Consider the following 115343-nt stretch of genomic DNA (forward strand, 5'->3'; position numbering starts at 1 on the left):
AGACTCAACTGACCCAGAACACGATCCACCATCGCGAATCTCCCTGCTCCAACCTCACAACAGAATCACTGATCGGCTTCTGTGCAAAGATCTCCTTGTGGGAGAAGGTGGATCGGCGCGCAGCGCCGAGACGGTTGAGGGGTGCGTGACGGATTGCCGTCACTGCCAAGCTGGAGCACCCTCATCCGACCGAGCTTCGCTCGGCCACCTTCTCCCACAAGGGGAGAAGGCAAAGAAGGCCCTAAAGCCGCCCCAACCTCTCCACCAGCAACTCAAAAAACCCGTCATGGTCGATGTCGCGCATCACCATGGCGTTCTTCGGCCGCTTGGTGACGCCCCACCAGTCGATCACGGTCATGCCCATGGTCAGTTCCGAGGCGGTTTCGACGCTGACGTTGCAGTTGCGACCCTTGAAGAGTTCAGGCTTCAGAAGATAGGCGATGACGCAGGGATCGTGCAGCGGCCCGCCGTCGGTGCCGTATTTCTCTTCGTCGAAACGCTCGAAGAATTCCAGCATCTCCGCGGTGGCCGTGCCGACCTTGGTGCCGAGCGCGCGGAAAGTCTGCGTGCGCTTGGCGGTGGTCAGCGCCTTGTGGGTGACGTCGAGTGGCATCATCACGATCGGAATGCCGGATTTGAGCACGACATCGGCGGCATGCGGATCGACATAGATGTTGAATTCGGCGGCCGGCGTGACGTTGCCGCCTTCGAAGAAGCCGCCGCCCATCAGCACAATTTCCTTGATACGCAGTGCGATACGCGGTTCGCGGATCAGCGCCAGCGCAATGTTGGTGAGCGGCCCGAGCGGGCAAAGCGTGATCGTGCCGCTTTCTTCCGTCATCAGCGTCTCGACGATGAAATCGACTGCGTACTGATCCTGCAGCTTCATCGTCGGCTCGGGCAATTGCGGCCCGTTGAGACCTGTCTTGCCATGCACTTCCTCGGCGGTGACCAGTTCACGCATCAAGGGCCGGATGGCGCCGGCATAGACCTTGATGTCCGGGCGGCCAGCCAGCTCGCAGATCTTGCGGGCGTTCTTTTCGGTAAGCTTCAGCGGCACGTTGCCGGCAACGGCGGTGATGCCGACGATCTCCAGCTCGGAGCTGCCGAGCGCCAGCAAAATGGCGACGGCATCATCCTGTCCGGGATCCGTGTCGATGATGATCTTGCGTGATTGGGGCATTTCAATTCCTTGTTTGGCGAAGCCATGGACCTGGATGAATCTGACCGAAACATCCAAATGACGCCGAAGCGACCGCGAGCTGCCATGTCGAACCGCTCGACCTGGGAAGACGATCCCGGCCTGCGCGCTTCTCCTTGCATCTGCTCGCCGTTTCAAGCGCCATGCCGATCATTCCTGTGAGTCCACGACCTGGTCTTTTTGGGCGGGTCTATTGACGGCTTGAACTTGGTCGCGGGGCGGACCATATCAAGACCATCGGGAAAAATGCCATCTGGGTTTTTCCACTTTATGTCGCTCTTGAGAGGACAGTGTAACATGAGCCGAATGACGCCTTTTTCCAGCCCGCTTCTCCTTGGTTTCGACGCCATGGAAAAGACTCTGGAACGCCTGGCGAAATCCGGTGACAGCTACCCTCCCTACAACATCGAACGCCTCAGCGGCGCTGACGGCAAGACCGAGAGGTTGCGCATCACATTGGCCGTCGCCGGTTTCGCCGAAAGCGATCTCGATGTCACCACGGAGGAAAACCAGCTGGTCGTGCGCGGCCGTCAAAACGACGACACCGAGCGCGAATTTCTTCATCGCGGCATCGCCGCGCGCCAGTTCCAGCGCTGTTTCGTGCTGGCCGACGGCATGCGGGTGATTGCGGCGGAACTGAAGAACGGCCTTTTGTCGATCGATCTTGATCGGCCGGAGTCCGAACGGCTGGTACGGAAAATAAACATATCGGTGAAAGACTGATCTTTACCGATGGCTCTCATGCGGGATGGCCTTGAGCGGCGTCCTCGCGCCAAGGAGGCTTTGAAATGACCAGAACCGAAAATATCACCATGACCAATGGCGAATTCGCCCATCTCGGCGAGGGCTCGGTCGCTTATCTCAGAAAGGTATCGAGCGACGAATTGCTCGGCCGGTTCCCCAACCTCGGCGAAATCGCGCCCGGCATGGAACTGTGGGCGCTGTTTGCCGCCAATGGCCAGCCGATCCTGCTTTCGGATGCGCGTGACCGTGCACTGGCCGGCGCCATGGAAAACGACCTGACCACGGTCGCCATTCACTAAGAGCAATTCCAGGAAAAGCGTGAAGCGGTTTTCCCGGGAAAAGCGCATAGCGCTTTCCCTTGGGAATTGCGTGGCTCTAAGAATAATACCCTATTGAAACGAACAGGGCCGCCCGTGGCGGCCCTTGCGACGGTCTCGTCCTGAAAATTCAGGCCGCGTGCGAGGCCTGGGTGTCCGACAACAGCGCGTGAATTGCCGCGGCGTCGCGCGTGCCCCTGATCTTGGCCACCGTGTCGGCGTCGCGCAGCACCCGCGCGATGCGCGACAAGGCCTTGAGATGATCGGCGCCCGCACCTTCCGGCGCCAGCAGCAGAAACACCAGATCGACCGGCTGATCGTCCAGGGATTCGAAATCGACCGGCGTCTCCAGCCGGGCGAAAACCCCGGCGATACGCTTCACGCCGGCCAGCTTGCCATGCGGAATGGCGATGCCGTTGCCGACGCCGGTCGAGCCCAGCCGCTCACGCTGCAGGATGGTATCGAACACCTCCCGTTCCGGAATGCCGGAAATCGCCGCTGCCCGTTCGGACAGCAGTTGCAGCAGCTGCTTCTTGGAGTTCGCCTTCAACGCCGGCAGTATCGCCGGAACGTTGATAAGATCGCTCAGATCCATGCTTGAAAATCCCTTGTTCGCCTGCCGTCACCAGTCCCCACCCCTCGTGCGGCCGGCTTTTATCCCCGTGCGACCCTTGTCGTCACGTCCGTGCGACCCTTGTCGTCACGTCCGTGCGACCCTTGTCGTCACGTCCGTGCGACCCTTGTCGTCACGCCCCGTGCGACCCTCGTCGTCACGCTTGTGCGACCTTGGTCGTCGACGGGTCGATCCAGCCGATGTTTCCATCGGGCCGGCGATAGACGATGTTGAGCTGGTCGTTTCCGGCGTTGCGGAAGACGAAGACCGGGCTGTCCTTGGTGTCGAGCTCGATGACCGCCGACGCCACGGACATGGTCTTCAGCGTCATGGTCGATTCGGCGACGATGGCCGGTGCGAAATTCTCCGGAATGTCCTCATCGTCGTCCGCAAGCGGCGCCATCACCGTGTAGGCAATGTCGGTCGGTTCGCCATTTGCGGCACCCGAACTGTGCGACTTCAGCCGCCGCTTGTAGCGCCTCAGGCGGGTCTCCAGACGATCCGCCGCGGCCTCGAAGGCCAATGTCGGATCCTGGGCATCGCCGGTGGCCTGCAGCGAAGCGCCCGAATCCAGCCGGATCATGCAATCCGCCGAATAGCGCGAGCCCGATTTGATGACGGTGACGTGTCCGGCAAAGCCGCGATCGAAATATTTGCCGATCGCTTCGCCGACACGATCGTTGATGCGTGTGCGGAACGCATCGCCGATATCCATGTGTTTTCCCGATATGCGCAGATTCATCTGAAAACTGACCTTCCTTGCTCAGGCTTCAAATTGGCCCGAGTTTATACTCGTGATCCGTGCGCACAAGCTTTGCGGCGTCACTCGCGCCGATTTTAAATCCAAACTTTCCGGTTGATCACAAGCCGCCTTTTGACCGTCCCGAGGCCAACGTCGTGACGGACCATCCGCATGCAGGCATCTAGCCCGTCTCATGCGGGCGGGCTTCTAGCCACTTCACTGCGGCTTGTCAATGAAGTGCTGGCCTGTGGAAAATCGAACCCCATCAGCGCCCGGCGCTGGCCATCGCCCGTTTCTCGCGCCGGCGCTGCACCGAGGAGGGAATATTCATGCCTTCCCGGTACTTGGCGACCGTACGCCTGGCAATATCGACGCCACTCTCCCGCAACATGTCGACGATCGCATCGTCGGAAAGCACGTCGACGGGTTTTTCCTCATCGATCAATTGCTTGATGCGGTCGCGCACGGCTTCCGAGGAATGCGCATCGCCGCCGCCCGACGCCGCGATCGAGGCGGTGAAGAAGTAACGCAGTTCGAACACGCCGCGCGGCGTCAGCATGTATTTGTTGGCGGTGACCCGGCTGACCGTCGATTCGTGCATGCCGATGGCATCGGCCACCGTGCGTAGGTTGAGCGGCTTCAACTGACGCACGCCATGGACGAGGAAGGCATCCTGCTGGCGAACGATTTCCGAGGCCACTTTAAGGATCGTCTTTGCCCGCTGGTCAAGGCTGCGCGTCAGCCAGTTGGCGTTTTGCAGGCATTCGGCCAGGAAATCCTTTTCCGCCTGGTTCTTCGCCTGCGGCGAGACCTGGGCGAAATAGATATGGTCGACCAGCACGCGCGGCAGCGTTTCGGCATTGAGTTCAACCGTCCAGCTGCCGTCATTGGCGGCACGCACCTCGACATCGGCGACGATCGCGTCGCTGGCGCCGCCCGAAAACGCCATGCCCGGCCGGGGATCGAGTGCCCGGATCTCGGCCAGCATGTCGAGCAGATCCTCCTCGTCGACGCCGCAGATCCGTTTCAGCGCATGGAAATCACGCCGCGCCAGGAGTTCGAGATTGGCGATCAGCGCCTTCATCGCCGGATCGAGCCGATCCCGCATGGTAAGCTGCAGCGACAGGCATTCGGCAAGGTCGCGGGCAAACAAGCCGGCCGGCTCGAAGGCCTGGCACACCGCCAGCACCTTTCGTACCACGGCGATGTCGGTACCGAGACGGGAGGCGATCTCGGCTAGGTCGGCGCGCAAATAGCCGGTCTCGTCGAGGCCGTCGGCGAGATCGGCGGCGATCAGCCGCGCGGCCGGGTCGGCGAAGGCGAGCGCGACCTGTTCGCCGACATGGTCGCGCAGCGTGATCGCCGCGGCCGCCATGTCGCCGGCATCAAACCCCTCGGACGAGGAACCGGCGCCATTGCCGGAAGCCGATTTCCATTGCGCCGTCAGGTCTGGACCGAGCCGCTCGCTGGTGCCGGGGTCGTCGGGAAACAGGTTTTCCAGCGACGTGTCGAGCTTGTCCGAGATCGCCTCGGCGCTCCACTGCGTCTCGTTTTCGAACCAGTCGCCGTCAGTGGTGGCTTGCGGCTCCGCCTCGATCTTCTGCGACTGGTCGCTGGCGGCATCGTCCTGCGGCTCGGCGCGCTCCAGCAGCGGGTTGCGCTCTATTTCCTCGTCGATGAAATGCTCGAGTTCGCCATGAGTGAACTGCAGCAGCCGAATCGACTGCATCAGCTGCGGCGTCATCACCAGCGACTGCGATTGTCGTAGCTGTAGTCTGGCCGCCAATGCCATGGTTCGGTTTCAAACGCCTCGTCTACGCATCCGGACTTCCGGAGAACAATTTTTGCAGCCGGTCATAGAAACTGGCCCGGCTTTTGCTTGTCAAGGCAATTGCTAGCAAAACCCGCTTACCGGAGCGTTATCGCGGAGCAGAATCGAGGAAAAAGCCCCGCGAGCGCAAAAAAATCGTGTCAGGAAACAAATTTCACGCTCAGAGCAATTTCAGGAAAAGTGTGAAACGGTTTTCCCGGGAAAAGCGCATAGCGCTTTCCCTTAGTAATTGCGTCAAGTGTCAGAGCGTAAAACCCTCACCGAGGTAAAGCCGCCGCACATCGGGGTTTGCCACCACTTCGTCGGCCCGGCCATGGGTCAGCACCTGGCCGGCATGGATGATGTAGGCCCGGTCGATCAGGCCAAGCGTTTCGCGCACATTGTGGTCGGTGATGAGGACGCCGATGCCGCGCGCCGTCAGGTGGCGCACCAATTGCTGGATATCGGCGACGGCGATCGGATCGATGCCGGCGAAAGGCTCGTCGAGCAGCATGTAGGCCGGACGGGTCGCCAGTGCACGCGCGATTTCCAGGCGCCGCCGCTCGCCGCCGGAGAGCGACATGGACGGCGACTTGCGCAGATGGCTGATGTGGAATTCCTCGAGCAGCTCGTCGAGATTGCGCTCGCGCACCTTGCGGTCCTTTTCGACCACTTCCAGCACGGCACGGATATTCTGCTCGACATTGAGGCCACGGAAAATCGACGCTTCCTGCGGCAGGTAGCCGATGCCGAGGCGTGCACGACGATACATCGGCATCGAGGTGACGTCGAAGCCGTCGATCTCGATCGTGCCTTCATCCACCGGCACCAGGCCGGTGACCATGTAGAAACAGGTCGTCTTGCCGGCGCCATTGGGGCCGAGCAATCCGACGGCCTCGCCAGCACGCACGCCGATGGTGACGCCGCTGACGACCTTGCGGCCCTTGTAGCTCTTGGTCAAACCCTTGGCGATCAGGGTTCCCTTGAACTTTCCCGCATCGACGGTCACCGTGGCCGGCGCCGAAAGTTTGCCGGCGGCCCGTCCCGGAAGACGCGCCGTCAGCGACGACAGGCTGGTCATCAGGGGTTCGTCGCTCCCGATTTCGGCGGCGGCGTGATCGACATCTGGACGCGTTGCCCAGCGCATGGATCGACCTGGGCCAGCCCGGTTTTCATCTGCACGGTGAGCTTGCAGCCGACCAGGACATTGTCGTTTTGCGACAGAACGACCTTTTTGCCCGAAAGCACCAGAACCTGGCTCTTCATATCGAAGCTGCCTTGATCAGCGGTCGCGACCTGCGCATCCGACTTCACGTAAACCTTGTCGGAAATTTCCAGATGATCGATGTTGGCCGAGCCGGTCATAGCCGCCGCGCCAGCGGCTTCCGTGCCCTTGGCGCCGGCGTTGGGATCCTTGACGTAGTAGACCATCATCTTGCCGGCCTTCATCAATGTCGGCCCCTGGACGACGCTGACATTGCCGGTGAAGATGGCGACACTTTCGGCCTGGCGGACCTCCAGCTTGTCGCTTTCGATCTGTATCGGCTTGTCGCCGGACAGTTTGAGACCCGATTGGGTGGTGGACTGCGCCAATGACGGCGCCAGTCCGAGCAGCAGCAACGCCGAAGTTGCAGCCGCGAGCCGCGTCGAACTACTGAGCCGCATTGGTTTCTCCGCTATTTCCCTCTGCCGCCTTCAAGGCGGCGGAATCGATATTGACGCGCACTTTGCTTTCGAAAACCATAACCCTGCCATTGTCCCGGACCGACATCGAATCCGATGTGATCCGCGACCCGCCACGGCTGACATCGACGGGATCTCCCGTCTTCATAGTGCCTTTGCCCATGTCGAGGAAGACAGATTTGAACTTGGCTTGCATGCCGTCGGTTGTGGTAATCGTCACGTCGCTGGTCAGGTTCATCGTATTGCCGTCACGATCGTAGGTGCCGTTCGAGGCCTTGATAGCAGCGACGTTGTCGGGCGCGATCGGCACCTTGGCGTCGATGCCTTCCAGTTCGATGATGCCCTGCGTGCCGACATCCTGAATGGCGCGCAGAGCAGTCATCGAATAGGGCTGCTTCTGCTTGGTGAAACCGTTGAGCTTCGGATTGGCCATCACCAGCTTGCCGTTGGAAAAGGCCGTGCCTTCCGCCTGGACCGAGACGGAGACGGGTGCGGCGAGATAGGAATAGACCGGGAAAGCGATGGCGATCAGTGCCGCAGCCACCGGCACGGCAAATTTGAGAACGCGCACGCGGCGCGAATGACGCTGCGCGCGGTCGAACGCATCGCTGCGCGTCCGGCCGTCCGCCGGGGGAGCCAACTCCGTCTCGGCGTTGGTCGGTTCAATCGGTCGCGCTAACATTCACTGCTTTCTTCTAAACCCCTGCCCGCCCGGAGCCCCGCCTATAGGTGGGACGCCGGCGCCTTCAAGCAAGCACAAGCCCACGAAAACTGCAAAAATGTGACAGCCGCAATTGTACAGATGAAAACGAGGTCTGCACAACTTGCACGTTCTCCATAGCAGAAACAGACACGCGGCGTAAAATTTATCAACTGTCGGTCTCGCCGCGTGCCTCGCGGCGATTGCACAAATACGTGAGCAGACCAGTGCCTGGAGAGGGGCGGGAAGCCCGCCTGGCCGGCCTGGTCGATTGTCGACGCCGACGGCTATCTCGCCCCTGTGAGCGGATTGTCTCGCCATGCGCAAAAGAGAATTGCTTCCAGATGCGAGGATCATGGTCTAAAAGCGTCTCTCCCCGCCGACTGAAAGGCTGACCATGGCACTGAGAGCCGACGACCTGATCGACCGCCGCCGGTTGCGACGCAAGCTGACATTCTGGCGCGTTGCCGCCATCGGCATCGTAGCCCTTGGGGTGATTGCCCTTTCAGCCTGGTTCTATGGCGACGATTTCGGCGGCTCGGCGGTCGACCATATCGCCAAAGTCAAGATCGAAGGCACGATCACCGAGGACGAGGAGCTGATCAAGCGGCTGGAAACCATCCGCATGTCGCCGAGGGTAAAGGGCGTGATCCTGTCGATCGATTCGCCCGGCGGCACCACGGTCGGCGGTGAATCGATCTATGACGAGGTGCGCAAGCTGGCTGCCGACAAGCCTGTCGTGGCGGAAGTCGGCACGCTCGCCGCATCGGCGGGCTATATGATCGCCAGCGCCGCCGATCATATCGTTGCCCGCAAGACTTCGATTGTCGGCTCGATCGGCGTGCTGATCCAGTATCCCGACGTCAGCGGCCTGATGGACAAGCTCGGCGTCAAGCTGGAGGAAGTGAAATCCTCGCCGCTGAAAGCCGCGCCCTCTCCCTTCAAGCCGACCAATGACGACGAGCGCGCCATGGTCCGCAAGCTCATCCTCGACAGCTACGACTGGTTCGTCGGCATCGTTGCCGAGCGCCGCAAGATGACCCGCGAACAAGCGCTGGCGCTTGCCGACGGCTCGATCTTCTCCGGTCGCCAGGGTGTCGCCAACGGACTGATCGACGCTGTCGGCGGCGAAACCGAAGCGGTCCACTGGCTGACGACCAAGGGCGTCGATGCCAAACTCGAGGTCGTCGAATGGAAGGACACCGAACGGCGCGGCGGCTTCTTGTTCTCAAAAGCCATGGCGCAAACGATCGGCAGCGCGCTCGGCCTGCCTGCTTACACCGGCGACGTCATCCATGAACTCGGCGCCGACCGCTTGTTTCTTGACGGTCTCGTTTCCGTCTGGCACCCTTGAGATGCGTTTGGGGCAAGTGAAAAAAGCAAATAAAATCATCCTCATAATTTTGACCGCACTGCTTTCACGGGGATCCGTCTCATGATCAAGTCCGAACTTGTGCAGATTATTGCCACGCGCAATCCGCATCTTTTCCTGCGCGACGTCGAAAACATCGTCGGCGCGATCTTCGATGAAATCACCGACGCCCTTGCCGAAGGCAATCGGGTCGAACTGCGCGGCTTCGGCGCTTTTTCGGTGAAAAACCGTCCCGCCCGCACCGGCCGCAACCCGCGCACCGGCGAATCCGTCGAGGTCGAAGAGAAATGGGTGCCGTTCTTCAAGACCGGCAAGGAACTGCGTGAAAGGCTGAACGGCGGCAAGTAGGCGCGGGCGTCAGCGCCAGACGGCCTCTCTGAGAGGCCAGCTTCCGACGGAAAACATCATGTTCAATCGCTTCATGCTCATCGTGATCTTCGTGCCCCTGGCGATCATCCTGATCGCACTCGCCGTTGCCAATCGCGAACTGGTCGCCTTCACACTGGATCCGTTCAACCCCGGCAATCCGAAGCTGACGCTGACTTTGCCGCTGTTCATCTTCCTGTTCCTGGCGCTCGCTATCGGCATGATCGTCGGCAGCCTGGCAACCTGGGTCAAGCAGGGCCGGTACCGCAAGCTGGCGCGCCAGCGCGGCGTCGAGGCCGAGAACCTGCGCCAGGCGGTCAGCCGCGCGCCGACGGCACCGCAGAGCCCCGTCCAAGGATCGGCCCAAGGGTCGGCCCAAGGGTCGGCCCAAGGGGTGGCCCAAGGGTCAGCATTGCCGAAGCCGACCACTTGAACCGCCCGTCGGCGGTTTTGTCCCCACGGAGTTTTTCATGATGACCATTTCGGCCGCTGAGGTCGACCAGGCGCTGACCTTTCCCGGATTGGTCGAGACGCTGCGCACGGCGTTTCACGATGGTGCGGTGCAGCCGGTCAGGCACCATCATACGATCGAGCGGCCCGATGGTGCGGCCTCCACCCTGCTTTTGATGCCGGCCTGGACCGACCTCAACGCGGCCGGCACGTCGGCCGGTGGTCATGTCGGCGTCAAGATCGTTACCGTTTCGCCCGACAACAACGCCATCGGCAAGCCTGCGGTGATGGGGCTCTATCTCCTGCTCAATGGCGCCACCGGTGAACCCGAAGCCTTGATCGACGGCCAGCGGCTGACACAGTGGCGCACCGCCTGCGCTTCGGCGCTCGCGGCCTCCTATCTCGCCCGCGACGATGCCTCGCGGCTGCTCGTGGTCGGCGCCGGCGCGCTGTCGCCATTCCTCGCCAGGGCGCATAGCGCCGTACGGCCGATCAAGTCCATCCGCATCTGGAACCGCACCCCGGCCAATGCCGAGAAAGTCGCGGCCGATCTGCGTGCCGAAGGCTTCGCGGCCAGCGCCGCGAGTGACCTCGATGCCGAGCTTGGGCAGGCCGACATCGTCTCCTCGGCAACGATCACGACAACCCCGCTGATCAAGGGCACCTTGTTGCGGCCGGGAACCCATGTCGACTTGGTCGGCGGCTTTACCCCGACGATGCGCGAAAGCGATGACGACGCGATCAGGCTCGCCCGCGTCTATGTCGACACCCGCGCCGGCGCCACCAAGGAAGCCGGCGACATCGTCCAGCCGCTGGCCTCCGGCGTGCTGAGGCCGGAATCCATCGTCGCCGATCTGCACGAACTGGCGCGTGGCCAGAAGAAAGGCCGCGAGAGCGCCGGCGAGATCACTCTGTTCAAGTCGGTTGGCGCGGCGCTCGAGGACCTTGCCGCCGGCATTGCGGTCTATAACGCGCTCAAATCCTGATCTGCCGGTACAGCCATTTTGGCGTCCATCGCTTCGGCGATCAGCGAAAAATCGTGCGCGCTGATCGGGAAGAGGCCAAAGCGAAGCTGATAGCCCCAGTTCGACTTGCCGACGGTGAAGTCGAGCCTGTCGAGCAGCGGCTTGATCGACGTTTCCTCGGCCTTCGCCCACTCGACGTCGCGACGGAACGGCGTGAAACCGCCGCCCATGTCACCCTGATAAGGTTCGCCTTCCCGCACGGTGCCTATTGCGGTGAAAGCCTGCAAGCCGTCCTTTTCGCCCAGATTGGTGGTCGGCGAATAATAGACGATGCCATCGCTGGGCCTGACGCGACGCAGCGGTGCCGCCTTGCCGTGGTTGACCTGCATGAAGCCGGCGGCGCGGCCGCGCCGGACATGTTCGGCGGAGGCCACTGCGATCCAGTACGCGCTCATTTCTGATCCCCATTGGCCTGTTCGCCATCGGACAGCCAGTAGACGCGCAGGCGATGATTGTCGGGATCGAGCGCAACGAAGGTGCGGCCGAAATCCATGTCGGTCGGCGTCTGCAGGATCTTCAGCCCGCGCCCGGACCAGTCGGCATGGGTGGCATCGACCGCATCGGGCGTATCCAGCGCAAAGACTATCTCGGCGCCACCGCCTGCCGCGGCCGCAGCCGGCTCGACCGTATGGCGCGACCAGAGGCCGAGCTTGAAACCAGCATCCAGCACGAACAGCACGAAGGTCGGCGAACTTTCGACCGGCTCACGACCCAGCAGCGCACTGTAGAAGGCGCCGCTCTTCTGCGGTTGGTCGACATAGAGGATGACGAAATTCGGGGTGGTCATGTCTGCTCTCCAAGGTTCAGCGTTTCGACTTGGCGAACATAGGATGCGCTACTGTCAGTTTCTGGCAGTAGCAGTCACGAACCACGCGGCTTGTCGAACGTCGCCCGCCATTCCTTCAGCAGCGCCTGGCGTCGGCGGGGACAGCGCGCATCGGTGGCCTTGAGCTCGGCGATGCGATCGGCGCGAAAATGCCGGAAATCCTGCCGCATCTCGCACCATGCCACCACCACCCGCACCTTGTCGAAGAAGCCGAGCGCGAACGGCCAGACCACCCGCTCGGACGTGGCGCCGCCCGCATCGCGGTAGAGGAAGCCGAGCTTGCGCTCGTTGCGGATAGCCTGCCGCACGATACCGAGATCAATGCCCTCGACGGCCGCGGCGGGAGGGCCGACCAGCAGTGTGCTCGCGTCGAGATCCTCGCGCAGATCGTCCGGCAGCACCGCGGCGATCTTGGCCAGCGCATTGGCGGCGGCGGCCGAGAGACGCTGGTCCGGCTGCTTGGCCACCCAGCGCGAGCCGAGCACGATGGCTTCGATCTCCTCATCGCTGAACATCAGCGGCGGCAGCATGAAGCCGGGTTTGAGTACGTAGCCCAGCCCCGCCTCACCCTCGATCGGCGCGCCCTGGCCCTGCAGCGTCGCGATGTCACGGTAGAGTGTGCGGATCGAAATCCGGAGTTCATCGGCCAGAGCCCGCCCGCTCACCGGCCGGCGGTGCCGACGCAGCGTCTGGATCAGGTCGAGCAGGCGTTCGGAGCGGGACATCCAGCAGATTTGCCTGTTTCTTTGACATTGGTCCATCGCCGGCCGACATAAACCGGAAAGGCCGGCGTGTCGGACTTGGTTGCGAAGCCGGTTGCCCTATGTCAAAAGCGGCCACGCCGCTCGGAGTTGCCCCCGCTTGAAGTCTTTTCGCGACAAACGCCGCGACAACCGTCCGCATCCATCCGCCAAGGGTGCGGCGGATGCGTCACGTCCGCGTACCGGCCAGGTTCCTGCCAGACCGGACGCGCCACCGCGCGAGCGGCAAGAGGCGAAGCCGGACAATCGTCCAGAGCCTAAATCGGCGCCGCGCATCCTTGCCCGCCGCGAAGGCGCCCTGCCCACAGAACATCTTCCCGTGATCCTCGAAGTCGCTCCCAATGCCGATTATGCGCTGCTCGACAGCGGCGCCGGCCAGAAACTCGAACAATACGGCCCCTACCGGATCGTGCGGCCCGAGGGCCAGGCGATCTGGCAAAAGGCCTTGCCGGCAAAAGACTGGGAGCGCGCCGACGCCGTCTTCACCGGTGACACCGACGAAGAAGGCATCGGCCGCTGGCGTTTCCCCAAGACGCCGCTCGGTGAGACCTGGCCGATGAAGCATGACGGCATCGACTACCTCGGCCGTTTCACCTCGTTTCGCCATGTCGGCGTCTTTCCCGAGCAGGCCTCCCACTGGGACCACATGGCCGGGCTGATCGCCGCGGCAAAGCGGCCGGTCAAGGTGCTGAACCTGTTTGGCTATACCGGCCTCGCCTCGCTGGTGGCGGCCCGCGCCGGCGCCGAGGTCACCCACGTCGATGCCTCGAAGAAGGCGATCGGGTGGGCCCGCGAGAATCAGGAGATGGCCGGCCTTGGCGGCAAGCCGATCCGCTGGATCGTCGACGATGCGGTGAAATTCGCCGAGCGCGAGGAGCGCCGTGGCAGCCGCTATGACATCATCCTGTTCGATCCGCCGGCCTATGGCCGTGGCCCCAAGGGCGAGGTCTGGCAATTGTTCGAGGACCTGCCTGATCTGACCGACCTTTGCCGTGCGATCCTGACCCCGAAGCCGCTTGCCGTGGTGCTGACCGCCTATTCGATCCGCGCCTCCTTCTTCGCCATCCATGCCTTGATGCGCGATGCCTTTGCCGGCATGGGCGGCAAGGTCGAATCGGGTGAACTGATCATCCGCGAAAAGTCCGCTGGCCGGGCGCTTTCGACCTCGTTGTTTTCGCGTTGGGTGGCCTAAAATGAACGAGCGGCATGCAGGCGCACCCGGGCAGGTGAAGGAAGTCACCAGCCTCGCCAATCCGCTGGTCAAGGACATCAAGGCGCTCGCGCAGAAGAAATTCCGCGACCAGCAGAACGCCTTCATGGCCGAGGGACTGAAGCTGGTCATCGATGCGCTCGATCTCGGCTGGCAGATCAGGACATTGGTTTTCGCCAAGGCCGGGCGTGGCAACGCGGCGGTGGAGAAGGTCGCCGCACGCACGGTTGCCGCCGGCGGCATGGTGCTCGAAGTGTCGGAAAAGGTGTTGGTCGCCATCACCCGCCGCGACAATCCGCAAATGGTAGTCGGCGTCTTTTCGCAAAAATTCCTGGCCCTGAAGGATGTCCGCGCCGACAATGGCGACGTCTGGGTGGCGCTCGACCGTGTGCGCGATCCCGGCAATCTCGGCACCGTCATCCGCACCATCGATGCCGTTGGCGCCAAGGGCGTCATCCTGGTCGGCGACACCACCGATCCTTTTTCCGTGGAGACGGTGCGCGCCACCATGGGTTCGATCTTTGCCGTGCCGGTGGCCAAAGCGACGACCGAGGCTTTCCTCGCCTGGCGAGGCGGCTTTTCGGGCCTTGTCGCCGGCACCCACCTGAAAGGCGCCGTCGACTACCGCTCGGTCGATTTTTCCCGCGGGCCGGTGCTGCTGATGATGGGCAACGAGCAGCAGGGGTTACCCGAAAGCCTGGCTGCGAGTTGCGACAGGCTGCTCAGGATTCCGCAAGCCGGCCGCGCCGATTCGCTCAATCTGGCCGTTGCCACCGGCATCATGCTGTTCGAGATCCGGCGCGGCGCGCTGAAGCTCGAACCAATCGTGGACCAGCAATGAAGGTTGCCCACCCGTGAGATCATGGTCTCCCTACGCGCTGCTCGTTGTAACAGCCATAGCGCTCGACCAGTGGATAAAACACCTGGTCGAGACCGGTCTCGCCTTTCAGGAAAAGCTCGACCTGGTGCCCTTCCTGGCGCTGTTTCGCACCTACAACACCGGCATCGCCTTCTCGATGTTCTCGTCTTTCGGCGACACCGGGCTGATCGTCATCTCGCTTGCGGTCGTTGCCTTCGTGCTGTTCCTGGCGACGCGGATCGCGCCGTCCCAGATCCTCGCCCGCACCGGCTTTGCACTGATCGTCGGCGGCGCCCTCGGCAATCTGATCGACCGCGCCGTCTACGGCCACGTCATCGATTACATCCTGTTCCACACGCCGGTCTGGTCCTTCGCCGTCTTCAATCTTGCCGACGCCTTCATCTCCGTGGGCGCGGTACTGGTTGTCTTCGACGAACTGTTCGGCTGGGGACGCGAGCCCAAGCCTTCAAACGATTGACCCCGTGCGGCCAGCGCCGCACAGTTCATGTCGCCAAACAGATCGCGGAGAAAGAGATGTCCGAAACCTTCAAAGCCATCCTCGTTTCGCGCGACGCCGAGAAAAAGCAGTCGGTAGCCGTGACTGATCTCACCGAAGCCGACCTGATGGAAGGCGATGTCACCATTGCGGTCGAGGCGACGACAGTGAACTACAAGGATGGCCTGGCGATCACGGGCAAGGCGCCGGTGATCCGCCGCTGGCCGCTGGTGCCGGGCATCGATTTCGCCGGCACCGTCATCTCGTCTTCCCATCCCGACTGGAGCGTCGGCGACAAGGCCATCCTGAACGGCTGGGGCGTCGGTGAAACCCATTTCGGTGCCTATGCCGGCCGCGCCCGTGTCAAAGGCGACTGGCTGGTACCGCTGCCGCACGGCATCAGCCCGCATGACGCGATGGCCGTCGGCACCGCGGGCTACACCGCCATGCTCTGCGTCATGGCGCTGGAGCGGCACGGCATCCTGCCCGATCGCGGCCCGGTGGTGGTGACGGGGGCGGCCGGCGGCGTCGGCTCGGTCGCGGTCTCGATCCTGTCCAGCCTCGGTTACCATGTCATTGCTTCCACCGGCCGCAATGCCGAAAGCCCCTACCTGATCAACCTTGGCGCCGCCGAAGTAATATCGCGCGACGAGCTTGCCCAGCCGGCCAAGCCGCTGGCCAAGGAGCGCTGGGCCGGTGGCATCGACGCCGTCGGCAGCCACACGCTGGCCAATGTGCTCTCGATGACATCCTATGGCGGTGCGGTCGCCGCCTGCGGGCTGGCCGGCGGCATGGACCTGCCGACCAGCGTCGCCCCCTTCATCCTGCGCGGTGTCTCGTTGCTCGGCATCGACTCGGTGATGGCGCCGAAGGCAGTCCGCCTCGAGGCATGGCGGCGCATCGGCACCGACCTCGATCTGCAGAAGCTTGCCAGCCTGTCCAGGACCATCGGGTTCGACGGCATCATCGACGCCGCGCGCGATATCGTCGACGGCAAGATCCGCGGCCGCGTCGTCGTGGACATGTGAACCCGCTCGACCGCCGGAAAAGACGGACGGAATTGCCGCACCTGATGGCAAATCCGCCGCAGCTGCGGCAAAAAGCGCCCATCCGCTAAAATTCGAACGATCCGCCGCAATTTTCCATAATCTCTGTCTGGCAAGGATTTCGCATGATCGCGGAATCCGGCAGCCAAGGGGCGGACACTGACGACGACGTCGGTGCGGCGCCAACGTCGACACGGCGCTTTGTCGCCGCGCCGCCGCTGGTGCCTGAGCCGGAGCCCGCCAGACGCGAAGGCCTTCCGTTCCTCGCCTTCGTCGCCATCATCGTGCTGGCAGGCCTGGCGCATCTGACCGGGGCGCCGGTCTTCATCAGCATCGCATTGCTGGCCACCGGCCTTGCCGGCCTTGCCATAGATCTGCGCGTCATGCGGAGCGAACACCGCACCGCTGCCCTTCTCGACGTGACCACCGCCCGCAGCCGCGCCGAGATCGAGACACTGGCCGATCGCATGTGGGAAATGCAGGAGAGCGAGGAACGCTTTCGCGGCCTGATCGACGCGCTTGGCGACCTCGTCATTCATCGCGACCGCGACGGCTACATCGTCTATGCCAACAAGGTCTTCGCCGATCTCGTCGAAACCGATCAACGCGACCTTGCCGGCAAAACCCTGGCGGAACTCGGCATCGATGTCGGTGTCGTTCCCGATGCCGCCTTTTCCGACCACGAGTGCCTGAGTTCCACCGATGTCGCCATCCGCACGCCGAGCGGGCCGCGCTGGTTTTCGTGGATCGAACTGTCGGTACGCGAAAAGGACAGCGGCGCCGTTTCGCATCGCGCCATCGCCCGCGACATCACCGCCCGCAAACGCGCCGAATCCTCGCTGATCACCGCACGCGAACGGGCCGAATATGCCAGCCAGGCCAAATCGCGCTTCCTCGCCACCGTCAGTCATGAAATTCGCACGCCGATGAACGGCATCATGGGCATGGCCAGGCTACTGGCCGACACCAGCCTGTCGCCGGAACAGCATACCTATGTCGGCGCCGTCTCGACCTCGGCCAGCGCATTGCTTGCCCTGATCGAGGATCTGCTCGACTACTCCAAGATCGAAGCCGGGCGCTTCGACCCGGAGCCGCAGCCGATGTCGGTGCGCGAGATCGCCGACAACATCATCGAATTGCTGGCCGCGCGCGCCTTCGCCAAGGATATTGGGTTGGGCTGTCATGTCGAACCCGACGTGCCGCAGCTGATCACCGCCGATCCGGGCAAGGTCAGGCAGGTGCTGCTCAACCTTATCGGCAACGCCATCAAGTTCACCGACAGCGGCGGCGTGTTGGTGAGCGTTGCGCGGGCGCGCACCGAAACTACCGACCGCATATGCTTCACCATCGCCGATACCGGTCCGGGCCTGCATGATGAGGATCTGGACCGAATTTTCGAGGAGTTCGAGCAAGCCGACGGCACATCGACGCGTACGCATGGCGGGGCCGGCCTCGGCCTTGCCATCTCCAAGCGCCTGGTGGCCGCCATGGGTGGCACGATCTCGGTATCCAGCCGGCTCGGCCAGGGATCCGAGTTCGTCTTCGAGATCCCGGCGACGGCGGCCACCGAAGCGCCGCAAGGCCGGCAGAACGCACTCTCGGGCAGGCGCGCGGTGATCCTGTCGAAAAACGCCGTCGAGGCCGACGCCATCGCCCGCACCATCCGCGCCAATGGCGGCGTAGTCGACGTCGCCACCACCGCCGCGCAGGCCGCGCCCTTCGCCGCCGGCTGCGATGCGCTTCTGGTCGATGCTGCCATGGAAGAAAGCGACGGAAAGCTGCTCAAGCGCTTGCGCCAGAGCGGTTTTTCCGACTGCGAGGCCATCACGCTGATCGCGCCGACCGACCGCGGCATGCTTGGCGAGTTCCGCGCCAGCGGCTACGCAACCTTCCTGGCCAGGCCGGTGCGCGGCGGAACGCTTCTGCGTGTGCTGTTGAGTAGCCATGCCCCCAGCCTCGCCCAGCCGCAGCCGGAAAAGCGTGGCGCACCGACGCCTCGCGCCATCGGCAACCGCCAGCGGGGCCTGTCGGTGCTGATCGCAGAGGACAATGACATCAATGCCATGCTGGCCCGTGCCACGCTGCTGAAAGCCGGACATCGCGTCGAGGTGGTCGGCAACGGCAAGGCCGCCGTCGAGGCTGTCACGGGTGCCGGGCACAAGCATCGCTTCGACGTGGTTCTGATGGATCTGCACATGCCGGTCATGGACGGACTGGACGCGATTGCCGCCATCCGCCGCCATGAGGAAGAAACCGCCGTCCCGCCGGTGCCTATCATGGTGCTGTCGGCTGACAGCCAGGAAAAGACCCGCCATTCGGTGTTGGCCCATGGTGCCAGCGGCTTTGTCACCAAGCCGCTCGACCCTGAGGCGCTGGTCAATGCCGTCGAGGGACAGGTCGTCGCGGCCTGAGCTTTCCACCGCCCATTCCACGCCGCGCGCTCACGTAACGTAGCCGGTTGATCGGATTCGCCAGCCGACGAAGTATTGCCCGCGACCTCGTATCACGGTACTGTCACAATCCTGTTGCACCTACACCGTATCCCCGTGCCAAGAGGGATGGCTCGAAGGAGAATCACTCGTGCATACAGTTATGCCGGAATGTGACACTCGGCCGAACGCCAGCAGCGCCTTGCTTGCCGGACGTAACGTCGATTCCGTCATAAAGGGCGCGGCACTGGGCCGTATAGGCAATCTCGAAGTGCGGCTCGCCCGCAACGAGGCCGAGATCGCGGCCGCGCAGGAAGTGCGCTACCGGGTGTTCTACGACGAACTTGGCGCCAGGAAGGACCTGTTCCAGGCCCATGACCGCCGTGACGCCGACCGCTTCGATCCGCTCTGCGACCATCTGCTGGTTTTGGATACCACGCTTTCCGGCCCCGAACATCGCCGCATCGTCGGCACCTATCGGCTGCTGCGGCAAGAAATCGCGGCCACAGCCGGAGGGTTCTATTCGGAAGGTGAATTCGAGCTGACCAAGCTCATCGCCCGTCACCCCGGCCAGCGTTTTCTCGAGCTCGGCCGCTCCTGCGTTTTGCCGGAATACCGCTCGAAGCGCACCATCGAGGCGCTGTGGCAAGGTATCTGGGCTTACATCAACCATTACGAAATCGGTGTGATGACCGGTTGCGCTTCCTTCCCCGGGACCGTGCCGGCGGCACATGCCGAGGCGCTCACCTACCTCGCCCACCACTGCCGGACGAATTCGGCCTGGGACGTGCGCGCCGTGTCCGGGCGTTACTGCTCGATGGATCTGATGCCGATCGAGGCCGTCAATGCCAAGGCGGCGATCGCGGCGATGCCGCCCTTGGTCAAGGGCTATCTACGCGTTGGCGCCCGCATCGGCGATGGCTGCGTCATCGACCGCGAATTCTCGACGGTCGACGTCTTCGTCGTAATGCCAGTCAAGGAAATCGGCGCCCGCTACGTCAACTATTATGGCGGGGAAGCCCAGCGCTTCGCGGCGTGATAGCGAATAGCGAATAGCGAATAGCGAATAGCGAATAGCGAATAGCGAGAACTACGCCGCAATCCTGCGGGCTGCTATCCCTATTCGCTACTCCCTATTCGCTCCTTCACGGAATATCTTCCGGCCGCCGGCCGGGTCGGCTCTTGTAGGACGGAAACGACCAGCCGAATTTGAGCGCGCCGCCACGCACAAGGAACGCCGCCGCAAAACCGGCGAGGTCCGAGGCGAGCGGCGGCAGCCCGGCAAGATCGCCAAGTGTATAGAGGCCAGCACCCGCAAGGGCTGCCGTGACGTAGATTTCGGGCCTGAGCAGCACCGATGGCTCGCCGGCCAGGAGATCGCGCAGAATGCCGCCGGAGGTGGCGGTGAGCACGCCGGTGATGACGGAGACGACCGGCGAACCGGTAATCGCCAGTCCCTTGGCGGCGCCCATCACCGAAAAGGCGGCGAGCCCGACGGCGTCAAGCCAGAGCAGCCATTTCCAGCGCGATTCGACACGATGCGCGCTGAAGAAGACCAGCACCGCAACCACGGCGCAGATCAGCACGTAGCTGGAGTTGGCGACCCAGAAAACCGGCAGGTTGAGGATGACGTCGCGAAGCGTGCCGCCGCCTATTCCGGTGACGCTGGCCAGAAACAGGAAACCGATTATGTCAAGTTGCTTGCGCGAAGCCGCAAGCGCCCCGGTCGCGGCGAAGACCGCGACACCGGCATAGTCGAGAAGCGCGATGGGGTTCATGAAGCGAACAATGAAAGAGTGAGTAGCGAATAGCGAGTAGCGAATAGCACGAAGCCGCAGCAACTCTTGCGTATTTCCTATTCGCTACTCGCTATTCCCTATTCGCTTGTCCGTTCAGGCGTCCTTCTCGGCCTGTTCATTGACAGGCCCGGGCTCGACCGGCGCTTCGGCGGCGGCAAGCTTCGGACCGCCCTTGGCGACGCCGACCATGGCTGGGCGCAGCACCCGATCGCCGATCGAATAGCCCGGCTGCACGACCTGGACCACGGTGTTGGCCGGGACATCCGGGTTGGGCACTTCGAACATCGCCTGGTGGAAATTGGGATCGAACTTCTCGCCTTCAGGCGCGAGCTTCTTGACCCCGTGCCGTTCCAGCGCCGACAACATGGCGCGCTCGGTCAAGTCGACGCCTTCGATCAGCGCCTTGAAGCCGGCGTCACCCGACGCCTTGGCCTCGGCCGGAATCGCGTCCAGCGCGCGGCGCAGATTGTCCGACACCGACAGCATGTCGCGAGCGAAATTCGCCACCGCGTAGGTACGCGCATCGTGTACGTCGCGCGCCGTGCGGCGACGCAGATTTTCCATCTCGGCCGCCACGCGTAGCGCGCGGTCCTTTAATTCTTCATTTTCCTTCAGCAGCCGCACAAGGGCTTCATAGTCGCCGTCGATGCTGCCTTCCGTGCGCTCGGCATTGGCCTCGGTCGCCTCGACTTCATCGGGCGCGCGTTCGTCTTTTGCCTGGTCGCTCATCGCCGTTTCCCGTCAATCTCGAATGATGTGGATTTTGAGCCCGATATCGAGGTTTGGCGGCCAAAAATCAAGGGGTAAGCGATTGTGGAGGCTGTCGGCCAAGGCCGGACAACGACGGGCAAGACATTTCGATTTTAATTCAAATTTTACCCTAACCGCCGGCTTTGCTTGCCACAAAGGCGTGATGCGGGAACCATTCCCTTGCTGGAGGAGTTTCGAAGCCGACACAGGATTTGAGATGATGACCCAAAAAAAGGCCGAAAAGGCAGAACGGCTGGCCGCCGAGGTCAGACGCCAGTTCGGCGCCGAGGCGATCACCCGCTTTATGCGCACCTTGCCCGCCTTCCGCACCGAGGCCGACATTCCTGACCAATTCAGAAAACTGCTCGACCGCCTCGACGGAGCGGAGAAAAGTGGCGTCGGCTGGCGCCGGCGGTAACGAGGCATCTGATCTTGGCAGCAACCCTCTATCAGCGATAGCCTGAGTGAGCCGAACCATCTAAGGATAGATGCATTGAGGTTGGAACCGAGCGCGGCTGTCCCATCCTCGACCGCGATTAGAGATCGGCCCAAAAAGCGGAAAACTCGATGCTCAAGCGACAGAGGAGCATCGGGCTCTTGAACGACCCGGCTTCAAAGCTCGCCGCTCCATCACGCTGATCAAGCTCCGATTGGCTAGCTTGACCGTCCGGCCACGCGACAATTACGCACAGTAATTTTGCGTGATCTTGTCTTGCGGTGGTGAGACACCCCGCCTATGCTTCCTGATGAACATGATTTCCCCTGAGGCGGTCGCCAACAGCAAGCGCGCCTGGCTGAAAATTCTGGCACGCTACAAGAAGCCCGACAGGCGGCGCAGCGCCGTCGAGCTTGCCATCACTCTCATTCCGTTCACCGTGCTCTGGGGACTGTCCTCGGCGGCCTATGCCTATGGCCATTGGTGGGGACTGATCCTGATCCTTCCCGCGGCCGGGTTCCTGGTGCGCATCTTCATGATCCAGCACGATTGCGGCCACGGCTCCTTCTTCGCCAATCGCTACGCGGACGACTGGATCGGCCGCGCGCTCGGCATCCTGACGCTGACGCCCTACGACTGCTGGCGGCGCGCTCACGCGACGCACCATGCCAGCGCCGGCAATCTTGACGAACGCGGCATGGGCGACATCAGGACGCTGACCGTCGCCGAATACCGGCAGATGTCATGGCGAGGCCGCCTTGCCTATCGTCTCTATCGCCACCCGCTGGTGATGTTCGGGCTCGGACCGATCTGGCTGTTCATCTTCGAGCAGAGGCTGCCCGTCGGCATGATGCGGGGCGGGCTGACGCCCTGGGTGTCGTCGATGACCACCAATCTTGGCATCGCGATTGCAGCAGCCATCCTCATCTGGTTCGTCGGCCCCGGCGCGTTCCTGGTGGTGCATCTGCCGATCGTCATCCTCGCCGGTTCGGCCGGCATCTGGCTGTTCTACGTCCAGCATCAGTTCGAGGAAACGGAATGGGCGAAGGACGCCGACTGGGAATTCCAGCACGCCGCCCTGCATGGCTCATCCTACTACGACCTGCCGCCGGTGCTGAACTGGCTCACCGGCAATATCGGTGTCCATCACGTCCACCACCTCTCGGCCAAGGTTCCGTGCTACCGGCTGCAGGAAGTGCTGCGGGATTATCCGGAACTGCGCGGCATCGGCCGCGTCACGCTGCTCGAAAGCCTGCGATGCGTCAAGCTGGCGCTGTGGGACGAAAACCGCCGGAAGCTGGTGTCGTTCCGCGAGGCGCTGGCGGCGGCCTAAGCAATTCCAGGAAAAATGTGAAACGGTTTTCCCGGGAAAAGCGCGTGACGCTTTCCCCGGGGGAATTGCGCCAAAACAAGAAAATAAAGACCGCCGCGTCATGGACGCGGCGGCTTTGCAAACTCTCGGATCATGCCGCCTGGCGCTCGTCGCGCATCAGGATCTCGCCATGGCGGATCTCGGTGCCCAACACCTTCAGGCATTCGCGAATGAAATTGGACAGGCCCGGCCAGCCCTTAGCCGAAACGAGATTGCCGTCGACATGGGCGCCAGTCGGCGCGACATCGATATAGATACCGCCAGCGAGCGTCACCTCCGGCTCGCAATAATGGAGCGCGGCGACTTCCCGGCCTCGCACCACGCCGTCGACAGCGATCAGGATCTGCACGCCATGGCAGATGGTGAAGATCGGTTTGCCGGCCTCGTGGAAATGCCGCACCAGCGCCTGCACCCGCTTGTCGATGCGGATGTATTCCGGGCCACGCCCGCCAGCCGCATAGACGGCGTCGTATCCGGCCGGGTCCACCTCGGAAAAGGTCTTGTTGAGAATGTAGTCGTGGCCGAGCTTTTCGGTGTAGGTCTGGTGGCCTTCGAAGTCGTGAAGCGACGTTTTCAATATATCGCCCGCCTTCTTGTCGGGACAGACGACATGGACCGTATGGCCAACCGCATGCATGGCCTGCTCAAAGACGAAAATCTCATACTCCTCGCTGAACTCGCCTACGAGCATCAGTATCTTCTTGCCAGCCATTCCGGTTCCTCCCTTGTGGCTCCATTTATTTTGGGTCGCGAAATAATGACCCTATCCTAAGGGCAGGATGGCGAAAGGGAAAGCGCAAATCGCAAAACTGGTAAGACCAGATTGACCGGTCTGTAATCGGCATCGCCGCAAGACCGCTCGCAGAAACCGAAAACCGTATTATTGGTTCGACCAGAATTTTGGTCAGCGGGCAGCCTTGATCATGTCAGCCGCCTTTTCGGCGATCATGATGGTTGGCGCGTTGGTGTTGCCGCCGATCAGCGTCGGCATCACCGAGGCGTCGACGACACGCAAGGCCTGCATGCCATGCACGCGGAGCTCCGGATCGACCACGGCCATATCGTCGATACCCATCTTGCAGGTGCCCACCGGGTGATAGACGGTATCGGCGCGGGCACGGATATGGGCCATCAATTCGGCATCGCCCGAAACGCCGGCGGTGTAGATTTCCTTGTCGCGGTATTTGGCCAAGGCCGGCGCCTCCAATATGCCGCGCATTATTCTGACTCCCTTGAGCAAAAGCTCGGCGTCGCGTTCGTCCGATAGAAAACGCGGATCGATGCGCGGTGGCGCCAACGGATCCGGCGCCGACAGCCCGACCTCCCCGCGCGAATGCGGCCGTAGCACGCAGACATGACAGGAAAAGCCATAGCCCATATGCAGCTTGCGGCCATGATCATCGACGATGGCGATACAGAAGTGCAGTTGCAGGTCCGGCCGGTCGATCGCCGGGTCGGATTTGAGGAAGGCACCACCCTCGGCATAGGGTGTGGCGATCATGCCGCCGCCATCCTTGCGCCAGCGCCGCAGGTGCCGCAGCAGGCCCGGCAGACCGCGCAGGCCGATGCCCATCATGTCGGCATCCTTCGATGTCCAGCCCATGATAAAATCGAGATGATCCTGCAGGTTCTTGCCGACGCCCGGCAACTCATGGACGATCGGAATTCCGTGCGCTGCAAGTTCGACAGCCGGGCCGATCCCGGACAGCAGCAAAAGTTGCGGCGAACCGAAGGCACCACCGCAGATGATGACCTCGCGCCTGGCCCTGACAACGGCTTCACCCTTGCCCAAGCGGTAGCGCACGCCGATGGCCCGCTTGCCGTCAAGGACGATGCCCGTGGCGTGCGCTCCAGTGATGACGGTAAGGTTTGGCCGGTCCATAGCCGGATGCAGATATGCGGCGGCCGCCGAGCAGCGTTCGCCGTTGCGGCCTTCGCCCCAGAATTGCGTGACTTGATAAAGCCCGGCCCCTTCCTGTTCGACCCCGTTGAAATCATCGTTGCGACGGATCTGGTTTTCGCCACAGGCCTCGAGAAAGGCCCGGGAGAGCGCACGCGGCTCCTGCTGCTCGGCAACCCGCAGCGGCCCGTCGCCGCCGCGCAGAGCGTCAGCGCCGCGCTGGTTGCCTTCCGCACGTCGGAAATAGGGCAGCACCTCGTCCCACGACCAACCGTCGCAGCCGAGATCGGCCCATTCGTCATAGTCGCTGCGATGCCCCCTGACATAGAGCATGGCGTTGATGGCGCTGGAGCCGCCCAGTGCCTTGCCGCGCGGCTGGTAGCCCTTGCGGCCGCCAAGGCCCTGCTGCGGCACCGTCTCGAAGGCCCAATTGTTGATTTTCGGCCGGCCGGGCAGCAACGCAATGACGCCTGCCGGGGCACGGACGAGCAGATTTTTGCCCTCGCCGCCGGCTTCGATCAGGCAGACCGTCTTCGATGGATCTTCGGAGAGCCGCGCCGCAAGCGTGCAGCCGGCGGACCCGCCACCGGCAATGACATAGTCGAAATCCATGGTCCCCTCCGGTTGGAGCGCCGCGCGTCCAAAGGACGCGCAAAGGACGCTCCAAGACTCTTGAAACTATGCATGGTCCTTTCCGAAAGCTTTGCTTTCGGGGCCATGCACCCGGCGGATATTTCCGTACGGATAGTCCCAGAGAAGGCCCGATCAGAGCCGATGTAAAGACGTCGGAAATTACCGCTGCGTCAGCTGTTGCGAATGCGGCGCCAGGAATATTTTGGGCCCTTGGGCTCCGATACGGCGGCCGGCTGGTAGTAGAGCCCCAACCCGCCGGTACGTCCCCCCTCCAGCCGCTTCAACAGCACCGGATTCGAAATCTCGAACTCGTCGAAGCCAAGCCGCAGCATATGCGGCAACTGGTCGACCAGAACCTGACCGGTGGCGCGCACCGCGCCCTCGAAATGATAGCGCCCGCGCAGCAGTTCGCCCTTGGAGAAGGAGCGGCCATCGCTGAAGACCGGGAAGGCCAGCGCCACCAGCGACAGCTGGTCGAGCAGGTCGGCGATCTTCTCGAGCTGGTCACCGGGCTGCAGCATGACGCCGAGCCGTTCCTTCGCAGAGCGGCGCACCTCCGGATCGAGATCGAGGAACGCCTGCAGCGGCAGGATGAAGCGGCCATTGCCGGAAAGCGCATCCGCGTTTTCGGCATGAGCCCACTCATCCTCGCGAAAACCTTCAGGGGTCCAGAGCCGGATCTCCGGCGTCATCGGTTCAATCATCAAAAATCCCAAAGCCCCAAAGAATCCCAGGTCCTAGCGTGTGTCGAGATTCAGGTCAGGCCGAGCCGAAAATGGTGGCTTCCGAGAACCGGAGCGGAGCGTACTTTTTGGTACGTGAGCACCGGAAGCGCAGGAGACCGCCATTCGCAGGCCGGCTGAATATCAACATACCCTATAGTGATGCGTCGGTCAGCGACTTCTCCAGTCCCGACAGGTGAATGCCGCACTCGGTCTTGGCATGGCCGGCCCAGCGGCCGCTGCGCGCGTCCTCGCCCGGCTGCACCGGCTGCGTGCACGGGAAACAGCCGATCGACAGATAGCCATAGGCGACCAGCGGATTTTCGCGCAGCGCATGCGCGCGCATATAGTCGGCCTGATCCGATGTCGTCCAGTGCGCCAGCGGGTTGATACGGATGCGCGGACCGACGGCCTCGAACACCGGAAGCGCTGCCCGCGTCGCGGCCTGGAAGCGCTTGCGGCCGGTGAACCAGGCGCGGAAAGGTGCAACGCCACGCGCCAGCGGCTCGACCTTGCGCACGTCGCAGCAGGCATCGGTGTTGCTCAGATGCAGATTGCCCGTCGGATCGATCCGTTCAAGCGCCGCTTCCTCGGGCTTGATCACCCTTATATTGGTCAGCCCGAAATCGGCGGCAAGCGCGTCGCGATAGCCGAGCGTCTCCTCGAAATGCTTGCCGGTGTCGAGGAAGATGACAGGCAACGCCCGATCGATCCTGGCGATCATGTGCAGCAGCACAGCCGAATCCGCGCCGAACGACGACACCGCCGCGATCTCGTCGTGAAACAGGTCGCGGGCCGAGCGTTCGATGATCTCGAGCGGGTTTAGATGACCGTAAAGCGCATCGAGCCCCGCCGCCTTGGCGGCGATGCCGTCATCGACGTCGGTGATACGGTCAAGCGGCCTTGGCTTCGCCAGCATAGAGCGCCTCCTTGAACGGCGCGGGACCGACTCGGCGGTAGGCGTCGATGAATTTCTCTTGTGGGTCGAGCCGAAGGCCGAGATAGGTCTCGACGATCTGCTCGATGGCGTCGGTGATCTCTTCCGACGAGAAGCCGCGGCCGATGATCTCGCCGACAGAGGTATTCTCATCGGCCGAGCCGCCCAGCGTCACCTGATAGAGTTCGGAGCCCTTCTTCTCGACGCCGAGGATGCCGATGTGGCCGACATGGTGATGGCCGCAGGCATTGATGCAGCCGGAGATCTTCAGCTTCAGTTCGCCGATCTCGCGCTGCCGCTCCAGCGAGGCGAAGCGGCGCGAGATTTCCTGCGCGATCGGGATCGAGCGCGCCGTGGCCAGCGCGCAGTAATCGAGGCCTGGGCAAGCGATGATGTCCGATATCAGGTTGGAATTGGCCGTCGCAAGGCCAATGCCGACCAGCGCATCATAGACCGCCTTGAGGTCGGCGCGCGCCACATGCGGCAGGATCAGGTTCTGCTCATGGCTGACACGCAGCTCGTCGAAAGCATATTTTTCGGCGATGTCGGCGACCGCTTCCATCTGGCTGTCCGAAGCGTCGCCGGGCACCTCGCCGATGCCCTTGAGCGAGATCGTCACCGCAGCGTAGTCGGGATGGTGGTGCGTCACGACATTCTGGTCGAGCCATTCCGAGAACTCCTTGGAATCCAGACGCGCCAGCTTGACCGTCTGGTCGCCTTCCGGCCGGTCGGTAAGCTCCGGCGGCGCGAAATAAGCTTCGATGGCGCGGATGTCGGCTTCCGGCAGCTTCAGCTCGGCGTCCTTCAACTCCTGCCACTCGGCCTCGACCTGGCGGGTGATTTCCTCGACGCCGGTCTCGTGGACGAGGATCTTGATGCGCGCCTTGTACTTGTTGTCGCGGCGGCCATAGAGGTTGTAAACGCGCAGGATCGCCGTGCAATAGGACAGAAGGTCGGCTTCCGGCAGGAAGTCGCGGATCTTGCGGGCGACCATCGGCGTGCGGCCCTGACCGCCGCCGATATAGACGGCGAAGCCGAGTTCGCCGGCGGCGTTCTTCTTCAGGTGCAGGCCGATATCGTGGGTCTGGATGGCAGCGCGGTCGCGCTCGGCCCCCGTCACCGCGATCTTGAATTTGCGCGGCAGGAACGAGAATTCCGGGTGCACCGACGACCACTGGCGCAGGATTTCCGCATAGGGGCGCGGATCGGCGACCTCATCGGCGGCTGCACCGGCGAAATGATCAGCGGTGACGTTGCGGATGCAATTGCCGCTGGTCTGGATGGCATGCATCTCGACGCTTGCCAGATCGGCCAGGATCGCCGGAATGTCCGACAGCGCCGGCCAGTTGAACTGGATGTTCTGGCGTGTGGTGAAATGGCCATAGCCCTTGTCGTATTTGCGGGCGATGTGGCCGAGCATGCGCAGCTGCTTGCCGTTCAGCGTGCCATAGGGCACCGCGATGCGCAGCATGTAGGCGTGCAGCTGAAGATAGACGCCATTCATCAGCCTGAGCGGCCGGAACTGGTCCTCGGTGATCTCGCCGGCAAGGCGGCGCTGGACCTGGTCGCTGAACTCGGCGACGCGGGCCTGGACAAAATCGTGGTCGAACTCATCGTAACGGTACATGCTTCGTCTTTCAGGGCGCGTCCGCCCATGCCTGGTGTCTTGGTTATGCTGCCCAAGTCGCCTGCTTGGCAGCCTGCTTGCCGAGATCGTTGCGGATGGTCGGGCCCGCGGCGCGGATCTTCTCGCGCAACCGCACCGGCTCGACAACGCCGTTGACGACATCGGCATCGATCAAATTCACGTCGACCACTTCATTGGCGGCATAGGCCTTGGCGCCGATCGCCTCGAGGCGATCCTCGGCCGCCTTGTCATGGGCGAGGTCGGCATGGTCCACCGTCTCGACCCAGTCGCCATCGGCGTACCAGACGGCAATGCCGTCGGTCAGGCGGTTGGCGGTCAGAATCTTCATGACTGAACTCCTTCGGCGGCCGAACTGGACGCGCCTTCATGTCTGTGTGCCGCGAGCGGCTCGGACCGTTCAAAGTTGGCGCCGGCGACCGCATCGCCGATGATGGTCATGACCGGGCCGGAAAGATCGGCGCGCGCTTCCAGCGACGGCAGGTCGGCAAGCGTGCCGTGGAACCGGCGGCGGTTGGCAAGGCTGGCATTCTCGACCACGGCCACCGCCGTATCCGGCGACAACCCGGCCTCGATCAGCCGGCCGGCAACCTCGGCCGCCACCGAGCGGCCCATATAGACGGCGACGGTGGCGCCCGAAATGGCGAGCTTGGCCCAGTCGGGCAGCGAATTGCCCTTGAGGTCGTGGCCGGTGGTGAACACCATCGATGAGGAAACGCCCCGCAAGGTCAGCGGCAGTTCGAAATCGGCGGCGGCGGCGAATGCCGCGGTGACGCCCGGAACCACCTCATAGGCGATGCCGGCGTCGCGCAGTGCCGCCATCTCCTCGCCAGCCCGGCCGAACACCAGCGGATCGCCCGACTTCAGCCGCACGACACGTTTGCCTTCACGGCCAAGTTCGACCAGCAGCGCATTGATCTCAGCCTGGCTCTTGGTGTGACAGCCCTTGCGCTTTCCGACCGGCAGACGCTCGGCATCGCGGCGGCCCATGGCAACGACCGCCTCCGGCACCAGCGCATCATGGACGATGACATCGGCCTCCATCAGCAGACGATGGGCGCGGAGGGTCAGAAGATCCTCGGCGCCCGGACCGGCGCCGACCAGGGCGATGTGGCCCAAACCCGGCGCATTCGACAGCAGGAGATCGACGGTAGCGTCATGCGCCTGCGAAAGCTGGCCGGCTTCAGCCGCGCGGGCAGGAGCACCAGTGAAGAAATCATTCCAGAAGCGGCGGCGGGCATTGCCTTTCGGCAGCAGCTTCTCGGCGGCATCGCGAAACGAAGCAGCAAGCGTTGCCAGCGGCCCGAGCGACGGCGACAGCATGCGGTCGATGCGGCCGCGCAGCATCTGGGCAAGCACCGGGCCGGCGCCTTCGGTGCCGATGGCGATGGCAACCGGCGCGCGGTTGACCAGCGCCGGGGTAAAGAAATCGCAGAGTTCCGGTCGGTCGACGGCATTGACCGGAATGCCCAGCCGGCGCGCATCCGCGGCTACGCGGCGATCGAGTTCCTCGTCGCCATTGGCCGCAAACACCATGACCGCGCCCTCGAGCTGCGACGCGTCGTAAGCAGCGGCAACATGGTTCGCACCGGTCTGAGCGATGAAGGCCGACAGGTCGGGCTCGGCATATTCGGCGATGATGCGCAAGATCGCGCTGGACTGTCCGATCAGCCGCGCCTTGGCCAGCGCCTCTTCGCCGCTGCCGACAATGGCCACAACTTGCCCCTCGACCCGCATGAAGACGGGGAAGGCGTTGAGTTTGGGAGCAGTGTGCGACATGGGCGCGAGCGGAATCCTGAACAAGGCTTGCAGTTCTACGCGCGAGCGCGAGAAACCAGAAGGAACGCACTCGCGCATCGCCTGTCGGGATGCAATCGCTTTTCTGAAAGCATCCCAGCCAAGAGAAAAATATTTCTCATCGACGGGCAGAGCGGATTCAAGCTGCTGTCGCAGGCCTTGATTTACAGCTCTTTTAGCGCCCTACGAGAATTGCCGCAAAACAGTTTTTTCTAAATTCTACCAATTTAGTAGATTAAAGCCGCAGACATTGGATAACCCCAAATGTACAACGCAGCGATGGTCCTGGTTGGAACATTACTGCCTGGGGACGCGTTCCCCGAAAGGCCTGTCACGTCAGACGGAAATCCGGTCGCGGCACGATGCCCGAGCGGCCCAAAAAGGAGCCTGTCATCATGAGCACAATCAACCTGAAGCACGGCATCTGGGTTTTAGTGGCCGATGGCGAAAAGGCGCTGTTCCTGAGGAATGCCGGCGACAACAAATATCCGAACCTCGAGGTCGTGCAGGAAATCGAACAGGATAACCCGCCCACTCGCGAGCAAGGCAGCGACAGCCCGGGCCGATACAATAATGGTCCCTCCGTGCATCGCAGCGCGGTCGAGGATACGGACTGGCACCGCTTCGGCAAGGAGCGTTTCGCCGATGAGATTGCCGACCGGCTCTACAAGCTCGCGCATAACGGCGAGTTCAAGGAGATCGTGCTTGTCGCACCACCGATGGTGCTTGGGACTATGCGCAAGAAGCTTCACAAGGAGGTCGAGGACAAGGTGACCGCCGAAATTCCCAAGACACTGACCAACCGCGCCCTATTCGAGATCGAGGCCCTGCTGCGAGCAGCCTGATCGTTGTGAGCAAATCGCGCCGGGCCGAGGCGGAATACTATCGAGGAAATGCAAATCGGGCCGGCGGCTTCCTCGGCTGCCGGTCAAGTTTTTGCGGCCGCACCGTCGATTTCATGGCCTTGCGGGTTGCATCGCCAACGCCCCATCCACCATATTGCGAACAGGCGGCGGCTCCCGGGCGGTGCCCATCCAACATTGATGATTTTGAAAGGCGCTCCATAGACAATGCCGCATGACACGCCCCTTATCGCCACCATCGTCGCCGGTCTGGGGCTAGCTTTCGTCTTCGGCGCTCTCGCCAACCGCTTCCGCATTCCGCCACTGGTCGGCTATCTCGTAGCCGGCGTGCTGGTCGGGCCGAACACGCCCGGCTTCGTCGCCGATGCCGGCCTTGCCAACGAACTGGCTGAAATCGGCGTCATTCTCCTGATGTTCGGTGTCGGGCTGCACTTCTCGTTGAAAGATCTGTTGTCGGTGCGCGCCATCGCCGTGCCCGGCGCCATCGTCCAGATCGGCTTTGCCACCGCGCTCGGCGCCGGGCTGTCGTGGATGCTCGGCTGGTCGATGGGCGCCGGATTGGTGTTCGGCCTGGCGCTGTCGGTTGCTTCGACCGTGGTGCTGCTGCGGGCCTTGCAGGAACGCCGCCTGATCGAGACGGAGCGCGGCCGCATCGCCGTCGGCTGGCTGATCGTCGAGGACCTGGCCATGGTGCTGGCGCTGGTGCTGCTGCCGGCGCTCGCCGGCGTGCTCGGCGGCCAGGAGCAGGCCGACGCCCATGCGAGCGGCCTGCTGTCGCTGCCGGCCAACTACGGCATCTGGGGCGTCGTCGGCATCACGCTGGCCAAGGTCGCCGCTTTCGTCGTCGTCATGCTGGTGGTCGGCCGCCGCGTCGTTCCCTGGATCCTGCACTATGTCGCCCACACCGGCTCACGCGAACTGTTCCGGCTGGCGGTGCTCGCCATAGCGCTCGGCGTCGCCTTCGGCGCGGCAAAACTGTTCGGGGTCTCGCTGGCGCTGGGTGCCTTCTTCGCCGGCATGATCATGAGCGAGTCCGAGCTCAGCCACCGCGCGGCTGAGGAATCGCTGCCGCTGCGCGATGCCTTTTCCGTGCTGTTCTTCGTCTCGGTCGGCATGCTGTTCGACCCGTTCAGCCTGATCAGCAATGGCTGGCCGATCCTGGCGACGCTGGCCATCATCGTCATCGGCAAATCGTTGGCGGCGTTCGTCATCGTCGTTGCCTTCGGCTATCCCCTGGCCACCGCGCTGATGATCTCGGCAAGCCTTGCCCAGATCGGTGAATTCTCCTTCATCCTGGCCGAGCTCGGCGTCGGGCTGAAACTATTGCCCGAACAGGGCCGCGACTTGATCCTGGCCGGCGCCATCCTGTCGATCGTCCTCAACCCGCTGATGTTCCTGGCCATTGACTGGATGAAGCCCTGGCTAGAGCGGCGCGCCGCCAGGACGGCACCGCTGGTCAAGGCAAAGCCGGTTGGTCCAGCGACGGAACCGGGCCAGGTGGCCTCTGTTGCAGCCACGACGAAAGGGGAAGACGGGCCGCCGCCCAGGACAACCCTTACCAACCATGCCATCCTGATCGGTTATGGCCGCGTCGGCAGCCTTGTCGGTGCGGCGCTGAGAGAGGCCCCCCTGCCCTTCCTCGTCGTCGAGGATGCCGACAAGACACTGGCCAGGCTGAAGGCCGACGGCATCGAAACCGTCTCCGGCAACGCGGCCAACGCCGAAGTGTTCGCCGCCGCCAATCCCGAAGGAGCGAAGCGGCTGATCCTGGCCATCCCCAATGCCTTCGAGGCCGGCCAGATTGTTTTGCGGGCACGCGCCGCCAATCCCGGCATCAACGTCATCGCCCGCGCCCATTCCGACGCCGAGGTCGAGCACCTCAAGGGCCTCGGCGCGGACACCGTGATCATGGGCGAGCGCGAAATCGCCCGCGGCATTGTCGAAGAGGTGCTTGGCCACAAGCCGGGGGCTGCGGAACCATCCGCAGCCTGAGCCGACCCTGTTCGCAGGCGGGTTGATCACGCGACGAACGCGGAGCCGCTAGGCTGTACGACACTGCCGAGGTATTTTGCCGGGGACTTCCCAAGCGCCTTCTTGAACATGGTGATGAAGGCCGTGACCGACCCATAGCCGAGGTCGCCCGAAACCTGCTGCACGCTCGCACCCGAGGCCAGCCCTCGTATTGCGACGATCAGGTGCAGTTGCTGGCGCCAGCGCCCGAAGCTTAAGCCTGTCTCCTTCACCACGAGACGGGCGAGACTGCTCTCGCTGAGCGCAACGCGGTTGGCCCATTCTGCCAATGTGCTGCGGTCGGCAGGGTCCTGCGCCAGCGCTTCGGCTATCCGCCTCAAGCGCGGCTCGGACGAAATCGGCAGATGTAGCCGCTGGACAGGCATGCGCGGCAGCTCGGTAAGCATGGTCCTGGTCAAAAGCTCATCCCTCGCCTGATCGTCCTGCGCACCATCGGACAGCTCGATGATCAGTTCGCGCAGCAGCGGCGAGATCGAAAGCGTGCAGCAGCGTTCCGGCAGATCGGCGGCTCCCGGCTCAATGTAGACGAAAAAAATCCGGGCATTGGCGGTCGCGACATTGCTGTGCTCCATGCCGCTTGGAATCCACACCCCGCAATGAGGCGGCACCATCCACAGGCCGCTGGGGACGCGACATGTGACGCCGCCTCCGAGCGCGAAGACGAGTTGCCCTTTGCGGTGCCGATGGGCGGGCACTTCCGCTCTGGTCTCGGGGACGTCGACGCGCACGGCAATCGCTGGCGCGGAAGGGTCATCCACATCGAAATCGAGCCAAGGGTAGCTAAGAGGCTGCTTCATGGTTGACGGTTTTTAGCGATCAATTGCCTTCATATCTAAATTATTCAAAGGCAAAAATCGATAGGGTCCACTTGCGAATGAGCGGTACGTCCACCACGCAGCAATGAGGTATGAACCATGCTCGCCCTCGTCATTTCTCCCGACAGCGCGACCGGACTGAGGATCGCGGAGCTTGCCGAGCCTCAACCGACCCCGAACGAGGCGCTTGTCTCAGTCCACGCAACCTCGTTGAACCGCGGCGAATTGCGCCTGCTTGCCATCCGTTCGAACGGCTGGATCCCGGGTCAGGACATCGTCGGGATTGTCGAACGGGCAGCAGCCGATGGCTCCGGGCCAGCCGTAGGCGCCCGGGTTGCGGCTCTGGTCGACCAGGCTGGATGGGCCGAACGGGTCGCCGTGCCAACCGACCGCCTCGCGGTCCTGCCGGATGACGTCAGCTTTGTCTCCGCCGCCACGCTTCCGGTCGCCGGCACGACGGCGCTGAGGACTTTGCGCCATGGCGGCGACCTGGCCGGCCAGCGGGTCCTGATCACCGGCGCAAGCGGTGCGGTCGGTCGTTTCCAGATCCAGATCGCCCGCGAGCAAGGCGCCTCGGTGACCGCGATCGCCGCCGCCCGGCATGCCGACGATCTCCGCGGCCTGGGAGCTATGCAGGTTGTCGAGTCGATCGAGTTGGCTGAGGGACCGTTTTCGCTGATCACCGAATCGGTCGGTGGCCAAAGCCTCGCACAAGCGATCGAACGCGTCGCGCCTGGCGGAACCATCGTCATGTTCGGTTCGAGCAGCGGCGAACTGACGCCCGTTGGATTCCGCCAGTTCGTTCCGGATCATGAAGGGGCGAGGCTTCAAACCTTTGCGTACTACACTTCTGGCCCAGGCATTGGCGCGGACATCGCATCACTGCTCACGCTGGTCGCCGCTGGCAGGCTCGAAACGCGCGTGGCCCTTACCATCCCGTGGACAGACATTGCTCACGCCCTGGACGCACTGCGACAGCGCAGCTTCAGCGGCAAGGCCGTTCTCACCATAACCGGATGAGCACCCTGTTTTGTCACACGTGCTGGCCGCCATTGATGTGGATTTCCGAGCCCGTCACATAGGACGCCTGCTGCGAGCACAGGAAGAAGATGATGTCGGCGACCTCGGCCGTGGTGCCGAGCCTTCTCAGCGGGATCGTCTCGACGATCTTGTCCGTGCCCGGTGACAGGATCGCGGTATCGATTTCGCCCGGCGCGATGGCGTTGACGCGGATGCCGTGCGGGCCGAAATCATGCGCCATCTCCCGTGTCAGCGAGCCGAGCGCGGCCTTCGATGTCGCATAGGCGGTGCCAGCGAAGGGATGCACGCGGGTTCCGGCGATCGAGGTGACGTTGACGATCGAGCCCTTGGCCGCGGCCAATTCCTTGAACAGGCCCCGCGCCAGCATGATCGGCGCGAAGAAATTAACCTGGAACACGTCGCGCCAGACATGCATCGGCGTGTCGATCGAGTCCATGCGGCTGTTGCCGTCCTTCAGTTTTGGCGAGATGCCGGCATTGTTGACCAGCGCGTGCAGCTGGCCGCCATGCGCTTCCAGCCGGTGGCGGATTTCCGACACGGCGATGCCGACATCCTCCTGATCGGCAAGATCGACCTTGATGTGGTCTTCCGGCCCGGCTGGCCACGGGCAATCCTCGGCAAAGGCCTGGCGCGAGCAGGTGATGACGCGCCAGCCTTCGCGCGAAAAGCGCTTGACCGTGGCGTGTCCGATGCCGCGGCTGGCGCCGGTCAGCACGATGGTCTTTCTGGTGTCGAGTTCGGTCATTTTGGGAGGTGTAGCCGAACCGCGTCTCGGAGGCGAGAGGCGAGTTGCCGCTCAGCCGCCGCCAAGGAGATCAAGGATCGAGGTCTGCCGCTTCTTGCGCGGACCGCCGACGTCACCCGGCGGCACCGGGTGCTTGATCGACGCGGTGGCGCCGTCATCCTCGGGCATGGAAAGGCCATCATCGGCATCGACGGTCTGAGCGGGACGCGCCGCGCGGACCGGCGCTGGCGCCTGGGCGACCGGCGCGGCTGGCCGCACCTGCTGGCCGACGGACGCGGATGGAACCGGCGCCGGTGGCGTGTTGTTTGCCGAGGGTATCTCGTCGGGCACGATGGTGTCGGCCGGCGTCGATTTCCAGGTGCCGGGCAGCGGCCGCACCGGCACGCCCTCGTGGGCTGCGACCATGAATTCGTGCCAGGCCTGCGCCGGCAATGCGCCGCCGGTAACCTTCTTCATCGGGCTGCCATCATCATTGCCGAACCACACGCCGGTGGTGAGGTTGGCGGTGTAGCCGACGAACCAGGCATCGCGCGAATTCTGGCTGGTACCGGTCTTGCCGGCGGACGGCCAGGCGAAAGCCGCTTTCCGGGCGGTGCCGATCTCGACCGTACCCGTCATCATCGAATTCATCATGCCGACGATCTCGGGCTTAACCACGCGCGGCGCGCTGCCGCTACCGCTGTCGTAGAGCACCTTGCCATCGGTGGTCGTCACGCGGCGGATGAAATGGATGTCCGGCTTGTAGCCGCCATTGGCAAAGGGGACATAGGCCGATGTCAGTTCCAGCGGCGTCACTTCCGAGGTGCCGAGTGCGATGGAGGTGTTGGACTGCAGGTCGGACTGGATGCCCATGCGGTGCGCCGCCTCGACAACCGCGTTCGGCCCGACCTCCATGGTCAATTGGGCGGCGACCGAATTCAGCGATTTGGCCAATGCGGTGGCCAGCGTCACCTTGCCGAAATACTTGCCGTGGTAATTGTCGGGCGTCCAGTTGCCGATCTTGATCGGCGCGTCGTTGCGCACGCTGTCGGGTGTGCGGCCGGCTTCAAGGGCTGCCATATAGACGAACGGCTTGAATGCCGAGCCCGGCTGGCGGCGTGCTTCGGATGCGCGATCGAACTGGCTGGTCGAATAGTCGTAGCCGCCGACCATGGCGCGCACCGCGCCGGAATCGTCGATGGACACCAGGACACCCTGGCTGACGTTGAGCTTCTTGCCACTTTCGTCGATCAGCCTGCGGATAGATTGTTCGGCGAGCTTCTGCAGGTTCAGGTCGACGGTGCTGTCGACGACGATGTCGCCGCGTACGTCGCCGATCAGATCAGGCAGTTCTTCCATGATGGTGTCGGCGACGTAGTTCTCCGAGCCGGTCCAGTAGGACGGCGCGCGCGTTGCCGGCGCGCTCATCGCAGAGGTCAGTTCCTTGGCGCTGATCTTGCCCTCGTCGCGCATGGCGGCAAGCACCAGTTGCGAACGTTCCTCGGCGGCCTTGGGGTCACGTGCCGGCGACAACCGCGACGGCGCCTTCAACAGGCCCGCAAGCAGTGCGGCTTCCGACAGGGTGACGTCGCGCGCGCTCTTGCCGAAATAGCGGCGCGAGGCCGCTTCGACGCCATAGGCGCCGGAACCGAAATAGACCCGGTTGAGGTACATTTCGAGGATCTGGTCCTTGGTGTGCTTGTGCTCCAGCCACAGCGCCAGCAGCACCTCCTGCACCTTGCGCTCCAGCGTGCGGTCTGGCGTCAGGAACAGGTTCTTGGCCAATTGCTGGGTCAGCGTCGAGCCGCCTTGCGAGAAATGCCCGCCCAGAACATTGGTCATCATGGCGCGCGACAGGCCGATCGGGTCGATGCCGAAATGCGAATAAAAGCGGCGGTCCTCGATGGCGATGACGGCCTCGGGGATATAGGGCGACATTTCGTGCAGCCCGACGGCTTCGCCCCCGCTCATGCCGCGATTGGCGAGCAATTGGCTATCGGCCGAGACGATCTTGATGTTGGGTGCGCGGTCGGGGATCGACCAGGTCGTCGCCGCCGGCATCTTGGCGCCGTAATAGACGACGATGCCGGCCACCGCGATGCCGCCCCAGATGGCAAGCACGAAGCACCAGTAGAACAGCCGGCCGAGCACGCCGAACAGGCCGCGCCGGCTTCTGCCGCGCTTGGTCCGCGACGATTTTCCTTTGGCCGGCTTGCGTTTTGCGGAGGCTTTGCGATTGCTCGGCACGACGCGATCCTCCTCGTTCACCGAAAGACCCGCCGAGGATCGTGCCTGCGGCGGTCCCTCGAAACTGGGTTCGATGCGGCTGTCTCTGCGGTTCGCCATGCGCTGTGCTTGATATCCCCGATGCCTATGGCGTTCGGGTTGAAGAGTAGATGCGGCGATTTAAGGGCGGGTTAAGTCGGGAAAAATCGAAGCAATGTGGATTCAATTGCTTGCGAACCGATTCGAACGACGCATCAGCACCGTTCACGGACGATAAAAGGCGACGATGACCGGCGGGTCTTCAATTCTGTTGGATCGAAATACCTTTGTCGTCGATCTTGAGCTCGACGCCCTTCGGCTTGGTCTGCTCGCGGTAGACATAAATGCCGAGCGCGATGACCACGACGACGAGCGCGCCGATGACGAGATAGAGCGTATTCTGTTTCATGGCGCGCTCTTTGCGTTATCAAGCCTCAAGCTCGTTTCAGGACTTTGACCAGCACCAGCAGGATGATGGCGCCGATGGTGGCATGGATGATGGAAGCGAGAATGCCGCCGCCGATGGATAAGCCGATCCGCGGGAACAGCCAGCCGGCGATGAACGCGCCGACGATGCCGACAATGATGTTGCCGATCAGGCCGAAGCCGAAGCCGGAAACGATGAGACCGGCAAGCCAGCCGGCAATGGCACCGATGATGATGAAGACGAGCAGGCTTTCGACACCCATAGCGATTTCCTCCGAGCAAGAGGGCGACGGCGGAACCGAAAGCTCCGAATCGGCCTCGATACCAACGACTTCAGGCTATTCGAAAGCAGCCGGCCTCGCCAGCGACCCAGTCACTAGAGCAATTCTAGGAAAAGTGTGAAGCGGTTTTCCCGGGAAAAGCGCGTAGCGCTTTCCCTAGAGGATTGCGTCAAACGAGGAGTTAGAGCAGCTCGCCGTTTCCGTGAAACGGTGAACTGCTCTAATCGTCATCATCGCTTGCGACAGGCCGCCAGCTGGTCGGCTCGACCTTCTTTTGCGTGTGACTGTCGGTGTAGACCCACCAGCCTTCGTCGCGATATTGCGCTATGGATTCATTGATGACCCCGTCGCTGTCCTTCCAGGTGACGGAGACCTTGGAGCCATCGGTCGGCGCGGTCGCAATCGGTTTTCTGTCCGTCATGTTATCCCCTTGAACCGACGAAGCTGAGCCGACGGAACGCGGCGGCCCGCATCTGGTTCCAAACCCGGCCATCGGCAGAAAATCGCCGCGACGATCGTCAGCTATGGGCGAAGATATCCTCTTCGTCCCAGCCCATCAGATCGAGTTTGGCACGCGTCGGCAGGAAGCGAAAGCAGGCATCGGCTTCCTTGGTCCGCCCGTCTCGCGCCAGCCGCCCGGCCAGCACGTCGCGCAAACGGTGCAGATAGAGCACGTCGGAAGCCGCATATTCGAGCTGTTCGGGCGACAGCGTTTCGGCCGCCCAGTCCGACGATTGCTGCGCCTTGGACAGGCCGACGCCGAGAAGCTCAAAGCAGATGTCCTTCAGCCCGTGCCGGTCGGTATAGGTGCGGGTCAGCCGCGAGGCGATCTTGGTGCAAAACACCGGCTCGGGCATCACGCCGAATGCATTGTAGAGCACGGCGAGGTCGAAACGGCCGAAATGGAAGAGCTTGGCTATGCCGGGGTTCCTCAGCAGGCTGACGAGGTTCGGCGCCTTCTTCTGGCCGGGCGCTATCTGGATGACATCGGCCGTGCCGTCGCCAGGCGAAATCTGCACCACGCACAGCCGGTCGCGATGCGGATTGAGCCCCAGCGTCTCGGTGTCGATGGCCACTGCCCCGACATTGTAGTGCAAGAGGTCGGGCAGGTCATTTTTGTGGAAACGGATGTCGGCCATTGTCTTCTCCGGTCGCGCGTCCCTTGATCCGCAAGGGACGCTCCAGCACTTTGTCTTATGGCCCGTCCTCGCCGCGATCCGATGAAAAATCAACAGGAAAACTGGGATCCCGCCGCTCAGCGCGTCAAGGCATCGAGAATCCGCGCCCAGGAGCGCTGGCCCTTGTGGAAGGAGCTGAGCTCGTATTTCTCGTTGGGCGAATGGATGCGGTCGTCGTCGAGACCGAACCCGACCAGCAGCGATTCCATGCCGAGATAGGTCTGGAAATCGCCGACCACCGGGATCGAGCCGCCGCTGCCCGTTGTCACCGCCGGCTTCGGCCATTCGTCGGACAGCGCATTCTTGGCCTTGGCCAGGAACGGCGAGTCATAGGAAAGCTGAATTGCCGGTGAGCCGCCATGCGGGTGGAATTCAACCGAGCAGTCGGCCGGAATGCGCTCCTTGACGAATTTCTGGAACGCGTCGCGGATTTTCTTCGGGTCCTGTTTATGGACGAGGCGAAACGACACCTTCGCCGAGGCTTCCGCCGCGATCACCGTCTTGAAGCCCTTGCCGGTGTAGCCGCCGATAATGCCGTTGAACTCGGCCGTCGGCCGCGCCCAGGTCAGTTCCAGCACCGAGCGGCCCTTTTCCCCCGACGGGATCGACAGGCCGACAGGCCCGAGGAACGTCTCGGCCGTCTCGCCAAGCGTCTCCCATGATTTCAGGATTTGCGACGGCGTTTCCTCGACCCCGTCATAGAAGCCGGGAATGGTGATGTGGCCGTCCTTGTCGTGGATATCGGCCAAAACCTTGACCAGGATGCGGATCGGGTTGGCGGCAGCACCGCCATAGAGGCCGGAATGCAGGTCGCGGTCGGCGGCCTTCACAGTGATCTCCTCACCGACCAGCCCGCGCAATCCGACGCAGATCGACGGCGTGTCGCGGTCCCACATGCCGGTATCGCAAACCAGCGCGAAATCGGCCTTGAGCTCGTCGGCATTGGCTTCGAGGAACGGCTTCAGCGACGGCGAGCCGGATTCCTCTTCGCCCTCGAACAGGATGGTGATGCGGCAAGGCAGATTGCCGTGCACCTGCTTCCAGGCGCGGCAGGCCTCGACGAATGTCATCAGCTGGCCCTTGTCGTCGGCCGAGCCGCGTCCGGTGATCACCTTGTGATCCGGGCCGACCTCCTTGACCGCGGGGGCGAACGGATCGCTTTCCCACAATTCGATCGGATCGACCGGCTGCACATCATAATGGCCGTAAAACAGCACATGCGGCGAACCGGCCGGGCCATGGTGATGGGCGACCACCATCGGGTGTCCGGGCGTGTCGCGCACACTGGCATCGAAGCCGATCAGCTTGAGCTCCGCCACGAGCCATTCCGCCGCATTGCGGCAGTCGGCGGCATAGGCCGGATCGGTGGAGATCGACTTGATCCTGAGCAGGCCGAACAGGCGTTCGAGGCTCTGGTCGAGATTCTTGTCGAGACGGTCGAGGACGGGGGAAACTGCGGACATGTATGAAGCCTTTCGATTCAGAACCGGAACCGTAAAGGCAGGACAGGGAAACGAAAAGCCCGCGATCATTGGACCACGGGCTGCAAATGTCTGTCTGAGGTAAAAAAAGACCGCCGTGGTGGAGGGGGAACCACGGCGGCCTTCTACTCGAAACGTTGCGGCAGCCCGGAGAGGGGGGATAGGCTGCCGCAGTTGTCCGGGATAGGCGGGGGACGGGCCTTACTCCGGACTCGGCGAAAATTGCCGATGCCATGTATCTGTGTCTTTGAACATGGCGATTCAAGGGCACGAAGATTACACTTTTGTAACATGGCCGTGAGCAGGTCGGAGTCCGGTCTGTCAGGGTGTTGTCGGGACCGATATTTGAGGCCGCCTTTGGCATGGACCAAGCCGCCGCGCCGCGCTATCCCTGCCGACATGAAAAAAGGCGATCATCTCTTCCTTGTCGACGGCTCCGGCTACATCTTCCGTGCCTATCACGCGCTACCGCCGCTGACCCGCAAATCCGACGGCCTGCCGGTCGGCGCCGTTTCCGGTTTCTGCAACATGCTGTGGAAGCTGGTTCTCGACGCCCGCAACACCGATGTAGGCATTGTGCCGACGCATTTCGCCGTCATTTTCGACTATTCGTCGAAAACCTTTCGCAACGACCTCTACCCCGAATATAAGGCCAACCGCTCGGCGCCGCCGGAAGACCTGATCCCGCAATTCGGCCTGATCCGCCAGGCAACCAGGGCGTTCAACCTGCCTTGCATAGAAACCGAAGGCTATGAGGCCGACGATCTGATCGCCACCTATGCCAGGCTCGCCTGCGAGGCCGGCGGCGACACCACCATCATCTCCTCCGACAAGGACCTGATGCAGCTGGTCGGCGACACGGTCGGTATGTACGACCCAATGAAGGACCGCCAGATCGGCATTCCCGAGGTCATCGAGAAATGGGGCGTGCCGCCGGAAAAGATGGTCGACCTGCAGGCGCTGACCGGCGATTCGGTCGACAATGTGCCTGGTGTGCCCGGCATCGGGCCGAAAACGGCGGCGCAACTGCTCGAACAGTTCGGCGACCTCGACACGCTGCTGGCCCGCGCCGGCGAGATCAAGCAAGACAAGAGGCGCGAATCGATCATCGCCAATGCCGACAAGGCGCGCATTTCGCGTCAGTTGGTGACGCTGATGAACGACGTGCCGGTGGCCGAGGGGCTGGACGACTTCGTGCTGCACCCGCCGGACGGCCCAAAACTGATCGGCTTCCTCAAGACCATGGAATTCACCTCGCTCACCCGCCGCGTGGCGGAAGCGACTGGCACCGAGGCAGGTGATGTCCAGGCCGTCGCGGTGACAGTCGAACGCGCCGATTATGCCCATGGCCCGGATGTCGGGGCCGGAGCTGTTGCCCGAGCCGAGTCCGGCGCCGAGCCTGGCCAGGCCGGCGGAGCGGCAACGACAGAAACGTCAAAACAAGGCGACACCCCTTCCCTGCTTGCCGCGCTGAGGCTGGAGAGTGCGGCCACCCGCAAGATCGATACATCTGCCTATCACTGCATCCGCGATGTCGCGACGTTGAAAGCCTGGGTCGCTGAGGCAATCGGGACCGGCCTTGCCGCTTTCGACGTCAGGGCGACGTCGGCCGATCCGATGCAGGCCGAATTGACCGGCATATCCATCGCCACGGCGCCCGGCCGCGCCGCCTACATTCCTTTTACCCACAAAAGCGGCAACGGTGACCTGCTTGGCGGTGGCATGGTTGAAAACCAGATTCCTCTCCGCGAGGCGCTGGCCTTGCTGAAACCGCTGCTGGAAGACAAGTCGGTTCTCAAGATCGCGCAGAACCTAAAATACGATCTTGTCGTCATGAGCCGCTATGGCATCGATGTCGCGCCTTTCGACGACACCATGCTGATCTCCTATGTGCTCGATGCCGGCACCCCCCATGGTCACGGCCTGGACTCGCTTGCCGAGAAATGGCTGGGTCATACGCCTCTCCAGCTCAAGGACGCTACCGGCTCCGGCAAGAACTCCGTCGGGTTCGATCAGGTCGACCTCGACAAGGCGACCGCTCATGCCGCCGAAGACGCCGATATGACGCTACGGCTCTGGCTGGTGCTGAAACCACGGCTTGCCGCCAAGGGGCTGGTGTCGGTCTATGAACGGCTGGAACGGCCGCTGGTGCCGGTGCTGGCACGCATGGAGCAGCGCGGCATCTCGGTCGATCGGCAGATCCTGTCGCGGCTGTCGGGCGAACTGGCGCAGGGCGCCGCCCGGCTGGAAGAGGAAATCTACCAGCTCATCGGTGAGCGCATCAACATCGGTTCGCCCAAGCAGCTCGGCGACATCCTGTTCGGGCGCATGGGTCTGCCCGGCGGTTCCAAGACCAAGACCGGCCAATGGTCGACCTCGGCGCAGCTTCTCGAAGATCTTGCCGCCGAGGGCCATGAACTGCCGCGCAAGATCGTCGACTGGCGACAGCTGACCAAGCTGAAATCGACCTATACCGACGCGCTGCCAGGCTTCATTCACCCCGACACCAGGCGCGTCCACACCTCCTACGCGTTGGCCGCGACGACGACCGGACGCCTGTCATCCTCCGACCCGAATCTCCAGAACATCCCGGTGCGCACCGCTGAAGGCCGCAAGATCAGGACCGCCTTCATCACCGACAAGAGCCATCGGCTGGTCTCGGCCGACTATAGCCAGATCGAGCTGCGCGTCCTCGCCCATGTCGCCGAAATCCCGCAATTGCGGCAGGCTTTCGCCGACGGCGCCGACATCCACGCCATCACTGCGTCGGAAATGTTCAACGTGCCGGTCGAAGGCATGCCTTCGGAGGTCCGCCGCCGCGCCAAGGCGATCAATTTCGGCATCATCTACGGCATTTCGGCCTTCGGCCTCGCCAACCAGCTGTCGATCCCGCGTGAGGAAGCCGGCAACTACATCAAGAAATATTTCGAGCGCTTCCCCGGCATCCGCGACTACATCGAGGAGACCAAGGCCTATGCCCGCGAGCACGGTTTTGTCGAAACGATCTTCGGCCGCCGCATCCATTATCCGGACATCCGGTCCTCAAATCCCTCGATCCGCGCGTTCAACGAGCGCGCCTCGATCAACGCCCGGCTGCAAGGCACCGCCGCCGACATCATCCGCCGTGCCATGATCCGCATGGAGGAGGCGCTGGAAAAAGCAGGCCTTTCGGCTCGTATGCTGTTGCAGGTGCATGACGAACTGATCTTCGAGACGGTCGAAGCCGAAGTCGAGGCAACGATCCCGGTTGTCCGTCATGTCATGGAGAATGCGGCGATGCCGGCGGTGTCCATGTCGGTGCCGCTGCATGTCGACGCGCGGGCCGCCAACAACTGGGACGAGGCGCATTAGCTGCTCCGAAGGCTGGACGCGCTGCGATCCTTCACACCCCCCTCTGTCCTGCCGGACATCTCCCCCGCAAGGGGGGAGATCGGATGTCGTTCCTGGTTTCGCCAACCGCCAACGTTGCAGGAATGAGCGGAGCGCCGAAGCTGCCAATCTCCCCCCTTGCGGGGGAGATGTCCGGCAGGACAGAGGGGGGTGCTGTCCCTCCAACATCAGGTTGGCTGGCCTGATCCTAAGCGGCTTCCGCCAAACACTTGGCACACGTCCCGCGAAATTCGATCACTGCTTTCTTGGCGGCAAAGCCAGTGGAGCGCACCCATTCGTCCAACCGGTGGCCGACATCGTGGTCGGACATTTCGGTCACCTGCCCGCATGTGTCGCAGATGGCGAAGGCGGTCATCGAGTGGCTGTGGTCGTGCGGCTCGGCGCAGGCGACGAAGGAGTTGATGCTTTCGAGCCGATGCACGAAGCCGGACTTCACCAGCGTGTCGAGCGCCCGATAGACCTGCAGCGGCGCGCGGAAACCGCGTTCGCGCAATTGATCCAGCAAAGTATAGGCGCTGAGCGGCCCGCTGGCGGCCTCGAGCTTCTCGAGCACGCACAGCTGGTTCTTCGTCAGCACATCCCTTGCCGCCATGGTCCTGATCCAACTCGTCTTGCGTCGCTCGCGCCTCATTTCCGTGCGCAAACAATCCCTGTCCCACCCAGATAGCGACGAACAGGCATTTTTGCTACTGTTTCCAACATCTCTGTCCGGAAGGCTGTCGAGAACCGGCTATTGTCGATCCGGAGTGGGTAACAGGCAGGTTGCTCTTCGATGCAACATTCAAAATACTGACAAAATCTCCGGCAAGAGTTGCCGCGCTTGGGAATTCGATCGGGCTTGGGGAAGCAATCATGATCAAATTGACGCGGCGGACGCTGCTGGTCGGCACGTCCGCGCTGACGATGGCCGGCATGGTGTCGTTCCGGACCATGGCCGCATCGCGCACCTACCATGCACTGCTGGTCGCCTGCACCGAATATCCCAACCTGCCGCAGAGGAACTGGCTGATCGGGCCGAAGAACGATGCCGGCCTCGTCCACGAATATCTCCTGAAGAATGTGCCCGATCCGGTACGGTTCGCGCCGGAGAACATCACGCTGCTCGCCAAGGATATTCCCGGCGCCAGTGGCTTGCCGACCCATGCGGCGATCAAGGCCGCTCTGGCCGACCTTGCCGCCAAGGTGCAGCGCGACGATTTCGTCTATCTGCATCTGTCCGGTCACGGCGCCCAGCAGCCGCAAATGGTCAAGGGCGACGAGACCGACGGGCTCGACGAGATCTTCCTGCCCGTCGACATCGACAAATGGATCAACCGCGACGCCGGCGTGCCGAACGCGCTGATCGACAACGAAATCGGCGCAGCACTCGACGCCATCCGCGACAAGGGCGCCTTCGTCTGGGTCGTGTTCGACTGCTGCCATTCCGGCACAGCGACACGCGCCGTCGAGGTCGACGACGAGCTGGAGCGCAAGGTCGAGTTTGCTGACCTGGTCGGCGGCAGCGAGGCCGAGCGGGCTGCTGCGATCAAGGCCTATGATGAGGTGACATCGACCGCCGGCTCGCGCGGCATCGATGACAACGGCGCGCGCAAGCCGGCCTTCAGCCTGACCCCGACCGGCGGCGAACCGATCGCCAAGGGCAAGCTGGTCGCCTTCTATGCCGCACAGACGGTAGAGACGACGCCGGAAATGCCGCTACCCAAGGGCGCGACGGATGCGCCGCGGTTCGGCCTGTTCACCTTCACTATCCTGTCGAAACTGGCCGAGAATCCCAATGTCACCTACCGCCAGCTCGGCCAGGCCGTGCTGCAGCAATATTCGGCCGACAGCCGCACCCGGCCGACGCCGCTGTTCGAGGGCGAACTGGATGCCCGTGTGTTCGGCACCGACAAGACAGACGCGGTCAAGCAGTGGCCCGTCGTCATCAAGGACGGCGAAGCGACGATCGGAGCCGGCCTGCTGCACCGCCTCACTCCCGGCAGCAAGCTCGCCATCCTGCCTTCGGCGCTATCGCCGCTTTCCGATGCAGTCGGATTTTTGGAAGTGCAGTCGGCCAAGAACCTGGAAAGCCGCGTCAAGCCGGTCGAGTTCGACAAGAAGCCGGCGCTCAAAGTCGCCGACATTCCGGCCAACGCCTATGCGCGGGTGGCGGAGATCACCGTCGACTACAAGCTTATCGTCGCGCGGCCGGCCGCGGCAAAGGGACTTGAAAAGGAAACCGCTCTGGTCAACTCGGTTCTCGACGAACTGGCGACAGCCAAGGAGACCGGTTTCAACATCGAGCTGGTCGAGCCCGGTAAAAGTGCCGAACTCCGCTTTGCGGTGATACGCGAGAATGCCGTTACCGGCGCCGCCGAGGATGCGACCGACAAGCCGGCGCTGTGGTTCCTGCCGGCCTCGGGCGACGTGACTCTGAAGGACGGCAGCAAGCCGCCGCTGATCATCATCCACATGGATGACCGCCAGAAGCTGGTCGACGCAACGACCAGGAACCTGCGCACCATCTTCCGCGCCACCGGGCTTTCGCGGCTGGCGGCAGCCTCCGACTACAAGCCCGAGGACGTCGATGTCCAATTCCAGGTCAAACGCCGCGACAAGGACGGCCTCGAACCCTTGCAGGCTTCCGTGGTGCCGCGCGTTTCACCGGGCGACGAAGTGCATGTGCTGGCCAAGAACAGCTCGGACCTTCTGGTCGACATCAACGTGCTCTATGTCGGCAGCGACTATTCGATCACCCATATCGTTGCCGAGCGCCTCGCCCCTCAGGCCACGCTCGAAGAGGGACTGCTGGCCTTCACCGACACCAGCTTCGGCATGGAACGGATGATCGCGGTTTTGACCGAGGCGCCGCCGGAGAGCGAGAAGGAGGACCTGAGTTTCCTGGCGCAGGACGGCGTCGCCTCGGCGACACGAGGAGTGGGTTCCGCCGCCAGCTTCTCCGACATGCTGACCGATCTCGGCATGGCGCCGGCAACCCGCTCGGTGATGCGGCTTGCCGACAAGAGCGGGCCGAAGGGCGCGGTGATGATCTTCCCAATGGAGACGGTGCCACGGGCCTGAGCGGATGCCGGAGCGAGGGCCAGCTCTTGCGCGATCGGCGCGATATGAGAACATTCCCGGCCGCAGCTTTGGCGCATGACGGCCGGATGAAACGGATAGGATCGATTGTGAAGAACTCTGTGTTTTCCTGGCGTGGAACGGTGGCCGGCCTTGCTGGCGGCCTGTTGCTGATCGCCAGCGCTTCGGCGGACGAGGCCTGCGGGCTATGCGTCAGGCAGATCGTCACCAACTCGGAGCTGGCGACGTGTTTTCTCGATCAGTATGACCAGATCGCCAAAAGCAGCAGCAACGCCGTTATCGTTGATCTCAGCAACTGCGCCTCGCGCGGTGTCGTCGAAGCCTTGCCGTCACCGAACAAGGGAGCGACGGAGCCCGACGTGCAGTTCATGATTTCGCGCCCGCAGCTGGAATGCCTGAAAAAGAAGCTGGAGGCGCCAGGCATCGTGCTGGATCCCTCCGCCATCATTGAACTGGATACCTGCCAATGAAAAAACCGGCAGGCAGCACCAGGCAAACAGCAGCGCCCGCGAAAGCACCGACGGCGAAGCAGGCTTTGCCGGAAACCACCGAAGGCTTTCCGTGGCCGAGCAGCCATGAGATCAAGAAGGAGAGCAACCCCTTCACCGACCGCGACTGGCGCATGCTGGTCTATGCCTGGTCGGGCATGGCAGTGCGTCTCGCCATCATCTTCACCTTGATGTTCTCGGTCTACCAGTTCCTGGCCAACCAGGAGCAGAAGCGCGTCGAGCAGACCATGTCGCTGGTCGAACTCTGGGAAAACAAGGACTACCAGCAGGCGCAGCGTGCCCTGAAGGACCGTCTGACGGCCCTCAACGCCAAATATGACAATCTGCTCAGCGCCAACCCCTCGCCGACCGAGGAGCAGGTGTTCCGGCAACGGATCGGCATCGAGGCGATGACCGCCGGTGGTGGCGACATGCCGCTCGCCGATTTCAACGAGAATTTCGACCGCATCGTCTATTTCCTCAACCGCCTGTCGTTCTGTGTCGATGGCGATCTGTGTTCGCGCAAAGTGACCGACGCCTATTTCCGCGACTATGCCGCCTCGTTCTGGAGCTATTTTGCCGGCTACATCGACAAGCAGCGCAAGGCGGGTTCACCCACTTTCGCCACGGCAATCGAGACTTATGTGCGCAATGCACAGCCTGCGGCCGAAGCCAAATAGCGATGGGAAAAACCGGTCTCCGCCTGATGCGCGCCTGCCGCTGGCTGGCTCTCGGCGGAGCATTGATCGGGACTTCGGTTGCCCGTGCCGAGGACGCACCGGATTTCCACCTCGACCTCGATACTGGCGGCCATAGTGCGCAGGTCACCGATCTCACCTTCACACCCGATGGCGAAGACATCGTCTCGGCATCCAATGACAAGACCATCCGCATCTGGGACTGGCAGAATGGGGTGATGCTGCGCACCATCCGCGGCTATCTCGGCAATGGCAGCGACGGCAAGATCTTCGCGATCGCGGTCTCGCCCGACGGCAAGACGATCGCCGCCGGCGGCTATTTCGGCGCCAGTCTTGGCGACAAGCCGCCCTATGGCGACATCAGGCTGTTCGACTTCGCCACCGGCAAGATGAAGGGAGTGCTCAAGGCCGCCGACTACGCGACCTACGATCTGGCCTTCTCTCCTGATGGGAAAACGCTGGCTGCCGGAGGCGCCGACGGCGTCGTCTATCTCTGGCGGTCTGACGACAAATCCGTGACCGGCTGGACGCTGGACAAGAAGCTCGACGCCGATTCCTGGCACATCGACAAGCTCGCCTTCGCCGCCGGTGGAACCCGTCTGGCAGCGACGACCACTGACAACGGTATCCGGCTGTGGGACGTCGCGAAGGGCGAGGAGATCGCATTGCCCGACGAAGCCGATCCGCTGCGGGACATCAGCGTGATGGCACTGGCGGTTTCGCCCGACGGGGCCTTGTTTGCCACCGGCAGCAAGGACGGGAAGGTCCAGCTCTGGCGCGCGACAGATGGCACGCTGGCACGCGCCATGCCGACGCAGGATTTCTTCATCGGTTCGCTGACTTTCGCCAAGGATGCGCGGCTCATCGCCTCCTGCGGCTATCGCTGCGCCGACAGGCACCGCTCCATCGTCTGGAACACCGACACCGGCGAAAAGACGCTCGACTATACCGGCCATGACGGCACGGTCTATGCCAGCGGCGCCAAGGCTGATGGCTCGCTGGTAGCAACCGCCGGCGGCACCCGCAACGCCATCCAGGTCTGGGATCCCGCGACCGGTGAGCGCAAGGCTCTGCTGCAGGGCGTGGGGGAACCGGTGACGGCCGTCGGCATCGACGCGACCAACGACGCCATCGCCTGGGGCAATGCCAACCCTTGCTCCGATCGCGTAGCCTGCCCCGAACAAATGGGCGCGCTGGACAACAAACTGGCACTGCCGACCTCCGAACGCTTCTTCGAGGAGCCGCAGCCGCTGACGGAGCCAGGCTCGTTTGCGCGCGCCGCCCTTACCGACGGCCAGTGGTCGCTGCACGCCAAGGCAGGCGGCAATGACGCGCTGGAAAACGCAGTTCTGGAAATCGCCAATGGCGGCAAGCTGGTACGCAGCATCGAGAACGACGCCACCAACGGTTTTGTTCATTCGGCCTACATACTGATCGACAAGGGTCTTGGCGTGATCACCGGCGGCAATGACGGCACGCTGCTCGAATACCGGACCGCGACCGCGAAAGTGTCGGGCGAATTCACCGGCCACACCGGCGAGATCAACGCCATGGTTGCCTCTGAGAAGGCCGGCCTGCTGGTCACCGGCGGCGCCGACCAGACGCTGAAACTATGGAACCTGAAGACGCACGAGCTGATCGTGTCGATGTTCTTTGCCGGCTCGCAATGGATCGTCTGGATGCCGCAGGGCTACTATTATTCCTCCGACGAGGGCGACAAGCTGATCGGCTGGCAGGTCAACCAGGGGCGCGACCATGAAGGCCGCTTCATCCGCGCCGGCCAGTTGAAGAAATATCTCTGGAGTCCGGAGATGGTGCGCCGGGCAATTATCCTGCGCAGCGCAAAACAGGCGGTCGAGGAAATGCGGCCCGGCGTCGACAACGAGTTGCAGAAGCTTTTGCAGCGCAAGCCGCCGGAGTTCGGCATCCGTCTGGCGGAAGACCAGAGCAAGGTCCGCGACGGCTACGTCGCCGTCGAGATATCAGGCGCCAAGGAAGCTGGAACCGATGTCGCCGGCTTCTCGATCCTGTCGAACAGCCGCAATGTGGGCGATGTCACGGCCCGCTCGGCGGATGGCAGCAGCACCATTATCGAGATACCGGTCGAGAACGGCGAGAACACCATCCGCGTCACCGGCACCAACGAATATGGCTATCTGACCGAACGCAGCGTGACTGCACTGGCGAGGAAGACCGAGAGAACCGAGGCCAAGGGCAAGCTCTATGTGGCAGTCATCGGCGTCGACAAATATCCGTTCCTGACCGACGCCTGTTCGGGCCGCGCCTGCGACCTGCGCTACCCCGTCGATGATGCCACGGAATTCCTCAAGGTAGTTTCGCAAAAATCGGCGCCGCTGTTCTCGTCGATGGAGACGCTGGTTCTGGTCAACCGCGAGGCGCTCGACGAGAACCCCGACAACGCCAAGCAGGCCTACGCCGTCGCCAGCGCCGAACGCATCATGGAACCCGACTCGGATACGATCGACGATCAGCTCGCCGACTTCCTCGACAGGCCCGGCGAACACGACACCACCATCATCTTCGTCGCCGGCCACGGCATCAACATCGACGAAGACTATTATTTCATCCCAACCGACGGCCGCAAACAGGATGCCGAGCGCTGGAAGCGCTCTTCGCTCGTCGACTGGTCGGACATCCAGAAATCGGTCGAGCGGGCCAAGGGCATGCGCTTCATGCTGCTCGACACCTGCCATGCCGCCAACGCCTTCAATCCGCGCCTGGAAAAGGACGCGCAGGACGCGCGCATCGTGGTGTTTTCCGCCACCGCCGCCAACAACACCGCCGCCGAACTGCCCGAACTCGGCCACGGCGTCTTCACCTATTCGATCCTCGAAGGCCTGCGCGGAAAGGCCAGGACTTCGGACGGCGGCGTCACGCTGTTCGGGCTTGCCGATTATATTTCTCGCGAGGTGGTGCGCCTGACGTCCTCGAAGCAGAAGCCGTTCTACTACGTCGGCGGCGTGGAGAACATCGTGCTCGCGGCGCCATGAGGAGGCGAGGCCTGCGCCAAGGTACCCCCCTCTGTCCTGCCGGACATCTCCCCCTCAAGGGGGGAGATTGGTTGTCATCTTCGACTCCTCCAATTATCGACGTGTCAAACCAAGAGCCGGCGACGAAGAGACTGATCTCCCCCCTTGAGGGGGAGATGTCCGGCAGGACAGAGGGGGGCCGTCTCGCGCGACTGTGGCCGGCAATCGCAGGAATGCTATTGCTCCTCTTTACCCTGCCCCTCCCCAGCTTCGCCGCACCTGTCGTCTGCCCGCCGGGTACCGATAACTTTCCGCCCTTCTACGACGACGTCACGCTGTTCAAGGATGCTATCGCCAGCGTCGCCGATATCCAGCCTTCCAACCAGCGGCTGACCGGCATCACGGTGCCGCACCATCTGCTTGCTGCCGACCTGGTTGCGCTCGGCTTCCGGGCGGCGTCGGGTTTGCGTTACAAACGGATCATCATCCTGTCGCCGGACCATTTTCACAAGACGCACAAGCTCTACGCCACCACGCTGCGCGGCTTCGACACCGTGCTTGGCCCGGTCGCGGCCGACACCAATGCCGTACGTCGTCTCGAGACGAACGGCGACATGGTCGAGGAGTCGTGCCTGTTCGACAAAGAGCATGGCGTGCGTGCCATGCTGCCTTTCCTGCACCACTATTTCCCCGAGGCGAAAATCGTGCCCGTGGCAATGTCGGTGAAGGCGCGTCGCGGCGACTGGGACAGGCTGGCCGAGGCTTTAAAGCCGATTGTCGACAAGGACACGCTGATCGTCGAATCCACCGACTTCTCGCACTATCTGCCGCAGCATGACTCCAGACGCTTCGACCAACAGTCCCTGAACATGCTGGCCGCCGGGTCGCTCGACGGCATAGCTGCACTTCGCCAGCCCGATCATGCCGATTCCGTCGGCGCGCTCTACATCCAGACAAGGCTGCAGCGCGAGCTGTTCGGCGCCCTGCCGCTGGTCGTCGCCAACGAAAACTCGCAGGAACACACGTCGGACTATGTCGAGCGGACCACCAGCTATGTCGTTGCGCTGTTCGGCGCCTTCGGCCCCGGCTTCAACAATCCGGCACGGCCAAAGGACAGGATCTATTATCTCGCCGGCGACGTGAATTTCGGCCGCGCCATGAAGAAGATCCTGGTTCGCGACGGCGTTGCCGACCGCATCGTCGACAGCGTTCTGGCCCTGACCGGATCGCGGCCGCTGATCGTCAACCTCGAAGGCGTTATCCTGCCCAACGTGCCGGAAGCGATCGACGACATGACGCTGGCGATGCCGCAAGACCTGGCTGTCGACATGCTGAAGCGGCTGCATGTCGCCGGCGTCGGGCTCGCCAACAACCACGCCTACGATCTCGGACCGTCAGGCTATGCAGAGACGCTGCGCGCGCTGGATGAAGCCGGCATCCCGCATTTCGGCCAAGGCGAGACGCTGGCGCTTGCCGATCTCGACCTTGTCGGCCTGACCGACATCGACACCAACGGTTCGAAGAACACCGACCTGCTCACCCCTGCCCTGCTCGACCGGCTGCTGCACGAGGATGCCGAGCGGCCGGTGGTCGCCTTCGCCCATTGGGGCCGCGAATACAAGACCGCACCGTCGAAGCGGGAAGACATACTTGCCGACCAGATGCGCCTGCGCGGCGCTTCAGTCATCGTCGGCGGCCACCCACATGTGTCGAGCGAAGCGATTGTCCCGCTGGGCGGCGGCGATGTGGCGGAGGTCTATTCGCTCGGCAATTTCCTTTTTGACCAGCGCGCCGAACGCTCGTCCGGATCGATGCTGGAACTGCGCGTCTTCGCCCAGGGCACGATCTTCACCAGGCTCATCCCGCTGCCCAACTATTTCGAGATGGGCAGGAAATAAACGCTCCCAGGGTGTGTTGAGATTCAGGTCAGGCCGAGTCGAAAACGGTAGGTTCCGAGAACCGGAGCGGAGCGTACTTTTCGTACGCGAGCACAGTTCTACCGCGACGCGATAGAACGGGGAAGCGTAGGAAGCTGCCGTTTGCAGACCGGCATCACCTGAATATCGACACACCCTAACCGCAGCCGACCATGTCGCGCGGCAGATAACAGGCCGCCGGCTCGGTCCTGGTCTCGAACAGCGACTGCTTCGGCCGGAAATAGAAGAAGGTGACCGGCTTGCTCTCGCGCACGCTGCCGTCGGCAAAATGCGCCGCGATGCTGAAGCTGTGGATCGACGACATCGACGACCACATTTTCAGCCGCGCCGTATAGGCGCTGATCTTCTTGTTGCCGCGCACCGGCATGGCGATTGTGTAGTCATGCTTGCCGATCGGGAACTCGATGTTCTGGTAGCGCATCGCTTCCGGTGTACCACCGCCACCGTCGCCACATTCGGCCATCGATTCCGGCGTCTCGAAGACCGCCATGGTGATGGAGGTGCGGAACGGCTCGCTCTGCTGGTAGACATGGCCTTCGTCATCCGCCCACGAATAGTCGAACTTGCCGATCGCGTTCAGCGTCATCGCCTGTTGCATGTTGGCGAGATAGTCGGCGACCTCGCCGAACTTGATCTTGTTGGTCAGCTGGCTGCGGCAGACATTGAGACTGTCTACCGAAGGACAGGGAAAACGTCCCGTCTCCAGGCTGGCCGTATCGACGCCGGCCTCCGTGAGCACGCTCTTGACCGATACGTCGACGCCGTCGCCGAAACTGCCGACGTCCTTTGTGAACATGCGGCTGGGTTCACCGGTCGGGTTATCTTCGTCGTCGACCGCAGTGAACTGGATCGACATCTTCATGTCCTTGGCGTCACCCCAGCCATTGTTGACGATCGAAAAATCCGGCCTGAAGCCGACGCAGCCGAAATGCTCCGATATCGACAGCATCGGCTTGCGATAGGCATCGCTGGCGGCGACCTTCATTTCCAGACTGTCGAGCTTGACCTTGGACTGGTCGGTCGTCTTGAGATCGACTTCCGCAAAGGCCGGCGAGTCTTCCCAGTCCATGCCTTCATAGACATTGCCGGTGGCGACCTGGCCGGTGCCGCTCCAGCTGTCATTGTACTGGTCGGATTGCGGATAGATCGCGATGTCCTCGTCGCGCACCAGATGCTGGTACTGCATGTCGGATTGCTGGGTCATGCGCTGGTCGACCGCGACGCCGATCTCGACCTTGTCGGCATCGCCGCCGCCGGTCTGCACCTTGAGGAGCCCACCGACCCTGGCATCGGCCAGCACGTCGGGGCGCGAGCCGCCAACCTCCTTGCCCATTGCCCATTGCGATGTGTAGACCGTGCCCCCGGCCAGCCGCGTGCGGCCCTTGCCGTTCTTCAACCCGTCGACAAATGAGCCGGCAAAAATCTCCCCGGTCTTTGATAGCAGCCGCCCCTCGCCATTCGGCACGCCGGCGACGAACCGACCCTCATAGCGGTTGCCGTCGGCGTCGACATGGATGCCCTTTCCGCTGAGTTCTCCGGCAAGCCAATGCCCGTCAAAAACCTCGCCCGAACGCAGCTCGAGCCGGCCTTGCCCGTCGGGGCGGCCTTCCCTGATGTCACCGAAATAGCTGGAATAGATAGTTTTGGGATCATAGCTTGCCGAGCCGCGCACCCGCCAGACCAGCCTGCCCTTGCCGTTGATGGTGCCGTCTTCGGCAATCGTCCGGTCAGGCGACTGGCCTGCGGCTGGCTCCCAGACGAAGTCGAGGCCCTTCTCCGGATGGAAATCCCAAACCCGGACCGTCCTTCGCAGCACCGAGCGGGTGTCCGCCTGGTAGAGGATCTGCACGCGTTCCGCCCAGGCACCATCAGTGGGTGCGGCGGCCGTATCGGCGAAGGCCAGCGAAAACGTCAGCGTGGCCAGCATCGATGCGGCCGCGATTCCCGACACTGCCCTTGCCCCTGCCATCCTTGAGCCCCCTTGGATGCCAACCCCTTGGCTGATCAAGCGTAGTCGGCGAGCCGGCCTCGTGCAAGAGAAGCCGCATTCGAAGCATCGCCACGAAAAAAGGCGGCGGGATTGCTCCGCCGCCTTCGTCTTCGCCGCGAAATGCGCAGCGATTATTTATACAGGCTGTTGATCCACTGGACGTTGGCAGCGTTCAGGCGCACGGCGGTGTTCGCGTCGGGGCTTTCAGCCACGTTGACGCCGGTGATGATGCGCTGCTTGGAGTTGTTGTCGTAGGCATAGACCGAGCTGCCGCTCGACCCTGGGAACGTATCGCAGTCATACTGGAAATATTCCGGGGCGATGTTTTCGGCATGCACTTCGCAGTTCGCCTTCCACATCGTGCCCATCGGCTTGTCGCCGGGATAGCCGACGAGATTGGCGGTGAAGTCGCCGAGATCGTCATAATTGGCATAGCCCAACCAGCCGAGATTGGTGCCGACGTCCTGCTTCAAGGTGACGATGCCGAGATCCCACAGGAGAACCGAACCATAATAGCCCTGGTAGTTGTCGATGAAGCCTTGCAGCACATAGGCGCTTTCAAAGGTGAAGGCGCCGAACGGTGCGTCGTCGGCTGTGCTGCCGTTGAGACCCGGCACGAACAGATAGTCGGAGAGCCAGTCCTTGTCCTCATGGCTATAGAGGCAGTGCGCCGCGGTGAGCACCGTGCGCGGGCCGATCAGCGTCGCCGAACAGCTGCCAAAGCTGCCCGTCTTCGCCGACTTGGCTTCGAGATAGCCTATTGCCGAGAACGGATAGGTCTTGGTGTTCTTGACCTGCTCGCGATCGTCGGTGCCGAAAACCTGACGGCCGGCTTCGCCTTCACCGAGATCCGGATCCTCGGTCTTGCGCTCAGCCCCGTCTTTTCCATTGGCCGGAGCATTCAGTTCCTTGATGATAAGGTCCCTCAGCGCTTCGCTCGGCTCGATCTTGATCTCCTTGCCATCGGCGGACCGTCCGACGATGCCGTAGGATTTGACAGCCGTTGCCTCGTCAGCAAGCGGCGCGGCGCGGCTGTCTTCGTCAGTCAGCTTCGGCGGCGCGATTGGTTTTGCCCGCCCGGGCTTGTAGTCGCCTGAAGTCACGTCTCGCATGCTTTCGCCATTGCCGGCACTGGCGGAGCCAGGATCGGCGGCGAAAACCGGGACCGCCCACATTGCGGTGGAAAGCAATGCGGACGCAACAAGTGCGTTTGTCAGTTTTGTCATGGTGAGACTCTCCCAAAAGTCAGCAAGGACTGGATCAAAATACAGAAATATTGTCGAGATCGTGGTGAAGCCGAAAAATGAGTTTGGTTACCGGCGCCTGAACCTGATCATCACCCCATACGGTCTGTCAAAGGCTCCCGCCAAAGACATCCGCGCGGATATATTGCCTAAATTTATACAACATTGGAATGACAAATCGCTTCCACGTAGCCCGCGGGGGGCTATAGGGTTTTGAGTGGGTTCCGCACAGGAACGCGATCCGCGAAGCAACGCCTGCTTGCCGGCGACTGTTTCGTTGATCATGCGCCGGGGCTGGCTCGTTCGGGAACGTGTCTCAGGAGGATTTCAGGTGCACATCATCCATCGGTTCAGGCCGATCGCCGCCGCGTCGTTGCTCGGCATCGCTGCCGCCCTTGCGGCCGCCAACACTGTCCAGGCGGACGAAGGTGCCGCCAGGCCCGAAGCGGCGGTTTCGCCGATGAAGCGGGTGGCCGATGCAAGAGCGAAGGCTGCGGCGGAGAATCCCGACGGCGCCGACCGCGTCTATGGCGGCAACCAGGCCGAGAAGGGCGCCTATCCGTTCCAGGTCGCGCTGCTCACCGCCGACAGGCTGGACGAGAACCCGGCTTCGCAGGCCAATGCTCAGTTCTGCGGCGGCAGCCTGATCGCGCCGCAATGGGTGCTGACGGCGGCACACTGTCTCAACGATGAGGGCCAGCCGATTTCGCCGGAGAGCGTCACCGTGCTGACCGGCGCCACCGAGCTCAGCGAGGGTAAACGCCATAAGGTGGTGGAGGTTATCGTCAACGAAGGCTACAGCGAGCAGACGCTCGATAACGACCTCGGCCTGCTCCGGCTTGCCGAACCGGCCGATGCGCCGACAATCAAGGTCACCCATGACGAGACGCCAGATACCGGCAAGACGACAGTCACCGGATGGGGCAAGATGCAGGATGGCACCTTCCCGACCACGCTGATGGTCGCCGACCTCGACCTGCAGCCGAACCAGGCCTGCAACAGCGGTATCAAGGCCATTTATGCGCATGATCTGAAGGCAGCACTTGGCGATCTGTCCCACCGTATGCGCTATTCGGAAAAAGGCATCGACGCGGCCGCCAATGCGATCGCCGCCGACATGACCGACCCGCTGACCGGCAACATGATCTGCGCCGGCACCACCAGCGGCGTGCGCGATGCCTGCAACGGCGACAGCGGCGGCCCGCTGTTCATGACCGGCACTGGCGGCCCGGTTCAGGTCGGCATCGTCAGCTGGGGCGAAGGCCCGGCGGACGGCAGTGCGGCCTGCGGCCACAAGGACGCCTATGGCATCTACACGCGGTTGGCTAATTACACCGGCTGGATCGAGGCGAAGATGAAAACTTCTGCTCCGGCGCCTGCAAAACCCAAGGCGGGGCTCGGCACGGCGCAGAAGCCGAAGACGCCCTGAACCAGGGGCACTTGCCTTCACACGAGAGAACGGCGGGAGTTCCCGCCGTTCTTGTTTTGCCGGCTTATCGAGCGGGCTTATTTCCGCGGCGGACCTTTGCGCTCGGCCGAGGCCGCCCACAGATTGATGTCGGACTCGCGCGCATAGGTGTCGATCTCGGCAAGCTCCGCATCGCTGAAGTCGAGCACCTTGAGCGCGCCAACGCAGTCCTCGACCTGCTCCGGCCGGCTGGCGCCGATCAGCGCCGATGTCACCTTGCCCCTGCGCAGCACCCAGGCCAGCGCCATCTGCGCCAGCGTCTGCCCGCGCTTGCCGGCGATGGCGTCGAGCGCCTTGATGTTGGCGATGGTCTTGTCGTTGATGAAGGCTGACTTCAGCGACTTGCCCTGGGAGGCGCGGCTGCCGTCGGGGATACCGCCGAGATACTTGTTGGTCAGCATGCCTTGCGCCAGCGGCGAGAACACGATGGAGCCGACGCCGAGCCCTTCGAGTGTATCGAGCAGGCCATCGTCCTCCACCCAGCGGTTCAGCATCGAATAACTCGGCTGGTGGATGACGCATGGCGTGCCAAGCTGCTTCAAGATATCGGCGGCCTCGCGCGTGCGCTGCGAATTGTAGGACGAGATGCCGGCATAGAGCGCCTTGCCGGAGCGCACGGCATGGTCGAGGGCGCCCATCGTTTCTTCCAGCGGCGTGTCGGGATCGAAGCGATGCGAATAGAAGATATCGACATAGTCGAGCCCCATCCGCTTCAGGCTCTGGTCGAGGCTGGCCAGCATGTATTTGCGCCCGCCCCATTCGCCGTAAGGCCCGGCCCACATCTCGTAGCCGGCCTTGGTCGAGATGATCAGCTCGTCGCGGTAGCCGGCGAAGTCGGTGCGCAGTATCTCGCCGAAAGCGGTCTCCGCCGAGCCGGGCGGCGGACCGTAATTGTTGGCGAGGTCGAAATGCGTGATGCCGAGATCGAAGGCCTTGCGCGCGATCGCCTGCTTCGTCTTGTGCGGCGTATCGTTGCCGAAATTGTGCCACAACCCCAGCGAGATCGCCGGCAGTTTCAGACCGGAGCGGCCGCAGCGATTGTAGATCATTTTTTCATAGCGGTTTTCGGCGGGTGTGTAGGGCATGGGGAATCCTCAATGGAAGCAAGCTAGGCCCACTGCCATCGCGACGACGCGGCGAGTAGGCTTCGCCCCTCACCCTTACCCTCTCTCCGTCGGAACGGGGAGAGGGTTGAGGTGTGCTGCTTACTTCTTCTTCGCCAAAAGCTCCTTGGCTTGCTTGACGCCAAGCGCGGCCGGCCGCTCGCAGGTCGTCTGCATGGCGACGAACTTGCCGGATTCGCCGGAGCGCAACAGGCCGGTCATGACGTCGACAGCATGCAGTGCCAGTTCCATCGAGCAGCGGTGCGGCCGGCCTTCCGCGATCGCCACCGCCATGTCGGCGAGGCCTGATGTGCGGTAATTGGCCATCATCCCTTGCGAATGCATCTCATTGGGAACACCGAACGGATGCGGCCATTTCGGCAGCTTCTTGACCGGCTTGGCCGAGTCTGTGAACCGCACGTCGCCACCGAAGAAATTCGGATCAGGCACGAACACGGTACCCGCCTCACCGTAGAGCTCCATCGGCGCGTGGCCGTGGGTCCAGACGTCCCAGCTGGTGTTGAGCGTCACCACGGCACCGTTTTCGAACTCCAGCAGGCCATGGATGGTCGTCGGCGTGTTGACCGGAATCTTTTCGCCAGCGCGCGGCTTTGAACTGATCGTGCGTTCCTTGGCCGGCATCGTCGCGAAGGCAGCGACCTGTTTTACCGGTCCGATCAGCTGGATCAGATTGGTGATGTAATACGGTCCGATGTCGAGCACCGGACCTGCGCCTGGCTGGAAGAAAAAGTCGGGATTGGGGTGCCAGTGCTCCATGCCGTGGCCCATGACGTGGCAGGTGCCGCTCGTGATCTTGCCCAGCTTGCCGGTATCGATCAGGTCGCGGACCAGCTGATGCGCACCGCCCAGGAACGTGTCGGGAGCCGAGCCGATGCGCAGGCCTTTCGCCTCGGCGCGTTTCTTCAGGTCGAGCCCTTCCTTGACCGACAGCACGAAAGGCTTTTCCGAATAGACGTGCTTGCCGGCGTCGAGAATCTGCTTCGACACCTCGTAGTGCACCGCCGGAATGGTCAGGTTGACGATGATGTCGATGTCGTCAGCCTTGAGCAACCCGTCGACGGTCTCGGCGCGCAGCTTGAACTCCTTCGCCCGCGCCTTGGCCGCCTCCATGTTGATGTCGGCGCAGGCCCGCATCTCGATACCGCGAAACAGCGGCGCCAGTGAAAAATACGCCTTCGAGATATTGCCGCAGCCGATGACGCCGATGCCAAGTTTCTTTGCCATGCTGATTGCTCCTAATAGGTCTTGACGGCTGCGATGGAGCGGCGGGCGAAGCGCTCGATGTCGTTGGGGTTGTCCTGTTCCATGACGTAGTATTGGGCAGCACTTTTGGCGCGCAGCACCTTTATCAGGCCGGCCCAGTCGATGATGCCATGGCCGACATCCGACCAGCCATCCTCATCCAGTCCCTCGCCCGGCTTGGCCATGTCCTTGACATGGACTGCGCTGATGCGCTTGCCGTACTTCTCGATCCAGGGCAGCGGATTATCGCCGCCGCGCACCACCCAAGCGACGTCCATCTCCCAGCTGATGTCGGGCGCCGCGGTGAGGATGAGATCCTGCGGCACCGATCCGTCGGCGAGTTTCTTGAACTCGAAATCATGGTTGTGCCAGGCAAAGCCGTAGCCGGCCCTTTTCGCGGTGTCGCCGACCTTGGCCAGCCGCTCGCCAAAACCGCGCCAGCCGGCTGCGTCGGATGGCCGCTGATCGGGCATCAGAAAAGGGCAGATCAGCAGTTTGATGCCAAGCGCGTCGGCAATCTTGCGCACGCCGTCAAAATCGTTTTCGAGCGCATCGATCGAGAAATGCCCGGTCGGCATGGCGAGGCCGTTCTTGTCGAGTTCAGCGCGAAAGGCCTTGGGGTCATCATAGACGCCGCCAAAGCCTTCGACTTGCGTGTAGCCGAGCTTGCCGAGTGTGGCGAGCACGCCTTCCCAGGGCTGGAAATTGCGGGCGCTATAAAGTTGGAATGACCAGTTCATCGTCTCTGTCCGTTTTGCTTGGGATTGTCGCTGGAAGAATGGTTCTCGGGAGCTAGATGCGGGTGCCGGTTGCGGTGTCGAAAAGCGAAGCGCGCATCGGATCGAAGCCGACCGTCACCGCTTCATCGTTGTTGGGCGTGCGTTCCGAGGTCACTCGGACGCTGAAATTCTGCTGGGCAAGCTTCAGCCAGACCAGCGTGTCGGAGCCCATCGGTTCGACCACCTCGACATTGGCGGCGGTCGAGAACGGCCAACCCGTGCCGCTGTTAAGGCTGACATGCTCGGGCCTGATACCGAATACCGCTGGGCCGGCCGTTGGAGGACCGGCAAAGTCATAAGTGCCGAGTGGAATCTTGAGGGAGTCGGCTACGAACCGCCAACCGCCGTCGGCGTCTTCAAGGCGGCCGTCGATGAAGTTCATCGCCGGTGAGCCGAGGAAGCCGGCGACGAATCGGTTGACCGGCCGGTTATAGATGGTCTGCGGCGCATCGAGCTGCTGGATGACGCCGCCCTTCATCACCGCGATTCGATCGGCCAGCGTCATCGCCTCGATCTGGTCGTGGGTGACGTAGATCATGGTGTTCTGCAGCTTGCGATGCAGCAGCTTGATCTCGACGCGCAGCTCGGCGCGCAGTTTGGCATCGAGATTGGACAGCGGCTCGTCGAACAGGAACACGTCGACATCGCGCACCAGCGCCCGTCCGATCGCCACGCGCTGGCGCTGGCCGCCGGAGAGCGCCGCCGGTTTGCGTTGCAGCAGCGGCTCGATCTGCAGGATCTCTGCCGCCCGCGCGATGCGCTTGGCGATCTCGTCTTTTGGCGTGCCGGCGACACGCAGGCCGAAGGACAGGTTCTTCTCCACCGTCATTTGCGGATACAGCGCATAGGACTGGAACACCATGCCGATGCCTCGGTCCTTGGGCTCTTCCCAGGTGACGTTCTTGCCCTTGATGAAGATGCGGCCTTCGGAGATATCGAGCAGGCCGGCAATGCAGTTGAGCAAGGTTGACTTGCCGCAGCCGGACGGGCCGAGCAGCACGATGAACTCGCCCTCGGCGACGTCGAGATTGAGGGTCTCCAAGACAGTCACCACACCGAAATTCAGCGACAGGTCCTGGATCGAAACGCTGATGCCGTTGGCTGCCGTCATCGCCGTCACCCCTTCACCGCGCCGGCGGCGATGCCGCGCACAAAAAGCTTGCCGGAAATGAAGTAGACGATCAGCGGCACAAGCCCGGTGAGGATAGTGGCGGCCATGTTGACATTGTACTCCTTCACGCCTTGTACCGAGTTGACGATATTGTTGAGCTGCACCGTCATCGGATAGGTGTCAGGGCGGGTGTAGACGACACCGAACAGGAAGTCGTTCCAGATCCCGGTCACCTGCAGGATGATGGCGACGACGAAGATCGGCAGCGACATCGGCAGCATGATCCGCAGGAAGATGCCCCAGAAGCCCGCGCCGTCGACACGCGCCGCCCTGAACAGCTCTTCCGGCATCGAGGCAAAATAATTGCGGAAAAGCAGCGTCAGGATCGGCATGCCGAAAATGGAATGGACGATCACCAGCCCGCTGAGACTGCCGTAAAGGCCGATCTCGCGCAGGATGATGACGATCGGATAAATCATCACCTGGTAGGGGATGAAGGCGCCGACGATCAGGATGACGAAAAATGTGTCGGCGCCCTTGAAGCGCCAGTTGGCCAGCGCGTAACCGTTCACCGAGGCGATGGCGATCGACAGCAGCACCGACGGCACGGTGATGCGCACCGAATTCCAGAAGCCGCGCGAAAGCCCGTCGCAATTGAGGCCGGTGCAGGCCGTCGACCACGCCTTGACCCATGGCTCGAAGGTGATCTCGAGCGGCGGCGAAAAGATGTTGCCGAGCCGGATCTCCGGCATCCCCTTGAGCGAAGTGACGACCATCACGTAGAGCGGCAACAGATAGTAGGCCGCCATGACAAACAATGTGCCGTAGAGGAAGATGTTGCGGCGCGAAATCATGCGGCGCGGCTTCGGGCCGTAGGGGCCGATGATGTCCTGGTGCGCGCCGGTGGCAACGTTTGTTTGATCGGTGGTGTTTGCCATGCTCATTTGCGCCGCCCGAATTCGAGATAGGCCCATGGCACGATGACGATCACCACCGAGAGCAGCATCATGGTCGAGGCGGCAAACCCCTGGCCGAGGTTCTGTGCGAAGAACATGTAGTCATACACGTACTTGGCCGGCACCTCGGAGGCGATGCCCGGGCCGCCGCTGGTCTGGGCCACGACGAGGTCATAGACCTTGACGATGCCGGAAGCGATGATGACGAGCGTGGTGATGAAGACCGGCCGCATCATTGGGATGACGATGAACAGATAGGTCTTCCACATCGGTATCCCATCCACCCGCGCGGCCTTCCAGATGTCCTCATCGATGCCACGCAGGCCGGCCAGCATCAGGCACATGATGAGCCCGGTGCCTTGCCACAGTGCCGCGATCGATATGCCGTAGATGACGATACTGGAATTGTAGAGCGGGTCGAAGCTGAAGCTCTCCCAACCCAACCCCCGCACCACATGCTGGATGCCGAAGTCCGGGTTGAGCAGCCACTGCCAGACAAGGCCGGTGACGATGAACGAGAGCGCAAAGGGATAGAGGAAGATGGTCCGGAACGTGTCCTCGAAGCGTATCTTCTGGTCGAGCAGCGCGGCAAGGAGGAAGCCGACGACCAGTGAGAACACCAACGAAATCGCGCCGTAGATCAACAGATTCTCGATCGAGATCAGCCAGCGCGGCGTCGCCCACAACCGGTAATACTGGTCGAGCCCGACGAAATTCAGCCGCGGCAAGAGCTTCGAATTGGTGAAGGAATAGAGCACCGTCCAAAGCGTGCCACCGACGAAAACCACCCCTGCGGTGAGGATCATCGGGATCGAGGCGACCTTCGCATTGAGGTTGCGGAACAGCGGGTTGGGGCGTTCGCTCTTGCTCATCTCGTCAAGCCGGCTGGGTAAGGGCGGTGCGCTCCCGACCCTGCCAGGGTCGGGAGCGAGGTGAGTAGCCTCCAACGTCAGTCTGCCGAAGCGATGAGGGCAGCGAAGCGCTTCTGCGCCTCTTCCACGGTCAAGTCCGGCTTGGCGAAGAATTCGGCGAAGAGATCTTCCTTCTGCTTCTGGGTGTCCTGTGAAAGCAGCTGGTCCGTCCATGGTATGACGGCGCCCTTGGCGAGGATGGCGAGGCCTTTCTTCATGCAGTCGTTCGCTGCATTGAGATCGACGTCGCCGCGCACCGGCAGCGAGCCCTTCTTGAGATTGAAGGCAACCTGCGTCTTGGGATCGAGCAGCGTTTCGGCCAGCACCTCCTGCGCCTTGGACTTGTCGGCATCCTTCAGCAGCGGGAAGTAGAAGGCGTCGCCGCCTGTGGCGATGACTTCGTTCAGCCCCAGGCCTGGCAGGCACGTATAGTCCTTGCCTGCGGTCTTGCCGGCAACCTGGAACTCACCTTGTGCCCAGTCGCCCATGATCTGGCCGCCGGCCTTGCCGGTGATGACGAGGTTGGTCGCCTGGTTCCAGTCCTGCACATTGGTGTTCTTCGCCATCTTGCGGGCATCGTCCGCGGCCTTGAAGACCTTGGCGACTTCGGGCCCGGCGGCAAATGTCGCGTCCTTGTCCTTGTAGACCTTGAGGAAGGTGTCCGTGCCGCCGACCGCTGCCAGAAGCACGTCGAAGGCGCCGGAGGATTGCCAGGCCTGTCCGCCGACGGCGAGCGGGATAATGCCGGCCTTTTCCAGCGCCGGCGCTGCCGCAACGAATTCATTCCAGTCCTTTGGCATCGGCACACCGGCCTTCTCGAAGGCCTCGTTCGACAGCCACAGCCACTGCCAGGAGTGGATGTTGACCGGCACGCAATAAATCTTGCCGTCGATGGTGCAGCTATCGAGCAGGCTCTTAGGCCGCACGACTTCCGTCCACTTGCCCTTGGTCGCGACATCGGTGAGGTCGCGCATCAGGCCGGCCTGCACCAGCTCTTCCGCCTGCCGGCCGTGATTGAACTGGGTGGCCCCCATCGGATCACCGCCGGTGATACGGCTGATCATGATAGGCCGCGCCGTGCCGCCGGAGCCGGCGATGGCGCCGTCGACCCAGTGGTTGCCGGTAGCGTCGAAAGCCTTGGCGAACTCGGCGACCGCCGCGGCCTCGCCCCCTGAAGTCCACCAATGGGTGACCTCCAGGTCGGTTGCGGCGGCCGGACCGGCGAACTGCAGTGCGGCTGTCGCTGCCAGCGCAGCGGTCAAAAGTTTATAGCGCATTTCGGTTCCTCCCAGAATCTGAAACGTTACAGATTTTCGATACGGGAATTGCGCGAACTGCGCAACCCCATAGGTAACGAGGGCCCAATATTTTTTCGAGCCGCGAACAAATTCGCAGGGGCGGCCGCTCCATGTGCAGCGCAATATCGGTCGCTGCACTGCAAAACATCGAAATGGCGCACGAAAGCCGGCAAAAAGTGACGGCGAGGGCAGATTTCCTCTGGAATCCCAATGGGTTTCGCAAAGCAGTCGCTCACCTTGTCACAAGCGGTCGGCATCTCAATATTGGCAATCTGTAACGTTTCAGTATATTGAGACTTCACCGGGGCTGGAGCGCCTATCGTATCGCAATGGCGGCGATTGCCGACCCGGCCTGCGACTGCTATGCGCCTGACGGGCGGGACGAATGGACAGACGGCGTACGGACAAGAACGACGAAGCGTCGGCGCAAGGGCGACCGACGCTGAAGACGCTTGCCTTCATGACCGGGCTCGGCGTCACCACTGTGTCGCGCGCCTTGAAGGATGCCCCGGAAATCGGCGCCGAAACCAGGCGCCGTGTCCAGCTCGTCGCCAAGCAGATCGGCTACCGGCCGAACCGAGCCGGCATACGCCTGCGCACCGGCAGGACCAATGTCATCAGCCTCGTGCTGAACACCGATCGCGAGATCATGAGCTTCGTCTCGGACATCATCTACGGCGTTTCGGAAGTGCTCGCCGAAACGCCCTATCACCTGATCGTCACGCCCTATTCCCGCTCGCAGGATCCGATGGAGCCGATCCGCTATCTGGTCGAGACCGGCTCGGCCGACGGCGTCATCATCTCGCGCACCCAGCCCAACGATCCGCGCGCCCGCTACATGCTTGAGCACGGCATGCCTTTTGCCACGCATGGCCGTACCGATATGGGTCTCGTGCACCCCTACCATGACTTCGACAACCATGCGTTCGCGAGTGCAGCCGTGCGCCGGTTGGCGAGCATGGGCCGGCGCAGGCTGGCGCTTCTGTCGCCGCCGCCCGGGCTGACCTACTACAGCCATACGCTGGACGGCTTTGCCGATGCGCTGAGCGAGGTCGGCGCCAGCGAAATTCCGTTCAACACCGTTTCGATCGACCATACGATCGAGCAGATCAGGATGAGGACCGCACAGGTGATGCGCCGGGATGTCAGGCCGGACGGCTTCGTCAGCAGCGCCGCCGCGGCGACGCTGGCCATCGTCGCCGGCATCGAGGATGCCGGTCTCAAGCTCGGCCGCGATGTCGATGTCGTATCGAAGCAGTCGTCGGACCTGCTGCACCTGTTCCGCAGGGAATTGCTGGTCGTCAACGAGAATTTCCGGCTGGCCGGCTCCGAGCTTGCCCGCTCGGTGCTTGGCTTGATTGGCGGCGCCGCACCAGGCTCTTTGCAGAGCCTTGTCGTCGCCGGCGACGTCCAGTCTTTCAGCCCGCCGGTGCCCGTCTAGAGCATGGCTTGTGGGCTGGCTTTGCTAGCCAGCCGCGCCGCTTCCCCAAGGCCCATGGAATGCACCGGGTCCGTCGATGCGCTCGAAACCGTGCGCGCCGAAGAAGTCGCGCTGCGCCTGGATCAGGTTCGACGTGCCACGGCCCTGGCGGTAGCTGTCGAAGTAGGCAAGTGCGGAAGACAATGCGGGCACCGGCGAGCCGGTCTCCGATGCCCTCGCCACGACACGCCGCAGCGACGGATGCGCCTCCTGCATCAACGAGATAAAGGCCGGCGCCATCAGAAGGTTGGTCGAGGCGCCGCCCTTGCTGAAGGCTTCCGCCATCGTATCGAGCATCTGCGAGCGGATGATGCAACCAGCGCGCCAGATCTTGGCGATGGTCGGCATCGGCAGGTTCCAGTTGAACTCCTTGGAGGCGCCGCTCATCACCGCGAAACCTTGGGCGTAGGCTGATATCTTGCCGGCGAACAGTGCCAGTTCGAGATCCTTGAGCAGAGCGTCCTTGTCACCGGAAATCTTGGTCACACCGATATTGCCATAGGCCTTTTCCGCCGCCAGTCGCTCGTCCTTGATCGACGACAGAACCCGCGCCGCCACCGCCGCCTCGATCGCCGTCGCCGGAATGCCGAGCTGCTGGGCTTCGATGACCGACCATTTGCCGGTGCCCTTCTGGCCGGCGCGGTCGAGGATGATGTCGACCACCGGCTTGCCGGTCTTGGGATCATCAGCAGCCAGCACCTTGGCGGTGATCTCTATCAGGTAGGAATTGAGCCGGCCCTTGTTCCAGTTGGAAAACACCGTACCGATGTCCTTCGGTCCCATGCCCAAGCCGTCACGCAGGATGCCGTAGATCTCGGCGATCATCTGCATGTCGGCATATTCGATGCCGTTGTGGATGGTCTTGACGAAATGGCCGGCACCGTCGGTGCCGAGCCATGCCGCGCAGGGTTCGTCCTTGAACTTGGCGGAGATCGCGGTCAGCACCTTCTCGACGCGCTTCCAGGAATCCTCCGTGCCGCCGACCATGATCGACGGTCCGTGGCGCGCGCCCTCCTCGCCGCCGGACACGCCCATGCCGATGAAGGTGAGACCCGAGCCGGAAAGCTCGGAGAAGCGCCGCATCGTGTCGCGGAAATTGGCATTGCCGGCGTCGATGACGATGTCGTTGGCCGACAGCACGCCGCGCAAGGCGGCGATCTGTTCGTCGACCGGCTTGCCGGCCAGCACCATGATGACGATCGGGCGCGGCGGCCGGATCGCGGCGGCAAGCTCTTCCAGACTGTAGCAAGGCACGACCATATCCCTGAGCGCGCCGGCATTCTCGACGAAAGCGTCGGTGCGCGCTTTGGTGCGGTTGAAGACGGCGATGCGATGCCCGTGCTCGGCGATATTGAGCGCCAGGTTGGAGCCCATCGTGCCAAGGCCGATCAGGCCGATTTCGGCTTTTTCCATCGTTTCTTCCCTGCTTCGGATCTTGTTGGTTGGAGCCCGCGATTTTGCGGGGATGATTGACGGGCCTTTCGCGCCGCGTCAACCGCCTCGCCGAATTGTGTTGCAGCGGACCATGATAAGTTTGGCTTGAGGCGCCTGGCGGTCACGGCCTGATGTCGACGGGCGCCTCGATCTTCACCATCTCGAAGTCCGAGACCAGGATGTCGATGCGCACCGTCCACCGACCGGGAACCGGGATGATGAGGTCGTCGACACGCCAGCTGCCGTCACCGGGCTTGGTCGCCGCGCGCTTCAGCGGCTCGATGCCGGAATCGGGCTTCGACAGCACCAGCGTCACCTCCTTGGCGTCGAGCGGCCCGAAATCGCCGCTCATGATGATCATCGAGGCAACCACCGGTCCGGCATGGCCGGGCGTGATGCTGAGGTCGGCCATTGCTTGCAGCACATGGATATGGACCGAGACAGGTTGGGCGGCCGCGATCGCCAGGGCTCGTGGCGGCGGCGTAAAGCGCCAGCCAGCGGCCACGCCGAAGATGGTCAGCACGATCAGCAGTTCGACGCCGATCGAACGGGAGAGCCTGCGTTGCACTTCCGTCGCTCCGGCCTCGGCCGACGCTGTGAGTTTCCATCGGTTGACGGCGGCGAGCGTGAACAGGAGGGCCAGGAGCCCGAGCTTGATCAGCAGCAGCCGGCCATAGGCGGTGTCTACCAGTGCCAAGGGCGTTTGCACCTGGATGACGGCGAGAACGACGCCGGCAGCGGCAAGTGCGGCCACCACCGGCAGGATCAGGCATGAAAACCGCCGCAGGAATGGCGCGGCCTCCGCCGATTGCCCCTTCAGCGCCAGGCCGAGCGGCACCAGCGCACCGGCCCAGAAGGCGATGCCAACGCCGTGCAGGAACACCATTGGCCGCGTCAGCCATTGCGGCTCGGCGGCACTGGCATGGCCGCTGGCGGCAAGCGCGACACCCACCCCGGCCAGGCCGGCCAGCGCAAATGGCTTGGCGGCGGCGCGCGGTCCGGCTAGCGACAGCAGGCCGAGCCCCAGCGCGATCAGCGCGACCAGCACAGTCCAGCCGAAGCTGGTGCCTAGCCCGGTCCGCCAGATGATCGGCTGCGCCAGATGGGAGAGCGGTGCTCCGAGCGCATCGAGCCCCTGTAGGCCAAGCGACAGCGGTGCCGCGATCAACCCGCCCAGGATTGCAGCCGCAACGAAGCGCTGTCCGGCGCGGGCATCTCGGGCCAGCCAGGCAAGGGCAAAGGCGCCACCGACGCCGAGGAAAAGACCGATGTAGAGAAAGACCTTGCCGGTCCAGATCGCCGATCGCAACGACCAGTCGACAGCTTCGGACACCGCCGGCGGCGCGCTTGGCGCGCCGATGGAAAACAGCAGGGAACCGCCGACCGGATGGCCATCGGCGGAAATGACACGCCAGCTCAAGACATGCGTACCGGGCGCGAGCGTCCGTGGATTGTCGATCTCGACGGTCTGGTCGCTGAGACGGAAGGAGGACAGCGGAACCGGCGTGCCGTCGGGTTTCACCAGGGTCAGCACCAGCGGCGAGACCGGCTCGCTGAAGGTCAGCGAGAACTGTGCCGGCCCCTGTTCCAGCACCGCGCCATCGGCCGGGTCTGTCTTGATCAGCGCGGCATGGGCGAAAGCCTGATTTGCCATGATGGCGAGAAACACGATCAGGGCCAGCAGGCCGACGACAAGCCGGCCGGCGCGGTGGCCGGCCATGGAAGCCGTTTGCAGGTCGCACGTGGGCTTCATGCCCCCGCCAAAAATTTAACCGGCGCCCTCTTGCGTGCGCGCCGCCCGAAAAGATCATTTCTTCGGCAGCAGTTCGATGCCGGGCGCCGGGTTTTCGAGTGCGTCTTCATCCTGGCCGGCTGCGGGGATTTCGATCCAGCGATCAGCGGCGCCGTCGCATTCCTGCACCACCGGGAAGTAAAGCTTCTGGCCCACCGGCAGATCCGCCGTCAGCGTCGCACGGAAGACGAACTCGTCATAGAATTCATCCGGCAGGTTGCCGCCGCTCCAGTCGACTTCCTTGACCCCATCGGTCACCGCCTGACCATAGAGCTGGTAGGATTTGTCGTACTTGCCCTTCTTGATCTGCAGCGTCCAGCCAGGCTTCGGCATCGGCTTTACCGCGATCACCCCTTCCGGGATCTGCACGCGTAGAGCAGTCGTCGCCTTGCCGTCGCAACCATGCGGCACGCGTAAGATTGCCTTGTAGGTCGAGCCGACGGCCGCCTCCTGGGTTTCGAGCGTGATATGCGCGAAAGCGGCACTTGTCCCGAGCACGAAAAGTGCCGCGGCGGACAAAAGATACTTGTTCATGATGGTCCCTCAGATCTTCAAAATTTGTCTAACTGGCCGGATCAATTGGCGTGATCATCCATGGCGCCACCACCGATGCCTTCGACGGCGAAATCGACGCTGACGGCGCCGGCCTTTTCGAAGGTCAGCGTGGCGGAAAACTTTTCGCCCTGCTTGGGTTGCCGCTTCAGGCCGATGAACATCAGATGATAGCCGCCAGGGGCCAATGCCACCTTGCCACCGGCCGGGATTTCCAGGCCGCCGGCAACCGACCGCATGGTCATGACGCCGTCTTTTACGCCCATCTGATGCAGTTCGGCCTTTTCAGAAACATCGGAGGAAATCGACACCAGCCGGTCCGGCGCGCTGCCATTGTTGGTGATGGTGAAATAGCCGCCGGCGACCTTGGCACCGGCCGGCGTGGCACGCGACCAGGGGTGGCCGATCTCGAGATCGCCAAGCTTAAACTCATGCGCGAATACGGACTGGGCGCCGACGAACAACAGCGCAAGAGCCAGCGCGGCAATGCCGACACGCTCTTCGATGCTCTGTAGAATGCTGCCGAGCATAGGACGCGCGGCGTCGGGGAAAAAATAGGACATGGTTGCTCCATGAAGTGATGGTCGCGCCGTTGCCGGTCGCGAGCAGTTTGATCTTTGGATGGGTACGCCCACGAAAGGTTCCGCCGGGCAAACAGGCTCAGGCCGTCAGCGGCGGCGCGCGCGGGTTCGACGGCGAGCGCTCACGCGCGAAGTCGAGATGGATGGCCACCGGGAAGACAAAGGCGACCGTTTCAAAGGAAGGGCCGCCGAGCGCCAAGCCGGCATCGGGCGGCGGCGCACTGGCCGGCGAAAACATGCTGCAGCCAAGCACGCAACATACGGGCAGATGGGACGGCGGCTGGTTGCCGCCGGGAAGCTGGGTTGCGCCTTCATGGGTACAGATGACGTTGCCAAAGGCATCGAGCTGCGATGCATTGGGGCCGGTGCCGAAGGCGAAGGCACCAAGCGTCGACTGGAGCAACAGCAGATAGGCCGCGACAAGCGCGACCGGTATGCTCCACCGTCTCCTCGATACGCCCAAAGCCCTGCCTCTTCGCAGCAACGTAACATTCCTAGCACGAGGCCGGCGGGTGGAAAATCGCCAAATCGCTGCTGCGGCAACGCGGCATATCAATGCATGTCGCCCAAAAGTGTGCAGCGGTTTTGGGACAACGACATGCATGAAACAAGACTCTGAGCCGCGACACGGCTCAGGATTTTTGTGTGGACCGGCTCTCCGGGATCGAGGTCAGCAAGGTCTGGCGCGCTGACTTCAGATGCTTGCGGCAGGCGGCGTCGACCTTGCCGAGGTCGCGTGATTTGAGCGCCTCGATGTAGGCCAGATGCTCACCGATCGCCACCTCGTTGCGTTCGCGCTCCTGCGCCTTGTTCCACTGGTAGTGATAGTGGAAGATCATGGCGATGACGTCGTAGAAATCGACAATGAAGCGGTTGCGCGATGCCCGATGGATGAGCCGGTGGAAGCGCTCGTCCAGCTCGGAGAATTCGTTGAAACGGGTGGCGATCTCGCTTGCCAGTCGGCGATGGTCGTCTTCCAGACGGTCGAGATCGCCCCAGACCACGCTGTCCTGCGGCAGAGCGGCGAAGGCCGCCGCCGAGCGCAGCTCGAACATTTCTCGGATTTCGGTCAGCTCCAGCGCGAAGGCGCGCGTAAACCCCTTCAGCACCCAATGGCTGTTGCGGCGTTTCTCGATCAGGCCGAAGCGGGAGAATCGGATCAGGAACTCGCGCACGCTGGTGGTGCCGACGCCGATCTCGCGCGCCAGTTCGAGTTCGTTGATCTGCATGCCGGCCTCGGCGCCGCCGGCGAGCAGCCTGCGCATGAACGACCGCTCGATGATCTCGGCCAGCGTGTCGGTTTCTTCCTCGGGGAAGAAATCATCGGGGCGCGGTTCGCGCAGCACCGTCTTGGCGCGCTTGTTCCAGGCGATCAGCCCGGTCTCTTCCATGCGCGCTAGGATCGTTCGTACCGTGGTGCGGCTGACGCCAAGCAAGGTGCCCAGTTCCGGCTCCGAAGGCAGGCTGCGCGTCTCGTCGAGCAGCCGCAGGCAGCGGTTGTAGGCATCCTTGTAGACGTTGTTGCTCTTCGACATCCCTGACCCGTTGCACGCCGTCGCTTGCGGCCGTCGGCCGGAAGCGCAATATGACGTTCCCATGACCCCTGAAAGCGAAATGCGCTTTCTTGAATGCCGATGGACATGCGGAACTCCCCAGAGAAAAAACAATTGACGCAAAACTGTTTTTTCACGATAAAAGACATTATCTTTAAACAGGCGCGTGTCAATCCGCCCGCGCAACCCAGGATCACCCAGGAAACCGCCCGTGAACGCCTCCAACAGCATTCTTCTGTCCCCTGCCGACAATGTCGCCGTCGCCAATGGCCGCATCGAGATCGGCGCCGTGCTGCCGGGCGGTGCCGTTGCCACCACGCTGATCGAGCCCGGCCACAAGGTGGCGATCAAGCCGATCGCCGCCGGTGAGGCGGTGGTCAAATACGCGCAGGCGATCGGTCGCGCGACGCAGGACATCGCAGCGGGCGAGCACGTTCATTCGCACAATCTGGTTTTCGAATCGGGCCGCTTGCCGGTCGTGCCGCCGAGCGAGGCCGAGCACGCGACGGAGGCGGACCGTGCCCGCACCTTCATGGGCTATCGCCGCGCCGATGGCCGCGCCGGCACGCGCAATTTCATCGGCATTGTCGCCAGCGTCAATTGCTCGGCCACCGTCTGCCATTCGATCGCCGACACCGCCAACCGCACCCTGCTGCCGAAATATCCCGGCATCGACGGCTTCGTGCCGATCGTCCACGGCCAGGGCTGCGGCATGAGCGCCACCGGCGACGGCATGATGGTGCTGCACCGCACGCTTGCCGGTTATGCCCGCCACCCGAATTTCGGTGGCGTGCTGATGGTCGGCCTCGGCTGCGAGGTCAACCAGCTCACCCTTTACGGCCAGAAGGGCGTCGCTGCCGGCAAACGCCATTTCAACATCCAGGACGCCGGCGGTTCGCGTAAATCGGTCGAAAAGGCGATGGGCGTGCTGGCCGAGATCGCCGAGGAAGTCGGCCAGTTGAAGCGTGAGCCGATCCCGGTCAGCGAGATCGTCGTCGGCCTGCAATGCGGCGGCTCCGACGGCATGTCGGGCATTACGGCCAACCCGGCGCTGGGTGCTGCCGTCGATATCCTGGCCGGCGTCGGCGGCATCGGCATCCTCTCCGAGACCACGGAAATATACGGCGCAGAACATCTGCTCGCCTATCGCGCGGCAACGCCGGAGATCGCGCAGAAGCTCGATGGCTTCGTGAAATGGTGGGAAGATCACGTCGCCAAGCATGGCGCCTCGATCGACAACAACCCCTCGCCCGGCAACAAGCGCGGCGGCCTCACCACCATCCTGGAGAAGTCACTCGGCGCGGTCGCCAAGGGCGGCCAGACGCCCCTCAACGGCGTCTTCGGCTACGCCGAAAAGGTCACCGGCAGCGGCTTGGTGTTTATGGACACGCCTGGCTACGATCCGGTCTCTGCGACCGGTCAGGTGGCGGGTGGCGCCAACATCATCGTCTTCACCACCGGCCGCGGCTCCTGCTTTGGCTGCCGTCCGACGCCGTCGATCAAGGTCGCCACCAACTCGACCATGTATCACCAGATGGAAGAGGATATGGACGTCAACTGCGGCGTCATCGCCTCCGGTGAAAAGACCATCGCCGGCATGGGCCGAGAGATCTTCGAACTGATCGTCGAGACGGCTTCCGGCCGCAAGACCAAGAGCGAGGATTTCGGTTACGGCGACAACGAGTTCGTGCCCTGGCATCTTGGCGCGACGCTTTAGTTTCCACTGATATCTGAAGGTGGCCAGGCCGAACAATGGTCGGGAACGGGGAGGTTTTCGCATGAACAAGCGCCGTATCGGTCGCACCGCGCTCGAGGTCACTGAAGTCAGCTTTGGCGGTGCCGCGATCGGCGGCCTCTACCGCGCCTGTCCACGCGAAGCGGCGATGGAGACGTTGCAGGGCGCCTGGGAAGCCGGACTGCGCTATTTCGACACCGCACCCTTCTACGGTTTCGGCCTGTCGGAACGACGCTTCGGCGACTTCCTGCGCTACAAGCCGCGCGATTCCTATGTGTTGTCCACCAAGGTCGGCCGCTTGTTTCGCCCGGTACCGGAAGAGCAGGTTCCCGATCACTCCTATGTCGATCCGCTGCCCTTCGCGCTCGACTACGACTATTCCTATGACGGCATCATGCGGTCGATCGAGTTCAGCTATGCGCGGCTTGGCCTGAACAGGATAGACATCCTGTTTGTCCATGACATCGGCGCCTACACCCATGGTGTAGAGAAGACCAAGTTGCACTTTCGCCAGTTGATGGATGGCGGCCTCAAGGCGCTCGAAGAGCTGAAGCGAACCGGTGTCATTTCTGCCTATGGGCTGGGCGTCAACGAAGTGCAGATCTGTCTCGACGTGATGCGCCAGGCACCGCTCGACTGCATCCTGCTCGCCAGCCGCTATTCCCTGCTGGACCGCAGTGCCGAAGCGGAATTGCTGCCGCTATGCCGGGCGCAGCAGACCTCGTTGGTCATCGGCGGCGTCTTCAACTCCGGCATCCTGGCGACCGGCCCGGTGCAAGGCGCGCATTTCGATTACCGCCCTGCCAGCCATGACGTACTCGACCGCGTCGGTGCGATGGAAAGGATCGCCGCCGAGGGCGGTTATCCGCTGGCCGCCGCCGCGTTCCAGTTCCCCTTGCATGAACCCGCGGTCGCCACCGTGCTGAGCGGCACCGCCAAGCCGGCAAACCTGACGCGCAACCTCGAACTGCTCGACATCGACGTGCCGGAGACGGAATACGCCAGATATCGCCCCTATACGCTGATGCAGGAGCTGGCGTGAAATTCGCCCTACCCGCAGTGAACGGTGATCCCGGCTTCACATTCTTGCGATCCCAGGAAAGAATGAACATTCCATATTGACGAATATGTGGAATTAATATTCCATACATTCGCGGAACGGAAACGGGAGCGCTTGACGGCGGCAAGGTAGGAGCAGCGCGGTGTATCTGCCCCTGCCAGGCTTCGCGAGGACTGGTCAAACACCGCTTGCATCGGCTGGTTCGATGCACTATCAAAACATGGCAACTGTTTTTTATTGATAAAGTTCTGTTTGGGCCACGCCTATCCGGACGGAGCTTCCGTAACCTTCACCGGGCGACTTAGGGAGGAACCTCATGAAATTCGTGACCAGCATTCTCAACCGCCGCGCCGTGATGGCGCTGGCAGCAGCTTCGATGCTCGCCGGCGTCATGCATTCGGCGCCGGTTTCGGCGGCTGACGTGACCATTCCGATCATCGTCAAGGACACCACGTCCTTCTACTGGCAGATCGTTCTGGCCGGCGCCCGCAAGGCCGGCACGGATCTCGGCGTCAAGGTGCCGGAACTCGGCGCCCAGGCTGAAACCGACGTCAACGGCCAGGTCTCGATCCTCGAGAACGCCGTTGCCAGCAACCCGGCGGCCATCGTCATCGCGCCGACCGAGTTCAAGGCGCTTGGCAAGCCGATCGATGAAGCAGCTGCCAAGGTCAAGGTTATCGGCATCGACTCCGGCGCAGACTCCAAGGCCTTCACCTCGTTCCTGACCACCGACAATGTGCAGGGCGGCCGCGTCGCTGCCGACGGCCTCGCAGCTGCCATCGGCGCAGCCAACGGCGGCAAGATCGAGGGCGACGTCGCCCTGATCACCAACGCACCGGGCGCCGGCTCGCTCGAACAGCGCAAGCAGGGCTTCACTGAACAGCTGGCCGCCAAATATCCGGGCCTGAAGCTGGTCGCCGACAAATATGCCGACGGCCAGGCCACCACCGGCCTCAACATCGCCACCGACCTGATCACCGCCAACCCGAACCTCAAGGGCATCTTCGCCTCCAACCTGATCATGGCGCAGGGCGTCGGTCAGGCTGTCGCCGAAAACAGCCTTGGCGGCAAGCTGGCGCTGGTCGGTTTCGACAGCGACGAGAAGCTGATCAAGTTCCTCAACGACGGCGTCATTTCCGCCCTCGTCGTCCAGGATCCCTACCGGATGGGCTATGACGGCATCAAGACCGCACTCGCCGCCTCGAAGGGCGAAAAGGTCGAGGCCAATGTCGACACCGGCGCCAATCTGGTGACCAAGGACAACATGAAAGACCCCAAGATCGACGCGCTGCTCAACCCGAAGCTCTAAGCCGTCGCATCCAAATCGTCTCCGGGGCTCCGCGCCCCGGAGATATAGCTGCCGGCACAAACGGCTTGGCAATCCACAAGCTTAAGCTAGGCTGTTTTCGAGGCATATCCTTGCCTCGCCGCGTGCCAATCGTGAGGCCGATCTGGGAGGCCAATCAGGGAGGATTGTCATGACATCGACGGCGCAGGAACTGCATCCGGCCCCTGTGCTGGAGCCTGGTAGGACCATCCTCGAATTGCGCGGGCTGGAGAAGCGTTATCCCGGCACCCACGCGCTTAAGCCGGTCAACCTCGCCTTCAAGTCCGGCGAGATCCACGCCATCGTCGGCGAGAACGGCGCCGGCAAATCGACCCTCATCAAGCTTTTGACCGGCGTCATGCCGCGCACCTCCGGAGAGGTCATCTGGGAAGGTCAGCCGGCTGCTTTGGCGACGCCGCATGAGGCGATGGCGCTCGGCATCAATGCCGTGCACCAGGAAGTCGTGCTCTGCCGTCACCTGACGGTCGCCGCCAACATGTTCCTCGGCGAGGAGAATTCGCGCTTCGGCATCCTGCAGCAGCGCGCCATGGTCAGGCAAGCGCAGAAGATCATCGACGATCTCGGCTTCGACCTGCCTGCGCATGTCACATTGGGCGACCTGACCATCGGCCAGCAGCAGCTGATTGCTGCCGCCCGTGCCACCGTGCGCGGCACCAAATTCCTGATCTTCGACGAGCCGACCGCCTACCTCACCCGCAAGGAGGCCGACCAGCTCTTCACCCTGATCCGCCGGCTGAAGGGAGAAGGCGTGACGATCATCTACATCAGCCATCGCATGGAGGAAGTGTTCGAACTCGCCGACCGCGTTTCCGTACTGCGTGACGGCACGCTGGTCGGCACCCGCAACATCGCCGAGACCAACGATGCCGAGCTGGTCAAGATGATGATCAACCGCTCTATCGAGCAGGTCTACCACAAGGAGCATTTCACGCCGGGCGCCGCGATCATCGAAGCGCGGAACCTGTCCGGCAAAGGGTTTGAAAATGTTTCGATGACGGTTCGCGCCGGCGAGATCGTCGGGCTCTATGGCCTGATCGGCGCCGGGCGCAGCGAGTTCGTCACCACGCTTTACGGCCGCCACCGTAAATCCGCCGGCCAGATTCTCTGGGAAGGCAAGGAGGTCCAGGTCAAATCCGAGCATGACGCGATCAAGCTCGGCATGGCGCTGGCGCCGGAAAGCCGCCGCGACCAGGGCCTCTGTCTCAACCTGCCGGTTGGCCTCAACCTCAACCTGCCGATCTACAAGCGCATCTCGAACAATCTGCTGATTTCGAGTGCACAGGAGAAGACGCAGGCCGATCGCCAGATCGCCGATCTGCGCATCAAGACGCCGACTCGCGGCGCGCTGGCGTCCAGCCTGTCGGGCGGCAACCAGCAGAAGATCGTCATCGGCAAATGGCTGGCGCACGGCGCCAAGCTGTTCATCTTCGACGAACCGACGGTCGGCGTCGATGTCGGCACCAAAGCCGAGATCTACCGGCTGTTCGGCGCGCTGCTCTCGAAAGGCGCCGGCATCATCCTGATCTCGTCCTATCTGCCGGAAGTCTACGAGCTGGCCGATACGCTGCATGTGTTCCGGCGCGGCAAATTGGTGGCGACGCACGGTTTTCGCGGCGCCAGCCACGAGGACATTCTTACGCAGGCTCTCGCCGAGAAACAAGAAAAGCAGGGAGGACAGATATGAGCACCGAGGCGATTGCTGTCGAAAAACCGAAACGGAACTACAATGTCCTATTCGGGCTGACGCTTCTGGCGTTGCTGGTTCTGCTCTGGATCGTTCTGTCGGTCGCGACGCCGAGCTTCGCCTCTTCCAACAACATCGCCAACCTGCTGCGGCAGGGTTCGATGATCGCCATCATGGCGGTCGGCCAGACTTTCGTCATCATCACCGGCGGCATCGACCTGTCCGTCGGCGCCGTGGTCGGCTTCGCCACCGTCGTCGTCGCCATGATGATCAATGCCGGCTTCCCCATCTGGCTCGCCATTCTGGTGACGCTGCTGGTCGGTGTTGCCATCGGCATGTTTCATGGCTTCGGCATCGTCAAGATGGGCCTGCCGCCCTTCATCATCACACTGGCGACGCTGACCTCGCTGCGCGGCATCGGCCTTTTGATGACCAACGGCAATTCGATCAACATCAACAGCGACACCTTCACAGCGTTCTCGCGCAGTTCCTTCATCGGCATCCCCAACCTGTTCTGGATGGTGATCCTGGTCGGCATTCCAGCCTATATCTTCCTGCATCACAGCCGCTGGGGCCGGTATCTGTTCTCGGTCGGCTCCAACGCCGAGGCCTCGCGCCTGTCCGGCGTCAATGTCCAGCGAACCATCTACATGGCCTACACGCTGTCCGGCCTCTGCGCGGCTTTCGTCGGCGTGCTGCTGGCCGCCCGCATCGGCATCGGCAACCCGACCCAGGCGGAGGGCTGGGAGCTGCAGGCGATCGCCTCGTCGGTCATCGGCGGCACCTCGCTGTTCGGTGCCGTCGGCTCGGTGCACGGACCGCTGCTTGGCGCCTTTATCCTGGCCACCATCAACAATGGCGCCAACCTGCTCAACGTCAACTCGTTTTGGCAGCGCATCATCACCGGCGCGCTGATCATCATCATCGTCTATTTCGACGGGCTGCGCCGCCGCGGCAAGTAACGACCCCGCAATCAATCGCCGGCCCACACCAATGGGCCGGCGATTTCATGAACGAGACTGGATTGAAGCATGAAAGCCGTCGTCTGCCGCTCGCCCGGCGATCTTGTCCTGGAAGATCGTCCCGCCCCGAGTGCACCACCTCCCGGATGGGCGCTGGTGGCGGTCAGCCATGTCGGCATCTGCGGCACCGACTATCACATCTTCGAGGGCAAGCATCCGTTCCTCGCCTATCCGCGCATCATGGGCCATGAGGTATCGGGTACCGTGGTCGAGACCGGCGAAGGCGTCGAGCTTGCCGTCGGTGAGCCGGTTGTCATCAACCCGTATCTTTCCTGCGGCAAGTGCATCGCCTGCCGGCACGGCAAGCCGAATTGCTGCGTCAGGATCGAGGTGCTCGGCGTGCATCGCGACGGCGCCATGTGCGAACGCATCCTGGTGCCGGCGCAAAATCTCTATCCTGCCAACGGCCTGTCGCTGGCCGACGCCGCCGCCGTCGAGTTCCTGGCCATCGGCGCACATGCCGTGCGGCGGGCCAAGGCGGGAACCGGCGCACGCACACTGGTCATCGGCGCCGGCCCGATCGGGCTCGGCACCGCCATCTTCGCCCGCATCGCCGACCTCGATGTAACACTGCTCGATATGAGCAGCGAAAGGCTCGCCTTCGCCGCGAACGAGCTTGGTTTCCAAACCCTCGACGGCTCGCGCGGCGCGGTGCCCGATCTGGTCAGGGAGGCAACCTCTGGCGAAGGCTTTGATGTGGTCTTCGACGCCACCGGCAATACCCAGTCGGTGCAGTCGGCTTTCGCCCATGTCGCGCATGGCGGAACATTGGTGCTGGTCAGCGTCGTCAAGGACGACATCAGCTTTTCCGATCCGGAATTCCACAAACGCGAAATGACATTGATCGGCAGCCGCAATGCGTTGCGCGCCGACTTCGACCATGTCGCCGCCTCGATCCGCAACGGCGCCGTTCCGCTGGCAAAACTCGTCACCCACCGCACCACGCTTTCCGGCACGCCGCACGATCTGGCCCGCTGGGCTCACGAAAAGTCCGGCCTGATCAAGGCTGTGATCGAGGTGGGGTCATAGCATGGCAGGCGGTGAACTCGGCCCGAATTGACGCGGCCTCGCGCAGATCGACCCCCACTCCGTCTCGGCTTCGCCGAGCCACCTCTCCCCCGATCGACGGGGTAGAGGAAGGTGCGAGCCTATAGCGGCCAACGCTCCTCAACCAGACTCCCTCCTTCTCTCCCACCGCCAGCGGGCTCCTTCCTCTCCCTCCGGAGGGGGGAGAGGTGGCTCGGCGAAGCCGAGACGGAGTGGGGGAAGGCGGTCCTCAAAGGCCAAGCCGCTGACCGGTGAGCGCGACCGAACTGACCTGATATCAGCGCGAGTCAGAAGTCACGGTCTCGTATGAGGCCGCCACTCTCTACAGTGCCGACAGCTTCAACTCCACCCGTTCTGCCGGAAACCTGGATTCGGAAAACTGGATCGGCTGGCCGTCCGGCGTGACGTTGACAGCGACTGTAACCAGCACGATGGCGCCCGGTTGCAGGTCGAGGTCTGCAAGGTCCGCCGCATCGGCGTGGCGCGCCGATAGCACGGTCGATTGCCTGAGATAGTCGTCGATGCCGAACCGGGCGAGCGATGCGGTGATCGAGCCGGTCTCCGCCATCGCGGCATCGATACCGGCAAAGCGCCGGGCATCGAACCAGCCGGCAGCGCGCGACACCGGCCGTCCGTCGGCTTCGCCGCGCGTTTCCAGGCGGATCACATCGGCTCCCTTGGCGAGCCCCAGCCCCTCGGCGACGCGCCGGCTGGCCGGCTCGACCGAGGACCCGAGCAGGACGATATGCCGTTCCGATGTCTGCCCTTGCAGGCCTGTCGAAAAGCGTGTGCGCGCACCGATGGGATAGGACAGCCGCTTGCGCGACAGCACGAAGGTGCCGCGCCCCTGCTCGGCCCGCAGCACCCCTTCCTGCACAAGGGCTGATATGGCGCTGCGCACGGTGTGGCGGTTGACGCCATAGCGCTCAGCGAGTGCCATCTCCGGCGGCAGCGCGGCGCTTTCTGCGAAATCGCCGACGGCGATCGCCTGCAGGATCTTCTCGGCGATCTGCCGCCACAGCGAGACGCCGCTGCGCCGCTCGATGCTGTCCGCTGCCAGCCGCCCGATCATTGATTGCCCCCGGTCTTCAAGTGCTTGTCATCCACCCGTCATGGACTCGCGCTAGATAATAGGTATAATTTGTATAGTTGTCTATATCAATAGATAAATTTGGCGAAGAGGAATGTTGCTGATGCGAGGACAGGAAGCCCGCGACCAGACCGAACGCAAGGCCGTCATGGCAACCCTGGCGCAATCCAGCGGCGACGACATCGTTCGGCTCTGGAACGAGGCCGGACTGCCTTCGGACGCAGAACTGCTGCGCGGCCCCGAGACCGGCCTGGTCACCGTGCGCGGCCGCATCGGCGGTGGCGGCGCGCCCTTCAATGTCGGCGAGGCGACCGTCACCCGCGCCACCGTCCGGCTGCCGTCCGGACAGGTCGGCCATTGCTATGCGCTTGGCCGCGACAAGCAGAAGGCGAAGCTGGCGGCCATCGCCGACGCATTGTGGCAGGACCCCGCCCGCCGCGCCGAGATCGAGACCGGGCTGATAGTGCCTCTGCGGTCGGCCCTGACCACGGCGCATGAACGCCGCCGCGCCGAGACGGCGGCCACGAAGGTGGATTTCTTCACCATGGTTCGCGGAGAAGACTGATGGACATCGCAGCGCAATCGATCGAAGGCGGTTTCGCCGATCCGGTCTTCAATGCCCAGACTGTGTTCCGCGCGGTCATGGACGCAATGGCGCGGCCGGGCAGCGTGCAGCCGCTGCCGGCCTTCGCCCGCCCGCCGGCGCCGCTCTCGGCGACCGCCGGTGCCATAGCGCTGGCGCTTTGCGACAACGACACCCCGCTGTGGCTCGACCCGGTTTTGCAGGCTTCCACCGCCATCAAATCCTGGCTTGGTTTCCATACCGGCGCGCCATTGGCCAACACGCCGGCCGATGCGCATTTTGCGTTGATCGCCACGCCGGCCGAGATGATGGCGCTCGACGGCTTTTCGCAAGGCACACAGGACTACCCTGACCGTTCGACCACGCTGATCCTGAATGTCAGCGATCTCGTCTCCGGCACGCCATTGTTGCTCGAAGGTCCCGGCATCGAAACCAGCGCCACGATTGCACCGGCGCAGATGCCGCGTCATTTCGTCGAGCAGTGGAAGCAGAATATCAAGCGTTTTCCGCGCGGCGTCGACATCATCCTCGCCACCGCTGATGGCATAGCCTGCCTGCCGCGCACGACGCGCATCAAGACGATGGAGGCCTGAGATGTATGTCGCGGTAAAAGGCGGCGAAGCCGCCATTGCCAACGCCCACACCCTGCTTGCCGACCGCCGGCGCGGCGACCGTTCGGTGCCGGCGCTTCGCCTCGACCAGATCGTCGAACAGCTGGCGCTCGGCGTCGACCGGGTGATGAGTGAAGGCTCGCTCTACGACCGGGAATTGGCGGCACTCGCCATCGTCCAGGCGCGCGGCGACATGATCGAGGCAATCTTCCTGGTACGCGCCTATCGCACCACGCTGCCGCGCTTCGGCTACACCAAGCCCATCGACACCGCCATCATGCTGGTCGAGCGGCGCGTGTCGGCGACTTACAAGGACCTGCCCGGCGGCCAGTTGCTTGGGCCTACTTTCGATTACACCCACCGGCTGCTCGATCCCGAGCTTGCCGCCGGCGCCGACGTCGCCGAGCCGCTGCAGCGCGAGACCGAAGCGCAAGCCATGCCGCGCGTCTCGGCGATCCTCGCCCGCGAAGGCCTGATCGAACCGGACGGCGACATGCCGCAGGACCATGTCCCCGGCGACATCACCCGCGAGCCGCTGGAGTTCCCGATGGCGCGCGACATCCGCCTGCAGGCGCTGTCGCGCGGCGACGAGGGATTCCTGCTGGCGCTCGGCTATTCCACGCAGCGCGGCTATGCCCGCAACCATCCCTTTGTCGGCGAAATCCGCATCGGCGAGGTCGAGCTGGAGCTAGACGTGCCCGAACTGCCTTTTGCTGTCCCGCTCGGCACGGTGCGCATCACCGAATGCCAGATGGTCAACCAGTTCAAAGGGTCGGCGAAGGCGCCGCCGCAATTCACCCGCGGCTACGGCCTGGTCTTCGGCCAGAGCGAGCGCAAGGCGATGGCGATGGCGCTCTGCGACCGGGCGCTGCGCGCCAGCGAGTTGGGTGAGGATGTCGTCGTCGCTGCCCAGGATGAGGAGTTCGTCATCTCGCATTCCGACAACGTCCAGGCGACCGGCTTCGTCGAACATCTGAAGCTGCCGCACTATGTCGACTTCCAGGCCGAACTCGACCTGGTGCGCCGCATGCGCGCCGAATACGACGCCCGCGAAAACCCAGCGAAGGTCGAAGAGAAAAGGGAGGCCGCGGAATGACCGCTCAACCGACAGACATCGCCACCTACAACTTCGCCTATCTCGACGAGCAGACCAAGCGGATGATCCGCCGCGCCATCCTCAAGGGCATCGCCATCCCCGCCTATCAGGTGCCGTTCGCCTCGCGCGAAATGCCGATGCCCTATGGCTGGGGCACCGGCGGCGTGCAGGTCACCGCTTCGATCATCGGTCCCGACGATGTGCTGAAGGTGATCGACCAGGGCGCCGACGACACCACCAATGCCGTCTCGATCCGCGCCTTCTTCAAGAAGGTCGCCAATGTCGCGGTGACCACCGACACAGCCAGCGCCACCATCATCCAGACCCGCCACCGCATCCCCGAGCATCCGCTGACGGCGGGCCAGGTACTGGTCTATCAGGTGCCTATCCCCGAGCCGCTGCGCTTCCTTGAACCGCGAGAAACCGAAACGCGCAAGATGCATGCGCTGGAGGAATACGGCCTCATGCATGTCAAGCTCTATGAGGACATCGCCAAGCACGGTCGCATCGCCACCACCTATGCCTATCCGGTCAAGGTCGAGGGCCGTTACGTGATGGACCCATCACCAACGCCTAAGTTCGACAATCCCAAGATGCACCGCTCGCCGGCCCTGCAGCTGTTCGGCGCCGGCCGCGAAAAGCGCATCTATGCGGTGCCGCCCTTCACCGAAGTGGTCAGCCTCGACTTCGAGGATCATCCGTTCGAGGTGCAGACCTTCGACCAGCCCTGCGCGCTGTGCGCGGCCGAGAATGTCTATCTCGACGAGGTTATCCTCGACGACCATGGCGGCCACATGTTCGTCTGCTCCGACACCGACCACTGCGAGAAGCGGCGCAACGCCCTTACCTCCCCCTTGTGGGGAGGTCGCGCCGAAGGCGCGGGTGAGGGGCTTGACCAATCTACGCTCCACTCAACCCCCACCCCGGCGCTGCGCGCCGACCCTCCCCACAAGGGGGAGGGTAAGGAGAAGCAATGACCGACGAACCGCTGCTGCGCGTCTCGGCGCTGTCCAAATTCTACGGCTCGCGCGTCGGCTGCGACAACGTCTCCTTCGACCTGTGGCCGGGCGAGGTCCTGGCTGTCGTCGGCGAGTCCGGCTCCGGCAAGACGACGCTGCTCAACTGCCTGTCGACACGGCTGCTGCCGAGCTCCGGGACCGCCAGCTACCGCATGCGCGACGGCCAGTTCCGCGAGCTCTACCGCATGAGCGAGGCCGAGCGCCGCTTCCTGATGCGCACCGACTGGGGTTTCGTCCATCAGAACCCCGCCGACGGCCTGCGCATGACGGTGTCGGCCGGCGCCAATGTCGGCGAGCGGCTGATGGCTGTCGGCGAACGCCACTACGGCAGGATCCGCGCCACCGCCGTCGACTGGCTTTCGCGCGTCGAGATCGACGAGGACCGCATCGACGACGAGCCGCGCGCCTTCTCCGGCGGCATGCGCCAGCGCCTGCAGATCGCCCGCAATCTCGTCACCGGCCCACGGCTGGTGTTCATGGATGAGCCTACCGGCGGCCTCGATGTCTCGGTTCAGGCACGCCTGCTCGACCTGCTGCGCGGTCTGGTCACCGATCTCGGCCTGGCGGCCATCGTCGTCACCCACGACCTCGCGGTGGCACGGCTGTTGTCGCAGCGCATGATGGTGATGAAGGACGGCCGCGTCGTCGAAAGCGGTCTCACCGACCGCGTGCTCGACGACCCGCGCGCGCCTTACACGCAGTTGCTCGTTTCCTCGATTCTACAGGTTTGACGATGAAGTCTCAAAGTGCGTGTTCGCGAAACCTTGGCGCGAGGCACCCCCCTCTGGCCTGCCGGCCATCTCCCCCTCAAGGGGGGAGATTGGCTGTCATTTCCGGTTTCGCCACTCTCCAACATTGCAGAACAGGCGCGACGAAAAGGCTGCCAATCTCCCCCCTTGAGGGGGAGATGCCTGGCAAGGCAGAGGGGGGTGCTGGCCCGCAAGCGAACGATGATCGGAGGGCCTTCTGATGGCCACCCCTCTTGTTGTCTCGGACGTCGCCAAGAGCTTCACCATGCATCTGCGCGACGGCATTAAACTGCCTGTCGTCGCCGGAGTCTCGTTCTCGATCAGGGCCGGCGAATGCACCGTGCTTGGCGGCCCATCCGGTGCCGGCAAGAGCTCGATCCTCAAGATGCTCTACGGCAACTATGCCGTCGATGAAGGCCAGATCATCGTCACGCACGATGACGGGCTGATCGACCTTGCCACCGCCAGCCCGCGCACCGTGCTTGCCGTGCGCCGTCAAACGATCGGCTATGTCAGCCAGTTCCTGCGCACCGTGCCGCGCGTCTCGGCGCTCGATGTCGTCGCCGAACCGCTGGTCGAACGCGGCGAGGACCGCGAGGTTGCTCGCGGCAAGGCACGTGCTCTGCTGGCGCAGCTCAACCTCCCGGAGAAACTTTGGGCATTGCCGCCGGCGACCTTCTCCGGCGGCGAGCAGCAGCGCGTCAACATCGCGCGCGGCTTCATCACCGAGCACCCGATCCTGCTGCTCGACGAGCCGACCGCTTCGCTCGATGCCAGGAACCGCGACGTCGTGATCGAACTCATCGCCGCCAAGAAGGTTGCTGATGTCGCCCTGCTTGGCATCTTCCACGACCACGACGTGCGCGAGGCGGTTGCCGACCGCATCATCGACGTCACCGCTTTCGCTCCCGGAAAAGTCGCCGCATGACCAGGAAATTATCGGAGAAACCGTTGATCCACCCGACGGCGGACGTGCAGAACTCCACCCTCGGCCGCTGGACCGAGATCGCCGACCGCAGCCGGGTGTTGGAGAGTGAACTCGGCGACTATTCCTACATGATGCAGGATTGCGCTGTCTGGTGCGCCACGATCGGCAAGTTTTCCAACATCGCGGCAAGCGTGCGCATCAACGCCACCAACCACCCGACCTGGCGGCCGACGCTGCACCATTTCACCTATCGCGCTTCGGACTATTGGGACGATGCCGAGCATGAGAGCGAGTTTTTCGCCCAGCGCCGCGCCAGGCGCGTCACCGTCGGCCACGACACCTGGCTCGGCCATGGCTCGACTATCCTGCCCGGCGTCACAGTCGGCGATGGCGCCGCGGTCGGTGCCGGCGCTGTCGTCTCGAAGGATGTCACCCCCTACACCATCGTCGCCGGCGTGCCGGCAAAACCGATCCGCGAGCGCTTCGACCGCCGTACGGCCGAACGTTATCAGGCGCTTGCCTGGTGGGACTGGGACCATGCCAGGCTGCGCGCTAGTTTGGAGGATTTCCGGGAACTGTCCGCTGAAGCGTTTTTGGAGAAGTATGGTTGACGCGAATGGTGTTTTCATCGAACTAATAATCACCCAACCCAGTGCGATGGAGCAAATGTGACCTTTATTGTCGTAATACCTCTTTTCATTGGACTGGGGTTGGTCGCGTTGGGAATTTTGGTGATTAAGCTTGGATTTAAGCGTTGGAGGCAATCCGACGTTGGCTCTTCAATAACGTTGATGATATTGGGTTGTGTTTTGTTCACGGCGGCGATAGCCCCACTCTATATGCTGTGGGTCCTTGCGCAACTTACCGGTAAGCCGGGCTGACAGGCTAAGGCTAGCAAAGCAAGACAATTCGGGAAGCAAGGGTAGACCAGCGTCATCACATTGCAATAGATGGGCACGATACGTTTTATCGACCAGTGTCGCTTGTGTTGGCATGCCTTGTTCGCGGCTCGCTATATGCTTTTGAAACATTCGACAATTTCACATCCTTGACACATGACTCGGACACGAGGCCATCTCCCTCCACAGGCGATCGCAGTGCCTCATTCCATCAGACCCTCGCTCGCCGGCTTTTTCGAAGGCACCAACCCCAAGCCTCCGGTGCATCTCGGCACCCGCTACGATACATCTGGCAATTTCCTGCCCGAGCCGGGCAACACGGTCGTCAGCCATCTCGTGAACAGTTCGGCTTCCGAAGCGGTGGCCATCGACGTGCGCGACCGGATGCTAGCGATGCAAGACGCCGGCCGGCTCGCCTTCACGCCCGTCTCCAGCCTGCACATGACGCTGTTCCAGGGCATCATCGAATTTCGCCGCCGACTGCCCTACTGGCCGCAGGACGTTCCCCTCGACACCAGCATCGACGCCATGACCCGCCTCTATCTGGAGCGGCTGAAGGACTTCGAGGGCTTTGGCCCATTCAACATCAAGGTCGTCGAAGTTCTGCCGACCGGCCTCACCGTTGCCGGCGCGACCGACGACGATTCGCGCATCATGCGCGCCTGGCGCGACGAACTGGCCGTGCCGTTCGGTTACCGGCATCCCGATCACGATACCTACGTCTTCCACATCACCTTCGCCTACCAGATCCAGCGTCTTGCCGACGATCGGGCCGCCGCATGGCAGGACCTGTTCGACGATTGCCTGGCACTCTTCGAGCAGCAGGCTCCCATAGTCGAAATCAAGGCGCCGGCCTTCTGCAGCTTCAGGGACATGGAGCACTTCGAGGACCTGCTGGTCCTGGGCCGACCGTAACTCCACGCCTGTGGAGCGTAACAAAACTGACATTATCGCGACACGGCAGGTTCATGTGGCTGCGTTAGGCGAGAGCCTGACGATCAATGGTCCGGACTGGAACCTGCCCCATGCCAGCAACCTCTGCCACGCTCGAAATCCGCGGTGTCACCCGACGATTTGGCAAGAACACCGCCGTCAGCGACATCAACATCGCGATCCCGCAGGGTCAGATGGTTGGCATTATCGGCCGTTCCGGTGCCGGCAAATCGACCCTTCTTCGCATGATCAACCGCCTCATCGATCCCAGCCAGGGGTCGATTTTTTTTGATGGCGCCGAGGTCTCCCAGTTGAGCGGCTCGCCGCTGCGGCGCTGGCAGCGCGATTGCGCCATGATCTTCCAGCAGTTCAACCTGGTGCCGCGCCTCGACGTGCTGACCAACGTGCTGCTCGGCAAGCTGAACCACCGTTCGACCATGTCAAACCTGTTCGGCATGTTCTCCCGCGCCGAATGCGCCGAGGCGGTCGCCGCCTTGGAGCGGCTCGACATCGCCCGTACAGCACTTCAGCCCGCCGGCACCTTGTCGGGTGGACAGCAGCAGCGTGTCGCCATTGCCCGTGCCATGATGCAGCAGCCCAGGGTGATCCTCGCCGACGAGCCGATCGCTTCGCTCGACCCGCTCAACGCCAAGGTGGTGATGGATTCGCTACAGGACATCAATTTGCGCGAAGGCATCACAGTCGTCACCAATCTGCACACGCTGGATACCGCCCGCACCTATTGCAACCGCATTATCGGCATGGCCGCCGGCAAGGTCGTCTTCGACGGCCCACCGGAAGAGCTCAACCGCGAGGCCGTGCGCCTCGTCTATGGCGCCGACAGCAATGGCCAGGAAATCTCAGAGGCCATCACCTCGACCAGCGTTGCCTTCAGCCGAAAGATCGCCGCATCCGCCGGACCGCTCGAACCCGCATTCCCGGGATACTGAGAGCGGTTGGGATCGCCAGCCCACGTCAAGGGCGCCAGTCAAACTCAAGAACGCTGCCGGCGCGGGGCCGGAACCTACAGGAGAGATAACAGATGTTCAGAAAGATGGTTTTCTGCGCCGTTTCGGTGCTCGCCATGGCGACCAGCATGGCCCACGCGGCCGATATGAAAGAATTTCGCGTCGGCATCCTCGGCGGCGAAAACGAAACCGACCGGCTGCGCAACTACCAGTGCCTCGCCGACCATCTGAAGGCCGAATTCGGCTTCGAAAAGGTCTCGCTGTTCCCCGCCGCCGACTATGACGGCGTCATCCAGGGCCTGCTCGGCGGCACGCTCGACTTCGCCGAACTCGGCGCTTCCGGTTATGCCAGCGTCGCTCTCAAGGACCCGAAGGCGGTCACCCCGATCCTCACCACCCAGCAGACCGACGGCGCCACCGGCTACTATTCGATCGGCCTGGCGCTGAAATCCTCCGGCATCACCGACATCAAGTCGGCCAAGGGCAAGAAGCTCGGCTACGCCGATCCGGATTCGACCTCCGGCTATCTGATCCCGCTGACCCAGATCCCGAAGGACACCGGCGCTTCGAACGAAACCTTCTTCGCTTCGACCCAGTTCAACGGCGGCCACGAGAACAACGTCCTGGCCGTGCGTGACGGCAAGGTCGACGTGGCGGTGGACGATTCCTCCGGCATCGGCGACTTCAAGGACGGCTACACCTCCGGCACCTTCCACAAGGAAGTCGCCAAGGGCGCGGTCGACCCCAACGACTTCGTCGAAGTCTGGCGCTCGGGCCTGATCCCGAACGGCCCGCTGGTCGTGCGCACCGCGCTGGGCGACGACATGACCGCCAAGCTCGCCGACTTCTTCACGCAGTTGCCCAAGAAGGACAAGGCTTGCTTCGAAGGCGTCGAAGGCGGCGATTTTACCGGCTACGTCCCGGTGAAGGCAGACTTCTACAACGTCATCGTCGAAGCCCGTAAGGCAGCCATCGGCGGCTAATGGCGAAATCAAAAAGGGCGGTGTTCAAAACACCGCCCTTTTTGCATCTCCGATCATGACCCATTCCGTGACAGTCCCTTCCGGCGCCACTCACCAGATGGCCGACGCCTGGCGTCGCCAGACGTCCTTGCGCCGGCTCTACACCGCCATCGGCGTCGGCCTGCTCGTTGTCGCGCTCGGCGGCACCATGTGGTTCGCCGACGAGGCCAATGCCGGGCATTTCTTCGACCGGCTGCCACATTTGCTGGATTTCCTGAGCTGGCTCGTCCCCAAGGACTGGAACGATGTCTGGCGAGCGATGTTCGACATCGCTTCCCCACATGACACCGGTACCCAGGAATTCAACTTTCCGCTTGGCCGCGCCTATGTTTGGGGCAGCTTCTATATCCCTGAATATTTCGAACTGATGCTGACCACGCTCAACGTGGCGCTGGTCTCTACCTTCATTGGCTTCGTCTTTGCCGTGCCGTTTTCCTTCATCGCGGCGCGCAATCTGACGCCGCATCCGGTGCTGCGGCTGATCGTCAAGCGCTTCATGGAACTGCTGCGCGCCTTTCCCGAGATCGTCATCGCCGGCCTGTTCGCGGCCATTGTCTCGATCGGCCCGATCGCCGCCATTATCGCCATCGGCCTGCATTCGATCGGCGCGCTGGGCAAGCTGTTCTACGAGATCAACGAGAACATCGACATGCGCGCCGAGGAAGGCCTGCGAGCAGTCGGCGCCAACTGGCTCGAGCGGGTGCGCTTTGCCGGTCTGCCGCAGGTGCTGCCCAACTTCATGTCCTACACACTGCTGCGCGTTGAAATAAATGTCCGCATTTCCACCATCATGGGCGCGGTCGGCGGCGGTGGCATCGGCGAGGAACTGAAGCTGTCGATATCGCGCGGCTTCGGCGCCAAGACGATAGCCCTGGTGCTGCTCCTGTTCACGACGATCTTCATCGTCGACCAGTTTTCCGCCTGGCTGCGCCGCAAGCTGGTCGGCGAGCAGGCTTTTGCTATGAGCCCGTGAATGACGACGATGACCGCCGATGAAATCCAGTCGATCGAGGAACGCTTTCCGCAGGTGTTCAAGCGGCCGTTCCAAAAACGCTTCGGGCCGCTGCTGTTGCTTGGCGGCACACTTGTCTACCTCCTTTACGCGCTGTGGTTCTTCAATCTGCCGCAGGTCATGCGGGAATCGCACTGGGAGCGCCTGCCGCTGTTTCTGACCCAGTGGATCAGCTACGACGTGCAGCCGATCTTCCGTCTCGATGAGCCGCAGATCACCGCCAAATATCCACGCTTCTCGGTGCTCGGCCCGAATCCAAATCCGGACTGGGTCAAGACCAATGCCGATGGTTCGGTGACGATCCTGATCGACGGCACCACCAAGTCGATCACCTTCAACAAGACCCAAGCGACGGTCATTGCCGACGGCGAAACCGTGCTTGTCGCGCTAGGCAGCGGCAAGCCGCTGATCTCCGGATCGGTTCCCGGCTGGATCACCGCGCATGAGGATGAGGTCGTCGCCGACATGGGCTTTGCCGGCGAGGCCCGCGTCGCTGTTGATCGCGTCAGGATACGCAAGCGTTTTCTCGGCTGGGCAAACTTCGTCTTCGACACGCGCTCGCCGTTCTTCGGCAAGTCGGCAGGCGAAGTCACCTCGCTGATCGTCTCAGGGCCGGAACTCAAGCCGGGCACGTCCAACCTGGCTCTGGCCGGCGACAACATCTGGAACAACGCCCAGTGGCAGCATGGCGATGTCTGGACGAAACTGTTGCAGACCATCGTCATGGCTTTTCTCGGCACCATGCTTGGCGGCATCGTCGCTTTTCCGCTGGCCTTCTTCGCCGCCCGCAACATCACGCCCAGCCGGCTGGTCAACCAGGTGCTCAAGCGCTTCTTCGACTTCATGCGCTCCATCGACATGCTGATCTGGGCGCTGTTCTTCACCCGCGCCTTCGGACCTGGACCACTGGCGGGCAGTGCAGCCATCTTCTTCACCGAGATCGGCACGCTCGGCAAAACCTATTCCGAGGCGCTTGAGAACATCGACGACAAACCGCGCGAGGGCGTCGTCTCGACCGGCGCCAACGGCCTTCTGGTGCAGCGCTACGGCGTGCTGCCGGAAGTGGTTCCGGTGTTCATCAGCCAGACGCTCTACCAGTGGGAATCCAACACCCGTGGCGCGACCATTATCGGGGCCGTCGGTGCCGGTGGCATCGGCCTGAAACTGTGGGAAGCGATGCGCACCAACTCCAACTGGGCCAATGTCTTCTACATGGTGCTGCTGATCCTGCTCGTCGTCTTCATCTTCGACAACATATCCAATTTCCTGCGCCGCCGGCTGAGCCAGACCATCCACGACTACAACAGGCTTCAGGCCGAGCAGGGTTAGCCTTGTGACGCAGAAGCGCAAGCATCGTCTCGCCCGGCGCCAAAGGGTCGACCCCCACACCCTCCAGCAGCGCGCGACACCTCTCCCCCGATCGACGGGGTAGAGGAAGGGCGCAAGGCAGTCCGAGTCGGCACCCGTCCTCCAAGGCGCGAGGCATTCTTCTTTTCCCCGCGCCACCATGCTTTCTTTCCTCCCCCTCGAGGGCAGGGGAATCGCATATGAGTAAGAGTAAGTCTTGCGTTGAGTGGAAAGGTTGATTCTTTAGGGGCCTTCTCTTTGAAGAGGAGACCCAATGCCGTTTCTGCTTTCGATTTTGCGTGAAATTCGGGATCCGCGTGACATCAACGCGCGTCATGATCTGGCGGAGCTTCTGTTCTTGGCTCTGCTTGCGACCCTGTGTGGGGCCAAGAGCTGTGTTGACATTGCCGATTTTGTTGAGGGGCGGGAAGACGAGCTGAGAGAGATCGTGGCGCTGGAGCATGGTTGCCCGAGCCACGACACGTTCAGCCGGGTGTTTCGACTTCTCGATGCCGATGAGCTTTCGCGCAGCTTTGCCGCTTTCATGGCAGCGCTGCGACAAACGCTCGGGCCTTCGCCGCGCGGCGTGGTGGCGGTCGACGGCAAATCGCTGCGGCGCGGCTACACTAAGGGTCGGGTCTTTATGCCGCCTTTGATGGTGAGCGTGTGGGACGCCGAGACGAGGCTGTCGATTGCCGCTGCCCGCGCGCCCGAGGGCGACGAGGTCACAGCCACGCTGGATCTTCTGAAGAGCTTGGATTTGAAGGGCTGCACGGTGACGGCGGATGCGCTGCACTGCCGTCCCGACACCGCCAAGGCGCTGATCGGCAAGAAGGCGCATTATGCGCTGGGGCTGAAAGGCAATCGTCCCAAGCTGTTCGCCGCGGCGGAGCGAAGCTTCGCCGCAGCTGCCGAGATCGCCTTCTTCGAGACCAGCGAAAGCGCGCATGGCCGCACCGAAACGCGAAGAGCCTCGGTCCTGCCGCTCAAACGGCTGCTCGATCCGCCGGCCTTTCCCGGCCTCAAGGCGATCGGCCGCATCGAGGCCTCGCGCAGCGTGGCAGGCGGCAAACCCACCACCTCGGTCCGCTATGTCGCGCTTTCCAAAGTGCTCATGCCCAAAAGACTGGCCGAGACCGTCAGAGCACATTGGACCATCGAGAACCAGTTGCACTGGAGCCTCGATGTCGTCTTCCATGAGGACGATGCCCGCACCCGCAAGGATAACGGGCCGCAAAACCTGGCCATCATCAGACGCCTCGCCCAAAACATCTTGCAAGCCCATCCTCTCGACAAACCCATCGCCAGCAAGATGCGAAGAGCCAGATGGAACAGAGACTTCCTCTTCCAGCTCTTTACTCATATGCGATAGCCCTGCCCACGAGGGGGAGATCAGCCTCACCCCTGCGACGGCGTGAACCTTGCCACCAGTGTGTGGCTCTCGGCCGCATAGGTGAAGCGCACATGGGTGACCGGATGTTCGGCGCTCCATGTCCGCCGTTCGACCACCAGGCATGGTGCGCCGGCTGCGATATCGAGCGCCGCCGCGATAAGCCTGTCGGCGGCGACAGCGCGTATCCGGTGCTCGGCTTCGCTCCACGGCACACGGCCGATCAGCCATGGCCCTGGCGCGATGGCGAGAAATTCCTCGTCGGCTGCTTCAGGCACGGCGGCAAGGTTGATCACCCGCTGTTCATGCGCGAATGGCCGCTCGCCAGCGAAATGCCCACACTCCAGCGCCAGCACCGGCCCGGCCACGCCCAGCTCCAGCAGTGCGCGATCCTCGGCGCTGCTGCGCCTTTTGTGTCGAGCGACGCGCTCGTAGCGGTAGGCCAGGCCGAGCGCCTCGACCTCGATCCGGATGTCGTGGATTTCCAGCACCGCCGCCTGCGACTGCGGCCGGCGGACGAAACTGCCGGAACGACGCCGGCGTTCGATCAGTCCCGCCTTGGCAAGCTGCGACAGCGCCTTGTTCACCGTCATGCGCGAGCAATTGTATTGCGCGCTGAGTTCGTGCTCGAAGGGAATGCGATGGCCGGGTGCCCAAGCACCGGACATGATGCGTTCGCTGATGTCGGACAGGATGCGCTGGTGCAGCGAGATGCCACCTTCCGCATCCGCAATCTCGACAATGCTCATGCTGAAAGCGCCGTCATGACGCTGCGAAACCGCTCAGCGATGGCCTCGCGCTTGACATGCCTACCGTCGTTGACCTGCTTCTGGCCATACACCCAGACGCAGTCGACCTTGCTGCCATTGGCGAAGATCCAGGCATCGAGGATCGCGTCGCCGCTCTTGCCGGCCAGCGAGGGATTGCTGGCGTCGAGCGAGACGAGATCGGCGGAAGCGCCGGCGGCGATCGCCGAGGCGCCGGCGCCAAGGGCGACGCTGCCGCCGTCAAGCGCGGCGTCGAACAGCGCGCGGCCGGTCGAGCCGCCCGCGACCGCTAGCACATTGCGGGCGCGGTGAGCGAGGCGCTGCGAATATTCGAGCTGGCGCAATTCGTCGGGCAGGCCGATCAGCACGTTGGAATCGGAGCCGACACCGAAGCGACCGCCATGCTCTGTGAACAGCGGCGCTGCAAAAGTGCCGTCGCCAAGATTGGCCTCGGTGATCGGGCAGAGGCCGGCGATGGCGCCGCTCTTTGCCATGCCGATCGTTTCCGCTTCGGTCATGTGGGTGGCGTGGATCAGGCACCAGCGCTGATCGACTTTCGCATGGCCAAGCAGAAATTCGACCGGCCGCGCGCCCGACCAGGCAAGGCAGTCCTCGACTTCTTTCACCTGCTCGGCGACGTGGATGTGGATCGGCCCGTCCGGTGCAATCGCTGCTACCGCATTGAGTTCTTCCGGTGTCGCCGCGCGCAAGCTGTGCGGAGCAACGCCGACAACGGCTTGATTCAAAGTGCGAACCGTTTCGCGGCTTTTCTCAACAATCCGGGAGAACCGATTCACATCGTTGATGAATCGTCGCTGGCCTTCGTTCGGAGCCGCACCGCCGAAAGACGAGTGCGCATAAAATACCGGCAGCAGCGTCAGGCCGATACCTGTTTCGCCGGCCGCGGCCGCGATGCGCTCGGCCATCTCGGCGAGATTGGCGTAGGGTTTTCCATCGCGGTCGTGATGCAGATAGTGAAATTCACCGACGCGCGAAAATCCGGCCTCCAGCATCTCGACATAAAGTTGTGCTGCAACCGCCTCGACCTGATCGGGCGTCATCGACAGGGCGAAGCGGTACATCACCTCGCGCCAGCTCCAGAAACTGTCGGCGGAGGGGCCGCGAAGTTCGGCAAGACCGGCCATGCCGCGCTGGAAAGCGTGGCTGTGCAGGTTGGGCATACCGGGCAGCAGGATCGCGTGGCGTTCGTCGCCGGCTGCCGCTGCGGCGCCAGGTTCGACGGCCGTGATGCGTCCATTGGCCAAGGTGAGCCGCACATTGTCGTGCCAGCCATTGGGGAGGAGCGCCTGTTCCGCGAAGATATCAGTCACTTTTCTCTCCGGTTCTCTGTCTCTCATGCGATGATGGCACTTGCGGTGCGTTTCAATATGTATATACATAATCGTCACCAATTGAAACGGAAAAGATGATGGCTGCAGAGAGTGAAAGCCGGGCAGGGGCGGTTCGCATCTGGCGCAATGCACGCTTGGCGACGTTGGCCGAAAACGCGGCCGGACTAGGCGTCGTCGAACATGGCGCGATCGCTGCGCGTGACGGCCGCATTGTCTATGCCGGTCCCGAATCGGAGATGCCCACAGCATTTGCCAAGGGTGCCGAGACAATCGATTGCGAGGGCCGCTGGATCACGCCTGGCCTGATCGATTGCCACACCCATCTGGTCCATGCCGGCAACCGCGCCAACGAGTTCGAGATGCGGCTGGCCGGTGCCACCTATGAAGAAGTCGCCAGGGCCGGCGGCGGCATCGTCTCCTCGGTCAAGTCGCTGCGCGCCGCCAGCGAGAGCGAGTTGGTCGCGCAATCGCTGCCCCGCCTCGATGCGCTGATCGCCGAAGGCGTAACGTCGGTGGAAGTAAAGTCGGGCTACGGGCTCGACCTCGAAAACGAGCAGAAATCGTTGCGTGCCGCACGCCGGCTGGGCGGTGAGCGGCCGGTGACGATTCGCACGACCTTCCTCGGCGCCCATGCGCTGCCGCCGGAAGCCAAGGGCGACAAGGACGCCTTTATCGATCTGGTCGCCAAAGGGATTCTTCCGGCGGTTGCCGCCGAGGGATTGGCCGACGCCGTCGACGGCTTTTGCGAGGGCATCGCCTTTTCACCGGAGCAGATGGCGCGCGTCTTCGATGCCGCCAAGGCCGCCGGCCTGCCGGTCAAACTCCATGCCGACCAGCTGTCCAACCTGCATGGCGCCGAACTCGCTGCCCGCTATGGCGCGCTGTCGGCCGATCATCTCGAATACACCGATGAGGCGGGTGCGGCGGCGATGGCCAAGGCGGGAACGGTGGCGACGATCCTGCCCGGCGCCTACTACTTCATTCGCGAAACTAAGAAGCCGCCGATCGGCCTGTTTCGCCAGCACGGCGTCAAGATGGCTGTCGCCACCGACAACAATCCCGGCACTTCGCCGCTGACCTCGCTGCTTTTGACCATGAACATGGCCGCGACCCTGTTCGGCCTGACCGTCGACGAATGCCTCGCCGGCGTCACCCGCGAGGCAGCCCGCGCGCTTGGTCTGCTGGGTGAAACCGGCACGCTTGAAGTCGGAAAATCCGCCGACCTGGCGATCTGGGACATCGAGCGCCCCGCTGAACTCGTCTACCGCATGGGCTTCAACCCGCTGCATGCCCGCATCTGGAGAGGACAATGACCGAACTGACCCTGAAGCCCGGCAATGCGACGCTGGCCGACTGGCGCGCCATCTACCGTGGCGCCGTGCCGAAGCTGGACGATGCCTGCCGGCCGAAAATCAAGGCGAGCGCCGAGGCTGTCGCCAGGATCGTCGCCAAGGGCGAGCCGGTCTATGGCATCAACACCGGCTTCGGCAAACTGGCCAGCGTCCGCATTCCGGCTGACGATCTCGAGACCTTGCAGCGCAACATCGTGCTGTCGCACGCCGCCGGCGTCGGCGAGCCGATGCCATCAGCCGTCTGCCGGCTGATGATGGCGCTGAAGCTGGCCAGCCTGGCGCAGGGCGCCTCCGGCGTGCGGCCGCAGACCATCGAATTGCTGGAAGCGATGCTGGCCAACGACGTCATCCCTGTGGTGCCGGCGCAAGGCTCCGTCGGCGCCTCCGGCGACCTTGCCCCGCTGTCGCACATGACGGCGGTGATGATCGGCGTTGGCGAATGCTTCACCCCGCATGGCCGCTTCCCGGCCAAGGTCGCCTTTGTCTCGCATGGGCTGGAGCCGGTGACATTGGGCGCCAAGGAAGGTCTGGCGCTGCTCAATGGCACTCAGTTTTCGACGGCCTATGCGCTGGCCGCGCTGTTCGAAGCCGAGGTGCTCTACCAGTCGGCGCTGGTCGCCGGCGCTTTGTCGACCGACGCGGCAAAAGGCTCTGACGCCCCCTTCGACCCACGCATCCATGTGCTGAGAAAGCATCGCGGCCAGATCGAAACGGCGGACGCGCTGCGCAATCTGATGGCCGGCAGCGCCATCCGTGAATCGCACCGGGTGGGCGACGAACGCGTGCAGGATCCGTATTGCTTGCGCTGCCAGCCGCAGGTCATGGGCGCGGCACTCACCGTCCTGCGCCAGGCGGCCGACTCGCTGGGCACCGAGGCCAATGGCGTCACGGACAATCCGCTGATCTTCGCCGAGGATGACACCGCACTTTCCGGCGGCAATTTTCACGCCGAGCCGGTGGCCTTCGCCGCCGACATGATCGCGCTCGCCGTTTGCGAAATCGGTTCTTTGTCGGAACGCCGCATTGCCATGCTGGTCGACCCGGCATTGTCGGGCATGCCGGCCTTCCTGACGCCGAAGCCCGGCCTGAACTCCGGCTTCATGATCCCGCAGGTGACAGCGGCGGCGCTCGTTTCGGAGAACAAGCAGAAAGCCTATCCGGCCAGCGTCGATTCCATTCCCACTTCGGCCAACCAGGAAGACCACGTTTCGATGGCCGCGCATGGCGCGCGCCGGCTGATCGGCATGGTCGAGAATGCAACTGCGGTGATCGGCATCGAATTGCTCGCCGCCGCGCAAGGCTGCGACTTCCATGCGCCGCTGGCGTCGAGCGATGCCTTGGAAGCGGTGCGCAAGCTGGTCCGGGCCGAGGTGCCGCATCTCGACAATGACCGGCATTTCCATCCCGACATGGAAAAGGCCATCGCCATGGTGCGCAGCGGCGCGACCATCAAGGCCGCCGGCGCGATAATGCTGCCGTCGATTTCTGGAGCGGCATGATGGCAGGCACGCCCTGGCTTACCGTCACGCCCGGCACGGCCCCGTTGCTGGTGTCGATCCCGCACACCGGCATCGATCTCGCCGGCCTCGAGAACCGGCTGGTGTCGCCGTGGCTCGGCCGCCGCGATTGCGACTGGTGGATCGACAAGCTCTATGATTTCGCCGGCAGCCTGGGGGCAACTGTCGTGCATACGGCGATCTCGCGCACCGTCATCGACGTCAACCGCGATCCCTCCGGCGCCTCGCTTTACCCCGGTCAGGCGACGACCGGCCTCTGCCCGACCGAAACCTTCGATGGCGATCCGCTCTACCGCGAGGGCGAAGAACCGGGGCCGTCGGAGATCGACGAGCGCCGCGAAAAATTCTTCGTGCCCTATCATGCCGCCCTGCAGGCCGAGATCGACCGGCTGCGTGGCCTGCACGAAAAGATCGTCATCTACGACTGCCACTCGATCCGCTCGGTGCTGCCGCGCCTGTTCGAGGGCACGCTGCCGGTGTTCAATCTCGGCACCAATGACGGCAAGAGCGCCGATCCGGCGTTGCAGGCGATGGTCGGCCGGATCATGGCCGAAACCGGCGAAACCTTCGTCGTCAACGGCCGCTTCAAGGGCGGCTGGATCACGCGCCATTTCGGCCAGCCGCACCAGGGCGTCCATGCGCTACAGATGGAACTCTCCAATCGCGGCTACATGCGCGAGCCCGAGGGCAAGGGCGTGCCCGGCAATTGGCCGGTGCCCTACGATGCCGAGTTCGCAGCACCGATCCGCGCCACGCTGCGGAAAATCCTCGAGACCGCGACGTCTTGGGCGCAGGCCTGACATTCGATCCTTTTATGGAGTGACGCCATGAACAATCCTCGCCACAACATCCGTGAAGTCCGCAGCCCGCGCGGCAGCGAAATCAGCGCCCGCTCCTGGCTGACGGAAGCGCCGCTGCGCATGTTGATGAACAATCTCGACCCGGATGTCGCCGAAAACCCCAACGAGCTGGTTGTTTATGGCGGCATCGGCCGGGCGGCACGCACCTGGAACGACTTTGACCGCATCGTCGCCTCGTTGAGGACGCTGGCCGATGACGAGACTTTGCTGGTCCAGTCGGGCAAGCCGGTGGGGGTCTTTCGCACCCATCCCGATGCGCCGCGCGTGCTGATCGCCAACTCCAACCTGGTGCCGCATTGGGCGACCTGGGAAAAGTTCAACGAGCTCGATAAGAAAGGCCTCATGATGTACGGCCAGATGACGGCCGGCTCGTGGATCTACATCGGCACGCAAGGCATCGTGCAGGGCACTTACGAGACTTTCGTCGAAGCCGGTCGCCAGCACTATGGCGGCAAACTCCGGGGAAAATGGATCCTGACCGGCGGGCTCGGCGGCATGGGCGGTGCCCAGCCGCTCGCCGCTGTCATGGCCGGCGCCTGCTGCCTGGCCATCGAATGCAATCCGGACTCGATCGATTTCCGCCTGCGCACCCGCTACGTCGACGAGAAGGCCGAGACACTCGATGAAGCGATGGAGATGATCGAGCGCTGGACCAGGGCCGGCGAGGCGAAGTCGGTCGGCCTGCTCGGCAATACGGCCGAGATCGTCCCGGAAATGTTCAGGCGCGGCATCCGCCCCGATATGGTCACCGACCAGACCTCGGCTCATGACCCCATCAACGGCTATCTGCCGAAGGGCTGGACGATGGCCGAATGGCGCGAGAAGCGCGTCAGCGACCCCAAGGCGGTCGAGAAGGCGGCTCGCGCGTCGATGCGCGAACATGTCGAGGCGATGGTGGCGTTCTGGAACGCCGGTGTGCCGACGCTCGACTATGGCAACAACATCCGCCAGGTGGCCAAGGAAGAGGGGTTCGAGAACGCTTTCGCCTTCCCCGGTTTCGTGCCGGCCTATATCCGTCCGCTGTTTTGCCGCGGCATTGGCCCGTTCCGCTGGGTGGCCCTGTCGGGCGATCCGGAGGATATCTACAAGACCGACGCCAAGGTGCGCGAACTGACGCCCGGCAACACCCATCTGCACAATTGGCTCGACATGGCGCGTGAGCGCATCGCCTTCCAGGGGCTGCCGGCGCGCATCTGCTGGGTCGGCCTCGGCGATCGGCACAGGCTCGGCCTCGCCTTCAACGAAATGGTGGCCAAGGGCGAGCTGAAGGCGCCTGTCGTCATCGGTCGCGATCACCTCGATTCCGGCTCGGTCGCTTCGCCGAACCGCGAAACGGAATCCATGAAGGACGGCTCGGACGCGGTGTCCGACTGGCCGCTGCTCAACGCGCTGCTCAACACCGCATCGGGCGCCACCTGGGTGTCGCTGCACCATGGCGGCGGCGTCGGCATGGGCTTCTCGCAGCACGCCGGCATGGTCATCGTCGCCGATGGCACACGCGAAGCGGCCAGGCGCCTGGAGCGGGTGCTTTGGAACGATCCGGCGACCGGTGTCATGCGCCACGCCGATGCCGGCTACGACATCGCCGTCGAATGCGCCAAGGAGCACCAGCTCAATCTGCCCGGCATTCTGGGCTGAGCCGATGCGCGTCCTGCGAGCTGCCGGATACCGCTCGATGCCATGGAAGAACGGCGGCGGCGTAACGACGGAAATCGCCGTCTCGCCCGCAGGTGCCGGGCTCGACGACTTCGACTGGCGCGTCTCGATGGCGCGCGTCGAATTGAGCGGCCCGTTCTCGCAGTTTGCCGGCATCGATCGCACCCTTGCCGTGCTCGAAGGCGAGGGCATCGTCCTCGAGATCGCCGGCTACCCGCCGAAATCCATAAACAGGACGACCGCCCTGTTTTCCTTCCCAGCCGACGTACAAACCTCGGCCACGCTGATCGGCGGGCCGATCACCGACCTCAATGTCATGACCCGCAGAAGCCGGATGACGCATTCGGTCGAACGCCTGGTCGTTTCGGCTCCCGTGGAAATCCGGACTGAAGCCGGCACAACCCTCATCCTGTGCTCGAACGGCGAAGTCACTGTGTCCGCCGCCGAACCGGTTCACCTCGGGCCGCTCGACACGCTGCTGCCCGGTCCGGACAGTGCCAGCCTGCTTGTCCAGCCTGCCCATGAGGCGACGCTGTTCGTGATCCGGCTCGGCGACATCTCAGGCAACGATTAACGCTTGTTTCCAAACATGATCGCGGTGCCGGCGAATTATAGCGTAAGCTGACGGTGAGCATCACGAAAAAGCCCGAATCCTCCCCGTCGATCGATCTCGATGGGAGGAGGGGTGCTCGTCGTTGTTTTTCGCTGAGAGATGACGCGCTATCGTGGTGCGGAAACAAACTTTCGGCAAATGGGGTTTATGCAACCAATTGCATTTGAATCGGTTTTAGGGCCATTGCCGCCGTGGCGGTGACGCCGCTGACTGGCCGCTTACGGAATTTTCAATGAATATTCAGACGAACCCTGCCCAAATCGAGAAGACAAGCGCGAGCTTCCCGGCCATCACGGAAGAGCCGATCCGCTCCAATTACCTGCCCGAAGAGCGCCTTCGGCTGCTCGGTGAAAGCCTGGCAAAAGGCGACCTCACCGATCTGTTCGGCCTGACGCCCTTCGATTTTCAAGCGCGTGTCCGCGACAGTGCCAAGAAGATCCTGGAAGTCTACCGTTCGACCAATGCAGTGCAGGCGAGAGGCGAGACGATCACGCCGGCGGCACAATGGCTGCTCGACAACAATTATCTCGTCGAAGAGACCATTTTCCAGGTCAAGCGCGACCTGCCGCGCCGCTTCTATCGGCAGCTGCCGACCTTGAAACTGCCTGACAACGGCAGCGTGCCGCGCGCGCTGGCGCTGGCCTGGACCTATGTGGCGCATTCGGACAGTTCCGTCTCGGCGACGATGTTCAAGGCCATCGTCCAGGGTTTTCAATCGGTCGAACCACTGAAGATCGGCGAACTCTGGGCGCTGCCTTCCCTGCTGCGCTTCGTCCTGATCGAAAATCTCCGCCGGCTGGCGGTCAGGGTCAATCGCACCCGTCAGATGCGCCAGATCGCCAACGATGTGGCGGACCAGGTTCTGGCCACCGACGACAGCGCCGACCGCCAAGCGATCCTGTCCAATTTCAGCACCCACGCGCAGGACACCACCTTTGCCACCCAGCTGCTCTACCGCTTGCGCGATGGATCGCAAAATGCCGGCAAGGCCTTGGAATGGCTGGAAGGCGAGCTCGAAAAGACCGGCTCCGACGCCGAGGAAATCATCATTTCCGAACATCACACGCTGTCCAGCGGCAATGTGACGACGGGCAACATCATCCGCGGCCTGCGCCTCATCAACGACGTCGATTGGACTGTTTGGTTCGAAGGCGTCAGCCGCATCGATACCGTGCTGCGCGAGCGCACCGATTTCGCCGCGCTCGACTTCTTCTCGCGTGACCAGTACCGGACCGCGATCGAGGAACTGGCGCGCCGTTCGGACCTTTCGGAATATCGAGTCGCGGAAAAGGCCATCGAGCTGGCCGGCCACGCCGCCGGCGAGACCATGCCAGGCGATGAGTATGCCGTCCCTGCCGCATCCGCCCACACCGACGTCGGTTTCTTTCTCGTCGGCCCGCGCCGGCTGGAGCTGGAGAAGGCGATTGGCTATCGGCCGACCATCAGCCAGACGGTCAAGCGTGCCTTCCGCAAGACCGGATGGCTTGGCATCGTCGTGCCGGTGTTTGCACTGACGGCCCTGCTTCTCGTTCTTTCCGGCAATGCACTCGCCAATCTCGGCCTGTCGGTGCCGTCGATCGTCCTGATGCTGGCACTGTTTGCCGTGCCGGCCAGCGAGGGCGCGCTCGCGTTCTTCAACACTGTCGTTTCGCTGTTCCTGAAACCGACGCGCCTCGTCGGATACGATTACAGGCACGGCGTACCGCCCGAGGCGCGCACGCTGGTGGTGGTGCCGTCGCTGATCGGCTCGCGCGACGACGTCGAGGAGAACATTCGCAATATCGAGGTGCATCATCTCGCCAACACGGCCGATGAGATCCATTTCGCGCTGCTGTCTGACTGGCCCGACTCGAAGATCGAGATCGATGCGGCGGATACTGAAATCCTCGAATTCGCCCGGGCCGAGATCTCCCGTCTCAACGACCGCTATCCCTCCGAAGGCGCGCCGCGTTTCTACATCCTGCATCGGCGCCGGCTGTTCAATGCGGCTCAAGGGTCCTGGATGGGCTGGGAGCGCAAGCGCGGCAAGCTGCACGAACTCGACCTCCTGCTGCGCGGCGACAGCGACACCACGTTCCTGCCGCTCGACGTGCCGCTGCCGGAAAGCGTCGTCCATGTGATGACGCTCGATGCCGACACGCGCACCACCCGCGACGCGGTCGCGACCCTCGTCGGCAAGCTTTGCCACCCGCTCAACCGCCCGCATTTCGATGCCAGCAAGCGTGTCGTCACCGCCGGCTATGCGATCTTGCAGCCGCGTATCACCGCGTCGCTGACATCAGGCGACGACGCGTCGTTTTTCCAGCGGGTGTTTTCGGCCAATCGCGGCCTCGACCCTTATGTCTTTGCCGTGTCCGATCTCTATCAGGACGTCTTCGGCGACGGGTCTTTCACCGGCAAGGGCCTCTATCATGTCGACGCCTTCGAGACGGCGCTGCAGGGCCGCATCGAGGAAAACACCATCCTCAGCCACGATCTGCTGGAAGGCGCGCTGGCGCGCGCGGCGCTGGTCACCGACGTCGAACTGGTCGAGGACTATCCGACGCGCTACTCGGTCGACGCCTCGCGCCACCATCGCTGGGCGCGCGGCGACTGGCAGTTGCTCGGCTTCATGCTCGATCCGCGCTCCGGCGTGCCGGCTCTGTCCCGCTGGAAGATGATCGACAATCTGCGCCGCTCGCTGACGCCGATCTTCTGGGTGATGGCGGCGATCGCCGGCTGGACGCTGCTGCCCTTCACGCAGGCCGCGCAATGGCAGGCTCTGCTGATCCTCAGCCTGTTCATGGCGCCGACATTCGACATCGTCCATGCCATCCTGCCCAAGAGTGGCGACCAGACGCCGCGCGGCCATTTCTCGGCGCTGGCGCGCGACGTCGCCTTCGGTACCGCCATGGTGGCGCTGAAGATCGTGCTGATGGCGCATAACGCCTGGATGATGGGCGACGCCATCGTGCGCACGCTCTACCGGCTTTTCGTCAGCCGCCAGAACCTGCTGGAATGGCGTACCGCCTCGCAGGCGCACAAGGCGAGCGACAATGATGTCGGATCGTATTACGGCATGATGTATGGCGCCGTGATCATCGGCTTCGTCGGCCTTGCCATTCCGGTGCTGGCCGATTCGACCGGCGCCTTCGTTGCCTTCTTCTTCGCCCTGTTCTGGATTGGCTCGCCGGCCATCGCCAGCTGGATCAGCCGTTCGGCTGAAACCGAGGATCGCTTGCGCATATCGCAGGCCGACATCCATACGTTGCGCACGGTGGCGCGGCGCACATGGCACTATTTCGAAAGCTTCGTGACATCGGAGCATCACCATCTGCCGCCGGACAATTTCCAGGAAAGCCCGGCGCCCGTGGTCGCACCACGCACATCGCCGACCAATATCGGCGTTTACCTGCTGTCCGTCGTCTCCGCTCGCGATTTCGGCTGGATCAGCCTGTCCGACGCCATCACCCGCATCGACGCCACCATGGCGACGATCGAGGGCATGCCGCGCGACCGCGGCCACCTCTTCAACTGGTATGACACGACGACGCTGAAGCCTCTCTACCCGCTCTACATCTCTGCGGTCGACAGCGGCAATCTTGCCGGCCATCTGGTAGCGGTGGCGGCAGCCTGCGCCGAATGGGCCGAAGCGCCCTCCGTCCATCTCCAGGGCGATTTCGAAGGCATTCTAGACACGGTCGCCATCCTCAGCGAAAGCCTTGACGAGCTGCCCGACGACCGTCGTCAGCTGCGCCCCCTGCGCCAGCGCCTCGCCGACCGTCTCGACGGCATGCGGCGCGCGGTCGATACCATCAAGGCGCAGCCGGAAATGGCGTCGATCCGCACCATCAACCTGGCTGTGCTGGCCGGCGAAATCCGCAAGCTTGCCACCGCCATCCACACCGAGGCGGCATCGCCCCAGAGCGATGTCATCGTCGACTGGGCGGCAAGGCTGGAAGCCACCTGCGAGGCGCATGTCCATGACGCGCACAGTGACGACAATGCCGTCGAGGCGCTGCGTGCCAAGCTGCTCACCTTGCGCGAGCGCACGCGCCGCTTCGCCTTCGAGATGGATTTCTCATTCCTGATGCGGCCGGAGCGCAAGCTGCTGTCGATCGGCTACCGGGTCGAGGAACATCAGCTCGATGAAAGCTGCTACGACCTTCTGGCTTCCGAGGCACGGCTGACCAGCCTGTTCGCCATCGCCAAGGGCGATCTGCCGACCGAGCACTGGTTCCGGCTCGGCCGGCCGATCGTCGAGATCGGTTTCCAGGGCGCGCTGATGTCCTGGTCCGGCTCGATGTTCGAATATTTGATGCCGCCGCTGGTGATGAAGGAGCCGCAAGGCTCGATTCTCAACCAGACCAGCAAGCTGATCATCAAGCGCCAGATCCAGTACGGCCGCCAGAAGAACGTGCCGTGGGGCATTTCGGAAGCGGCCTACAACGCCCGCGACCGTGAACTGACCTACCAGTACACCAATTTCGGCGTGCCTGGGCTCGGGCTGAAGCGCGGCCTTGGCCAGAACACGGTGATCGCGCCTTACGCCACCATCTTGGCGGCCCAGTTCAACCCGCGCGAAGCCGTACGGAATCTCGCCCACCTCAGGGAAGTCGGAGCACTAGGCCGCCACGGTTACTACGACGCCGTCGACTTCACGCCGCAGCGCGTGCCGGAAGGCACCGACCATGTCGTCGTGCAAAACTACATGGCGCACCATTCGGGCATGTCGATCGTGGCGGTCGCCGACGCCATCTTCGAAGGCCGCATGCGCGACCGCTTCCACAGCGATCCGGTCATCGAATCGGCCGAACTTTTGCTGCAGGAGAGGGCGCCGCGCGACATTCCGACCGCGACTGTCAGGACCGAGGCCGACGAACGCTCCAAGGACGAGACGGAGATCGAGAGCCCTGACACCCGCATCGTGCTCAACCCGCTGCAATCGCTGCGCTCGACCAGCGTCATGTCGAACGGCCGCTATTCGGTCATGGTCACGGCGACCGGCTCGGGTTACAGCCGCTGGGGCGATCTCGCCGTCACCCGCTGGCAGCCGGATCCGACCGAGGACCGGCTCGGCTCCTACATCTTCCTGCGAGACGCCGGCACCGGCGACTGGTGGTCGGCGACATCGGAGCCGAAGCGTGCGGCCGAGGAAAAGGCGCAGACCCTGTTCTCCGACGACAAGGCGAGCTTCGTCAAATCGGTGGGCACGTTGCGCTCCGAGGTCGAATGCATCGTCATTTCGGAAGGCAACGGCGAGGGCCGTCGGGTCACGCTCTACAATGATGGTCCATCCGACCGTCACATTGAAGTGACCTCTTTTGCCGAACTGGTGCTCGGCCTGGAAGCGTCCGACAACGCGCATCCGGCCTTCTCGAAGATGTTCGTGGAAACCGAAATCGCATCGAATAACGCAGCGATCTTCGCTACGCGGCGCAAGCGCGAGACCGGCGAGCCCGATATCGCCATGGTGCATTTCGTCACCGATCCGTCCGGATCGGCGCGCGATGCCGAGGCCGAGACCGACAGGCGCGCCTTCATCGGCCGTGGCCGTACCATCGTCGACGCTGCCGCCTTCGATCCGGGCGCCAGGCTCGGTGGCCATTCGGGCTTCACGCTCGATCCCGTCGCTTCGCTGCGCCGTCAGGTGCGCGTGCCGGCCAACAAGAAGATATCGCTGACCTTCTGGACCGTCGTCGGCGCCGGCCGCGCCGAACTGGACGAGGCCATCGCCCGGCTCGACCATCCGGAGAGCTTTGCCCGCCAGGCGATGCTCGCCTGGACGCGCAGCCAGGTGCAGACCCGCCATATGGGCCTCAGCCTGACCGATGCCGCCAATGTGCAGAAGCTGGCGCGCTATCTGATCTATCCGGACCCGTTCCTGCGTCTTCCCGCCGAATCCATTGCTACGGGGCTGGGCAAGCAGTCGAGCCTGTGGCCGACCAGCATTTCCGGCGATTTCCCGATCTTCCTGGTCAGGATCGGCGACGTCGCCGATCTCGAAATCGTCGCCCAGGCGTTGCGTTTCCAGGAATATATGCGCACCCGCGGCATGATGATCGACTTCGTCGTCGTCAACGAGCAGGCGTCCTCCTATGTCCAGGACCTGCAGCGGGCAGTCGAGACGCTGTGCGAAAACAGCCGCTTGCGTGGCAAGGAACTCGGACCTCGCCAGCACATTTTCGCGGTGCGCCGCGATCTCATGGATGAGACGACCTACAAGACGCTGCTCGCCGTCGCCCGCGTCGTCCTGCACACGCGCAACGGCACCATCTTCGACCAGATCGAGCGGGCCGAGGCGGCGGCGCTGCAGGCCCGCGACGCCCTGCTGCCCGCAGCATTGCCGGTTCCGCGCGAACTGCCGTCCCTGGTGCCCACGATGCATGCATTTGCCTCGCAGGCGGTCGCCAATGTCAGCGCCGATGGAAGGGGGCTCAGCCAGTGGAATGGGTTTGGCGGTTTCGACGGCGACGGGCGGCACTATGTCGTGCGCCTGGCCGGCCGGCGCACGACGCCGCAGCCGTGGATCAACGTCGTCTCCAACGCCTCGTTCGGCTTCCACACCTCCGCCGAGGGGGCTGCCTTCACCTGGAGCCGCAACAGCCGCGACTATCAGCTGACGCCATGGTCGAATGATCCGGTCTCGAACCGGCCGGGCGAGGGCATCTACATCTACGATCAGGCCAGCGGCAAGGCGTTCTCGCCGCTCGCCGCCATGGTGCGCGATCCCTCGATGACCTACGAGGCCTGGCATGGCCAGGGTTTCTCGACCTTCCGCTCGAAGCGCGGGCCGTTGTCGATGGACCTTACCCATGTCGTCGATCCGGTTGATCCCCTGAAGATTTCGCGGCTGCGTATCCAGAATTCCGGCTCGGTGCCGGCGCGGCTGCGTGTCTATGCCTATGCCGAATGGGTGCTCGGCGGGCATCGGTCAAGCACGGCGGCAACCATCGTCCCGTCCCGTGACGCAGCCACCGGTGCATTGCTGGCGCAAAACCCCTACGGGCTCGATTTCAGCGAGCGGGTGGCCTTCCTCGCCGCCGATGGCGGCGTCCATTCGGTGACATCAGACCGCTCGGAGTTCCTGGGCAGGCATGGCTCCAGTGAGCTTCCGCAGGCGGTGCTGAGCGGTGCTGCACTATCGGACCGTGTCGAGGCCGGCGACGATCCGTGCGCGGCGATCGCCCGCGACATCGAGATCCCAGCCGGCGGCGACGTGACGCTGCTCTGGCTGCTCGGTGACGCCGAGACCGCCGAGGAGGCCAGCGCCTTGGTGCGGGCTCACCGGGTCAAGGATTTCGACCAGCGTCTGGCCGACAATGAGCGCAAGTGGCGCGGCTTTCTCGACACCATCCAGGTCGAGACGCCGGACAAGGCGCTCGACGCGATGGTCAATCACTGGCTGCCCTATCAGAGCCTGGCCTGCCGCATCCGTGCCCGCTCCGCTTTCTATCAGGCCAGCGGTGCCTTCGGCTTCCGCGACCAGTTGCAGGACACGCTGGCGTTGCTGGCGCACGACCCGCAGCTGGCGCGCGACCAGATCCTCAACGCGGCACGGCGGCAGTTCCCCGAGGGCGACGTGCAGCACTGGTGGCTGCCGCGCACCGGCGCCGGCGTGCGCACCCTGATCTCCGACGACGTCGTCTGGCTGGCCCACGCCACGGCGCGCTACCTGCTGGTCACCGGTGATGCCACCATCCTCAAGGAGCAACTGCCCTTCATCGACGGGCAGGCGCTGGCCGAGGATGAGCACGATGCCTTCTTCACTCCCGAGGTTTCGAAGAAGACGGCGTCGCTCTACGACCATTGCGCGCGTGCGCTCGACCTCGCCATCAAGCGCAGCAGCCCTGCGGGCCTGCCGCTGATCCTCGGCGGCGACTGGAACGACGGCATGAACCGCGTCGGCGAGCACGGCAAGGGCGAGAGCGTCTGGCTCGGCTGGTTCCTGTTGAAGACACTGGGCGACTTCGCCCCCGTTGCCAAGACCGAGGGCGATGCCAAGCGTGCACAGGCCTGGGCAAAGCATGCCGATGTGCTGAAGCGGGCGCTTGAAAGCACGGCATGGGACGGCGAATGGTACCGGCGCGGCAGCTTCGACGATGGCAGCCCGCTGGGGTCGCGAACCTCGCAGGAGTGCAAGATCGACTCGATCGCCCAGTCCTGGAGCGTGCTTTCGGGAGAGGGCGATCCGGCGCGGTCGACGACGGCGATGGAGCAGGCGACGAAACTGCTCGTCGACGACAAGCTCAACATCGTCAAGCTGTTCACCCCGCCCTTCTCGAAGACGGAGAAGGACCCGGGTTACATCAAGAGCTATCCACCCGGTGTGCGCGAGAATGGCGGCCAGTACACGCATGCCGCCACATGGTTCGTCATCGCGCTCGCCGAGATGGGGCGGACCGACGAGGCCTATCGCTGTTTGTCGATGCTGAACCCGGTCAACCATGCGACCGACGAGGCCTCGGCCGAGCACTATCGCGTCGAGCCCTATGTCGTGGCGGCCGATATCTATGCCGGGGACGACAATGCCGGCAACAACAAGGGCGGCCGTGGCGGCTGGACCTGGTACACCGGCTCTGCCGGCTGGCTCTACAGGGCGGCGGTCGAAGGCATCCTCGGCATCGAGCGGCGCGGCGAGCGTGTCCAGTTCAAGCCGAAACTGCCGAGTCACTGGGACGGCTACTCGGCAACCCTCAAGATGCTGGGCGCCGAACTCAAGGTTCGTGTCATCCGCGACAATAAGGCCAAGGCCGTGTCGCTGGAGGTGAATGGGGCAAAGACCAAGGCTTCGGCGCTCGAACTGAAGGATGGCGAAGTTACCGACGTCATCGTCAGGATTCCGGCCTGATGTATGCTGCCTAAAAAGCGTGCTCTCGGGTCTAGGCCCGGGGGCGCGGTTTTTGGACCGTGACAGGATGAGAGGCGCCGTGCCGTCCGGTGCTGCCATCGGCCCGATTGAAGAGCATGCTCCTGAGAACCACATGAAATCAAGGGCTTGAGCTGCGCCATAGGAGTCGGCTCGAGCGGAGAGACGTGGCCTCCCGTCGCCTGGAGAGGCGCAAGGCTGATTTGTTTCGCGCTATACTGTGCAGACGGCGATTTCGGCCTTAGTCATCCGCCCGACATTGTTGCTGATTAAAATTATGGCAGCACGCGCGAGCTGCCATGATTTCGCCGCATGCCTGACATTTTACCTGTTTTCTCAAACCGTTAGCTGATCACGGCAGATTTCGGAACGTCGCCATCTTTTGTTCGCTCTGAGGGAACTGAAGAGGTACACGGCCATTGTTTTGCGACGTATCAACCGGTACGAGTTTAAATGATGCAGTGCACAATAAACAGCATGGCGGAGTAACTGGGGTGACCCTTCTGCAAATCTACTGGCGAGCACTCGGATATCTCGCCCAGGACAGGAAGCGCGTTGCGTTGATCTGTTCGGCCAACGTGGCTCTCGCCATCATCGCCATTCTCGAGCCGATCATGTTCGGACGGGTGATCGATGCGATTTCCGAACGCGGCTCGGTGTTTACGACGCTTGCCCTGTGGGCGGGCCTGGGCGCCTTCAACATCGTGGCCTTCGTCCTGGTGGCGCGCGGCGCAGATCGCTTTGCCCACAAGCGCCGCAGCGAAGTGCTTTGCGAGTCGTTCGAGCGTGTGATCACCATGCCGCTTGCCTGGCACCACCAGCGCGGCACCTCCAATGCCCTGCACACCCTGCTGCGCGCCGTCGAGACGCTGTTCAGCCTGTGGCTCGAATTCATGCGCCAGCACCTGTCGACGGCGGTTGCGCTGTTCTTGCTGATCCCGACCGCGGTCAGCATGGATGTGCGCATGTCGATGGTGCTCCTGGCACTCGGTGCGCTCTATGTCGGCATCGGCCGGCTGGTGATGAAGCGGACCAAGGCAGGTCAGGCCGCCGTTGAGCGCCACTACCACAAGGTGTTCGCGCATGTGACAGACTCGGTCAGCAACGTTGCCGTGCTGCAGAGCTATAACCGTCTCGGCCACGAGGCCGATACGCTGCGCCGCTATGTCAAGAACCTGCTCGACGCCCAGAACCCGGTGCTCGACTGGTGGGCGATGGCCAACGCGCTGCACCGTCTGTCGTCGACGATCTCGATGATGGTCGTGCTGTTGATCGGCGCCTATCTGGTCACCCACGGCCAACTGCGCATCGGCGACGTCATCGCCTTCACCGGCTTTGCCACGCTGCTGATCGCCAGGCTCGACCAGATGTCGGCGTTCGCCAACCAGATTTCGGAGGCCCGTGCCAAGCTCGAGGACTTCTACCACCTTGAGGACTCCGCGGCCGACGCCGCCGAGCCGGACGGCTTGCGCGATCTCGCCAACGTCACCGGCCATGTCCGCTTCGAGAATGTCGGCTTCGAATTCGCCAATTCGGGCCATGGCATCGACGACGTCTCCTTCGAGGTCCAGGCGGGCCAGACCGTTGCCATCGTCGGCCCGACGGGTGCCGGCAAGACGACGCTCATCAACCTGCTGCAGCGCGTCTTCTCGCCATCGCAAGGCCGTATCCTGATCGACGGCATCGACACCCGCACCGTAACCCGCAAGTCGCTGCGTCATTCGATCGCCACCGTGTTCCAGGATGCGGGCCTGCTCAACCGCTCGATCGAGGACAACATCCGCGTCGGCCGTGCCGATGCGAGCAATGACGAGATCCATGCCGCCGCCAATGCGGCTGCCGCGCAGGATTTCATCCTGTCGAAGAGCAATGGCTACGACACGCTGGTCGGCGAACGTGGTGGCCAGCTGTCCGGTGGCGAGCGCCAGCGCATCGCCATTGCCCGCGCCGTGCTGAAGGATGCCCCGATCCTGGTGCTCGACGAGGCGACCAGCGCGCTCGACGTCGAGACCGAGGATCGCGTCAAGGAAGCGATCGACGAGTTGCGGCGCGACCGCACCACCTTCATCATCGCCCACCGCCTGACCACCGTTCGCGACGCCGATCTGGTCGTGTTCATGGACAAGGGCAGGGTGGTCGAGATGGGCGGCTTCACTGAGCTGTCGCTGCGCAATGGCCGCTTTGCCAGCCTGCTGCGCGCCGGCGGCCTGCTCAACGACGAGGAGGTTCGCCGCCTCAGCCGCTCCGTGCAGCAACAGCAGGAAGCTGCCGCCTGATCAGGTGGCTTGGTTCCTGCTGTTCAGGCAAACGAGACACGGCGCTTCTTAGTCGTTGTCCGGTTGGACGTATCCGCTCGCTCACTGAGTCGAGAAGCGGTGACGTTGAATATTTCTTGGAACACCTTCCTCATTTCTGACTCGTCGCTGTATTGTAGCCCCATGGGGGGACTATGAACGACGATCACTTGGACAAGGAAACGTCGGTTTCGGCCGAGATGACACCAACAGGCGTTAAGGCCAGTGCCAAGAGCCGGTTCGTGGCTGCCGTTGACCGTCTGGGCGGTAATATAGTCGAAACGCTGAATGTCGTGATCGAGGCACGGACTGCCGAGAAGCGAGCAGTAACCGACGCGCGGGTCAAGGCTATCGAAGCCATAACAGCGATGGGTTTGGAGCGGTTGAAGACCGATCCAGAGTTCGCGGAAAGGGCGATGCGCGGTCACCTCGGTTCAGTGTTTGCAAAGCAAGCAAATAAAGATGCTGTGGTAGATAAAGCTGTGGAAGATCTCCGCCGTCAACCACCGTCGGAAAAAGATTCGGCCTCCGGTGGTGACAAACTCGACGATGCATTCATCAATCGGTTTGAACGTTATGCCGAAGAAGCGACCAGCGACGAACTGAGGGAAAAATGGGGAAGGGTCCTCGCGGCCGAAATTCGCAAACCAAATACCTTTTCCGGAAAAGTGTTGCGAGTAATCGACGAATTGGACCCGC

General features: G+C 63.1%; 97 protein-coding genes and 1 pseudogene (1 of these 98 running past the window's edge). 52 read left to right on the forward strand and 46 right to left on the reverse strand.

The features are described 5' to 3' along the window. Positions 1 to 241: 241 nt before the first annotated feature. On the reverse strand, positions 242 to 1183 hold the full coding sequence (locus NKI38_RS13600; RefSeq protein WP_352658348.1) for a nucleoside hydrolase: 942 nt from the start codon (positions 1181 to 1183) through the stop codon (positions 242 to 244). Positions 1184 to 1498: 315 nt separating this feature from the next. Here NKI38_RS13600 and NKI38_RS13605 point away from each other — a divergent pair, with 315 nt between their 5' ends. Together NKI38_RS13605 and NKI38_RS13610 are read left to right on the forward strand one after the other, a co-directional pair. Beyond that, positions 1499 to 1924, forward strand: a complete 426-nt coding sequence (locus NKI38_RS13605; protein WP_006339191.1) for an Hsp20 family protein — start codon at positions 1499 to 1501, stop codon at positions 1922 to 1924. A 65-nt stretch (positions 1925 to 1989) separates the two neighbouring features. After that, positions 1990 to 2244 (forward strand): BQ00720 family protein, encoded by a 255-nt coding sequence (locus NKI38_RS13610; protein ID WP_023760740.1) that lies wholly within the window; start codon positions 1990 to 1992, stop codon positions 2242 to 2244. 148 nt (positions 2245 to 2392) lie between these two features. Here the strand turns inward: NKI38_RS13610 and ptsN are convergent, their stop codons facing one another. From ptsN to lptC, 6 genes are all read right to left on the reverse strand, one after another. After that, positions 2393 to 2857, reverse strand: coding sequence for a PTS IIA-like nitrogen regulatory protein PtsN (gene ptsN / locus NKI38_RS13615; RefSeq protein WP_013529589.1), 465 nt, complete (start codon positions 2855 to 2857; stop codon positions 2393 to 2395). Positions 2858 to 3032: 175 nt separating this feature from the next. Then, on the reverse strand, positions 3033 to 3617 hold the full coding sequence (gene hpf, locus NKI38_RS13620) for a ribosome hibernation-promoting factor, HPF/YfiA family (RefSeq protein ID WP_352633161.1): 585 nt from the start codon (positions 3615 to 3617) through the stop codon (positions 3033 to 3035). A 265-nt stretch (positions 3618 to 3882) separates the two neighbouring features. Beyond that, positions 3883 to 5409: an RNA polymerase factor sigma-54 gene (rpoN, locus tag NKI38_RS13625; protein ID WP_352658350.1), complete on the reverse strand. Its 1527-nt coding sequence runs from the start codon at positions 5407 to 5409 to the stop codon at positions 3883 to 3885. Positions 5410 to 5689: 280 nt separating this feature from the next. After that, positions 5690 to 6508 (reverse strand): LPS export ABC transporter ATP-binding protein, encoded by an 819-nt coding sequence (lptB, locus tag NKI38_RS13630; RefSeq protein WP_352633163.1) that lies wholly within the window; start codon positions 6506 to 6508, stop codon positions 5690 to 5692. Continuing rightward, positions 6508 to 7092: an LptA/OstA family protein gene (locus tag NKI38_RS13635; RefSeq protein ID WP_352658352.1), complete on the reverse strand. Its 585-nt coding sequence runs from the start codon at positions 7090 to 7092 to the stop codon at positions 6508 to 6510. The genes lptB and NKI38_RS13635 overlap by 1 nt, the downstream gene beginning before the upstream one ends. Continuing rightward, positions 7079 to 7792 carry an LPS export ABC transporter periplasmic protein LptC gene (gene lptC / locus NKI38_RS13640; RefSeq protein ID WP_352658354.1) on the reverse strand — a complete coding sequence of 238 codons (714 nt, stop codon included), beginning with the start codon at positions 7790 to 7792 and terminating at the stop codon, positions 7079 to 7081. Before lptC ends, NKI38_RS13635 begins: the two co-directional genes overlap by 14 nt. Positions 7793 to 8207: 415 nt before the next feature. Between lptC and sppA the strand changes: the two genes are divergently transcribed. The 4 genes from sppA to lhpI all read left to right on the forward strand — a co-directional run bounded on the left by sppA (position 8208) and on the right by lhpI (position 10984). After that, positions 8208 to 9164 carry a signal peptide peptidase SppA gene (gene sppA, locus NKI38_RS13645; protein WP_352658356.1) on the forward strand — a complete coding sequence of 319 codons (957 nt, stop codon included), beginning with the start codon at positions 8208 to 8210 and terminating at the stop codon, positions 9162 to 9164. A gap of 81 nt (positions 9165 to 9245) precedes the next feature. Next, entirely contained in the window at positions 9246 to 9530 is a 285-nt protein-coding gene (locus NKI38_RS13650; RefSeq protein ID WP_006200394.1) for an integration host factor subunit beta, read from the forward strand. Positions 9531 to 9588: 58 nt separating this feature from the next. Further along, the gene (locus NKI38_RS13655) at positions 9589 to 9981 is read left to right on the forward strand and encodes a DUF1049 domain-containing protein (protein ID WP_352658358.1); all 393 of its coding nucleotides are present in this window, start codon (positions 9589 to 9591) and stop codon (positions 9979 to 9981) included. Between the two features lie 37 nt (positions 9982 to 10018). Further along, positions 10019 to 10984 carry a bifunctional Delta(1)-pyrroline-2-carboxylate/Delta(1)-piperideine-2-carboxylate reductase gene (gene lhpI, locus NKI38_RS13660; protein ID WP_352658360.1) on the forward strand — a complete coding sequence of 322 codons (966 nt, stop codon included), beginning with the start codon at positions 10019 to 10021 and terminating at the stop codon, positions 10982 to 10984. On the opposite strand, the gene NKI38_RS13665 is transcribed toward lhpI, so the two are convergent. The 3 genes from NKI38_RS13665 to NKI38_RS13675 form a co-directional block, all read right to left on the reverse strand. After that, on the reverse strand, positions 10963 to 11418 hold the full coding sequence (locus tag NKI38_RS13665) for an EVE domain-containing protein (RefSeq protein WP_352658362.1): 456 nt from the start codon (positions 11416 to 11418) through the stop codon (positions 10963 to 10965). The two genes, lhpI and NKI38_RS13665, sit on opposite strands and share 22 nt — an antisense overlap. Further along, a complete protein-coding gene (locus tag NKI38_RS13670; protein WP_352658364.1) occupies positions 11415 to 11810 on the reverse strand; it encodes a VOC family protein in 396 nt (131 codons plus the stop codon). The genes NKI38_RS13665 and NKI38_RS13670 overlap by 4 nt, the downstream gene beginning before the upstream one ends. 74 nt (positions 11811 to 11884) lie before the next feature. After that, the gene (locus tag NKI38_RS13675) at positions 11885 to 12574 is read right to left on the reverse strand and encodes a helix-turn-helix transcriptional regulator (protein WP_352658365.1); all 690 of its coding nucleotides are present in this window, start codon (positions 12572 to 12574) and stop codon (positions 11885 to 11887) included. 136 nt (positions 12575 to 12710) lie between these two features. On the opposite strand from NKI38_RS13675, the gene NKI38_RS13680 reads away from it, so the two are divergent. The 6 genes from NKI38_RS13680 to olsB all read left to right on the forward strand — a co-directional run bounded on the left by NKI38_RS13680 (position 12711) and on the right by olsB (position 19689). Beyond that, on the forward strand, positions 12711 to 13802 hold the full coding sequence (locus NKI38_RS13680; protein ID WP_352658366.1) for an RsmD family RNA methyltransferase: 1092 nt from the start codon (positions 12711 to 12713) through the stop codon (positions 13800 to 13802). A gap of 1 nt (position 13803) precedes the next feature. Further along, positions 13804 to 14661 (forward strand): TrmH family RNA methyltransferase, encoded by an 858-nt coding sequence (locus tag NKI38_RS13685; RefSeq protein WP_109658836.1) that lies wholly within the window; start codon positions 13804 to 13806, stop codon positions 14659 to 14661. Positions 14662 to 14674: 13 nt separating this feature from the next. Continuing rightward, entirely contained in the window at positions 14675 to 15157 is a 483-nt protein-coding gene (gene lspA / locus NKI38_RS13690) for a signal peptidase II (RefSeq protein ID WP_352658368.1), read from the forward strand. A 56-nt stretch (positions 15158 to 15213) separates the two neighbouring features. Beyond that, positions 15214 to 16203 carry an acrylyl-CoA reductase (NADPH) gene (gene acuI / locus NKI38_RS13695; protein WP_352658370.1) on the forward strand — a complete coding sequence of 330 codons (990 nt, stop codon included), beginning with the start codon at positions 15214 to 15216 and terminating at the stop codon, positions 16201 to 16203. Positions 16204 to 16346: 143 nt separating this feature from the next. Further along, positions 16347 to 18632, forward strand: a complete 2286-nt coding sequence (locus NKI38_RS13700) for a response regulator (protein ID WP_352658372.1) — start codon at positions 16347 to 16349, stop codon at positions 18630 to 18632. Positions 18633 to 18813: 181 nt separating this feature from the next. After that, positions 18814 to 19689: a l-ornithine N(alpha)-acyltransferase gene (olsB, locus tag NKI38_RS13705; RefSeq protein ID WP_352658508.1), complete on the forward strand. Its 876-nt coding sequence runs from the start codon at positions 18814 to 18816 to the stop codon at positions 19687 to 19689. A 106-nt stretch (positions 19690 to 19795) separates the two neighbouring features. On the opposite strand, the gene NKI38_RS13710 is transcribed toward olsB, so the two are convergent. Beyond that, positions 19796 to 20428, reverse strand: a complete 633-nt coding sequence (locus tag NKI38_RS13710) for a trimeric intracellular cation channel family protein (RefSeq protein WP_352658374.1) — start codon at positions 20426 to 20428, stop codon at positions 19796 to 19798. Between the two features lie 114 nt (positions 20429 to 20542). After that, entirely contained in the window at positions 20543 to 21178 is a 636-nt protein-coding gene (grpE, locus tag NKI38_RS13715; RefSeq protein WP_352658376.1) for a nucleotide exchange factor GrpE, read from the reverse strand. Between the two features lie 238 nt (positions 21179 to 21416). Between grpE and NKI38_RS13720 the strand changes: the two genes are divergently transcribed. Continuing rightward, complete coding sequence (locus NKI38_RS13720) at positions 21417 to 21617, forward strand: hypothetical protein (protein ID WP_352658378.1); 201 nt, start codon at positions 21417 to 21419, stop codon at positions 21615 to 21617. A gap of 328 nt (positions 21618 to 21945) precedes the next feature. After that, entirely contained in the window at positions 21946 to 22968 is a 1023-nt protein-coding gene (locus tag NKI38_RS13725) for a fatty acid desaturase (RefSeq protein ID WP_352633181.1), read from the forward strand. Between the two features lie 130 nt (positions 22969 to 23098). Here NKI38_RS13725 and NKI38_RS13730 read toward each other — a convergent pair whose 3' ends face one another. The 7 genes from NKI38_RS13730 to cysG all read right to left on the reverse strand — a co-directional run bounded on the left by NKI38_RS13730 (position 23099) and on the right by cysG (position 30623). Continuing rightward, positions 23099 to 23719: a DJ-1/PfpI family protein gene (locus NKI38_RS13730; RefSeq protein ID WP_136618515.1), complete on the reverse strand. Its 621-nt coding sequence runs from the start codon at positions 23717 to 23719 to the stop codon at positions 23099 to 23101. A gap of 192 nt (positions 23720 to 23911) precedes the next feature. Beyond that, positions 23912 to 25519, reverse strand: coding sequence for a GMC family oxidoreductase (locus tag NKI38_RS13735; RefSeq protein WP_352658380.1), 1608 nt, complete (start codon positions 25517 to 25519; stop codon positions 23912 to 23914). Between the two features lie 191 nt (positions 25520 to 25710). Further along, entirely contained in the window at positions 25711 to 26244 is a 534-nt protein-coding gene (locus NKI38_RS13740) for a DUF934 domain-containing protein (RefSeq protein ID WP_352658382.1), read from the reverse strand. Between the two features lie 172 nt (positions 26245 to 26416). Continuing rightward, positions 26417 to 27181, reverse strand: a complete 765-nt coding sequence (locus NKI38_RS13745; RefSeq protein WP_352658384.1) for a phosphoadenylyl-sulfate reductase — start codon at positions 27179 to 27181, stop codon at positions 26417 to 26419. Next, positions 27156 to 28826 (reverse strand): nitrite/sulfite reductase, encoded by a 1671-nt coding sequence (locus NKI38_RS13750; protein ID WP_352658386.1) that lies wholly within the window; start codon positions 28824 to 28826, stop codon positions 27156 to 27158. The genes NKI38_RS13745 and NKI38_RS13750 overlap by 26 nt, the downstream gene beginning before the upstream one ends. A 43-nt stretch (positions 28827 to 28869) precedes the next feature. Then, on the reverse strand, positions 28870 to 29175 hold the full coding sequence (locus tag NKI38_RS13755) for a DUF2849 domain-containing protein (protein ID WP_352658388.1): 306 nt from the start codon (positions 29173 to 29175) through the stop codon (positions 28870 to 28872). Further along, positions 29172 to 30623: a siroheme synthase CysG gene (cysG, locus tag NKI38_RS13760; protein WP_352658390.1), complete on the reverse strand. Its 1452-nt coding sequence runs from the start codon at positions 30621 to 30623 to the stop codon at positions 29172 to 29174. Before cysG ends, NKI38_RS13755 begins: the two co-directional genes overlap by 4 nt. Positions 30624 to 31036: 413 nt before the next feature. On the opposite strand from cysG, the gene NKI38_RS13765 reads away from it, so the two are divergent. Together NKI38_RS13765 and ybaL are read left to right on the forward strand one after the other, a co-directional pair. Beyond that, entirely contained in the window at positions 31037 to 31486 is a 450-nt protein-coding gene (locus NKI38_RS13765) for a baeRF12 domain-containing protein (RefSeq protein ID WP_352658392.1), read from the forward strand. Between the two features lie 225 nt (positions 31487 to 31711). Then, positions 31712 to 33496, forward strand: coding sequence for a YbaL family putative K(+) efflux transporter (gene ybaL / locus NKI38_RS13770; protein WP_352658394.1), 1785 nt, complete (start codon positions 31712 to 31714; stop codon positions 33494 to 33496). 26 nt (positions 33497 to 33522) lie between these two features. On the opposite strand, the gene NKI38_RS13775 is transcribed toward ybaL, so the two are convergent. Next, positions 33523 to 34332, reverse strand: coding sequence for an AraC family transcriptional regulator (locus tag NKI38_RS13775; protein WP_352658396.1), 810 nt, complete (start codon positions 34330 to 34332; stop codon positions 33523 to 33525). Positions 34333 to 34449: 117 nt separating this feature from the next. Here NKI38_RS13775 and NKI38_RS13780 point away from each other — a divergent pair, with 117 nt between their 5' ends. After that, positions 34450 to 35370 (forward strand): zinc-binding dehydrogenase, encoded by a 921-nt coding sequence (locus NKI38_RS13780; protein ID WP_352658398.1) that lies wholly within the window; start codon positions 34450 to 34452, stop codon positions 35368 to 35370. A 13-nt stretch (positions 35371 to 35383) separates the two neighbouring features. On the opposite strand, the gene NKI38_RS13785 is transcribed toward NKI38_RS13780, so the two are convergent. From NKI38_RS13785 to NKI38_RS13815, 7 genes are all read right to left on the reverse strand, one after another. Next, positions 35384 to 36136, reverse strand: coding sequence for an SDR family NAD(P)-dependent oxidoreductase (locus NKI38_RS13785; protein ID WP_023812510.1), 753 nt, complete (start codon positions 36134 to 36136; stop codon positions 35384 to 35386). A 51-nt stretch (positions 36137 to 36187) separates the two neighbouring features. After that, positions 36188 to 38461 (reverse strand): transglycosylase domain-containing protein, encoded by a 2274-nt coding sequence (locus tag NKI38_RS13790; protein ID WP_352658400.1) that lies wholly within the window; start codon positions 38459 to 38461, stop codon positions 36188 to 36190. Between the two features lie 181 nt (positions 38462 to 38642). Then, positions 38643 to 38789 (reverse strand): hypothetical protein, encoded by a 147-nt coding sequence (locus NKI38_RS13795; protein WP_013529552.1) that lies wholly within the window; start codon positions 38787 to 38789, stop codon positions 38643 to 38645. Positions 38790 to 38814: 25 nt separating this feature from the next. Further along, entirely contained in the window at positions 38815 to 39069 is a 255-nt protein-coding gene (locus NKI38_RS13800; protein ID WP_352658403.1) for a GlsB/YeaQ/YmgE family stress response membrane protein, read from the reverse strand. Between the two features lie 238 nt (positions 39070 to 39307). Continuing rightward, entirely contained in the window at positions 39308 to 39508 is a 201-nt protein-coding gene (locus NKI38_RS13805) for a hypothetical protein (RefSeq protein WP_352658405.1), read from the reverse strand. A gap of 97 nt (positions 39509 to 39605) precedes the next feature. Further along, a complete protein-coding gene (locus NKI38_RS13810; protein ID WP_352658407.1) occupies positions 39606 to 40226 on the reverse strand; it encodes a ribonuclease D in 621 nt (206 codons plus the stop codon). Between the two features lie 116 nt (positions 40227 to 40342). Beyond that, positions 40343 to 41728 carry a M20/M25/M40 family metallo-hydrolase gene (locus NKI38_RS13815; RefSeq protein WP_352658409.1) on the reverse strand — a complete coding sequence of 462 codons (1386 nt, stop codon included), beginning with the start codon at positions 41726 to 41728 and terminating at the stop codon, positions 40343 to 40345. A 417-nt stretch (positions 41729 to 42145) separates the two neighbouring features. Between NKI38_RS13815 and polA the strand changes: the two genes are divergently transcribed. Next, positions 42146 to 45097, forward strand: coding sequence for a DNA polymerase I (gene polA / locus NKI38_RS13820; RefSeq protein WP_352658510.1), 2952 nt, complete (start codon positions 42146 to 42148; stop codon positions 45095 to 45097). A gap of 226 nt (positions 45098 to 45323) precedes the next feature. On the opposite strand, the gene NKI38_RS13825 is transcribed toward polA, so the two are convergent. Beyond that, positions 45324 to 45728, reverse strand: a complete 405-nt coding sequence (locus NKI38_RS13825) for a transcriptional repressor (protein ID WP_352635777.1) — start codon at positions 45726 to 45728, stop codon at positions 45324 to 45326. A 260-nt stretch (positions 45729 to 45988) separates the two neighbouring features. On the opposite strand from NKI38_RS13825, the gene NKI38_RS13830 reads away from it, so the two are divergent. The 5 genes from NKI38_RS13830 (at position 45989) to amrB (ending at position 54288) form a co-directional block, all read left to right on the forward strand. Continuing rightward, positions 45989 to 48196, forward strand: a complete 2208-nt coding sequence (locus NKI38_RS13830) for a caspase family protein (protein WP_352658411.1) — start codon at positions 45989 to 45991, stop codon at positions 48194 to 48196. 164 nt (positions 48197 to 48360) lie between these two features. Further along, positions 48361 to 48684, forward strand: coding sequence for a hypothetical protein (locus tag NKI38_RS13835; protein ID WP_352658413.1), 324 nt, complete (start codon positions 48361 to 48363; stop codon positions 48682 to 48684). After that, on the forward strand, positions 48681 to 49382 hold the full coding sequence (locus tag NKI38_RS13840; RefSeq protein ID WP_352658415.1) for a DUF4760 domain-containing protein: 702 nt from the start codon (positions 48681 to 48683) through the stop codon (positions 49380 to 49382). Before NKI38_RS13835 ends, NKI38_RS13840 begins: the two co-directional genes overlap by 4 nt. A 2-nt stretch (positions 49383 to 49384) precedes the next feature. Beyond that, on the forward strand, positions 49385 to 52411 hold the full coding sequence (locus NKI38_RS13845) for a hypothetical protein (RefSeq protein WP_352658417.1): 3027 nt from the start codon (positions 49385 to 49387) through the stop codon (positions 52409 to 52411). A gap of 218 nt (positions 52412 to 52629) precedes the next feature. Then, a complete protein-coding gene (gene amrB, locus NKI38_RS13850; protein WP_502899305.1) occupies positions 52630 to 54288 on the forward strand; it encodes an AmmeMemoRadiSam system protein B in 1659 nt (552 codons plus the stop codon). Between the two features lie 175 nt (positions 54289 to 54463). Here the strand turns inward: amrB and NKI38_RS13855 are convergent, their stop codons facing one another. Both NKI38_RS13855 and NKI38_RS13860 read right to left on the reverse strand, forming a co-directional pair. Beyond that, complete coding sequence (locus NKI38_RS13855) at positions 54464 to 56278, reverse strand: MORN repeat-containing protein (protein ID WP_352658421.1); 1815 nt, start codon at positions 56276 to 56278, stop codon at positions 54464 to 54466. Between the two features lie 170 nt (positions 56279 to 56448). Then, positions 56449 to 57543 carry a trypsin-like serine peptidase gene (locus NKI38_RS13860; protein ID WP_352658423.1) on the reverse strand — a complete coding sequence of 365 codons (1095 nt, stop codon included), beginning with the start codon at positions 57541 to 57543 and terminating at the stop codon, positions 56449 to 56451. Between the two features lie 349 nt (positions 57544 to 57892). On the opposite strand from NKI38_RS13860, the gene NKI38_RS13865 reads away from it, so the two are divergent. Continuing rightward, positions 57893 to 58990 carry a S1 family serine peptidase gene (locus NKI38_RS13865; protein WP_352658425.1) on the forward strand — a complete coding sequence of 366 codons (1098 nt, stop codon included), beginning with the start codon at positions 57893 to 57895 and terminating at the stop codon, positions 58988 to 58990. A gap of 77 nt (positions 58991 to 59067) precedes the next feature. Here the strand turns inward: NKI38_RS13865 and mgrA are convergent, their stop codons facing one another. The 7 genes from mgrA to NKI38_RS13900 all read right to left on the reverse strand — a co-directional run bounded on the left by mgrA (position 59068) and on the right by NKI38_RS13900 (position 66429). Continuing rightward, the gene (mgrA, locus tag NKI38_RS13870; RefSeq protein WP_352658427.1) at positions 59068 to 60114 is read right to left on the reverse strand and encodes an L-glyceraldehyde 3-phosphate reductase; all 1047 of its coding nucleotides are present in this window, start codon (positions 60112 to 60114) and stop codon (positions 59068 to 59070) included. A gap of 120 nt (positions 60115 to 60234) precedes the next feature. Next, complete coding sequence (locus NKI38_RS13875; RefSeq protein ID WP_352658429.1) at positions 60235 to 61377, reverse strand: Gfo/Idh/MocA family protein; 1143 nt, start codon at positions 61375 to 61377, stop codon at positions 60235 to 60237. Positions 61378 to 61388: 11 nt separating this feature from the next. After that, entirely contained in the window at positions 61389 to 62135 is a 747-nt protein-coding gene (locus tag NKI38_RS13880; protein ID WP_352658431.1) for a sugar phosphate isomerase/epimerase family protein, read from the reverse strand. A gap of 52 nt (positions 62136 to 62187) precedes the next feature. Next, positions 62188 to 63285 (reverse strand): ABC transporter ATP-binding protein, encoded by a 1098-nt coding sequence (locus NKI38_RS13885; RefSeq protein ID WP_352658433.1) that lies wholly within the window; start codon positions 63283 to 63285, stop codon positions 62188 to 62190. A 5-nt stretch (positions 63286 to 63290) separates the two neighbouring features. Next, positions 63291 to 64223 (reverse strand): carbohydrate ABC transporter permease, encoded by a 933-nt coding sequence (locus NKI38_RS13890; protein WP_352658512.1) that lies wholly within the window; start codon positions 64221 to 64223, stop codon positions 63291 to 63293. Positions 64224 to 64225: 2 nt separating this feature from the next. After that, positions 64226 to 65113 carry a carbohydrate ABC transporter permease gene (locus NKI38_RS13895; protein WP_352635801.1) on the reverse strand — a complete coding sequence of 296 codons (888 nt, stop codon included), beginning with the start codon at positions 65111 to 65113 and terminating at the stop codon, positions 64226 to 64228. A gap of 77 nt (positions 65114 to 65190) precedes the next feature. Continuing rightward, positions 65191 to 66429 (reverse strand): ABC transporter substrate-binding protein, encoded by a 1239-nt coding sequence (locus NKI38_RS13900; protein ID WP_352658435.1) that lies wholly within the window; start codon positions 66427 to 66429, stop codon positions 65191 to 65193. Positions 66430 to 66835: 406 nt separating this feature from the next. On the opposite strand from NKI38_RS13900, the gene NKI38_RS13905 reads away from it, so the two are divergent. Next, positions 66836 to 67891 (forward strand): LacI family transcriptional regulator, encoded by a 1056-nt coding sequence (locus NKI38_RS13905; RefSeq protein ID WP_352658437.1) that lies wholly within the window; start codon positions 66836 to 66838, stop codon positions 67889 to 67891. Between the two features lie 24 nt (positions 67892 to 67915). Here the strand turns inward: NKI38_RS13905 and gnd are convergent, their stop codons facing one another. From gnd to NKI38_RS13935, 6 genes are all read right to left on the reverse strand, one after another. Then, the gene (gene gnd, locus NKI38_RS13910; protein WP_352658439.1) at positions 67916 to 69343 is read right to left on the reverse strand and encodes an NADP-dependent phosphogluconate dehydrogenase; all 1428 of its coding nucleotides are present in this window, start codon (positions 69341 to 69343) and stop codon (positions 67916 to 67918) included. Between the two features lie 142 nt (positions 69344 to 69485). After that, positions 69486 to 71117 carry a copper resistance CopC/CopD family protein gene (locus NKI38_RS13915; protein ID WP_352658441.1) on the reverse strand — a complete coding sequence of 544 codons (1632 nt, stop codon included), beginning with the start codon at positions 71115 to 71117 and terminating at the stop codon, positions 69486 to 69488. 54 nt (positions 71118 to 71171) lie between these two features. Next, on the reverse strand, positions 71172 to 71690 hold the full coding sequence (locus NKI38_RS13920) for a YcnI family copper-binding membrane protein (protein ID WP_352658443.1): 519 nt from the start codon (positions 71688 to 71690) through the stop codon (positions 71172 to 71174). 41 nt (positions 71691 to 71731) lie between these two features. Continuing rightward, positions 71732 to 72271, reverse strand: coding sequence for a copper chaperone PCu(A)C (locus NKI38_RS13925; protein ID WP_352658445.1), 540 nt, complete (start codon positions 72269 to 72271; stop codon positions 71732 to 71734). A 97-nt stretch (positions 72272 to 72368) separates the two neighbouring features. Further along, the gene (locus NKI38_RS13930; RefSeq protein ID WP_352658514.1) at positions 72369 to 72725 is read right to left on the reverse strand and encodes a DUF2946 family protein; all 357 of its coding nucleotides are present in this window, start codon (positions 72723 to 72725) and stop codon (positions 72369 to 72371) included. Positions 72726 to 72921: 196 nt separating this feature from the next. Next, on the reverse strand, positions 72922 to 73824 hold the full coding sequence (locus tag NKI38_RS13935) for a GntR family transcriptional regulator (protein ID WP_352658447.1): 903 nt from the start codon (positions 73822 to 73824) through the stop codon (positions 72922 to 72924). 229 nt (positions 73825 to 74053) lie between these two features. On the opposite strand from NKI38_RS13935, the gene NKI38_RS13940 reads away from it, so the two are divergent. The 6 genes from NKI38_RS13940 (at position 74054) to NKI38_RS13965 (ending at position 81720) form a co-directional block, all read left to right on the forward strand. Beyond that, positions 74054 to 75559 (forward strand): UxaA family hydrolase, encoded by a 1506-nt coding sequence (locus NKI38_RS13940; RefSeq protein WP_352658449.1) that lies wholly within the window; start codon positions 74054 to 74056, stop codon positions 75557 to 75559. Positions 75560 to 75620: 61 nt separating this feature from the next. Continuing rightward, on the forward strand, positions 75621 to 76619 hold the full coding sequence (locus tag NKI38_RS13945; RefSeq protein WP_352658451.1) for an aldo/keto reductase: 999 nt from the start codon (positions 75621 to 75623) through the stop codon (positions 76617 to 76619). 334 nt (positions 76620 to 76953) lie between these two features. After that, a complete protein-coding gene (locus tag NKI38_RS13950; RefSeq protein WP_352658453.1) occupies positions 76954 to 77946 on the forward strand; it encodes an ABC transporter substrate-binding protein in 993 nt (330 codons plus the stop codon). A 169-nt stretch (positions 77947 to 78115) separates the two neighbouring features. Continuing rightward, the gene (locus NKI38_RS13955) at positions 78116 to 79669 is read left to right on the forward strand and encodes a sugar ABC transporter ATP-binding protein (protein ID WP_352658454.1); all 1554 of its coding nucleotides are present in this window, start codon (positions 78116 to 78118) and stop codon (positions 79667 to 79669) included. Further along, positions 79666 to 80631 carry an ABC transporter permease gene (locus NKI38_RS13960; protein WP_352608746.1) on the forward strand — a complete coding sequence of 322 codons (966 nt, stop codon included), beginning with the start codon at positions 79666 to 79668 and terminating at the stop codon, positions 80629 to 80631. The genes NKI38_RS13955 and NKI38_RS13960 overlap by 4 nt, the downstream gene beginning before the upstream one ends. A gap of 69 nt (positions 80632 to 80700) precedes the next feature. Next, positions 80701 to 81720 (forward strand): zinc-binding alcohol dehydrogenase family protein, encoded by a 1020-nt coding sequence (locus NKI38_RS13965; protein WP_352658455.1) that lies wholly within the window; start codon positions 80701 to 80703, stop codon positions 81718 to 81720. 340 nt (positions 81721 to 82060) lie between these two features. On the opposite strand, the gene phnF is transcribed toward NKI38_RS13965, so the two are convergent. Continuing rightward, positions 82061 to 82810: a phosphonate metabolism transcriptional regulator PhnF gene (gene phnF, locus NKI38_RS13970; protein WP_352658457.1), complete on the reverse strand. Its 750-nt coding sequence runs from the start codon at positions 82808 to 82810 to the stop codon at positions 82061 to 82063. A gap of 121 nt (positions 82811 to 82931) precedes the next feature. On the opposite strand from phnF, the gene phnG reads away from it, so the two are divergent. From phnG to NKI38_RS14035, 13 genes and pseudogenes are all read left to right on the forward strand, one after another. Further along, a complete protein-coding gene (phnG, locus tag NKI38_RS13975; RefSeq protein ID WP_352658459.1) occupies positions 82932 to 83393 on the forward strand; it encodes a phosphonate C-P lyase system protein PhnG in 462 nt (153 codons plus the stop codon). Continuing rightward, positions 83393 to 84004 (forward strand): phosphonate C-P lyase system protein PhnH, encoded by a 612-nt coding sequence (gene phnH / locus NKI38_RS13980; RefSeq protein ID WP_352658461.1) that lies wholly within the window; start codon positions 83393 to 83395, stop codon positions 84002 to 84004. The genes phnG and phnH overlap by 1 nt, the downstream gene beginning before the upstream one ends. Before the next feature lies 1 nt (position 84005). Next, positions 84006 to 85118 carry a carbon-phosphorus lyase complex subunit gene (locus NKI38_RS13985; protein WP_352658463.1) on the forward strand — a complete coding sequence of 371 codons (1113 nt, stop codon included), beginning with the start codon at positions 84006 to 84008 and terminating at the stop codon, positions 85116 to 85118. Beyond that, positions 85115 to 85954 (forward strand): annotated as a pseudogene (locus NKI38_RS13990) (alpha-D-ribose 1-methylphosphonate 5-phosphate C-P-lyase PhnJ); the annotation flags it as partial. The gene NKI38_RS13985 and the pseudogene NKI38_RS13990, both read left to right, overlap by 4 nt. Positions 85955 to 86091: 137 nt before the next feature. Further along, positions 86092 to 86868: a phosphonate C-P lyase system protein PhnK gene (gene phnK / locus NKI38_RS13995; protein ID WP_352658465.1), complete on the forward strand. Its 777-nt coding sequence runs from the start codon at positions 86092 to 86094 to the stop codon at positions 86866 to 86868. A 238-nt stretch (positions 86869 to 87106) separates the two neighbouring features. Next, positions 87107 to 87814, forward strand: a complete 708-nt coding sequence (gene phnL / locus NKI38_RS14000) for a phosphonate C-P lyase system protein PhnL (protein WP_352658466.1) — start codon at positions 87107 to 87109, stop codon at positions 87812 to 87814. Beyond that, on the forward strand, positions 87811 to 88425 hold the full coding sequence (locus NKI38_RS14005) for a DapH/DapD/GlmU-related protein (RefSeq protein WP_352658468.1): 615 nt from the start codon (positions 87811 to 87813) through the stop codon (positions 88423 to 88425). Before phnL ends, NKI38_RS14005 begins: the two co-directional genes overlap by 4 nt. 486 nt (positions 88426 to 88911) lie before the next feature. Continuing rightward, positions 88912 to 89628 (forward strand): DUF1868 domain-containing protein, encoded by a 717-nt coding sequence (locus NKI38_RS14010; protein ID WP_352658470.1) that lies wholly within the window; start codon positions 88912 to 88914, stop codon positions 89626 to 89628. Positions 89629 to 89738: 110 nt separating this feature from the next. Next, positions 89739 to 90596 (forward strand): phosphonate ABC transporter ATP-binding protein, encoded by an 858-nt coding sequence (gene phnC / locus NKI38_RS14015; protein ID WP_352658472.1) that lies wholly within the window; start codon positions 89739 to 89741, stop codon positions 90594 to 90596. 92 nt (positions 90597 to 90688) lie between these two features. Continuing rightward, on the forward strand, positions 90689 to 91597 hold the full coding sequence (gene phnD / locus NKI38_RS14020; RefSeq protein ID WP_352608759.1) for a phosphonate ABC transporter substrate-binding protein: 909 nt from the start codon (positions 90689 to 90691) through the stop codon (positions 91595 to 91597). A gap of 55 nt (positions 91598 to 91652) precedes the next feature. Further along, the gene (gene phnE, locus NKI38_RS14025; RefSeq protein WP_352658474.1) at positions 91653 to 92609 is read left to right on the forward strand and encodes a phosphonate ABC transporter, permease protein PhnE; all 957 of its coding nucleotides are present in this window, start codon (positions 91653 to 91655) and stop codon (positions 92607 to 92609) included. After that, the gene (gene phnE / locus NKI38_RS14030) at positions 92610 to 93977 is read left to right on the forward strand and encodes a phosphonate ABC transporter, permease protein PhnE (protein WP_352658476.1); all 1368 of its coding nucleotides are present in this window, start codon (positions 92610 to 92612) and stop codon (positions 93975 to 93977) included. 292 nt (positions 93978 to 94269) lie between these two features. After that, the gene (locus tag NKI38_RS14035; RefSeq protein WP_023796700.1) at positions 94270 to 95367 is read left to right on the forward strand and encodes an ISAs1 family transposase; all 1098 of its coding nucleotides are present in this window, start codon (positions 94270 to 94272) and stop codon (positions 95365 to 95367) included. A 26-nt stretch (positions 95368 to 95393) separates the two neighbouring features. Here NKI38_RS14035 and hutC read toward each other — a convergent pair whose 3' ends face one another. Together hutC and NKI38_RS14045 are read right to left on the reverse strand one after the other, a co-directional pair. Next, the gene (gene hutC / locus NKI38_RS14040) at positions 95394 to 96134 is read right to left on the reverse strand and encodes a histidine utilization transcriptional repressor HutC (protein ID WP_352658478.1); all 741 of its coding nucleotides are present in this window, start codon (positions 96132 to 96134) and stop codon (positions 95394 to 95396) included. Beyond that, positions 96131 to 97483, reverse strand: a complete 1353-nt coding sequence (locus tag NKI38_RS14045) for a formimidoylglutamate deiminase (RefSeq protein ID WP_352658480.1) — start codon at positions 97481 to 97483, stop codon at positions 96131 to 96133. Before NKI38_RS14045 ends, hutC begins: the two co-directional genes overlap by 4 nt. Positions 97484 to 97581: 98 nt before the next feature. Here NKI38_RS14045 and hutI point away from each other — a divergent pair, with 98 nt between their 5' ends. The 8 genes from hutI to NKI38_RS14085 form a co-directional block, all read left to right on the forward strand. Next, positions 97582 to 98817, forward strand: coding sequence for an imidazolonepropionase (hutI, locus tag NKI38_RS14050; protein ID WP_352658481.1), 1236 nt, complete (start codon positions 97582 to 97584; stop codon positions 98815 to 98817). Further along, positions 98814 to 100355 carry a histidine ammonia-lyase gene (gene hutH, locus NKI38_RS14055; RefSeq protein ID WP_352658483.1) on the forward strand — a complete coding sequence of 514 codons (1542 nt, stop codon included), beginning with the start codon at positions 98814 to 98816 and terminating at the stop codon, positions 100353 to 100355. The genes hutI and hutH overlap by 4 nt, the downstream gene beginning before the upstream one ends. Further along, positions 100355 to 101173: an N-formylglutamate deformylase gene (hutG, locus tag NKI38_RS14060; RefSeq protein ID WP_352658516.1), complete on the forward strand. Its 819-nt coding sequence runs from the start codon at positions 100355 to 100357 to the stop codon at positions 101171 to 101173. Before hutH ends, hutG begins: the two co-directional genes overlap by 1 nt. A gap of 27 nt (positions 101174 to 101200) precedes the next feature. Next, the gene (hutU, locus tag NKI38_RS14065; RefSeq protein ID WP_352658485.1) at positions 101201 to 102871 is read left to right on the forward strand and encodes a urocanate hydratase; all 1671 of its coding nucleotides are present in this window, start codon (positions 101201 to 101203) and stop codon (positions 102869 to 102871) included. Between the two features lie 4 nt (positions 102872 to 102875). Then, positions 102876 to 103463 carry a HutD/Ves family protein gene (locus NKI38_RS14070; protein WP_352658487.1) on the forward strand — a complete coding sequence of 196 codons (588 nt, stop codon included), beginning with the start codon at positions 102876 to 102878 and terminating at the stop codon, positions 103461 to 103463. Positions 103464 to 103734: 271 nt separating this feature from the next. Then, complete coding sequence (locus NKI38_RS14075) at positions 103735 to 112332, forward strand: glycoside hydrolase family 94 protein (RefSeq protein ID WP_352658489.1); 8598 nt, start codon at positions 103735 to 103737, stop codon at positions 112330 to 112332. A gap of 512 nt (positions 112333 to 112844) precedes the next feature. Next, the gene (locus NKI38_RS14080; protein WP_352658491.1) at positions 112845 to 114626 is read left to right on the forward strand and encodes a glucan ABC transporter ATP-binding protein/ permease; all 1782 of its coding nucleotides are present in this window, start codon (positions 112845 to 112847) and stop codon (positions 114624 to 114626) included. A gap of 173 nt (positions 114627 to 114799) precedes the next feature. Then, on the forward strand, positions 114800 to 115343 hold the 5' portion of the coding sequence (locus NKI38_RS14085; protein ID WP_352658493.1) for a DUF2806 domain-containing protein. The gene runs 494 nt beyond the window's last position; 544 of the gene's 1038 nt are visible here — the first part of the coding sequence; the start codon lies at positions 114800 to 114802; its stop codon lies beyond the right edge, outside the window.

This window comes from Mesorhizobium sp. M0621 (assembly GCF_040320745.1).
GTDB lineage: Bacteria > Pseudomonadota > Alphaproteobacteria > Rhizobiales > Rhizobiaceae > Mesorhizobium.

Coding starts and splice junctions, on each gene's coding strand:
- NKI38_RS13750 (WP_352658386.1), bottom strand. CDS start 28,826: ATGTACCGTTACGATGAGTTCGACCACGATTTTGTCCAGGCCCGCGTC.
- polA (WP_352658510.1), top strand. CDS start 42,146: ATGAAAAAAGGCGATCATCTCTTCCTTGTCGACGGCTCCGGCTACATC.
- NKI38_RS13710 (WP_352658374.1), bottom strand. CDS start 20,428: ATGAACCCCATCGCGCTTCTCGACTATGCCGGTGTCGCGGTCTTCGCC.
- gnd (WP_352658439.1), bottom strand. CDS start 69,343: ATGGAAAAAGCCGAAATCGGCCTGATCGGCCTTGGCACGATGGGCTCC.
- hutI (WP_352658481.1), top strand. CDS start 97,582: ATGGCTGCAGAGAGTGAAAGCCGGGCAGGGGCGGTTCGCATCTGGCGC.
- NKI38_RS13905 (WP_352658437.1), top strand. CDS start 66,836: ATGGACAGACGGCGTACGGACAAGAACGACGAAGCGTCGGCGCAAGGG.
- NKI38_RS13745 (WP_352658384.1), bottom strand. CDS start 27,181: ATGCTGGCGAAGCCAAGGCCGCTTGACCGTATCACCGACGTCGATGAC.
- NKI38_RS13875 (WP_352658429.1), bottom strand. CDS start 61,377: ATGGCAAAGAAACTTGGCATCGGCGTCATCGGCTGCGGCAATATCTCG.
- hutU (WP_352658485.1), top strand. CDS start 101,201: ATGAACAATCCTCGCCACAACATCCGTGAAGTCCGCAGCCCGCGCGGC.
- phnG (WP_352658459.1), top strand. CDS start 82,932: ATGCGAGGACAGGAAGCCCGCGACCAGACCGAACGCAAGGCCGTCATG.
- phnE (WP_352658474.1), top strand. CDS start 91,653: ATGACCCATTCCGTGACAGTCCCTTCCGGCGCCACTCACCAGATGGCC.
- NKI38_RS14005 (WP_352658468.1), top strand. CDS start 87,811: ATGACCAGGAAATTATCGGAGAAACCGTTGATCCACCCGACGGCGGAC.
- NKI38_RS13670 (WP_352658364.1), bottom strand. CDS start 11,810: ATGACCACCCCGAATTTCGTCATCCTCTATGTCGACCAACCGCAGAAG.
- NKI38_RS13965 (WP_352658455.1), top strand. CDS start 80,701: ATGAAAGCCGTCGTCTGCCGCTCGCCCGGCGATCTTGTCCTGGAAGAT.
- phnE (WP_352658476.1), top strand. CDS start 92,610: ATGACGACGATGACCGCCGATGAAATCCAGTCGATCGAGGAACGCTTT.
- NKI38_RS13720 (WP_352658378.1), top strand. CDS start 21,417: ATGATGACCCAAAAAAAGGCCGAAAAGGCAGAACGGCTGGCCGCCGAG.
- NKI38_RS13725 (WP_352633181.1), top strand. CDS start 21,946: ATGAACATGATTTCCCCTGAGGCGGTCGCCAACAGCAAGCGCGCCTGG.
- NKI38_RS14035 (WP_023796700.1), top strand. CDS start 94,270: ATGCCGTTTCTGCTTTCGATTTTGCGTGAAATTCGGGATCCGCGTGAC.
- NKI38_RS13675 (WP_352658365.1), bottom strand. CDS start 12,574: ATGTCCCGCTCCGAACGCCTGCTCGACCTGATCCAGACGCTGCGTCGG.
- phnH (WP_352658461.1), top strand. CDS start 83,393: ATGGACATCGCAGCGCAATCGATCGAAGGCGGTTTCGCCGATCCGGTC.
- NKI38_RS13830 (WP_352658411.1), top strand. CDS start 45,989: ATGATCAAATTGACGCGGCGGACGCTGCTGGTCGGCACGTCCGCGCTG.
- NKI38_RS13935 (WP_352658447.1), bottom strand. CDS start 73,824: ATGTCGAAGAGCAACAACGTCTACAAGGATGCCTACAACCGCTGCCTG.
- phnK (WP_352658465.1), top strand. CDS start 86,092: ATGACCGACGAACCGCTGCTGCGCGTCTCGGCGCTGTCCAAATTCTAC.
- NKI38_RS13740 (WP_352658382.1), bottom strand. CDS start 26,244: ATGATTGAACCGATGACGCCGGAGATCCGGCTCTGGACCCCTGAAGGT.
- NKI38_RS13600 (WP_352658348.1), bottom strand. CDS start 1,183: ATGCCCCAATCACGCAAGATCATCATCGACACGGATCCCGGACAGGAT.
- grpE (WP_352658376.1), bottom strand. CDS start 21,178: ATGAGCGACCAGGCAAAAGACGAACGCGCGCCCGATGAAGTCGAGGCG.
- rpoN (WP_352658350.1), bottom strand. CDS start 5,409: ATGGCATTGGCGGCCAGACTACAGCTACGACAATCGCAGTCGCTGGTG.
- ybaL (WP_352658394.1), top strand. CDS start 31,712: ATGCCGCATGACACGCCCCTTATCGCCACCATCGTCGCCGGTCTGGGG.
- NKI38_RS13805 (WP_352658405.1), bottom strand. CDS start 39,508: ATGACGGACAGAAAACCGATTGCGACCGCGCCGACCGATGGCTCCAAG.
- NKI38_RS13955 (WP_352658454.1), top strand. CDS start 78,116: ATGACATCGACGGCGCAGGAACTGCATCCGGCCCCTGTGCTGGAGCCT.
- NKI38_RS13735 (WP_352658380.1), bottom strand. CDS start 25,519: ATGGATTTCGACTATGTCATTGCCGGTGGCGGGTCCGCCGGCTGCACG.
- NKI38_RS13775 (WP_352658396.1), bottom strand. CDS start 34,332: ATGAAGCAGCCTCTTAGCTACCCTTGGCTCGATTTCGATGTGGATGAC.
- phnD (WP_352608759.1), top strand. CDS start 90,689: ATGTTCAGAAAGATGGTTTTCTGCGCCGTTTCGGTGCTCGCCATGGCG.
- hutG (WP_352658516.1), top strand. CDS start 100,355: ATGGCAGGCACGCCCTGGCTTACCGTCACGCCCGGCACGGCCCCGTTG.
- NKI38_RS13635 (WP_352658352.1), bottom strand. CDS start 7,092: ATGCGGCTCAGTAGTTCGACGCGGCTCGCGGCTGCAACTTCGGCGTTG.
- NKI38_RS13950 (WP_352658453.1), top strand. CDS start 76,954: ATGAAATTCGTGACCAGCATTCTCAACCGCCGCGCCGTGATGGCGCTG.
- cysG (WP_352658390.1), bottom strand. CDS start 30,623: ATGTCGCACACTGCTCCCAAACTCAACGCCTTCCCCGTCTTCATGCGG.
- NKI38_RS13605 (WP_006339191.1), top strand. CDS start 1,499: ATGAGCCGAATGACGCCTTTTTCCAGCCCGCTTCTCCTTGGTTTCGAC.
- NKI38_RS13785 (WP_023812510.1), bottom strand. CDS start 36,136: ATGACCGAACTCGACACCAGAAAGACCATCGTGCTGACCGGCGCCAGC.
- NKI38_RS13755 (WP_352658388.1), bottom strand. CDS start 29,175: ATGAAGATTCTGACCGCCAACCGCCTGACCGACGGCATTGCCGTCTGG.
- NKI38_RS13845 (WP_352658417.1), top strand. CDS start 49,385: ATGGGAAAAACCGGTCTCCGCCTGATGCGCGCCTGCCGCTGGCTGGCT.
- NKI38_RS13780 (WP_352658398.1), top strand. CDS start 34,450: ATGCTCGCCCTCGTCATTTCTCCCGACAGCGCGACCGGACTGAGGATC.
- phnL (WP_352658466.1), top strand. CDS start 87,107: ATGGCCACCCCTCTTGTTGTCTCGGACGTCGCCAAGAGCTTCACCATG.
- NKI38_RS13985 (WP_352658463.1), top strand. CDS start 84,006: ATGTATGTCGCGGTAAAAGGCGGCGAAGCCGCCATTGCCAACGCCCAC.
- NKI38_RS13860 (WP_352658423.1), bottom strand. CDS start 57,543: ATGACAAAACTGACAAACGCACTTGTTGCGTCCGCATTGCTTTCCACC.
- NKI38_RS13925 (WP_352658445.1), bottom strand. CDS start 72,271: ATGTCCTATTTTTTCCCCGACGCCGCGCGTCCTATGCTCGGCAGCATT.
- NKI38_RS13920 (WP_352658443.1), bottom strand. CDS start 71,690: ATGAACAAGTATCTTTTGTCCGCCGCGGCACTTTTCGTGCTCGGGACA.
- NKI38_RS13945 (WP_352658451.1), top strand. CDS start 75,621: ATGAACAAGCGCCGTATCGGTCGCACCGCGCTCGAGGTCACTGAAGTC.
- lptB (WP_352633163.1), bottom strand. CDS start 6,508: ATGACCAGCCTGTCGTCGCTGACGGCGCGTCTTCCGGGACGGGCCGCC.
- NKI38_RS13795 (WP_013529552.1), bottom strand. CDS start 38,789: ATGAAACAGAATACGCTCTATCTCGTCATCGGCGCGCTCGTCGTCGTG.
- NKI38_RS13765 (WP_352658392.1), top strand. CDS start 31,037: ATGAGCACAATCAACCTGAAGCACGGCATCTGGGTTTTAGTGGCCGAT.
- lhpI (WP_352658360.1), top strand. CDS start 10,019: ATGATGACCATTTCGGCCGCTGAGGTCGACCAGGCGCTGACCTTTCCC.
- NKI38_RS13915 (WP_352658441.1), bottom strand. CDS start 71,117: ATGAAGCCCACGTGCGACCTGCAAACGGCTTCCATGGCCGGCCACCGC.
- NKI38_RS13900 (WP_352658435.1), bottom strand. CDS start 66,429: ATGCGCTATAAACTTTTGACCGCTGCGCTGGCAGCGACAGCCGCACTG.
- NKI38_RS13610 (WP_023760740.1), top strand. CDS start 1,990: ATGACCAGAACCGAAAATATCACCATGACCAATGGCGAATTCGCCCAT.
- NKI38_RS13800 (WP_352658403.1), bottom strand. CDS start 39,069: ATGGGTGTCGAAAGCCTGCTCGTCTTCATCATCATCGGTGCCATTGCC.
- phnC (WP_352658472.1), top strand. CDS start 89,739: ATGCCAGCAACCTCTGCCACGCTCGAAATCCGCGGTGTCACCCGACGA.
- NKI38_RS13685 (WP_109658836.1), top strand. CDS start 13,804: ATGAACGAGCGGCATGCAGGCGCACCCGGGCAGGTGAAGGAAGTCACC.
- NKI38_RS13665 (WP_352658362.1), bottom strand. CDS start 11,418: ATGAGCGCGTACTGGATCGCAGTGGCCTCCGCCGAACATGTCCGGCGC.
- NKI38_RS13890 (WP_352658512.1), bottom strand. CDS start 64,223: ATGGCAAACACCACCGATCAAACAAACGTTGCCACCGGCGCGCACCAG.
- sppA (WP_352658356.1), top strand. CDS start 8,208: ATGGCACTGAGAGCCGACGACCTGATCGACCGCCGCCGGTTGCGACGC.
- phnF (WP_352658457.1), bottom strand. CDS start 82,810: ATGATCGGGCGGCTGGCAGCGGACAGCATCGAGCGGCGCAGCGGCGTC.
- NKI38_RS13815 (WP_352658409.1), bottom strand. CDS start 41,728: ATGTCCGCAGTTTCCCCCGTCCTCGACCGTCTCGACAAGAATCTCGAC.
- mgrA (WP_352658427.1), bottom strand. CDS start 60,114: ATGCCCTACACACCCGCCGAAAACCGCTATGAAAAAATGATCTACAAT.
- NKI38_RS13810 (WP_352658407.1), bottom strand. CDS start 40,226: ATGGCCGACATCCGTTTCCACAAAAATGACCTGCCCGACCTCTTGCAC.
- NKI38_RS13960 (WP_352608746.1), top strand. CDS start 79,666: ATGAGCACCGAGGCGATTGCTGTCGAAAAACCGAAACGGAACTACAAT.
- lptC (WP_352658354.1), bottom strand. CDS start 7,792: ATGTTAGCGCGACCGATTGAACCGACCAACGCCGAGACGGAGTTGGCT.
- NKI38_RS13880 (WP_352658431.1), bottom strand. CDS start 62,135: ATGAACTGGTCATTCCAACTTTATAGCGCCCGCAATTTCCAGCCCTGG.
- hpf (WP_352633161.1), bottom strand. CDS start 3,617: ATGAATCTGCGCATATCGGGAAAACACATGGATATCGGCGATGCGTTC.
- NKI38_RS14075 (WP_352658489.1), top strand. CDS start 103,735: ATGAATATTCAGACGAACCCTGCCCAAATCGAGAAGACAAGCGCGAGC.
- NKI38_RS13655 (WP_352658358.1), top strand. CDS start 9,589: ATGTTCAATCGCTTCATGCTCATCGTGATCTTCGTGCCCCTGGCGATC.
- NKI38_RS13840 (WP_352658415.1), top strand. CDS start 48,681: ATGAAAAAACCGGCAGGCAGCACCAGGCAAACAGCAGCGCCCGCGAAA.
- NKI38_RS13650 (WP_006200394.1), top strand. CDS start 9,246: ATGATCAAGTCCGAACTTGTGCAGATTATTGCCACGCGCAATCCGCAT.
- NKI38_RS13895 (WP_352635801.1), bottom strand. CDS start 65,113: ATGAGCAAGAGCGAACGCCCCAACCCGCTGTTCCGCAACCTCAATGCG.
- NKI38_RS13700 (WP_352658372.1), top strand. CDS start 16,347: ATGATCGCGGAATCCGGCAGCCAAGGGGCGGACACTGACGACGACGTC.
- hutH (WP_352658483.1), top strand. CDS start 98,814: ATGACCGAACTGACCCTGAAGCCCGGCAATGCGACGCTGGCCGACTGG.
- acuI (WP_352658370.1), top strand. CDS start 15,214: ATGTCCGAAACCTTCAAAGCCATCCTCGTTTCGCGCGACGCCGAGAAA.
- ptsN (WP_013529589.1), bottom strand. CDS start 2,857: ATGGATCTGAGCGATCTTATCAACGTTCCGGCGATACTGCCGGCGTTG.
- NKI38_RS13730 (WP_136618515.1), bottom strand. CDS start 23,719: ATGGCTGGCAAGAAGATACTGATGCTCGTAGGCGAGTTCAGCGAGGAG.
- NKI38_RS14070 (WP_352658487.1), top strand. CDS start 102,876: ATGCGCGTCCTGCGAGCTGCCGGATACCGCTCGATGCCATGGAAGAAC.
- olsB (WP_352658508.1), top strand. CDS start 18,814: ATGCCGGAATGTGACACTCGGCCGAACGCCAGCAGCGCCTTGCTTGCC.
- NKI38_RS13790 (WP_352658400.1), bottom strand. CDS start 38,461: ATGGCGAACCGCAGAGACAGCCGCATCGAACCCAGTTTCGAGGGACCG.
- hutC (WP_352658478.1), bottom strand. CDS start 96,134: ATGAGCATTGTCGAGATTGCGGATGCGGAAGGTGGCATCTCGCTGCAC.
- NKI38_RS13825 (WP_352635777.1), bottom strand. CDS start 45,728: ATGGCGGCAAGGGATGTGCTGACGAAGAACCAGCTGTGCGTGCTCGAG.
- NKI38_RS13885 (WP_352658433.1), bottom strand. CDS start 63,285: ATGACGGCAGCCAACGGCATCAGCGTTTCGATCCAGGACCTGTCGCTG.